Origin of the sequence: Pseudonocardia ammonioxydans (genome assembly GCF_900115005.1) — a bacterium.
Taxonomy (GTDB): domain Bacteria; phylum Actinomycetota; class Actinomycetes; order Mycobacteriales; family Pseudonocardiaceae; genus Pseudonocardia; species Pseudonocardia ammonioxydans.
Genome location: NZ_FOUY01000008.1, coordinates 57,672 through 172,063, shown reverse-complemented (window position 1 = coordinate 172,063; position 114,392 = coordinate 57,672). Strand labels below are relative to the sequence as shown.

The window sequence follows — 114,392 nt, the reverse complement described above, 5'->3', positions numbered from 1 at the left end:
CGCGGCCTGGGAGCGCGGCGGCCTGCGGTTCCGCGCGGCCTACCGCGACCTGCTCGCCGACGAGGCGGCGAACGAGACCGCCTCGGAGTTCATCCGCGACCGCATCCGGGAGATCGTGCGCGACCCGGCCACCGCCGAGCGGTTGCTGCCCCGTGACCACGGGTTCGCCACCAAGCGCCCGCCGATCGACACCCACTACTTCGAGACCTACAACCGCGACGACGTCACGCTGGTCGACGTCCGCTCGGACCCGATCGAGGCCGTCGTCCCGGAGGGCCTGCGGCTGCGCTCGGGCACCGTCCACCCGCTCGACGACCTGGTGTTCGCCACCGGGTTCGACGCACTGACCGGGCCGCTGCTGCGCCTGGACCCGGCCGGGCCGGACGGCACGACGCTGGGCGAGGCGTGGCGGGAGGGCCCGCGGACCTACCTCGGCCTGGCGATCTCCGGCTTCCCGAACCTGTTCACGATCACCGGCCCGTTCAGTCCCTCGGTGCTGACGAACATGCCGAGCTCGATCGAGCAGCACGTCGACTGGATCGCCGGGTGCCTGGAGCACCTGCGCGACACCGGGACCGACCGGATCGAGGCCGACCCCGCCGCGGAGCGCGAGTGGGCCGAGCACAACCGGCAGGCGGCGGACGCCACGCTGCTGCCACGCGCGGCGACGTCCTGGTACCTCGGTGCGAACGTGCCGGGCAAGCCGAGCGTGTTCATGCCCTACGCCGGTGGCTTTGCCCGGTACGCCGCCACCTGCACGGACGTCGCGCGGAGCGGTTACCGCGGGTTCCGGCTGGGCGCACCGCGCGCGGCGGCCTGAGCGCCCCGCCCGGCCACCTGATCACTGGGCCGTTCGGCTCAGTGGCGGGGGGCCGCGTCACGGGTCGTATCCGGGATGTACAGAATGTGTGATGTCGTCCACGGCCCACCGGTCGCGGGCGGCCCCGCCCGGTCGGGAGAGCGGTCGGCGGACGGTCATGACGGTCTGACAGGTCTGACGAGGAGGAACAGGGACGTGCTGGAGCTGGCCATCCGGACCTCCGACGAGCCGGTCTCCCCGGGGCAGTACCGGCACACGGCCACCCACGCCTGGTGGATGGGCACCTTGTTCGCCGGCGACGAGCTCTGCGTGCACTTCTCCGAGCACCTGCTGCAGCAGTGGACCCCGGTCGACCCGGGCGAGGACTGGCTGCTCGACCGCGAGCTGACCGGCCGGCTGCGCTGGCTGTGCGGCGACGGGGCCCGGGCCGTCGAGGAGGGCTTCGAGCTCGCCGACCAGTGGCCGACCGGCCGGTTCCGCGCACCGCACGGCGACTTCTACGCCGAGCTGCAGGGCCATCGGCCCGCCGCGAAGCCCGGTTCGTGGTCGAACCCCACCGAGGCGTTCCTGGCCACGCTGCCGGCCGAGCCGGACGCGATGCTGCACCGGCTGGTCGAGGACAGCCCGCCCGGCCGCGGCTACACCGGCCCGTTCCAGAGCGCGGTGGACGCGCTGCGCACCTGCCGGGTGCCCGCCGATGTCCGGTCGGTGCTCTACACCGCGCTCCGCGAGCTCCCCGCGGTCGAGCTCGGCGAGACCAGGAACCTCGACGGCGAGCTCCACCCGACCCTGGTGCACGACGACGGCCCGGTCCGCAGCGAGTTGCTGATCTCCCCGGTCGACGGCCAGTACGCCGGCGAGCGCGACACCGTCCGCCGCCCGGCCCGGGTCGGCCCGCCGGTCGGCACCGTCGTGGCCGAGACCACCGTCCAGACCTCGGTCGTGGACGTGCTGGGGTCACCGCCCGGTTTCTGAATCGTGTCGTACCCCGCTCCTGGGGAGACGATCACGAAAACGTCACGAAGTGGGACCCGGCGCACTGACACCTCTCGCGCGAAGGGGACTAACCTGGTAGCCGGTCGCGACCACATCGAGCAGCTAACAAGGCGGTTGACGCAGAGTGTCATCGAGCAGTACCTCCCACCAGGCGAGCGGCTTCGGTCCCAACGAGTGGCTCGTCGAGGAGATGTACCAGCGCTTCCAGGAGGACCCGTCGGCCGTGGACCCGGCCTGGCACGAGTTCTTCGCCGACTACGGCAAGGGCGGTGAACCGCGCTCCGCCGAGACCGCGAGCGTGGAGACCGCCGACACGCCGGAGAACGGGTCCGTCCCCGCACGGAGCACCGGCGGGGTCACCCGCGGGCCCGCCACCGAGGACGAGAAGGTCGACGCCTCGTCCGCGCCCTCCCAGAAGGCCGTGGCCAGCGGCGGCACCACGACCGGCCGGGCCTCCGGCTCGGCGCAGGACGTCCCGCCGCCGGTGAAGCCGAAGGCCGAGGCCCCGCCGGCCGAGGAGAAGCTCCGCACCGCGAGCGCCCCGGCGCCGTCGTCGAACGGCGCCGCGAAGCCCGCCGCGGGCACCGGGTCGAAGGCCGCCAAGCCGGCGCAGGACGGGGGTGGCGCGACCTCCACCCCGCTGCGTGGCGCCGCCAACGCGATCGCCAAGAACATGACCGCCTCGCTGGAGCTGCCGACGGCGACCAGCGTCCGCGCGGTACCGGCCAAGCTGCTGGCCGACAACCGCATCGTCATCAACAACCACCTCAAGCGCACCCGCGGCGGGAAGCTGTCGTTCACGCACCTGATCGGCTACGCGCTGGTCAAGGCGCTGGCCGACTTCCCCAACATGAACCGGCACTTCGCCGAGGTGGACGGCAAGGGCTCCGCGGTCACCCCGGAGCACGTCAACCTCGGCCTGGCGATGGACATGCCGGGCAAGGACGGCAGCCGCTCGCTCATCGTCGTGTCGATCAAGGGCTGCGAGAACATGTCGTTCGCGCAGTTCTGGGCCGCCTACGAGGGCATGGTCCGCAAGGCCCGCGACGGCAAGCTCACCGCCGAGGACTTCTCCGGCACCACGATCAGCCTGACCAACCCGGGCACGCTGGGCACCAACCACTCGGTGCCGCGGCTCACCGTCGGTCAGGGCGCGATCATCGGCGTCGGCGCGATGGAGTACCCGGCGGCGTTCCAGGGCGCCTCCGAGGAGCGGCTGGCCGAGCTGGGCATCAGCAAGATCATCACGCTGACGTCCACCTACGACCACCGGATCATCCAGGGCGCCGAGTCCGGCGACTTCCTGCGCCGTGTGCACAGCCTGCTGCTCGGCGAGGACGGCTTCTACGACGACGTCTTCGCCTCGCTGCGGGTGCCCTACGAGCCGATCCGCTGGGTGCAGGACTTCCCGGAGGGCGAGGTCGACAAGACCGCCCGCGTGCTCGAGCTCATCGAGTCCTACCGGACCCGCGGCCACCTCATGGCCGACACCGACCCGCTGAACTACCGCCAGCGCCGCCACCCCGACCTCGACGTGCTGAGCCACGGGCTGACCCTGTGGGACCTCGACCGCGACTTCGCGGTCGGCGGCTTCGGCGGCCAGAGCCACATGAAGCTGCGCGACGTGCTCGGGCTGCTGCGCGCGTCGTACTGCCGGACCATCGGCACCGAGTACATGCACATCGCCGACCCCGAGCAGCGCAAGTGGCTCGAGGAGCGGATCGAGATACCGCACCACAAGCCGGACCAGAGCGAGCAGAAGTACATCCTGTCCCGGCTGAACGCCGCGGAGGCGTTCGAGACGTTCCTGCAGACCAAGTACGTCGGGCAGAAGCGCTTCTCGCTGGAGGGCGGCGAGACCGTCATCCCGCTGCTCGACGCGGTCCTGGACAAGGCGGCCGAGCGCGAGCTCGACGAGGTCGTCGTCGGCATGCCGCACCGCGGCCGGCTCAACGTGCTGGCCAACATCGTCGGCAAGCCGATCAGCCAGATCTTCCGGGAGTTCGAGGGCAACCTCGACCCGGGCCAGGCGCACGGCTCCGGTGACGTGAAGTACCACCTCGGTGCCGAGGGCAAGTACTTCCGGATGTTCGGCGACGGCGAGACCAGGGTGTCGCTGACGGCGAACCCGTCGCACCTCGAGGCCGTCGACCCGGTGCTCGAGGGAATAGTCCGGGCCAAGCAGGACATCCTCGACAAGGGCGACGGCGCGTTCACCGTCCTGCCCGTCCTGCTGCACGGCGACGCCGCGTTCGCCGGCCAGGGCGTGGTGGCCGAGACGCTGAACCTGGCGCTGCTGCGCGGCTACCGCACCGGCGGCACCGTGCACGTCGTCGTCAACAACCAGGTCGGCTTCACCACGGCGCCGGAGTACGCGCGGTCCTCGCAGTACTGCACGGACGTCGCGAAGATGATCGGCGCGCCGGTCTTCCACGTGAACGGCGACGACCCGGAGGCCTGCGTCTGGGTGGCCAAGCTGGCGGTCGAGTACCGCGAGCGCTGGAACAACGACGTCGTGATCGACATGATCTGCTACCGGCGCCGGGGCCACAACGAGGGCGACGACCCGTCGATGACCCAGCCGTCGATGTACGACATCATCGACGCCAAGCGCAGCGTCCGGAAGATCTACACCGAGTCGCTGATCGGCCGGGGCGACATCACGATGGAGGAGGCCGAGCAGGCGCTCAAGGACTTCTCCAACCAGCTCGAGCACGTCTTCAACGAGGTGCGTGAGCTCGAGAAGACCCCGCCGGTGATCTCGCCGTCGATCGAGGACGTGCAGAAGGTCCCGAGCGACCTCAACACCTCGATCCCGCTGGAGGTCGTCCACCGGATCGGCGACGTCCACGAGACGCTCCCGGACGGGTTCGCCGTCCACAAGCGCGTGGAGCCGGTGCTGCGGAAGCGGTACAAGATGTCCCGCGAGGGCGACGTCGACTGGGCCTTCGCCGAGCTGCTCGCCATGGGCTCGCTGGCCCTCGACGGCCGCCTGATCCGGTTGTCCGGGCAGGACTCGCGGCGCGGCACGTTCGTGCAGCGGCACTCGGTGCTGATCGACCGGAACACCGGCGCGGAGTACTTCCCGCTGCGCAACCTGGCCGAGGGCCAGGGCCGGTTCCTGCCCTACGACTCGGCGCTCTCGGAGTTCGCGGCGGTCGGCTTCGAGTACGGCTACTCGGTCGCCAACCCCGAGTCGCTCGTCATGTGGGAGGGCCAGTTCGGCGACTTCGTCAACGGCGCCCAGTCGATCATCGACGAGTTCATCTCGTCCGGTGAGGCGAAGTGGGGTCAGCTCTCCGACGTCGCGCTGCTGCTGCCGCACGGCCTCGAGGGCCAGGGCCCCGACCACAGCTCCGGGCGCATCGAGCGGTTCCTGCAGCTGTGCGCCGAGGGGTCGATGACGGTCTCGCTGCCCTCCACCCCGGCGAACTACTTCCACCTGCTGCGCCAGCACACCCTCGACGGGGTCCGCCGGCCGCTGGTGGTCTTCACGCCGAAGTGGATGCTGCGCGCCAAGCAGGTCGTCAGCTCGCTGTCCGACTTCACCGACGGCCGGTTCCAGCCGGTCATCGACGACCCGGAGCACAGCGGGACGAACGGCCCGGTCCGGGGCGTGAAGCGGGTGCTGTTCTGCTCCGGCAAGATCTACTGGGAGCTCGCGGCGGCACGCGACAAGCGCCGCAAGAACGGTGACGACTCGGTCGACGAGACCGCCGTCGTGCGGGTCGAGCGGCTGTACCCGATGCCGGTCGACGAGATCGCCGAGACCCTGGAGCGCTACCCCGAGGCCGACGACGTCCGCTGGGTCCAGGAGGAGCCGGCGAACCAGGGTTCGTGGCCGTACTACGGCCTCGAGCTCCCGCAGAAGCTCCCGCAGCTGCAGGGGCGGTTCACCCGGGTGTCGCGGCGGCGGATGGCCGCCCCGGCCGCCGGGTCGTCGAAGGTGCACGAGGTCGAGCAGGCCGAGCTGATCGAGAAGGCGTTCGCGCGGTCCTGACGCACGACGTCGCGACGGCCGGGCACGGATCCTCCGTGCCCGGCCGTCGTCGTCCCGGGGCCCGGCTACCCTGTGCGGCGTGTACTTCACCGACCGCGGAATCGAGGAGCTCGTCGACCGGCGCGGCGACGAGCAGGTCAGCGTCGAGTGGCTCGCGGACCGGCTGCGGGCCTTCGTCGACCTGAACCCGCAGTTCGAGACGGCCGTCGAGCGGCTGTCCAGCTTCCTCGCCCGCGACGACGCCGACGACGAGTGACCGGCGGCCCGGCCCCGGCGACCGGTGCCCCGGGCTCAGCCGTCGTGGCGGCGTAGCCGGAACAGCCGCCGGTCCCCGGACGCGCGCAGCGCCTCCAGGGCCTCGTCGGCCTCGCGCTCCAGCTGCCCGTGCCGGGCCGGGTCGGCCCGCAGGTCGGGCCGCGGGCGCGGCTTGCCCGGTTCCTCCGCCGACCACATCACCTGTAGCGCGGCCTCCCAGCGCAGCTCCGCCATGCCGCGGGCGAGCGTCAGTGTGTCCGAGGCGGCCCGCAGCTCCTGCTCGGCGACGTGCAGCTCGCGGCGCAGCTCGGCGGCACGGTCGGCGTCCCGCTCCCGCAGCTCGACGACGGCGCCGGCCAGCTCGGCCACCACCTCGCGGTACCGCTCGACCGCGCTCACCGGCCACCACCCCGATCGGTCAGGATCACCAGCTGGGGCCGCGAGTGGCGGGCCCGGTCCAGGAACAGCCCGCGCCCCGGCGTCGGGGTCCAGTCCAGCGGCTGCCCGCCGAGCAGCGGCGCCAGGTCGGTGCCCTGCACGCCGGTCGCCACCCACGCCCCGAGGTCCTCGATCGCGGCGCCGGGCGGGGCGAGCAGGGTCTTCAGCCGCTGCGGGCCCTGCCACCAGCCCAGCACGTGCACGCCGGCACCCGGCCCGTGCCGCAGCACCGCACGCAGGTCCTCGGTGCCGGTGCGGTCCAGCATCGGCTCGGCCCCGTCGGCACCGAACAGCACCACCACCAGCGGCGGATGCCCGCCGGTGCCGGTGCCGCCGGACCGGTCCCGGACCACGGCCGCCAGCTCCGTGACCCGGGCGGCGAACCCGTCGGCGAACACCTTCTCGACCTCGCCGTGCAGCCGACCGGCCAGCTCGTCGACGGCCGGGGCGGCGTCGGGCGCCAGCGGGACCAGCAGGACGCGGGTGCCCTCGTCGGGCAGGCCGGCGACGTAGGACTCCACCGCCGAGCACAGCAGCGGGACGGCGACGCGCGCGTCCGGCCCGAGCACCCCGAGGTTGCGGCCCGGGGCGTCGGCCAGCTCGGCCACCGCCGGGCTGCCGTGGACGTCGACGAACTGCCCGACCAGTGCCCGTGGCGCGAGCCCGGCCGGGAGCCGGGCGGCCAGCGTGTCGTGGTCGGGGGCCCGGGCGCCGTCGAACACGACCGGCTCGGGCTCGTCCGGGTGGGTGTCGAAGGCCGTGCGCTGCACCTCGCGCACCAGTGCGGCACCGGCCTCGGGCACCTTCACCACCTGGTTGCCGTGCTCCACGCCGGAGTCGTGGTTGACGATCGCGTGCCAGCGCGGCAGCTCCAGCGCCGCCTCGTTGTCCTGGGCGAGGATCCGCCGGGCCCGGGGCAGCGCGATCCGCAGCACGAACTGTTCGAAGATCGCCGAGCGGCCCCACAGTGCGTCGATCCCGGAGATGTCCTGGCTGGCCAGGACCAGGTGCACGCCCTGCGAGCGGCCGCGCCGGGCGACGTCCTCGAGCAGCGCGGTGGCCTCGGCGCTGACCGCGTCGCGGCCGGTGAACAGGAACTGGAACTCGTCGATCACCGCGACGATGCGGGGCAGCCGGGCCTCCTCGCCGGTGATCCCCCGGTCGGCCAGCTCCGTGCGCAGCTCGGCCAGCTTGGTCGCGCCGTGCCGGCGGGCCGACTCGGCCCGCACGCGCATCACGTCGGACAGGTGCCGCAGCAGGGCCAGCCCGAACTCGCGGTCGGTGTTGATGTTGACCCCGATCAGCCGGGCCTGCGGCAGCCGGTCCGGGCGGCGCCCGTCGGGATCGGGCGCGAACTGGGTGAAGGAGACGCCCTCCTTGAAGTCGAGCAGGTACAGCTCGACCTCGTCCGGGCCGTAGCGCGCGGCCAGCCCGGAGATCCAGGCCAGCAGCAGGTTCGTCTTGCCGGAGCCGCTGGGGCCGCCGACCAGCGCGTGCGGCGAGTGGTCGTCGAGGCACAGCTCGGTCGGCATGCCGTCGCTGAACCCGATCTCGGTGACCAGGCCCTGGTGCGAGCGGTCCCGCCCGCGGTCCTCCACCGGCGGGAGCAGGTCGGCGAACGCGCCGAGCCGGCCGCGCCACTGCTCGTGCGCCGTCGCGATCGCGGTGCAGATCGCCGTCACCTCGTCCGGCGGGACCGGCGGGTCCGGCTCGACGAGCACGTGCGGCCCGGTCAGCGAGCTGCGCACCGGCACCGGCGCCGCGTCCACCTCCGGGTCCACACCGGGCGGATCGCCGAAGGTGACCGACTCGACCGGGCGGCGCAGCGCCACCGGCACGTCCAGCAGCACCAGCACCACACCGGCCGCGATCCCACCGCGGGCGACCCGCTGCAGCTGGCGCAGCTCGGCCTCGGGCAGCTCGCTGCCGTTGCCGACCAGCACCGCCACCATCCACGACTCGGGGCGCTTGCCGCTCTGCTCGGCCATCTCCCGCAGCGACGAGCTGCCCGCGGCGAGCACCCGGGTCTGCACCCGGCGGATCCGGTCGGCGAGCTGGGCCAGCAGGCTCTCCAGGCGGGTCGGGTCGTGCACGGTGAGCAGGCCGGTGCGGGTCAGCGGGTAGAGCCCCGGCAGCGCGCCGGCGAGCTGGCCGACGTCCCACACGTGCACGTTCACCACACCGGGCCGGAAGTGGCGCAGCATCCGCAGCACGAGCTGCTCGACCATGGCCTCGGCCCGCTCGCGGGTCCGCGGCGTCGAGACGATCTGCAGGTGCGCGCCGTCGAGCAGCGGGACCGCCACCCGGAACGGCGTGCCGCCCTCGACCGAGCCGGTGCCCAGCACCCACATCTCCGGCACCGCGCCGACCGCCTCGGCCTCCCCCGCGACGGCCTTCCACTCCGCCGGGTCGTCGCCGGCGGCGCCGGGCGTCGCACCCGCCACGATCTCCGAGAGCACCTGCGGCGAGTCGCCCTGCCAGCGGTCGAAGGCGTGCGCGCGGTCCTCCGCGACCCGGGCCACGACCTCGGCGAACCGCGGGTTGGCCAGCACCCGGGCGAGGCCGGGGTCCTGCTGGGCGGCGTCGTGCCCGGTCTCCCGCAGCCACAGCTCGGCCATCACCTCGGCGTGCGCGCGGGCGGCCCGGTCCCGGCGGGCCTCGGCCGAGCCGAGCGCGGCGGAGGCCGCGAAGTGGAAGCGTTCGAACGCGGCTCGGATCCGGTCGCGGCGACGGGCCATCACGCTGGGGAGGGGGTCGGCGGTGGCGGGATCGGCGGTACCGGGGGGCGGGCCGGCGACGCCGGTGTCACAGCCGGGACGCGACGTCGTCGGCGGACTGCATCGCGACGTGCAGGGCCTGCTCGACCTCGTCGATCTTCTCCGAGGCGGCGGCGAACCGGGCGCGGGCGTCGTCGGCGTCGTTCTGCGCGGTGCCGTAGATGTTCTGGGAGAACGCCGAGGCCGCCTCCTCGATGGCCTGCCGCGCGTGCCGCAACGCGCCGAGGCTCTCGGTGGCCTGCTGGTTGGCCCGCCCGATCCCGGCCCGGATCTCGTCGATGTTCGCCATGCCACCCTCCGTGCGTGCTCGTGCGGGCGGCCGGACACTTCCGGTCGCCGTCGTGGGAGAACCTATCGGCCGGTGTCGTCACCATGGTGAGCCGCGCGGTCACGCGGCGCAACGCGCGCCGAACGTGACCCTGGACGCCACGAGCGGCCCGGGTGATTTCCGCGCCACCGTGCGCAGGGAGGCGTTAGCGTGCCCGGCGAACGGGCGGCACCGGAACCGGCGACCGCCCCGATGGACGTGGTGATCGGAGCGTGACGATGGCATCCCCGGGCCCGCAGACCGAGTTCCTCGAACCGCCGACCGGGGCGCGGAAGATCCGCTCGATCGGTCCCGGGCTGGTCGCGGCCGCGACCGGTGTCGGCGCCGGTGACCTGGTCGCCACGATGGTCGCCGGGGCGAGCTTCGGCACGGTGCTGCTGTGGGCGGCGATCGCCGGCACGCTGGTCAAGCTCGCGCTCGGCGAGGCCGTCGGCCGCTGGCACCTCGCCTCCGGCGCCACCATGCTCGACGGCTGGCGGCGGCTCGGGCGCTGGGCGACGGTCTTCTTCGGCGTCTACATCGTCATCTGGGGCTTCGTCTACGGCGCCACCGCGATGTCCGCGGTCGGGTTGCCGATGAACGCGCTGTTCGGCGGCCTGTCGGTGCGGTGGTGGGGCATCCTCGCCGGCATCGCCGGGCTCGTGCTGGTGTGGCTGCAGCGCTACGCCCTGTTCGAGAAGGTCATGACCGTCCTGGTCGCGGTGATGTTCGTGTCCGTCATCGGGATCGCGGTCCTCGTCGGGCCGGACCTGGGCGCGCTGGCCGCCGGGCTGGTGCCGCGACTGCCGAGCGGATCCACCGTCTACGTGCTCGGGCTGATCGGCGGTGTGGGCGGCACGATCACGATGTCCAGCTACGGCTACTGGCTCTACGCCAAGGGCTGGAAGGGCCCGCGGTGGCTGTCGATGATGCGCCTCGACAACGCCGTCGGCTATGTCCTGACCGGCCTGTTCGTCGTCGCGATGCTGGTCATCGGCGGGACGGTGCTGCTCGGCATGGAGATCACCGACGACGACGAGGGCCTGCTGGTGCTCGGCGACCGGCTCGGCGAGATCCACGGCGAGGGCATCCGGATCCTGTTCCTGGTCGGTTTCCTGGCCGCTTCGGCGACCTCGCTGATCGGCGTGTGGAACGGGGTCTCGCTGCTGTTCACCGACTGGGTCCGCGCGATCCGGCTGCCGCACGGCAGGGCGACCGTGATCGGCCCGCAGGACTCGGTCGTCGCCGGCGAGGCACCGGCGGTCGCTGCCTCGGAGGGCGAGGCACCGGACACCGGGACGCCGGACACCGGGGCACCGGACGGCGGGCGCGGCGCGGGGCCCGGCCGGGCGGATGCCTACGAGGCGGCGGCCGCCGAGCGCTCGTGGGCGTTCCGCGGCTATCTGCTGTGGCTGACCTTCCCGCCGATGGGTCTGCTGTTCCTGGACCGGCCGTTCGCGCTGACCCTGGCCTACGGCGTGCTCGGGTCGTTCTTCATGCCGTTCCTGGCGATCACGCTGCTGTTGCTGCTGAACACGAAACTGCTCCCGAAGGAGGGACGCAGCGGGTGGCTGTCCAACGGCGTGCTGGTGATCGCGTCGGTGCTGTTCACGATCCTGCTCGTCACCGATGTGCAGTCCCGACTGTTCTGACCGGGCTGTTCTGATCGGGCTGCTCTGATCGGGCTGCTCTGATCGGGCTGCTCTGATCGGGCTGTTGTGATCGAGCCGGGCGTCAGCCGATCTCGACCGGGTCCCCCCGGTGGATCGGGCCGGGGGTCTCGACCCGTGCGTAGAGCCCGGCGCACGGCAGCACCCCGAAGCCCTCGACCTCGACCCGGTTGCGCTCCGCCGGGCGCCGCAGCGCCTGCGGGGCCCGGGGCAGGTCGCCGTGCTCGAGCGTCGGCACCGAACACCGCGGCGTCGGCAGGGTCGGAACCAGGGTGACGGCACCGATCGTCAGCGGCCGGCCCAGCCAGTCGTTCTCGACGAACGCCGGTGTCCCCGGCGGGGTCACGACGACGACGTTGGGCCGGTAGCGCAGCGCCTCGACACCGACCTCGTCGAGCGTCGCCGTGGTGATCAGGTGCACCGGCGAGTGGTCGACGAACCGCCCGCCGGGCGTGCCCTGGGCGATCTCCAGCAGCGGCGCCTCGAGATCGGCGTCGAGCCCCTGGGCCAGCACCTGCTCCGGGTCCGGCCGTTCGACGACCGCGCCGTCGGCCCGCCGGGTGCTGACGGTGACCTTCCGGCCCAGCAGCTCGGACAGCGGACCGTCGGCCGACCCGGCGGCCAGGGTGCGCCCGTCCGGCAGCACCACCTGCACCTGGGGCCCGGACCCGGCCGAGCGACAGCGCAGCAGCGCCCGCCAGTGCCGGGGCTGCTTCGCGGTCGCGACCCGGCCGTGCTCGGCGTCGACCAGGGCGTAGACCCGGTCGCCGATCACGCCGTGGGTGTCCAGGTCGAGCGAGGCGAGGTCCTCCCCCAGCATCGACTTGACCGGGTACCGGTGCAGGGATGCCACCTTCACGTGCCACCTCCGATGATCTGCTTGCTGCTCAGCCAGTCCGCGGCCACGGTGCGCAGCGCGGGCTTGTCCGGGCCGGCGGCCTCGGCGTTCATCGCGAGCAGCTCGTCGGTCGTCAGCTCCGCCGAGATCCGGTCCAGCACCGCGCGGACCTGCGGTGAGGCCTTCCGCTCCGCCATGACCGGCACGACGTTCTGCGCCGCGAAGTTCTCCTTCGGGTCGGCGAGCGGGACGAAGTCGTTCTGCGGCAGCGCCGGGTCGGTGGTGAACAGGTTCGCCGCCTGGACGTCGCCGCCGCGCAACGCGGCCACGGTGAGCGGGCCGCCGGAGTCGAGGGTGCGGTACTCGCCGAACGCGCAGCCGTAGTTCCGCGCCAGCCCGGGGATGCCGTCCGGCCGGGTCCGGAACTCCGAGCCACCGCCGAAGGTCACCTCGGGACAGTACCGCGCCAGGTCCGCGATCGAGACCAGATTCCACCGCTGCGCCGTCTCCCGGGTCACCACGACGGCGTCGGAGTTCTCCGCCTCGGAGCGCTCGCCGAGCACCAGCCCGGGCGGCAGCGCGGCCTGCAGGTCCCGGTACACGTCGTCGGGTTCGACGGCGGCGGCCTCCTGGTCGAGGTAGGTCAGCAGCGCGCCGGAGTAGTCCGGGATCAGGTCGACCGAGCCGTCCTGCAGTGCCGGGAAGTACGCCTCCCGGGAACCGATCGCGACCGGGTTCTCGACCTCGACGCCCGCGTCGCGCAGGGCCAGCGCGTACACCTCGGCGAGCAGCTGGGACTCGGTGAAGTTCCCGGAGCCGATCGCGACCACGTCCGGGTCGGTGTCGCTCCCGGCCAGCGGGTCGCCACCGCACCCGGCCACCGCGAACACCGCCACCAGCAGGATCGCCACGAGCCTGGTCATGCCGCCTCCGCCTCCCGGGCCGCGCCGCCGCGGATCAGCCGCAGCGGCCGCCGTCCGGCCGGCGCGGTCTGCTGCAGGCCGGGCGAGACCAGCAGCCGCTGCACCCCACCCAGCAGCAGGTCGGCGACGACGGCGAGGGCGGCCACCAGGATCGACCCGCCGACCATCGCGCCGAAGTCGCGCTGGCCGAGACCGTCGAGGATGAACCGGCCCAGGCCGCCGATGCCGACGTAGGCGGCGACGGTGGCCGTCGAGATCACCTGCAGGGTGGCGCTGCGGATCCCGCCGATGATCAGCGGCAGCGCGTTGGGCAGCTCCACCTTCCACAGCACCTCGGGCCCGCGCATGCCCATCCCCCGCGCGGCGTCCACCACCGCGGGGTCGACGTTGCGCACCCCGGAGTAGGTCCCGGCCAGCAGCGGCGGCACCGCGATGATCACCAGGGCGATCAGCGGGCCGAGCAGGCCGAGCCCCACCAGCAGGAACAGCAGTACCAGCAGGCCCAGCGTCGGGAGCGCGCGCAGCGCGTTCGCCAGCCCGACGACGACGACCCCGCCGCGCCCGGTGTGCCCGATCCAGGCACCCAGCGGCAGCGCGATCGCCATCGCGATCAGCATCGTCAGGGTCGTGTAGCCGAGGTGTTCGGCGAGCCGGACCAGGATGCCCTCCGGGCCCGTCCAGTTCGCGCCGGTGAAGAGCCAGCCGAGGTGGTTCATCGGCGGGCCCCCGGCCGTGCCCGGCCGGCCGTCGGCTGCTGCGCCCGTTCCCAGGGGGTGAGCAACCGCCCGGCCAGCACCAGCAGGGCGTCGACGACGAGCGCCAGCAGCAGCACGAGCACGATCCCGGCGACCGTCTGCTGCGGGATCTCCCGCTGGAAGCCCTCGGTGAACATCTTGCCGAGCCCACCGAACCCGATCACGGAACCGACGGTGACCAGGCTGATCGAGCTCACCGCCGCGACGCGCAGCCCGGCCACGATCACCGGGACCGCGATCGGGAGCTCGACGGCGAGGAACCGGCGCACCGGCCGGAACCCCATCGCCGTCGCGGAGTCGACGATCCGCTCCGGCACCGCGGAGAGCCCGTCGGCGACCGTGCGGACGAGCAGCGCCAGCACGTAGACGGTGAGCGCGACGATCACGTTGAGCGGATCGAGGATCCGGGTGCCGATGATCGGCGGCAGGAACACGAACAGCGCCAGCGAGGGCAGCGTGTAGAGGAACCCGGCCGCGTTGAGCGTCAGCGTCCGGCCCCAGGATCGGCGGTTGGCGAGCCACCCCAGCGGGATCGCCAGCACCAGGCCGAGCAGCACCGGCAGCAGCGAGAGCACCAGGTGCTCGCGGGTCAGCTCCAGCACCAGCCCCGAGTTGCGCAGGACCCAGTCCATCCCGGGCCCCTACGCGGCGGAGTCGTCGCGGGCGGCGGGCAACGCGGCGAGCACGGCGTCGGCGGTGACCGAGCCGGCGACCCGGCCCTCGGCGTCGACCGCGACCCCCTGCCCGGACGGGGACGAGAGCGCCGCGTCCAGCGCGCCGCGCAGCGACCCGGAGCCGACCGGGTAGAGCGAGCCGCCGGGGACGACCGTGTCCTCGGTGACCGGCCCGTCGCCGGCCGCCACCCAGCCCAGCGGCCGGCCGGTGCCGTCCAGCACGACCGCCCAGCCGTCGTCGGGCAGCGGGTCGCCCATCGACACCATGTCGAGCGGACCGAGCGGGATCGTGTCCGAGGTGAGGAACCCGAGCCCGCGGTAGCCGCGGTCGCGGCCGACGAAGGTGTCCACGAAGTCGTCGACCGGGCGGGAGAGCAGCACGCCCGGCTCGTCGTACTGGGCGAGCCTGCCCCCGACCCGGAACACCGCGACCCGGTCGCCGAGCTTGACCGCCTCGTCGATGTCGTGGGTGACGAAGACGATCGTCTTGCCGAGCTCGGACTGCAGCCGCAGCAGCTCGTCCTGCAGGCTCTCCCGGACCACCGGGTCGACCGCCGAGAACGGCTCGTCCATCAGCAGCACCGGCGGGTCCGCGGCGAGCGCGCGGGCCACCCCGACCCGCTGCTGCTGGCCGCCGGAGAGCTGGGCGGGGTAGCGCCCGGCCATCGACACGTCGAGGCCGACGGTCTCCATCAGCTCCCGCGCCCGGTCCCGGGCGGCCCGGCGGCCGCGGCCGAGCAGCATCGGGACGGTGGCGATGTTGTCCACGATCGTCCGGTGCGGGAACAGCCCGGCCTGCTGGATGACGTAGCCGATCCCGCGGCGCAGCTCGGCCGGGTCGGCGGACAGCACGTCCCGGCCGTCGACCTCCAGCCTGCCCGCGCTCGGCTCGACCATCCTGTTGATCATCCGGAGGGACGTCGTCTTGCCGCAGCCGGACGGGCCGACGAACACCGTGATCCGCCCCCGCTCCGCGACCAGGTCGAGGTCGTCGACCGCGACTGTCCCGTCCGGGAAGCGTTTGGTGACGCCCCGGAACTCGATCATCGCCGGTTCCCCCTGATCTCGGCGTGCGGCCGGTCGCAGCCGCGTGGCCGTCGCACACTAACCCGGTCGCGCGCGACCGGCGACCCTCGACCCGGGACACGGCCCGGCACGGTCCCGCTTGACCTGAAGTCCACTTCAGGCTCCACTCTCGACGCCGTGACCACCACGACGTCCCTCGGGCCGATCGGCTACGCCACCGGACCCGCTCCCGCCGACGCCGCCGCGCTGGAGGCGGCCGGCGCCCGCACGCTCTGGCTCTCCGGCGGCGCGATCGACCGGCTCGACCGGCTCACCGGGGTGCTCGACAGCACCCGGGACGCCGTCGTCGTCCCCGGGATCGTGCCGGCCGGCGTCCATCCCGCCCACGCGGTCGCCGCGCTGCACGCCGACGCGGCCCGCCGGCACCCCGGGCGGTTCCTCACCGGACTCGGCGCACCGCAGCAGCCGCGGGCACTCGGCGCGCTCGAGTCCTACCTGGACGAGCTCGACGCCGCCGACCCACCGGTGCCGCGACCGGAACGGCTCCTCGCCGCGCTCGGTCCCCGCAAGCTGGCGCTGGCCCGGGACCGGTTCGCCGGTGCGGTGACTCTGCTCGTCACCCCGGAGCACACCGCCGACGCCCGGGCCGCGCTCGGACCGGACCGGCTGCTCGCCGTCATGCTGCCGACCGTCCTGGCGACCACCCGGCCGGCCGGCGAGGCCGCCCGAACCGGGGCCGTCGAGATGCTCGGGTTCCTGCTCCGGGTCCCCGGGTACCGGGCCAACACCCGGCGGCTCGGCTTCACCGACGACGAGATCGACACCGTCGCCGACCGGCTCGTCGACGCGGTGACCGCGCAGGGCACACCCGACGACGTGGCCGCGCGGGTGGCCGAGCACCACGCGGCCGGTGCGGACCACGTCGTGCTCAGCCCGCTCGGTGACACCTCCGGCGGTGTCGACACGGTCCGCGCGCTGGCCGGGAGCCTGTCCGGCCGGGCCCGGTCCGCGTGAGGTCCGGGACCGGGTGGCTCACCACGCGTGCGGTGTCCCCCCGGGGGGCGTCGCCGCCGTCGCGGGGGTCGGGAGGCCACCGCCGCGCAGCACCCGGTGCAGGTCGTCGGGACGCAGCGAGCGGGCGAACAGCCAGCCCTGGAACGCGTTCACCCCGAGCCCGCGCAGCACGTGGAACTGCTCGGCGGTCTCGACGCCCTCGGCCACGGTGGACCGTCCCATCGCCCGGGCCACCTCGACCACGGCCCGGGCCAGGGCGAAGTCCGCCGGGTCGGTCCCGACCCCGGTGACGAACGCCCGGTCGACCTTGACGGTCTGCGCGGGCAGCTCCTTGAGCCGCGCCAGCGACGAGTAGCCGGTGCCGAAGTCGTCGACGGCGAAGCGGACACCGCGGCGCACGAGCTCGCCCATCGCGTCCAGCGCCGGTTGCGGCAGTGCGACCAGGCTGGTCTCGACCAGTTCGAGGACGAGCTGGTCCCAGCCCAGCCCGGCACCCTCGACGACCGCCGTGACCTCGTCGAGGAACGCGGGGTCGGCCGGGAGCAGACCCGCGAGGTTGACGGCGACGGCGATCCGCTGCCCGTGCCGCGGCCAGGTCGCGGCCTCGGCGGCGGCGGTCCGCAGCACCCACAGGTCCAGGTCCCGCTGCAGGCCGCTGCGCTGGGCGACCGGCAGGAACTCGCCCGGCGAGACCTCGCCGTGCACGGGGTGCGACCAGCGCAGCAGGGCCTCGGCGGACAGCACGGTCCCGTCCGGGCCGACGACCGGCTGGTACTCCAGCCGCAGCGCGTCCGCCTCGATCGCGGCACGCAGCTCGGCCTCCAGCTCGAGCTGGCGCTGGACCGGGCCGACGGTGCCCTGGTCGGCGACGGCGACGGTGCCCCGGCCCCGCTGCTTGGCCTGCTGCACCGCGACCTCGGCCGAGCGCAGCAGGTCGTCCCCGCGCGCGGGCCGCGGCCCGGCCGGGACCGCCTCCCGGGTGGCGACGCCGACCGAGGCGGTCAAGGCGACCGGCCGGCCGGTGACGGTCACGGTGCCGCACATCAGCTCGGCCACCGTCGCGGCGAAGCGCTCCAGCCCGCCGGCCTCGCCGACGTCGGCACAGACGACGGCGAACTCGTCCGCCGACAGCCGTCCGGCGGTGCACCCGTGCGGGAGCTCGCGCTGCAGCCGCCCGGCCACCTCGGCGAGCAGGGTGTCGCCGGCCTCGTGACCGAGGCCGGTGTTGACCCGGGCGAAGTCGTCGACGTCACCGCAGACCACGGCGACGCGGTCGGCGTCCGGCCCGGCGAGCAGCCGGTCGGCGACCTCGAGCAGACCGGCGCGGTTCGGCAGCCGGGTCAGCGGGTCGACCGTGTTCGCCTCGCGCAGCACGTCCGCGGCGCGCCGGCGCTCGCCGACGTCGGTGACGACCAGCAGCCAGAACGGGCGCCCGTCGTCGGAGGGGGCGGCGTTGACCACGACCTCGCAGTCGACCCGGGTGCCGTCGGCGCGCAGCAGCGGCAGCGACTCGATCCGGTAGGTCGGCTCCGGGTGCGACGGGTCGCGCAGCCAGTCCGGCAGGCCGCCCCGCTCGGCGGACCGCGTCGCCGACGCGTGCGGGTCCGCGGACAGGCTGCGGGCCGGGACGCCACGCAGCATCTCGAGGTCGGCGTCGAGCAGCTGGCACAACGCCGGGTTGGCGTCGACGACGCGGCCGCGGCCGTCGAGCATCGCGACGCCGGTGGTGATGGTCGCGACGAGGTCGGCGAAGCGCTGCCCGGAGCGCTGCGCACGGGACTCGGCGCGACGCCGGTCGGTGACGTCCTGGATGGTGCCGATCAGCCGCAGCGGGGCACCGCCCGGCGTGCGGTCGATCCGGGTACGGCAGGACAGCACGGAGCCGCCCTCCGGGCGGATCTCCGAGGCGTGCGCTGCGCGGGCGGCGCTCGGCGACTGCTCCGGCCCGCGGCGCAGCATCCGGCACACCCGCTCGACCTGCTCGCCCTCGATCGGGCCGTCCGGGCCGTCCGGGCGCACACCCAGCGTCCGGTAGAGCTCGACCAGGCCCTCGCTGCGGGTCAGCGTCCCGGCCTGCAGGTCGAACGTCCAGGTTCCCGAGCGGGTCGCGCGTTCCAGGTCCAGCGCCGGGGCGTCGTCCGACGCGGCGGGAGCGGCGTCGGGGAACGCGGTGAGCAGCACGACCGTCCGCTCGCCCGGCTGCGGCCAGCGGACCACCTTCACCCGGGCCAGCCGGCGGTCGGCACGGACCAGGCGGGCGTCGGAGTCCGGGCCGACCAGCAGCTGCGGGAGCTTCATCCCGGTCGGGTCGGCCGACCCGGCGAGCCGGCGCAGCGCGGCATTGGTGTGCAGGACGACGCCGGCCGCGTCGCAGAGCAGGGCGGGCGACGGCGGGAGCTGCACCGCCGAGTGGTCGGTGAGGTCGGGCTGCGGGGCCGGGCGGCCGAAGTCCCGGTCGGTCACGTCGCCGAGCCCGTGCGCCGGATCGCCGCCGAACGCCGTGGCCGGACCGGCGGCGCCGTGCGTTGCGCGCGGGAGCTCGGCGATCGGGGCCTCCGTTCCGGAGGAGGCACCCCCGCCGGACCGGGCCTCCGCGCCGAACGCGGTCTCCGCACCGAACGGGGCCTCCGCACCGAACGGGGCCTCCGCGCCGAACCGCGGCTCCGCACCGAACGCGGCGTCCGCGCCGAACCGCGCCTCCGCACCGGACGGGGCATCGAGGGCGGACGGGGCCTCCCCGCCGAACGCGGCGCTCGCACCGATCGGGGCCTCGGCACCGAAGGGGGCGTCCGCACCGGGCTGCTCCGCGGCGCGCGGGGCCGCCGCGGAGCGTGGCCCGGGAGCCGGTCGCGGGGCGTGCTCCGGGGCCCCACCGGGCCCGCCGAACACGCGGGCGAGGTCGCCGGCCAGCCCGGTGGGCCGGTCCGCATCGCGGCGCATCCCACGCACCGTCCCGTTCCCCGGCCCGTCGGACATCCCACGGGACGCACCACCCGGACGGTCCCCCGTCCGCGGTTCCAGCTCGGCCACGCCCGCCTCCGTTCTGCTCGGCAGCTCCACCGGAACAACGAGCCACCGGGCCGGGCGATCCGCCCCGGTGACCCGATCGAGCCATCGTGTACAGCGGGTAACGGGGCCGTTCGGCGTAATCAACTGCGGCGGGACACGCTCACCGTTGGTGACACGCCTGCATCGAAGGGTGAAGGGCAGTAGCCGGGCGCCGAACGGCGTACACAATGTGGACAGTGCGTACCCGACCGCTCACAGCGCGGCACGCCGTTCGGCGCACGGGCCCGTCGTGCACGGTTCGTAACCGGAGTTACGGGCCGGCTCAGGCGGATGCCACCCCGGCCTCCTCCGCCGCGCGGGCGACGGCGGCGGCGACGGCGGGTGCCACCCGGGGGTCGAACGGGCCCGGGACGATCCGTGCGGGCGTGAGCTCGTCGGCCACCACGTCCGCGATCGCCCGCGCCGCGGCGACCTTCATGCCGTCGGTGATCCGGCGGGCGTGTGCGTCGAGGGCGCCGCGGAAGATCCCCGGGAAGGCCAGCACGTTGTTGATCTGGTTGGGGAAGTCACTGCGTCCGGTCGCGACGATCGCCGCGTGCCGCGCGGCCACGTCGGGGTGCACCTCGGGGTCCGGGTTGGACAGCGCGAAGACCATCGCCTCGGGCGCCATCGTGGCCAGCACGTCCTCGGGCAGCGCGGCGCTGGAGAGGCCGACGAACACGTCCGCCCCGTCCATCGCCTCGGCGATCCCGCCGGTGATCCCGCGCGGGTTGGTCACCGCGGCCAGATCGGCCTTCTCGCCGCCACGGCCGGCGTCGACGATCCCGCGGGAGTCGAGCAGCACGATGTCGGACGCCCCGGCGGCGAGCAGGATCCGCGCGCAGGCGATCCCGGCCGCACCGGCCCCCGAGATCACGATCTTCAGACCGGACAGCGGGCGGCCCTGCAGCCGGCAGGCACCGTCGAGCGCCGCGAGCAGGACGACGGCGGTGCCGTGCTGGTCGTCGTGCATGACCGGGCAGTCCAGCGCCTCGATCAGCCGGCGCTCGAGCTCGAAGCAGCGGGGCGCGGAGACGTCCTCGAGGTTCACCGCGCCGAAGGTCGGGCGCAGGCGCACCAGGGTCTCGACGATCTCGTCGACGTCGGTGGTGTCGAGCACCAGCGGGATCGAGTCCAGCCCGGCGAACGACTTGAACAGCGCGGACTTGCCCTCCATCACCGGCAGCGAGGCGCGCGGCCCGATGTCCCCCAGACCCAGCACCGCGGTGCCGTCGCTGACGACCGCGACGAGCCGGTGCGCCCAGGTGTAGCGGGACGCGAGCGAGGCGTCGTCGGCGATCGCGCGGCACACGTCGGCGACACCGGGGGTGTAGGCGATCGACAGGTCCCGCGCGTCGGCCAATGGCGCGGTGAGACCGGTCGCGAGCTTGCCCCCTTCGTGCGCGCCGAACACCTCGTCCGGGGCAGGAGCGGAAGGGGCAGCCGAACGGTCCTGGGCGAGCGTCATCGAAGACTCCATGCGGTAGGTACGTACGCGGCGCCGGACACGGGGGCGCCTGCCGTTGCACCGGAGGTCGCGGGTGTCGTCGACCGGGCCGCGGTGCCGGACGGCCATCCCGCCGTCGCGGCTCCGGATGCGGAGCCGAGGCAGGACACGGCTGTCGGGTCTGCGCAGAAGTCTAACCAGGGATCGGCCGGATCCACGCTCCTGCACCGCAGGAGTGGGCACCGGCACACAGCGGCTCCGCCACCCGTGAGTGGTTATCGCGGTGGGAGCCGCGATAACCACTCACGGGTGGGCGAGCGGCGCCGGTGTCAGTTCCGGGAGCGGCTGCGGCAGGGCGGGACCGCTGGGCAGCTCGGTCAGCGACAGGCCGCCCGGGGTGAACGGCCGGGTGCCCGGCACGAGCTCGATCCCACCGACCGAACCGTGCTCGGCCGCGTACTCCAGGGCGAGGGCGATGTCGGTGACCCCGTTGGTGGTGGTCGGCAGCATCAGGCTGGACAGCAGGCCGAACGCCCGGCCCTCGGCGTCGAGGTAGCCCGAACCGGAGTCGCCGGGGACACCGGGCGGGGCCGTCGCGACGACGTGCGTCCACGGGCTGTCCGGCCGGCCGAGGCTCAGCCCCTGCTTGTTCGGCGTCGCCCCGAGCTGGTTCGGCTGGTAGCTGTAGACGGTCTCGCCGTTGCGGGTGCCGTCGGTGTCGAGTGCCACCGGGCCACCGAAGCCGGGCACGGTCGGATCCGCGACGGCGGCAGCCTCCGGGCTCAGCTCGATCAGCGAGAAGTCGTTGTAGAGGCAGCGCTGCGGGTCGGTCTCGCCCTGCTCCTGCATGACCGCCCACGAGTTGTAGGCGACGCGCCCGGCGTAGTCCCGGCCGTCCCGGCCGGCGATCCGCACCTCGATGCCCTCGGGCTGGACCGGCTCGACGCAGCCGTCGACCGAGGACCGCGCCTCCTCACCGGCCATGCAGTGTGCGGCGGCACCGAGGTAGAGCTTTCCGGCGGGGGCGCTCTGGTGCTCGGCACCGTCGCCGTCGCGATGCCCGTCCTGGCCGCCGGACGGGGTGTAGAGGAAGTTCGCCGTGCACAGCTCCGCCCCGCCGGTGACCGGCGTCGCGATCTGCACGCCGGGCCCGATCGCAGCGGCCGGAGCGGGGGCGGCCGCTGCCGACCCGGCGGCGGGCACGGTCAGTGCGGCGGCGACGACCAGGCCTGCCGCGGCACCGATCCCGGCGATCCGCCGGGCGACGCGGCGGGGATGCTGCGACATGACACTCCTCGGGATCCGGTGAGCACGGGCGGTCCGGGGCCGATCGCCCTCCGGGTAGATCTCACCGGACGCGCGGCCCGACGCGGGGTTCCCGCGGCCGGTGACCGCCCGGACGGGTGGGAATCGACCCCGACCGGGCGAACCGTCGGCCCGCGAGCCGGGCCGGGCATCGCTACCGTCGCCGTTCGTGAGCCCCGAGAGCGGCCCCCGCGGCCGGATCCTGCTGCTGCGTCACGGCGAGACCGAGTGGTCGCGGACCGGCAAGCACACCGGACGCACGGACGTCCCTCTCACCGAGGCGGGCCGGTCCGCCGCACGCCGGGCCCGGGCAGCACTGGCGCTGGTCCGCGGCGACGATCCGCCGGCCCGTGTCCTGTGTTCCCCGCGCACGCGCGCGCGGGACACCGCGGCCCTCGCCGGGTTGTCCGTCGACGAGGTCGACGAGCGTCTGTCCGAATGGGACTACGGCGACGCCGAGGGCCGCACCACACCGCAGATCCGGGAGTCGTTGCCCGGCTGGACGATCTGGGACGGACCGTGGCCCGGCGGCGAGACCCCGGACGACGTGTCCGCCCGGGCCGACGCCGTGCTCGCCGAGGCCCGCGCGCTGCTGGGCTCGGCCGGGGACGCGAACTCCCGCTCCGGCTCCGGCTCCGGCGGAGATGTCGTCCTCGTCGGCCACGGGCACTTCTCCCGGGTGCTGACCGCCCGGTGGATCGGCCTGCCCGCCCGTGGCGGTGTCCACTTCCGGATGGACCCGGCCGGGGTGACCGTGCTGGGCTTCGAGCGCGGGGTCCCGCGACTGGACCACGTCAACCAGCGCCCCCTGCAGGACTCGGAGGACTCGTGAACAGCGTCCGTGCGGCCCATCCCGACGACGTGCCGGTCATGGTGCGGCTCGTGCACGAGCTGGCCGACTACGAGAAGGCCGCCGACGAGTGCGGGCTGACCGACGGCCAGCTGCACGCCGCGCTGTTCGGCGACGACCCGGTCGCCGGGGCGCTCGTCGCGACCACCGCCGGCTCGGAGGTCGTGGGGATCGCGATCTGGTTCCGCACGTTCTCGACCTGGGAGGGCGTCGCCGGCATGCATCTGGAGGACCTGTTCGTGTCCCCCAGCCACCGCGGCGACGGGCACGGCGCCCGGCTGCTCACCGCGCTGGCCGCAGAGTGCACGCGGCGCGGCTGGGCCCGGCTGGAATGGAACGTGCTGGACTGGAACACCCCGGCGATCGGCTTCTACCGATCGATCGGGGCGCAGCCCAACGAGGGCTGGACGACCTACCGGCTGACCGGTTCCCCGCTGACGGAGCTCGCCGCACGGACCTGAGCGCAAGCGCACACTGCGTCCCGCCACCGGGATCAGAACGGCGGCGGATCGTTGTCGGGCGCCGTCACGTCCGGCGCGTCGGTGTCCTCGGGTGCGGTGCCGTCCTGGGCCGGTGGACCGCGCTCAGATCGACGCAGGTCGGGTTGTTCGTCGTCGGCGTAGACGGGCCCAGGTGCGGGGTTGTCGAAGGCAGAGTCGTGGTCTCGTGGGACCGGTGTGATCGGTGGCGGCAGGATCGGTTCGGGTTCGACCCGGTACTGGCGTTTGAGCGGGCTGGTCCAGATGAAATGACCGGGTTCTGGCTGGTCGAGGCACCAGTTGCCCTTGGTCTTCAACGTGTGGTCGTGCCGGCACAGCGGCCCGAGGCCGCCGCGGACGGTCGGCCCGCCGTGGTGGTGATCGCGGGTGTGGTCCTGGTCGCAGCGCCGCGCTGCGGTACGACACCCGGGGCCGAGGCAGGTGCGATCCCGGACCTCGGTGTGACGCCGCAGCGCGGCGTGCGGGAACCGGGCGTCGGGACGGTCGTCGAGTCCGGCGCCGGGGTCGTCGTGTTCGGTGTGCTGCCGGTACTGGTCGGCGATGTCGGTGATCACCTTCGCCCAGCCGCCGTGCTCGGCAGCGTCCGCGGCCAGGGTGACGAGCTGGCCGGCGGGGATGTGGAGTTCGACGATTCCGCCGCGCGGGCCGCTGCGGTCACGGGGTGTCGGGCGGTGTCGGGTGATGCCTTCGGCGAGCAGGTGGCCGCGCTCGTCGACGACGACCCAGCGCCATTGGGCGCGGTGCTGGCGGGCGACGAGGCGTCGTGCGGCACTGGCCGGGATGGGTCCCCAGCCGGGGAGTTCGCCGGCGCGCTGGTCGAGGCCGAGCAGGGTCGTGAGCGGGACGCGGACCTCGGTGCCGACTCCGGTGCTCTTCCGGGGTCCGGTGTGGTCGTCGCTGCGGCGTGGTGTCGGCACGGTCGGAGATGGGTCGGGGCCGGCGTCGGGGGGTGCGGGTGCGCCGCCGCCATTCGGGCTGTCGGGCCGGGGATCCCCGGGGCCGGGGCCGGAGCCGGGCGGTCCGGGGTCGGTTGGTCCCTGGTCGTCGGTGTCAGGATCGTCCGAGTCCGAGTCCGAGTCCGAGCCCGAGCCCGAGCCCGAGGCACCCGAGCCGTGGCCGGTGTCGGGATCGCTCGAGCCGGGTGCGTCGGAGGCGCCGGGTGCGTCGGAGGTGGTGTTGCCGTCCTCCGAGCCGCTGCTCGGTGTGGGGCCATCAGTTCCGGGGCCGCCGGGTACAGGGGCGGGCGTAGGACTGCCGGATGCGGGGCCCTCCGGCGCGGGCTCGTCGGACCCGGGAGTACCAGCACCCGGAGCGTCAGCGGTGGGGCCAGCAAATCCGGTTCCACCGGCGTCGGCGCCACCGGAGGCCGGCCTGCCGGCCGCCGGGCTACCGGGGACCGTGCTCCCGGAGGCCGGGTCGCCGGACGCCGGGCGGCCCGCAGCCGGGGTGCCGGCTGCCGGCTTGTCGACCTCGCTACCGGTGGTGGGGTTGTCGGCGTGGCCGGCGAAGCGGGCCATCAACGCGCGCAGGATCCCGGCCCGGTCCAACCCGTGCAGGGACCCGTCGAGCAGGCCGAGGACGAGGTCGGCGCGGATCTGGTCGATCGTGCCCGGATGCCCGTCCCGCCGCGCGGCCTTGGCCAGGGCGTCGAGGCGCTCCCAGGCGGCGGCTGCCTCCTCGGCGGGCAGGCCTTCGGCGGAGATGACGGCGGTGCCGGTCTCGGTCAGATACGCCACCACCAGCCGGTCCCGGATCGCCTTGCGGTAGCGCCGCTCGTAGTAGGCCGGATCGAGTTCGAGGATCAGTCGTTTGATCCGTTCCCCGATCTGCCCGGTGGTCAGCTTGGGCGCGTGCGGCAGCACCGCCTCACAGATCGCGGCGCGCTGCGCTGCGGGCAGGTCGGCGAGGTGCTGGGCGAACACCCGGGCCTTGGTGCGGTCGATCCGCCCCTGACACAGGAAGGCCTGCACCTGCGGAAGATCGGACACCAGGGTGACGGCGAGGCTCATCTCGTACTCGGCGGCGCGGCGGTTCCAGGCCAGCGCGAAGCGGATCTCATCCGAGCCGTACTGATCGGGCAGCGCACCGCGGCGGATCTCCATCTTCCCGGCGAACGGGCGGCGGTGCACCACCTCGGAGATCGCCGCGAACATGTGCGCTTGGTGGTGGGCCAGCTGCCGGTGGTGGGCGAGCATGACCTCGTCGATGTCGTCGTTGCACACCTGGGTCAGGTCGATCGCGGCGAGGACGGCGGCCAGGTCGGGGCCGGGCGGCATGGCCGCCAGTCCGTCCGGTATCGCCTGCCCCAGCTGCATGGTTCGAACATACGCTCGACCACCGACAGTTTCGGTGCCCTGACCGGTCAGGGGAAACCGAGAGACACGTCAATGCACCTGTCGGGCGTGAAATCACCCGTTCGGCGGCAGGTCGGGGCCGTTGTGGCCGTCTACGGCCGGCTAGGGACGACGGGAGGCAGCAGCCCTGAGCGCCGGCACTCCACCGGCGAGAACGAGCACGAAGCGGGCCGAGCCGGGTGGTCAGTCCGGGTACTCGTCCCCCATCGACCAGCGGCGCGACTGCTCACTGATCAGCATCAGGAACGTGAAGAGCACGTAGAGCCCGCACACGATGCCCCAGAGCAGCTGCCTGCTCGGCCCGAGCACGTAGTAGATGACCGGGAACAGCAGCAGCTGGATGACGATGGCCGGACTCCGGCAGCCGTGCACTCCACGGACCAGGCCGTACCCGATCCCGGCGACGGCCCCCGCCATCAGCAGGAAGATCCCGGCCTCGGCCAGGCCGTAGTAGACCCGGGCCCCGTCCGCACCGAGCGCCCGCACCCCCAGCACGACCGCCACGACGGCACCCACCAGGCCCTGTGCCGCCACCAGCCACCCGGCGACCTTCACGTTCTCCGGCACGGCCGCCCGGGCCGGGGCACCGTTCTCCTGCTCGTCGGCCACGGGGTCGAGGATAGAGGCCGGGCCGCTCGTTACAGTCGGCCCGTGCGCGCGCTGCTCGTGGTCAACCCCCAGGCCACGTCCACCACCGCCGCCGGACGGGATGTCCTGACGAAGGCACTCGCCAGCGAGCTCAAGCTCGAGGTGGTCCAGACCCGGTACCGGGGTCACGCCGCGGAGGCGACCGCCGCGGCCGTCACCACCGGTGTCGAGCTGGTGGTCGCGCTCGGCGGCGACGGCACGGTGAACGAGGTCGTCAACGGCCTGCTGGCCGCCCAGACCGGCACCGGCACCGGCGCGCCCCGCCCGGATCCGGACGCCACCGCGATGCTCGCCGTCGTCCCGGGCGGCTCGGCGAACGTGTTCGCCCGCGCCCTGGACATGCCGCGTGACCCGGTCGACGCGACCGGCCAAGTGCTCGACGCCCTGGCCCGGCGGCGCAGGCGGCTGGTCGGCCTGGGCCACGCCGACGACCGCTGGTTCACCTTCAACGCCGGCATGGGGTGGGACGCCGAGGTGGTCGCCGCCGTCGAGCGGGCCAGGGCGCAGGGCTACGAGGCCAGTCCCGGCCGCTACGCGATGACCGCGATCGCGCAGTACCTCGCCCAGCTCCGCCGCCCGCCGTCGATGACCGTGGAGCTCCCGGACGCCGCACCGCTCGACGGGGTCCGGCTGGCGTTCGTCTCGAACACCGACCCGTGGACCTACCTCTCGGGGCGCGCCGTGCGGACCAATCCGCACTCGTCGTTCGGCGGCGGGCTGGGGCTGTTCGCACTGACCGGACTCGGGCCTCGTACGATCGCCTCGACGCTGCGCCAGATCCTGTCCGCCGACGGCGACCCGCACGGGCGCCACATCGTCCGGCACGACGCGGTCGGGCGGGTCCGGCTCTCCTCGGAGCAGCCGCTCGCCCTGCAGCTGGACGGGGACCACCTCGGCATGCGGACCGAGGTGGAATTCCTGAGCGTGCCGGGGGCGTTACGGGTCGTCGTGTGAGACGGACGGTTCGTCGCGCCCCGTGCGGGCACTCTCACACGCTGGAGTGAGCAACCCCGCCATTCACCGATGTGAGCGGACCGTCGGTCCCGTTGGGGCTTACACCAGCCCAAACCGGTGATCCAAGGTGGGTACCACGCAAGCGAGGGATCACGGGCAACGCGGCTCGTGGCGGTTCGGGCCGACCGTGCGTCGGCCCGGCGGGGTGTTCGAATCGACAAGGTTGCGGGTAGCCGTTTCCACGTCGGACAGGGACACTGGTCGGAGGAACCGGCCCCGAGTTCCCGATTCGGGGCACAGGGCCGTCGTGCGCGGGCGGCTATGAGGCCACTCACGCAGCCGATGAGCAGTTTCCCGTTGAGGACCGTCGCGGCTCGTGAAAGTATTCACAAGCTGCGAAACACGCACGTAACAAGGACGACGATCGGCGCGACCCCGATCGCGCACCAGAGGAGTAAGTAATCATGGACTGGCGTCACGACGCGATCTGCCGCGACGAGGACCCGGAGCTGTTCTTCCCGGTCGGCACCAGTGGCCCCGCCCTGATGCAGATCGCCGAGGCCAAGAGCGTCTGCCGGCGCTGCCCCGTCACCGAGTCCTGCCTGCAGTGGGCGCTCGAGTCCGGCCAGGACGCGGGTGTCTGGGGCGGCATGAGCGAGGACGAGCGGCGTGCCCTGAAGCGGCGCGGCAGCCGTCCGCGCGCTCGCACCGCCTGAGTACTGCCCCCGCGTACCTGACGCGGTAGTACGAGCCGCTGCACGAGCAGCTCCCCCACCTCGGGCCCGTAGCCGGACGCCACCGGCCACGGGCCCGAGGTGCGTTCGAGGTGATCTGCCACCCCGGTGTGGCTCGTCCACCACGGTGCCGGCGCGACCACGGCACCGGGATCGACGGTCACGAGACGAGGGTATCGCCCCCGTTCCGGGGCCCCACTGACGCCCCGGGTCACCCGCTGTGACGGTTGTGTTCACCCGCCGCACCGGGGCGACCGCCCGGGGACGGCCGGGCGCCACCGGGAACCTTCCGTGCTCGATCACGAACCGCTCAGCGGCACCCGGACCAGGGCGACCGTCCCGCCGCCCTCCCGGTCGGAGACCGCGATCGTCGCCTCCAGCTCCGACCGGAGCAGGGTGCGCACGATCTGCAGACCCAGCCCCTTGGACTTCTCGAAGTCGAAGTCCGGCGGCATGCCGTGCCCGTCGTCGGCGATCGAGACCTCCAGCCTGCTGGCGGAACGCTGCGGGCTGACGACGACCTCCCCGGCCACCCCCGGGTCATAGGCGTGGGCCAGGGCGTTGTGCACCAGCTCGGCCAGCACCAGCACCAGCGGGGTGGCCTTCTCCGCGGGCAGTGCACCGAACCCGGCGTCGACCCGCACCCGGGCCCGGGACTCGGTCGTCGCCCCGTCCCGGATCGCCGGGAGCACCTTCGGCAGCAGCTCGTCGAGCTCGACGACCTCGGCGACGGAGTACGCGAGCGCCTCGTGGACCAGGGCGATCGAGGTGACCCGGCGGACCGACTCCTCCAGCGCCCGGCCCGCCTCCGGGTGCTCGCTGCGACGGGCCTGCAGCCGCAGCAGCGCCGCCACCGTCTGCAGGTTGTTCTTCACCCGGTGATGGATCTCCCGGATGGTGGCGTCCTTCGACATCAGCGCCGCGTCACGGCGGCGCAGGTCGGTGACGTCGCGGACCAGGACCAGCGCGCCGGCCGCGTCCCCGCGCGGCCGCAGCGGCAGCGCCCGGACCAGCATCGTCGCCCGCCGGCCACGGATCTCCATCCGGGTCGACGGGGTGCCGCCGAGCGCGTCCGCGATCCGGGTGGCGACCTCGGTGGCGTCGAACGGGTCGAGCACCAGGGCCCTGGTCACCGCGGCCAGGTCGGCCCCGGCCACGTCGCTGGCGTGACCCATGCGGTGGTACGCAGACAGCGCGTTCGGGCTGGCGTAGGCGACGTTGCCGTGCACGTCGAGCCGGACCAGGCCGTCACCGGCCCGCGGGCTGCCCTCCGCCGAGCCGGGCGGGCCGGACTGCGGCGGGAACGTCCCGTCGACGATCATCTGGCACAGGTCCGAGGCGCTGCCCAGGTAGGCGATCTCCAGCGGGGACGGCACCCGGGGGGTGGACAGGTTCGTGTCCCGGGACAGGACGGCGACGATGCGGCCGCGGTAGCGGACCGGGATGGTCTCGCGCCGGACCGGGACCTCCAGGTGCCACCGCGGGTCGTCGTCGCGGCAGATCCGGCCCTCCAGGACCGCTCGCCGCAGCTGCCCGACCTCGACCGGGGCCGCCCGGCGCCCGACGACGTCGTCCGCGTGCGCGGTGGGTGCGGTCGTGGGACGGGCCTGGGCGACGCACAGGAACTGCGCGGTGGCCGCCCGGGAGGCACCGTCGCCCGTATCGTCGGTGGCTGCCTGGAGGTCGTCCAGCGGCACCCACAGCAGGAAGTCGGCGAACGACATGTCGGCCAGCAACTGCCATTCACCCACCACCCGCTGGAGATGGTCGGCCGTCTCGCCGTCCATCGTCGTGTGCTCGGCGAGCAGCTCGCTCAGCGTGGTCACGGTCGCCCATCCCACCACATGCGAGAATCACCCCCACCGGCTCCCGCGGTACCCCCGCGGAACCGAGACCCCGTCGAGGAAGGAGGGCCGATCATGTCGAAGCGTGCCCGCAAGCGTCGCGACCGCGGCAAGAACAACGCGAACCACGGCAAGAAGCCGAACACCTGATCGGGGATCGCACCCCGGACACGACGAAGGGCGGGCCACCCACGGGGTGGCCCGCCCTTCGCATCGTCCGCGCGGGACGGCTCGTCCGTGCCGGTCAGCGCTCCCGGTACTCGGTGCGCCGCCGGGCCACCGAGACGCTGGTCCCCTCGGGACCGCTCTCGACCCTCACCTCGGCCTGCTCCAGCACCGCCGAGCGGATCTGGGTGCGCAGCCGGTCCTTCAGCGACTCCGGCGCGGCCTCCCCGCCACACTTGCGCGCGAGCAGCGCCTTGAGCTTCTCGTCGATCCCGTACTCGGCCAGGCAGGGGGCGCAGTCGTCGATGTGACGCTGCAGGAACCGCCTGCGTTCCGGGTCGCACTCCTGGTCCAGGAACAGCCACACCTCGGCCAGGACCTCGCCGCAGTTCCCGCCGTTCCCACCCATGGGGTTGTGTTCGAGCGGTGCGTCCTCGGCAGTCACGACGTCGTCACCTCCTGGTTCCCGGCACCCCGTGGGGCGTCGGCGGGACCTCCGTCGGCATCCGCGTCGCGCACGATGCCGCGGTCGCGGGCCACGTGGGTCAGCATGTCGCGCAGCTGGCGACGCCCGCGGTGCAGCCGCGACATCACCGTGCCGATCGGCGTCCCCATGATCTCGGCGATCTCCTTGTAGGCGAACCCCTCGACGTCGGCGAGGTAGACCGCCATCCGGAAGTCCTCGGGGAGCGCCTGGAGCGACTCCTTGACGTCGTTGTCCGGCAGCGCGTCCAGCGCCTCCATCTCGGCCGACCGGAGCCCCGTCGACGAGTGCTCACCGGCCTGCGCGATCTGGTAGTCGGTGATCTCGTCGGTCGGCGCCTGCAGCGGCTGGCGCTGCCGCTTGCGGTAACCGTTGATGTAGGTGTTGGTCAGGATGCGGTAGAGCCACGCCTTGAGGTTCGTCCCGCGGCGGAACGAGCCGAAGGCCGAGTACGCCTTCAGGAACGTCTCCTGCACCAGGTCCTCGGCGTCGGGGGGGTTCCGGGTCATCCGCAGGGCGGCGCCGTAGAGCTGGTCGAGCAGCGGCATCGCGTCCCGCTCGAAGCGGGCCGTGCGCTCCTCGGCGCTCTCGTCGTCGGGCGCGCGGTTGCCGTCGACATCGGCCGCGCCGACCTCCGCGACGGCCGACTCCGGCTCACCGGGCTCGCGGACCGCGTCCTGCTCCGGGTGTTCCGAGTGGTCCGACAACTGTCCCCTCTCCAGTGACACGAGCCGCGTACCGGTGCTCGTCACCGGCACTGCGGACCCGAGGGAGGGTACGCGTTCGCGGCGCCGGAGGCCGGGCGCACGCGAGGTCGCCGGCGCCTCCATCACTGATGTGGTCACGCCCGGAACAACGGTGCACCCCCGTCGGGCATTCCCGTAGGTTGCTCGCGCGCAGCACAGCGCACGCAGCAGCGGGCGGCCGGGAGAGGACGACGATGGCAGGCAAGGGCACTCCGGCGACGGCACTGCTGGCCCGGCGGAAGGTGCGCCACGAGCTCCACACCTACCTCCACCACGAGGGGGCCGGGTACGGCGCGGAGGCCGCCGCGGTGATGGGGCAGGACCCGCGACGGGTGTTCAAGACGCTCGTCGCCCGGGTCGACGGCACGCTGACCGTCGGGATCGTCCCGGTCGCCGCCCAGCTGGACCTCAAGGCGCTCGCCGCCGCGGTGGGCGGCAAGAAGGCCGTGATGGCCGAGGTCGCCGAGGCCGAGCGGGCCACCGGCTACGTCGCGGGCGGGATCTCGCCGCTCGGTCAGCGCAAGCGGCTCCCGACCGTGCTCGACTCCTCCGCCGACGCCCACGCGACCGTGTTCTGCTCCGGCGGCCGCCGCGGTCTGGAGATCGAGCTGGCTCCCGCCGACCTCGCGTCGCTGACCGGCGCCGTCGTCGCTCCGATCGCGACTCCGTGAGGACGGAGCCGCAGGTTAAGGTGCAGGTGTCGGACACGGACGATCGGGTGCGGGGGTACGAAGTGGACAGGGTGGACAGGCCGTCGTGGGCCCCGGACGAGGTCGACATCACCCGTCCGAGCGTGGCCCGGGTCTACGACTACTACCTCGGCGGCTCGCACAACTTCGAGGCCGACCGGCGCTTCGCCGAGCAGGTGCTCGACGCGCTCCCGGAGATGGCCACGGTGGCGCAGGCGAACCGGTCGTTCCTGCGCCGGATCGTGCGGCACCTGTGCGCCCAGGGCGTCACCCAGTTCCTCGACCTCGGCTCGGGGATCCCGACCGCGGGGAACGTGCACGAGATCGCGTCCGCCGAGTGCACCGACGCGCGCGTGCTCTACGTCGACAACGACCCGATCGCCGTCGTGCACAGCCGTGCACTGCTCGACGGGGACGACCGCACCGAGGTGCTGGCCGGTGACCTCACCCGTCCGGAGCAGGTGCTGGAGCACCCGCTGACCCGCGCGCACCTCGACCTCAGCCGTCCGGTCGCGGTGCTGCTGGTGTCGGTGCTGCACTTCGTGGGGGACGAGCTGGACCCGGCCGGGATCATCCGCGCCTACGCGGACGCGACCGTGCCCGGCAGCCACGTCGTCATCACACATGCGAGTGACGAGGGCGGGCACTCGGGTGCGAGCCGCGCGCAGAACGTCTACAACCGCGACCAGTCGCCGAACCAGATGCGGATGCGCTCCGCCGACGAGGTGCGGACACTGTTCGGTGACCTGGAACTGCTGGACCCGGGTGTCGTCCGGATCCCGCTGTGGCGGCCGGACTCCCCGGTCGGCCCGGAGGGTCAGCGCTACCCGGGGCTGGCCGGCGTGGCTCGCCACTGACCGGCCCCGGAGCCGCAGCGGCCCCACTCCGGCCCGGAGGGTCGCGAGGCCGCACGAGGAGACCGCAGAGGAGGTCGCCGTGGGCGATCCCGTACCCGCCCGTCCCGGCGGAGCGCCCGACCGCGGCGTCGAGCAGCTCACCGAGGCGTGGGTGGCGACGATCCACACCCGTGGGTTCGTCTCCGCCGGGCGGGCCGAGCTCCACTCCGTGCTGTCCGAGGCCGCGTGGTGGACGGCCGCCGTGGTCGACGGGCGGGCCGACATCCAGGCCGCGGCCGACGTCGGGGCGTCGCTGGTCGCGGCGCACCTGACCGACCCGGCGGCGCTGCGCTGCTCGCTCGACGTGCTGTCCTCGCACTTCGGCGACCGGATCGGCGACCCCGCGCGGCTGCGCCGGTTCACCGCCGCGGTCGGCGCGCTCTCCGCCGGGTACGCGCGCACCCTGCAGGAACGCACCCGCACCGAGCAGGACCGGATCAGCACCGCGGCCTTCGCCGCACGCAGCGCGGCGGAGAACGCCCGGTGGCGCTCGGAGGCCCGCTACGGCGCCGTGTTCGAGAACACCGCGCTCGGGATCAGCGTGTCCGACATCGACGGCCAGGTCCTCGAGGCGAACCGGGCCCTGACCGCGATGCTCGGCTACCGGCCCGGCGAGCTCGTCGGCCGCTCGGTGTTCGAGTTCATCCACCCCGAGGACACCCCCGAGATGTGGCCGCAGATCGAGGCCATGCTCGAGGGCCGGGTCGGGCACGTCCGGATGGAGAAGTCCTACTTCCGCAAGGACGGCGAGCAGGTCTGGACCCAGCTCGTGGTCTCGCTGATCCGCGACCCCGAGGGCTCCCCCCGCTACCTGGTGGCGATGGTCGAGGACGTCACCGAGCGGCACCGGCTCCAGTCCCGGCTGCGGCACCAGGCCGAGCACGACCCGCTCACCGGGCTGCCGAACCGGGCACTGTTCTTCACCCGTCTCACCGCGGCCCTCGACGACGGCGCGGACCCGCGGGTCGGCGTCTGCTACCTGGACCTCGACGGGTTCAAGGCGGTCAACGACACGCTCGGCCACGACGCCGGCGACCAGCTGCTGACGACCGTCGCGCGCCGGCTGGACGAGGTGCTGGGCACCGACGGGCACACCGTCGCCCGGATGGGGGGCGACGAGTTCGTGGTGCTCGTCGAGCACTGCACCGGTGTCGAGCAGCTGACGACGATGGCCGGCCGGGCGCTCGACGTGGTCCGGCGGCCGGTGGCGCTGCGCGGGCGCGAGGTCGTGGTCACCGCCAGCATCGGTGTCGTCGCCTGGCCGGTCCCCGACGACGAGGCCACCCGGCCGGCCGACGGGCCCGCCGCGGGCGGTTCGGCCGAGCTGATGCAGGCCGCGGACACGACCATGTACTGGGCCAAGCGCGACGGCCGGGACCGGATCGCGGTCTTCGACCCGGTCCGGCACAGCACCGACGTCCACCTGTTCGACCTGGCCGGCCGGATGCCCGGCGCGCTCGACCGCGGCGAGTTCGAGCTGGCGTACCAGCCGCTGGTCTCGTTCGCCGACGGCCGGACGGTGGGGGTGGAGGCGCTGGCGCGCTGGCGCACCGCCGACGGCGAGGTGCTCGGGCCGGACGTGTTCATCCCGCTCGCCGAGCAGACCGGCCTGATCGTCCCGCTCGGGCTGCACCTGCTGGAGCGGGCCTGCACCGACGCCCGGAGCTGGGTCGGCGCCGACCCCGATCGCGAGTTCTCGGTCAGCGTCAACATCGCCGGGCGGCAGCTGCGCCGGCCCGACGCCGTCGAGCGGATCGCCGAGGTCCTCGACCGGACCGGCTGGCCGGCGCACGCGCTGCAGCTGGAGCTGACCGAGAGCGATCTGATGGCGGCGGGCGGACGGCCGACCGAGGCGCTCGAGGAGCTCTCCCGGCTCGGCGTGCGGATCGCGATCGACGACTTCGGGACCGGCTACTCGAACCTCGCGTACCTGCACCGGCTGCCGGTGGACGTGCTGAAGCTGGCCGGCAGCTTCGTGTCGCCGGTGGCAACGACGTGCCCGGAGGCGGGACGCGACATCGACAGCCCGGTGATCCTCTCGGCGATGATCGACCTGGCGCACAGCCTGGGGCTGCAGGTCGTCGCCGAGTCGGTGGAGACGGTCGAGCAGGGTGCCCACCTGCGGTCGCTGGGCTGCGACGTCGGCCAGGGCTGGCTGATCGCCCCGCCGCTGCCGCCGGAGGAGGTCCCGCCGATGCTCGACCGCAAGACGGAGTTCTGAGCGGCCGCGTCAGCCCGTCGGCAGCCCCGTCAGCCACTCCCCGACCGCGGACCGCAGGGCCGCGTGCTCCTTCTTCAGGCCGTGGTCGCCGTCGAGCAGCAGCACCCGGCGGTCGTCGCCCTCGCCCGGCACTCCGAACCGGTCCGAGCGGCCCTGCACGACGAGCACCGGCACCCCGGCGCCGTCCAGCTCGGGCTGCCGGGTCTTCTCCGGCCTGCCCGGCGGGTGCAGCGGGAACGCCAGGCACAGCACGGCGATCGCGCCGGTGGCCGCGGCGGTGCGGCACGCGACCCGGGCGCCGGAGCTGCGCCCGCCCTGCACGAGCGGGACGTCGCGGTCCTTGCGCACCGCGGCGGCGACCGCGAGCCACGCCTCGTCCAGATGACCGGCCGGTGCCGGGGCACGCCGCCCCGCGACCCGGTACGGCTGCTCGACCAGGCCGACCTCGTACCCGGCGGCCGTCGCCGCGGCCGTGGCGGCCACCAGGTCGGGCGCGTCGACACCGCCGCCGGCGCCGTGCCCGAGCAGCAGCAGCCCGCGCGCCGGACCGGCCCCGGCGTGCACGGTCACCCGGGCCGGGCCGCGCGGGGTGTCGATCTCCAACACGTCACTCACGACATCAGGGCTCACGACATCAGGTCGAGCTGGATCGGCTCGCGCACCTGGTCCTCGGGGAGGTGCTCGAGCAGCTCGGGGCCGTTGTTGCGGACGTTGTTGACCTGCGGCGACACCGGCCGGATCTCCAGCGTGGAGACCAGGTCCGAGGTCGGCGGGACCAGCAGGCGTGCGACCCGCTGGTCACCGGCGCCCACGTCCGGGTCGAGCCAGTCGGCCCAGTCGTCGGGCCGGAGCACCAGCGGCATCCGGTCGTGCACCTGGGCCAGCGGGCCGACCGCCTCGCTGGTGAGCACGCAGGCGGTGACCAGACCGTCCGGGTACTGCTCGGCGAGCTCGGGGGCGGCGTCCGGCTTGGGGCGCCAGAACTCCCAGATCCCGGCCATCGCCATCGTCGCGCCGTCGCCGTAGTGGGTGAAGTACGGCTGCTTGGTCGGCTTGCCCGTGCCGCCCTCGCTCTTCGGGACGGCCGCGGACCGCTGCCACTCGTACCAGCCGTCCATCGGGAACAGGCAGCGCCGGGACGCGGCCGCCCGCCGGAACGCCGGCTTCTCGGTGATCGTCTCGGAGCGGGCGTTCACCATCCGGGCCCCGGCCGAGGGGTCCTTCGCCCAGAACGGGACCAGGCCCCAGCGCACCGTACGCAGCGAGCGCTCGGTGGTCGCGGGGTCGGCGTTGCCGTCCTCGTCGCGCGGGTGCCGCTCGACCACGACGGTGATGTCCTTGGTCGGCGCCACGTTGTAGTCCGGCCGCTGCGAGGTCTCGGCCGTCGCGTCGACGGCGCGGAACTCGTCGGCCAGGTCGGCGGGGGCCTTCGTGGAGGCGTAACGGCCGCACATGCGTCCCATCCTTCCACGTGGGGAAGGATGGGGGTGTGCGCAACTGGAGTGCCCCCGCCCCCGGCCGTCCCGTCTCCGGCACCGTGTCCGTCCCCGGCTCGAAGTCGGTGACCAACCGGGCGCTGCTGCTGGCGGGGCTCTCCGGTGGTGACTGCCGGGTCGACGGGGCCCCGCCGACCCGCGACACCGCGCTCATGAGCGGCGCGCTGTCCGCGCTCGGCGTCCCGGTCGGTGTCGAGGGCGAGGCGGTGGTCGTCGGTGCGCACGGCGGGCTGCGCGGCGGGACGCCGGAGCGTCCGGCCGAGATCGACTGCGGGCTGGCCGGGACCGTGATGCGCTTCGCCCCGCCCGCGGCGGCCACCGCGGCCGGGACCGTGCGGTTCGACGGCGACCCGCGGGCCCGGGAGCGCCCGATGGACACGGTGCTGGGCGCGCTGCGCACCCTCGGGGCCCGGGTCGACGCCGACACCCTGCCGTTCCTGCTGGACGGCGGCCCGGTGCGCGGCGGCGAGGTGACGATCGACGCGTCGGCGTCGTCGCAGTTCGTGTCCGGGCTGCTGCTGTCCGGGGCACTGTTCGAGCGCGGGGTGACGGTGCGCCATGCCGGGGGTCCGCTCCCGTCGGTGCCGCACATCGCCATGAGCGTCGACATGCTGCGCACCGCCGGGGTGACCGTCGACGACGACGAGCCCGACACGTGGCGGGTCGAGCCGGGGCCGGTCGCCGCGCGCGACTGGACGATCGAGCCCGACCTCTCGAACGCCTCGGTGTTCCTGGCCGCCGCGGCGGTCACCGGCGGGCGGGTCACCGTGCGCAGCTGGCCGGCGGCGACCACCCAGCCCGGCGCGGACGTCCTGCCGGTGCTCGAGCAGTTCGGCGCGAGCGTCTCCCACGACGCCGACGGGCTGACCCTGACCGGTCCGGACCGCTTGTCCGGGGTGGACATCGACCTGCACGACGCAGGCGAGCTGGCCCCGACCGTCGCGGCCGTCGCCGCGCTGGCCGGCGGGCCGTCCCGGCTGCGCGGAATCGGGCACCTGCGCGGCCACGAGACCGACCGGCTCGCCGCGCTGGCGGCGGAGATCAACGCCCTCGGCGGGGCGGTCACCGAGACCGAGGACGGCCTGGTGATCGAGCCGAAGCCGCTCACCGGCCGCTCGGACCGGCCGTGGGGCGCCTACGCCGACCACCGGATGGCGACCGCGGGGGCGATCGTCGGTCTGGTCGTGCCGGGCGTGCTCATCGACGACATCGGCTGCACCGACAAGACCATCCCGGACTTCCCCGGCCGGTGGTCCGCGCTGGTGGAGGGGACGGGCTACACAGGGCGGGCCGGAGGCCAGGGGCGGGCCGGAGGATACTGACATGCCGCGTCGCCGCGACGTCCACGCCCTCGACGAGTCCGACGTCCGGGTCCGCCCCGGACGTCGCGGGTCGCGCCCGCGCAGCAAGCGCCGCCCCGCGCACGCCGACGCGAACCGGGCGATGGTCACCGCGGTGGACCGCGGCCGCTGGACGTGTGCCCCGGACTCCGACCCGGACCGTGCCCCGGTCGTCGCGATGCGTGCCCGCGAGCTGGGTCGGACACCGGTCGTCGTCGGGGACCGGGTGGATCTCGTCGGTGACCTGTCCGGGGAGCCGGACACGCTCGCCCGGATCGTGCGGGTCGCCGACCGGGACACGGTGCTGCGGCGCACCGCCGACGACACCGACCCCTACGAGCGGGTCGTCGTCGCGAACGCCGAGCGGCTGATCGTGGTCACCGCACTCGCCGATCCGGTGCCCCGCACCGGGTTCGTCGACCGGTGCCTGGTCGCCGCCTACGCCGGCGGGCTCGAACCCGTGCTGTGCCTGACCAAGTCCGACCTGACCGACCCGGAGCCGTTCGCCGCGCAGTACCGCGAGCTCGGGGTGCCGGTGGTGGTCACCGGGCGGCCCGGGGACGGGCCACCGGAGGGGCTCGACGCGCTCCGCACCGAGCTGTCCGGACGGCTGTGCGCCCTGGTCGGGCATTCCGGCGTCGGCAAGTCGACGCTGGTCAACGCGATCGTCCCGGCGGCGGAGCAGGCCACCGCACAGGTGTCGGGGGTCGGCAAGGGCCGCCACACCACGACGGCCGCACTCGCGTTCCCGCACGCCGACGGCTGGGTCGTCGACACCCCGGGGGTGCGGTCGTTCGGACTCGCCCACGTCGGCCCGGACGACGTCGTCGCCGCGTTCGGCGACCTCACCGCTGCGATCGACGGCTGCCCGCGGGGGTGCGGGCACCTCGGGCCGCCCGCCGACCCGGAGTGCGCACTGGACGACCTGGTCGACGCGGGTGATCTCGCCGCAGGCAGACTCGTCGCATTGCGCCGCATCCTGGTGGCGCTCAACCAGGGGTGATCCGCGGTCCCACCGCGGCGCCCGGTCCGGGACGGTGCGGGCGAGCGGAGGCGGGAGTGCGGGGACGGCGACGAGCGGCGGTACTGCTCTGCGCCGCCGTACTCGGAGGACCGCTGGCGGGCTGCTCGTGGCCCGGTTCGTCGGGTGCCGCCCCGGAGACCGCCTCCCCGGCGGCCGTGTCGTTGCCGAAGTACTACGACCCCGAGCCCCTGCTCGCCGACGTCTCCGCGCGCACCCGTTCCGACGGTGGGGCGGTGCTGTCGGTGGCCGGGACGCTGACCGCGGGCGGCGAGCCGGTCCCGGTCACCGGCGACGGCGCGATCCGGATCGACCCGGCGGGCGCGGGGGCGGCGGTGCGGCTGCTGCTGCGGGCCGGGGCCGAGGGCACCGTGCCGCGGGCGACCGAGATCGTGCGGATCGGCGAACGCACCTGGCTGCGCCCGCAGGAGTCCGGCTGGGTCGAGGCGGGCCGGGCACCGCTGCCACCCGACGCGGTCGCCGACGCCACCCTCGCCGCGAACGTCGCCTCCGGGGTGGACCCGCTCGCGGCGGTGGCCCGGTACCCGGACGCCGTGCTGGTCGCCGACGCCGTCGACACCGACGTCGACGGGATCCCGGCCGTGCACTACACGCTGGTCGTCGACCTGGTGCGGGCGATCGCAGCCGAGCACGACCCGCAGCGCCGCGCGGCACTCGTGGCGCAGCAGCAGGCCGGGGTCACCCGGATCAGCACGGAGATCTGGCTGGACGCCGAACGGCGCCCGGTGCGCGGCCGGCTCCGCCAGCAGCTGCCGGACTCCGGGACGGTCGACCTGCTGATCCGGTACCGGGACTGGGGCTCGCCGGTGACGATCGAGCCGCCGCGGGCGGACTGAACCGGGTACCGCGCTCGGCCGGGATCAGCGGCGGAACGCGAGGTCCAGGCCCTCCACCGGCCAGGTGCAGTGGTAGAGCCTGCCCCGGCCCGACGAGGTGATCCACGCGTCGCGGGAGCCCGCACCGGCGAAGCAGATGTTGGTGACGTGGGGGTCGTGCTCGGGCGGTGCGACCGTGCCGAGCAGCTCCCCCGCCGGCGACAGCACGCTGACCTCGCCGGAGACCAACGTCGCGACGCAGACGTTGCCGTCGGCGTCGACGGCGAGCGAGTCGAGGTTGCGGAAGCCGGAGAAGCCGTGCAGCAGCCGCGCGTCGCCGGGGCCGGGCGGGCCGGGCAGGTCCGGGGCGCCGAGGACGCCGGGAGCGGTCACCTCCCAGCACCAGACGCGGCCGGTGGCGGTCTCGGCGACGTAGAGGCGCGACCCGTCCGGGGCGAGCCCCACCCCGTTCGGGGTGGTCAGCGGGTGCACGACCTCGCTGATCGCCGAGCCGTCCGGGCGGGCGTGGTAGAGCCCGCCGAGGTCCATCTCCCGGGGCCGGCGCTTGCCGAGGTCGGTGAACCAGAACGCGCCGGAGCTGTCGAAGACGATGTCGTTCGGACCGCGCAGGCCGTCGTAGAGCGTGCGCGTCTGCCCGGTGTCGAGGTCGACGCGCAGGATCTTCCCGCCGCTGTAGTCGTCGGGCTGGTTGCCCGGGTACACGGTGCCGTCCGGCCGGGTGTGCCAGCTGAAGCCCCCGTTGTCGCAGACGTACACCGCGCCGTCCGGCCCGATCGCGGCCCCGTTCGGGCCACCGCCGGTCTCCGCGACCGTCCGGTGTGTCCCGTCGGGCAGCACCCGGGTGATCCGGCCCGCGGCGATCTCGACGACCAGCACCGAGCCGTCGGACAGCGCCACCGGCCCCTCCGGGAACGCCAGGCCCCGGGTCACCTCGGTCGGTCGCGATGCGCCAAAGGTCATTCCGTCCCCCTCCCCCGTGAGTGGTTTTCGCGGTCAGGGCCGCGGTAACCACTCACGAGCCAAGCTCCACCAGGAAGGCCAGCTCGGAGGGTGCGTACCAGGCCAGCTCGTGGTCCTCCGCCTCGCCGACCAGGAACTCGGCGTCGAGGTCGCCCAGGTCGGCCTTGTCCACGGCGGCGGCGGCCTCGCGCACCGCGTGCTCGGCCTCGGGCAGGTCCACGTGCACGGCGGCGATCTTCGCGACCGGGACGGGACCGGTCAACCGGACCGCACCGTCGTCGAGGTCGGGGCGCAGCGTGACGTCGTCGGTGTCGGCGGCGACGACGACCCGGCGGGCCGGGGTGCCCGTCTCGCCGAGTCCGAACTCGACGGCGAGCAGCCGCAGCGACGCCCGGGCCGCCTCGCTCATCGCGGCGTACTCGAGCTCCTCGTCGTCTCCGGCCACGTAGGACTCACGCAGCTTCGGGGTCAGCGCGAACGCGGTCCCGCCGAGCGGCTCGAAGCTGCCGGTGGAGACCGTCCGGGCCAGCATCGGCCAGGTCGCGGGGAGGTAGATCCGCACGTCGAGGTCCTTTCTCGCGGCTGCCGCCGCATCGCGCGGCTACTGCCGCAGGGTCTCGAGCAGCTCGTCGAGCGACTCGTTCACCATCCCGGCGAACACGTCGATGTCGCCCATCGCGTCCCGGTCGCCGTTGAGTCCGTAGTAGACGCCACCGTCGTAGCTGGTCAGTCCGATGGAGACCGCCTGGCCCTTGGCCAGCGGCACCACCGGGAACATCTCCAGCATCCGTGCACCGGCCGCGTAGAGCGGGAACTGCGGGCCGGGCACGTTGGTCACGACCAGGTTGAAGAAGTGCCGGGACATCCCGCTGGCGGCGCGGGCCCCGACCCCGTGCAGCGTCGGCGGGGCGAACCCGCCGATCCGGACGAGCGTGTCGGCGCCGACGGCGTCGCCGGTGTCGGTGTGCTCGCGCATCTGGTGGGTCACCTGGTGCAGCCGCACGAGCGGGCTGGGCTCGCCCACCGGCAGGTCGACCAGGAACGACGCCACCCGGTTGCCGAGCGAGGAACCGGTCGCCGAGCTCGGGACGTCGCCCTCGCCGCGCACCGACAGCGGGACCAGCGCCCGCACGGTGGACGACCCGCCGACCGGCTCGCCGCGCGACATCAGCCAGGTACGCAGCGCCCCGGCGATCACCGCGAGGACGACGTCGTTGACGTCGCAGCCGTAGGCTGCCCGCACCCTGCGGTAGTCCTCCAGGTCGGTCCGGGCGAACGCGAACCGGCGCTGGGTGGAGATCTCGGCGTTGAGCGGCAGGCCGGGCGCCCGGCGGCCCGCGGTGCGGGCCATCGTGAGCACCTTGCCCGCCGCCCCGGCCACCTTGCCGACGGTCGCGAGCGCGTCCCCGGCGGCGACCCGGACGTTGTCCACGATCTCGGTCGGCCGGGTCACGGCCTCCCCGATCGCCTCCATGATCAGCTGGCCGTCGCTGGGCTCGGGCCGCGGCATCCACAGCTCGTCCGGGGTCTCCCGCGGCTCGGCCGAGACGTCGAGGATCACCTGTCCGATGTCGATCGCAGAGATGCCGTCGACCATCGCCTGGTGGGTCTTGGTGACGATGGCGACCCGCCCCGCTCCCTGCCCGTCCCCGCCGCCGACGGACGCCGCGGGGGCGAGACCCTCGACGAGGTACATCTCCCACAGCGGGCGCGCGTGGTCCAGCGGCCGGGACATCAGCCGTCCGACCAGCTCGGTCAGCTGATCCTCGCTGCCCGGACGGGGCAGCGCCGAGCGCCGCACGTGGTAGGCGATGTCGAACTCCGGGTCGTCGACCCACACCGGGCGGGCCAGGTTCCCGGGGACGTGGCGGACCTTCTGCCGGTACCGCGGGACCAGCGCGATCCGCTGTTCGATCAGCTCGACGAGCCGGTCGTAGTCGAATCCCTCCGCCGGTCGTTCGAACACGGCGATCCCGCCGACGTGCATGGGCGTGGTCGTCTCCTCCAGGTAGAGGAAGGAGGCGTCGAGCGCGGAGAGCCGGGACGGCATGGCGGTGATCCTACGTCCGCACGCGAAGATCCGAAGTCCGCGTGGGATTCTGGCCGGCGTGCCCGACCACGCCTCGTCCGCAGCCGTGTCCCCCAAGGACCGCTTCATCACCGTCTACGGCCGCAAGCCCGTGCTGGAGGCGCTGGCGGACCCCGAGCTCGAGGTGGACAAGGTCGTGCTGGCCGACTCCGTCCGGGGCGGTGGGGAACGTGAGATCACCGCGGCGGCGCGCGGGCGGGGTGTGCCGGTGCAGCGGGCGTCGGCCCAGCGGGTGAAGGTGCTCGCCGGTAACGGCCGCCACGACCAGGGCGTCCTGGCCGATGTGGTGGCCCCGCGCATGGCGCCGCTCGGGGTGTTCGTGTCCGACCTCGGGACCCGGCGGCCGGCCTCGGTGCTGGTGCTCGACGCCGTCACCAACCCGTCCAACGTCGGGATGATCCTGCGCAGCGCGACGGCCGCCGGGCTCGACGGCGTGCTGTTGCCCCGCCGCGGGGTGCCCGCCATCGACCCGCTGGTGATCAAGGCGTCGGCCGGGGTGGCGTTCTCCGCGCCGGTGCTGCGCAGCGGCACGGCCGTCGAGGGGATCGACCTCATGCACGAGGCCGGGTTCTCCGTGTTCGGGCTCGACGCCGGCAGCGACTCGCTGCTCGACGCCGAGCTGCCGCACCGCGTCGCGCTGGTGCTCGGCAACGAGACCGAGGGCCTGACCGACGAGGTCCGCGCACGGCTGGACGGGACGTTGTCGCTCCCGATGTACGGCGGGGTGGAGTCGCTCAACGTCGCCTCGGCCGGGGCGGTCGCCGCCTACGAGCTGCTGCGCCGCCGCGGCTGACCCCGCGGCCCCGTCGTCGACCACACGACGACGAGGCTGCCGATCAGCATCGCCGGGGCGAGGGTGAGCGCGCCGGAGTTCCCGCCGAGGAGCCCGGCGGTCGACACGGCCCCGACCATCACCAGGGCGAGCAGCCCGGCGACCGCCCGCACCCCGGGCGTACCGCCGAGCGCGAGGACCAGCGCGATGCCGCCCAGCACCTCGACGCTGCCGGTGGCGTACACGAGCAGCGAGGGCGCCGGCAGCGACCAGCTCGCGAACCCCGCGACCCAGCCCGCGTGCTCGGTGAACTTCGGGACGCCGAACCACACGAACAGCGCACCGACGACCACGCGCACGACCGCCGCCGCCCGCGGGACCCGCCGGTGCACCCGGGACCGCAGGATCCGGTCGGCCACATCCGTCATCGCGACCTCCCCGCGGCAGGGCCGTACCGGCGATCCGCGCCCATTCTGGCCCGCGCGACGTGGCGCCGCACCTACTCCGGTGGCCGGGAGCGCGCTGGTCGTGCGAATCCGGCGGAGGTCCTAGGCTCGGCGGCCATGGTGCGCCGTCGCATGCCCCGCCCGTCCGAGCTCGCGCCGTTGCTGCGCCCGGCCCCCCTCACACTGGACCGGACGGCGGCGAAGCTGGCCCGCGCGACGAGCATCGGCGACCTGCGGGTGCTCGCCCGCAAGCGTGCCCCGCGGGCGGTGTTCGACTACACCGACGGTGCCGCCGAGGACGAGGTCAGCCTGCGCCGGGCCCGTGAGGTCTGGGCGTCGGTCGAGTTCGCGCCCACCGTGCTGCGCGACGTGTCGCGGGTCGACACCGGCCGGACGATCCTCGGGCACCGCTCCGCCCTGCCGTTCGCGCTGGCCCCGACCGGCTTCACACGGATGATGCACACCGAGGGGGAACGTGCGGTCGCCGCCGTCGCGGCGCGGGCCGGCATCCCGTACGCGCTGTCGACCATGGGGTCGACGACGATCGAGGGCGTGGCCGAGGCCGGACGCGGCGGCCGGCACTGGTTCCAGCTCTACCTCTGGCGGGACCGTTCGGTCGCCCACGAGCTCGTCTCCCGGGCCGGGGCCGCCGGGTTCGACACGCTCGTGCTGACCGTCGACACCCCGGTCGGCGGGAACCGCCGCCGCGACACCCGCAACGGGCTGTCCATCCCGCCCGCGCTGTCGTTGCGCACGTTCCTCGACGGTGCCCGGCACCCACGCTGGTGGTTCGACCTCGTCACGACCGACCCGCTGACCTTCGAGAGCCTCGCGGCCGGCGGCGGCACGCCGTTCGAGGTGATCAACCGGGTGTTCGACCCGGCCCTGACCCTCGACGACGTCGCGTGGCTGCGGGAGAACTGGTCCGGCACGCTGGTGATCAAGGGGGTCCAGTCGGTGACCGACGCCCGCCGGGTCGTCGACGCTGGCGCCGACGCCGTGCTGCTGTCCAACCACGGTGGCCGGCAGCTGGACCGGGCCCCGGTGCCGATCGAGCTGGTGGAACCGGTCGTCCAGGAGCTCGGGGACGACGCGGAGGTCCTCGTCGACACCGGGATCATGCACGGCGGTGACGTCGTCGCGGCGGTGGCACTGGGTGCCCGGGCCGCGCTGGTCGGGCGGGCGTACCTCTACGGGCTGATGGCCGGTGGCGAGGCCGGTGTGCAGCGGGCGGTCGAGATCCTGCGGGCCGAGGTGGAGCGCACGATGCAGCTGTTGGGGGTGACCAGGGTCGACGACCTCCGCCCGGAACACGCCCGGCTCCGTTCACCGATCGGATCTGCCACTCACTCCAATGGACGACGCGCCGCGGGTGCATCCGGGCGCTGACCGCGCCACGATGGCGGCATGGGTTTCCTGGACAAGGCCAAGGAACTGCTCGGCAAGCACGACGACAAGGTCGATCAGGCGCTGAACAAGGCGGGCGACGCGGCCAAGAAGAAGTTCGCCGGCAACGAGCAGCACATCGACACCGCGACGAAGTTCGCCCGGGAGCGGACCGGCGAGGGTGACACGACCTCGCAGCAGCAGGGTCAGCAGCCCGGCCAGCCGCCGCAGGGTCAGCAGCAGCCCGGCCAGGCTCCGCCGCCCCCGCCGCCGGGGCAGGCCCCGCCGCCCCAGCAGTGACACCGCACCGGTGACACCGGTGCGCGACAGGACCGTCCCGGCGCCGCCGGGACGGTGAACTCGAGGCGCCGTCCGCCATCACGGACGGCGCCTCCGCTCTGCGCGCCGGGCCGTCAGCCGGTCCGGGCCGACGCGGGCACACCCAGCAGGATCTCCAGCTCGGCGAGCGTGGTGCCGGCGTCCACGTGCCGCACGCCGACCGCCCCCGCCGCGACCGCGCCCCGCACGCAGGCACCGAGGTCGTCGACGACCACGCACTCCGCCGCCCCCAGGCCCGCCTCCGCGGCCGCCGCGGCGAACGCGTCCGGCGCGGGCTTGCGGGCACCGCGGACCGCGCCGAGCAGGACGGTGCCGAAGGCCGCGGCGCACTCGTCGGGCACCGCGTGGGCGCCGGAGAACAGCACCGTCCGGACACCGGCGGCCCCCGCCCTGCGGACGTAGCCGAGCAGCCGGTCTCCACCGCCCGGCTCGTCGAGGACGCCGCCGTAGTCGACGATCAGGCCGCGCAGGGTGCGTGCTTCCGCCACCCGCGCGACGCTACCGTCAGTCCAGGGCGCGGCGCAGGAACCCGCGGATGCCCAGCAGCGTGAACAGCACGATCGCCAGCACCGGCACCACGACGCAGACCCACAGCGGCAGATGCGGGACGTCCGGCACCAGCGCGGCGCGCAGCCCCTCGCTCACGTAGGTCAGCGGGTTCAGCGCGGACAGCACCTGGAACCAGCGCAGGTCCTGCAGGGTCAGCCACGGGTACTGCACCGAGCCGGTGAACAGCAGCGGCGTGAAGATCACCGCGAACAGGATGTTGATCCGGCGAGGCGGCACCGCCGTTCCGATCGTCAGGCCCATGGCGGCACCGAGCAGCGAACCGAGCACGACCATCGCGAACGCGGGCAGCAGCCCGTCGGCGGGCCAGTGCACGTCGATCATCAGCAGCCCGATCGGCACCATGAGCAGGCTCGCGAGCAGGCCGCGCAGGCCCGCGAACACGATCTTCTCGACCGCCACCGCCCACACCGGCATCGGCGCGAGCAGGCGGTCGTCGATCTCGCGGGTCCAGGACAGCTCGAACACCAGGGGCAGCGTCACGCTCTGCAGCGCGCCGAACATCGCGTTCAGCGCGATCAGGCCGGGCAGCATGATCTCCCCGTAGCCCTCGGCCACGAACCCGCCGCGGCCGAGGACGACGACGAACACGAGCAGGAAGAAGAACGGCTGCACCAGCGTCTGGGCGAGGAACGAGGGCAGCTCCCTGCCCGTGACGTAGACGTCGCGGCGCAGCACCGCCAGGAACGCGCGCCCGCTCACCGGTCCATCCTCCTCATCGCAGGTCCCTCCCGGTCAGGTCGATGAAGACGTCCTCGAGCGTCGACTCCCCCAGCGACACGTCGCGCACCCCGGCGCCGTGTCGCCCGAGCAGGTCGACGACCGGGGCGAGCAGCGTCGAGGGTTCGCAGGTCACCGAGAGACGGAACGCCTCGGTGCCCGGCTGCGCGCGCCCCGGCGGTGTCTCGACCCGGGCGACGCCGTCCAGCCCGGCCAGCGCGACGCGCAGTGGCTCGACGCCACCGGGGCCGGGCTCGGCGACGACCTCGACGGTCGCGCTGCCGGGCAGGGCGCGGACCAGCTTGTCCGGGGTGTCGAGGGCCAGCAGCGTCCCGTGGTCGACGATGCCGATCCGGTCGGAGAGCTTGTGTGCCTCGTCCATGTCGTGCGTGGTGAGCACGACCGTGATCCCCTCGTCGCGCAGCGAGCGGATCTGGTCGTGCACGAACAGCCGTGCCTGCGGATCGAGCCCGGTGGAGGGCTCGTCGAGGAAGAGCACCTCGGGCCGGTGCATCAACGCCCGAGCGATCATGACCCGCTGCGCCTGCCCGCCGGAGAGGTCGTCGGCGATCGCCTTCGCCTTGTCGGACAACCCCATCCGTTCCAGCAGGGTGTCGGCGCGGCGGTTGCGCTCGGCCCGGCCCACCCCGTGGTACGCGGCGTGGAAGACCAGGTTGTCCCGGACGCCGAGCGAGCGGTCCAGGTTCTGGCGCTGCGGGACGACGGCGAGGCGCGCGCAGACGGCGACGGCGTCGGCCCGGACGTCCAGGCCCGCCACCCGCGCGACGCCGGACGTCGGCACCACGCGCGTGGTCAGGACCCCCACCGTGGTCGTCTTGCCCGCGCCGTTCGGGCCGAGCAGGCCGAACACCTCACCCGTCTCGACCTCGAACGACACCCCGTCGACGGCGTTGCTCTTCGCCTTCGGGTAGCGCTTCACCAGGTCGACGACCTCCACCGCGGCCTTCGCCATCGGTCCCCCTCACCACGGTCCGTCCCGGTGATCCTGCTCCAGTGCGGCGATCACCGCGATCAGATACTCGCGGATCGGCTCGACGTGCCCGGTCGCGGGTTCCGGGAGCCGGGGCCCGTGGGCGGCCGGCCGGGCCGCGTGCAGCCGGTCCCGGCCGGCGTCGGTGATCCGTACGCGGCGGACGCGGCGGTCGCCGTCGTCGGTGACCCGGGCGGCGAGTCCGGCCCCCTCCAGCGTGTCCAGCACCGGGGTGAGGGTGGCCGGTCCGATCCGTACCCGGGCGGCCAGCTCGCGCTGGACGAGGCCGTCGGTGCGGGCGAGGGCGTCGAGGACGGCGACCGCCGTCAGCGGCAACCCGTGCCGCGCCGCACGCCGGCGACGTGCGGCCTGCACCGCGGCCCCGGCCCGGACGAGCAGCCCGGCCGTGGTCTCCGGTGGGTCCGCACCGGCGGGCGGCCCGGGGACCAGGCGGGGCGGGCTGAGCAGCGGGTCCGGGCCGGGCGACGGTGCGGGTGGCGGTACGGGTGGCGCCGGGACCGGTCGGCGCGACGGCGACCGGGCGGCCGGGTGGGACGGCATACCGGTCCGAGGCCGTGCGGGGTCGGGCATCGCGGGAGCGTAGGGCGGCGCCGTCGCACGACGGGCGGGATCACGGCACCGGCTGGTGCGGGAGCAAACGGTGCGGGCGCAGACGGTGCCGGGCCGGACGTGTCGGGCCGCGCCGGGCCGGACAGGCCAGGACGGACCGTGCCGAGCCGGATCGTCCTGACTCGAACGGTGCCGGCCCGGACGGTACGGGCCGGGACGGTGCGTGCACGGATCCCGTGCGCAGACCCCGCGAGCGGGCCTCCGCACCGCACGCTCGGCAGGTGACCTCGACCAGCATCCCGCTCACCACGCCCCCGGCCCCCGCTCCGGGCACGGAGCACGCCGACCGGGCGCCGAGCGCCGGGTTCGGGACGGGAGGCGAGGCGGAGACCGTCCTCGTCGCCCACACGATCGACGACGTACCGGTCGAGCTCCCGCCGGGCCTGGTCGTCGTCCTGCCCGGGGGTTTCCGGATGCGGTCACTCGACTCACCGGCACCCCCGCCGGACCCACGCGTGCCACTCGCCGAGGTCGCACCCCCGCAGGTCGTCCCGCCCGACGCCGCACGGACCCGTGCCCGCGCGGCCGAGCTGACCCGGCTGGTGATCGAGGTCCTGGCAGGCCGGCGGCCTCCCGCCCAGCTCGGCGAACTCACCACACCCCGGGTGCTGCGCTACCTCACCGCGATGCGGACCGGCACCGCCGCCCGCCCGGCCCTGGCGCGTGCCGGGCACGGCGGTCGTGCGGGCGCACCCGGCTGCGGCGGCCCGGTCGGCGGCCGGGCGGGCCGGGTCCATGTCGGGCTCCCGCACGCGGATGCCGCCGAGGTGTGCGTGACCGTCCCGGTCGCGGGCCGGCCACGGGCGCTCGTCCTGCGCCTGGACCGGGCGGCGGGTGACGCTCCGTGGGTCGTCACCGCCGCCCGCCTGCTCTGAGCGCGCGGGCCGCGGCCTCGGCGTCAGCGGCGCCGGCGGTTCGCCTTCTCGGCACGACGGCGCTCGGCCCGGTTGACCCCGCCGGCGGCGCCGTCACCGTTCGGGGCGCCATGCTGGGAGCCCCCGCCCTGGGGAGCTTGGCCCTGCGGAGCCCGGCCCTGGGGCGCACCGGGGTGCGGCGGCCGGCCCCCACCGCGCGGCGCGGCACCGCGCGGGGCGGCCGGGTACCGGCCGGTCCGCCCGGTACCGGGAACGGGATTGCCGTCCTCACCACGACGGGCGACGCCGCCGTCCTCCCCCGGCCCGCTGTACTGCAGGTTCTGCGGCGGGGAGGTGCGGAACAGGTTCGGCAGCACCACGGTGCTCTCGCTCGGGTCCTCGGCCGGGACCCGCCGGATGACCGGGATCTCGGTGGTCTCCGGCTCCTCCTCCTGGACCGGGGCGGCCGGCTGCTGCACCTGCACGACGACGTTGAACAGGTGCCCGATCGTCTCCTCCTTGATGCCCTCGAGCATCGCGGAGAACATGTCGAAACCCTCGCGCTGGTACTCGATCACCGGGTCGCGCTGGGCCATGGCCCGCAGCCCGATGCCCTCCTTGAGGTAGTCCATCTCGTAGAGGTGCTCGCGCCACTTGCGGTCGATGACCTGCATGAGGACCTGGCGCTCGAGCTCGCGCATCCCGCCCTGGGGCCCGATCAGCGCGTCGATCTCGGCCTCGCGCCGGGAGTAGGCCTGCTCGGCGTCGTCGAGGATCGCCTTCTCCAGCTCGTCGGCGGAGAGGTCGTCGAGGTCCTCGGCGACGGTCTTCCAGTCGAGCGAGACCGGGTAGAGGCCACGCAGCGCGGTCCAGAGCTTCTCGAGGTCCCAGTCCTCGGAGTAGCCCTCGGACGTCGCCCCGGTCACGTAGGCGTGGACGACGTCCTCGAGCATGTTGCGGGTCTGCCGCTGCACGTCCTCGCCGTCGAGCACCCGGCGGCGCTCGTCGTAGACGACCTTGCGCTGCTGGTTGAGGACCTCGTCGTACTTGAGGACGTTCTTACGGATCTCGAAGTTCTGCTGCTCGACCTGGGTCTGCGCGCTCCGGATGGCGCGGGTGACCATCTTGGCCTCGATCGGCACGTCGTCCGGCAGGTTGAACCGGTTCATGATCGACTCGACGACGTGGCCGTTGAACCGGCGCATGAGCTCGTCGCCGAGCGACAGGTAGAAGCGGGACTCGCCCGGGTCGCCCTGACGCCCGGACCGGCCGCGCAGCTGGTCGTCGATCCGGCGGGACTCGTGCCGCTCGGTACCGAGCACGTAGAGCCCGCCGGCGCTGCGGACCTCGTCGGCCTCGGCCTTGACCTGCTTGCGCATGCGGTCGAGGACCGCGTCCCAGGCCGCCTCGTACTGCTCGCGGGTCTCGACCGGGTCGAGCCCCTGGCTGCGCAGCTCCAGGTCGCCGAGGAACTCGGGGTTGCCCCCGAGCATGATGTCGGTACCGCGGCCGGCCATGTTGGTCGCGACCGTGACGGCGCCGGCGTGCCCGGCCTGCGCGATGATCGCCGCCTCACGGGCGTGGTTCTTCGCGTTCAGCACCTCGTGCGGCACCCCGCGCTTGAGCAGCAGCTTGGCGAGGTGCTCGGACTTCTCGACGCTGGTCGTACCGATCAGGACGGGCTGGCCGGCCTGGTGCTTCTCGGCGATGTCGTCGGCGACCGCCTCGAACTTCGCCTGCTCGGTCTTGTAGATCAGGTCCGCCTGGTCGGCACGGACCATCGGCCGGTTCGTCGGGATCGGGACGACCGACATCTTGTAGATCTCGTGGAGCTCGGCGGCCTCGGTCTGGGCCGTACCGGTCATGCCGGCGAGCTTGTCGTAGAGCCGGAAGAAGTTCTGCAGGGTGATCGTCGCCAGAGTCTGGTTCTCCGGCTTGATCTCGACGCCTTCCTTGGCCTCGATCGCCTGGTGCATGCCCTCGTTGTAGCGACGCCCGGCCAGCACGCGGCCGGTGAACTCGTCGACGATCAGGACCTCACCGCTGTTGACGATGTAGTCCTTGTCCTTCTTGAACAGCTCCTTGGCCTTGACCGCGTTGTTGAGGTAGCCGACCAGCGGGGTGTTCGCGGACTCGTAGAGGTTGTCGATGCCGAGCTGGTCCTCGATCAGCGCGACACCCTCCTCGGTGATGCCGACGGTGCGCTTGCGCTCGTCGACCTCGTAGTGGATGTCGCGGGACAGCATCGGCGCGAGACGGGCGAACTCCTGGTACCAGCGACCGCTCTGCTCGGCCGGACCGGAGATGATCAACGGCGTGCGGGCCTCGTCGATGAGGATCGAGTCCGCCTCGTCGACGATGGCGAAGTTGTGCCCGCGCTGGACCATGTCGGCGGCGTTCCACGCCATGTTGTCGCGCAGGTAGTCGAAGCCGAACTCGTTGTTCGTGCCGTAGGTGACGTCGCGCGCGTACTGCTCGCGGCGCTGGACCGGGGTCATCTCGGCCACGATCACGCCGACGGTCAGGCCCAGCCAGCGGTGGATGCGACCCATCGTCTCGGAGTCGCGCTGGGCCAGGTAGTCGTTCGTGGTGACGACGTGGACGCCCTTGCCCTCCAGAGCGTTGAGGTAGACCGCGAGGGTCGAGGTCAGCGTCTTGCCCTCACCGGTCTTCATCTCGGCCACGTTGCCCATGTGCAGGGCACCGGCACCCATCAGCTGCACGGTGAAGGGGCGCTGGCCCAGGGTCCGCTGCGCCGCCTCGCGGACGGTCGCGAACGCCTCCGGGAGGACCGAGTCCAGGGACTCGCCGCCGGCGAGCCGCTCGCGGAACTCGTCGGTCTTGGCGCGCAGCTGGGCGTCGGAGAGGCCCTCGAATTCCGGCTCCAGGCCGTCGATGTGCGCGGCGATCTTTCCGAGCCGCTTCACCAGCTTGCTCTCGCCGGCCCGGAGGAGTCGACTCAGGAGGGGCACTGCCGACCTCATTCACGTCGCGGTCAGGACACGGGACGGGCGTCACTCACCGACGGAGGTCACACCGGCCCGCCGCCATGGTACGGGCTCCATACGGCCGCTCCCGCGCCGCTTCGGCGACGGCCGTCCGGCGGTGACGCGACGCACCGCCGTGGCACCGCCGGACGCGGGTGCACCACCGTGGACGGCAGTGCACCCGCGCCGGACGGTCACCCGCCGAGCCGGATCACCCCGTAGTCGTATCCGTGACGGCGGTAGACGACCGACGGCCGCCCGGTGTCACTGCAGGAGAACAGATAGAAATCGTGTCCGACGAGCTCCATCCGGGACAGCGCCTCGTCCACCGTCATCGGGGCGGCGGCGTGCGTCTTCTCACGCACGATCCGCCCGGGCACGTACTCGGCCTCCCACTGTTCCTCGAGCTCGGCGAGCTCGGCATCGGGCAGGGACTCGTCGTGCGAACGCGGTTCGGGGATGGTGTCGGTGACCGGTGGTGCCTGCTCCATCAGGGCGACGGCCGACGCGTCGGCGGCGAGCCGGGACGCGTGCACGCGGTCCCGGCGACTGGGCTTGCGGCGGTCGTGGGAGCGGCGGAGCCGCTCGGCCAGCTTGCCGACGGCCATGTCCAGTGCGGCGTAGAAGTCGGCGGCCGAGGCCTCGGCCCGGGCGACGGCACCGCAGCCGCCGCGTCCGGTGATCTCCACACGCTGGCAGGACTTCTGCTGTCGGCGGTTCGGCTCGTGGAAGAGCTCCACCTCCATCCCGACGATCTTGTGGTCGTGGCGCTCCAGGCGGACGAGCTTCTCCTCGACCAGACCACGGAAGTGGTCGGGCACCTCGACGTTCCGGCCGGTGACGACGATCTCCACTCGGACATCCCTCGCTTCAGTCGTGCTGAACCCGGGACTCCACGACGGCCCCGGGGGGTGGGCTATCGGTCGCTCCTCCTGATGTGGTAACGGTCGGAGTTCACCGGACGTTATCGGTAAATCCGCTTGCTCGACAGGTCGTTCGCCGACCCGGTCGAGGGACGTCCGCGCGCATCCCGCAACCCCCGGCGACCGTGCTCTGGCGCACATGAGTGACACCGGGCCGCCACTTCCGGCGCTCACCGGGGGAACACCGGTCCGCCCGGTCCACACCGGAGAGACGGGCGCCCCGCCTCTCCGGCGTGGACCGGACAGACGGATCCGGATAAATGTGTCGCCGGTCACACACGAGTCCCCGTCGTGGCATCGGCGAGCAGCACCGACCCCACCGGGCGGAGCCCCAGCCGGAACAGCGCCTCCCGGCACGCACGCAGCGTCGCGCCGGTGGTCACCACGTCGTCGACCAGCAGCACCACCCCACGCCCGGCCACCGCGTCCGTACCCGGCGGGGCCGACCTGCCCGGGACTGCGGGGCCGGAGCGGCGGCCGGGCCGGGAACGGCCCGGGCCCGGCACGACGGGCCGCAGGGACGCCGCCAGGTTCTCGGCCCGACCGGCGGCGTCCAGCCCGACCGAGTCCCGCGCCCGCCGGTCCAGGGCGAGGACCGGCAGGGTGGCGGCCGGGAGTCCGGCCGCCGCGAGCCGCCGCTCCAGCGCCCGGCACAGCCGCAGCACGTGGTCGCCGCCGCGCGCCCGGGCAGCGGACGGGCGGGAGGGCGCGGGCACCAGCCGGACACCCACGGGGTCCGCGTCCGGTGGACGCCCGCCCGGCAGGACCCCGGCCACGGCCGGCACGAGCAGGGCCGCGAGATCGGGGGCGAGGTCGCGCCGCCCACGTTCCTTGTAGGCCAGTACCGCGCGGCGCAGCGGCCCGCGGTACCGGCCGGCCACGACGACCCGGCCCGCACCCGGGACACCGACCGCGAACGGGCCCGCGGTGTCCTCGGCACAGGCCGGGCACCAGCCGCCGCTGCCCGGCGGTCCGGCGCCGCACCCGCCACAGGTCCGCGGCAGCAACAGGTCCAGCAGCGCCGCGAGCGGGGCCGGGCCCCGGGACGGGGTGCCGGGGGGCGGGCTGCTGCGGGACAGGGGACCCCGGAAGAGCGGGCGGCGGATCGGGATGTCACAGGGCGGTGCCATGCGGGCAGGATGCCGCCCGGGTGCCGGTCGTCCCGCCCGTCCGGCCCCGCGGCGGCCGAGTTGTCCACAAGTGCGAGATCCATCCACAGGGCCGTGATTCCCGCCGCCGCCCGCCGCCCGGCGCGCCACGCTGGGACGACCGGCCGGGTGGGCCGGTCACCGGTTCCCGTGGCCCGGCGACCGGGTCAGCCCGGGTAGAACGGCCGCGCGGCGGTACTGGACCCCACGGTCTGCCGCCACGCGTCCAGGTCGCCGCCCGAGTAGCTCCAGAGCCCGGTGCGGTCGGACACGTAGATCGGCCGGCCGGGAGCGGCGGCCACCGCACGCAACGGGGAGGTGAGGTTCGTGCCGGGAACGTGGTCCAGGGTGAGCCCGTCGACCGATACCAGCGCGACCGGGCGCTCGGAGTCCGCGGCCACCACGAGCTGTTCGTTGGAACGCCAGTCGACGGCGACGACGTCCTCCAGCTCGCCGGGCCGCAGCTCGCGCAGCTCGCCGATCGCGACCCGGCCGTCCGGGCCGGGGACGACCGGTCCGACGAGGGCCCGGCCACCGGCGGCCACGGCGATCCGGCCGCCCTCACGGGAGAACGCCACATCGGCGATCTCGCCGTGGCGGTCGAGCCGGCTGGTGTCCACCGGCGCCTCGACCGGCGGACCGTCGGCGGGGGCGGCGACCCGGTGCAGCCGTCCGTCGGCGACCGCCCAGATCTCGTCCCCGGCCGCGTTCCAGCTCAGCGCGGTCACCACGGCGCCGGAGACCGGGGTCGCGGTGAGCCGTCCGTCGGCCGGGCCGGTCAGCAGCCGCTGGGTGCCGCTCTCCTCCCGCGAGACGACCGCGATCCGGTCGTCGCGGGTCGAGGCCGCCGCGTCGACGACGTCGAAGGAGCCGTTGCCCGCCTGGCCGGCCACCGGGGTGGCCTGGCCGTTCTCGGCGAGCCGGCGGACCCGGCCGCCGTCGACCACGAGCGGGTGGGCCGGGAGCCGCTCCGGGGTCCCGACCAGGTCGGCGAAGTCGTCGCGGGTGACCTCCGGCCGGTCGGCCAGCAGCGGTTCGCCGTCCGACAGCAGCCGGACGCGGTGCACGCTGACCTCGGCCAGGGTCAGGCTGACCTGGGCGGCGAGCAGTCGCCGGTCCCGGTCGGAGAGCCCGGAGACCCCGGCCAGATCGACGACCACCGCGCCGTCCGCGGACTCGCTGACCGCCGAGCGCAGGCGCGCGGTGGCCGGGAACAGCGTCACCGCCGCTCCCGTCAGCCCGGACGAGGGCCCGTGCAGCAGCACCTCGGTCGCGCGGGCGGCGAGCTCGCTCGGCCGGGTACTGGGGATGTAATGGGTGTCCGACATCAGCATGCCGCGCGTCGGGTCGACGAACCAGGCACGCAGCGAGCGGTAGCTGGCCCGGAAGTCCGACAGCCGGACCATCGCCCCGGGCGGGAGGTGCTCGATCCGCCAGTGGTCGCCCTGCCGCACGACACCGATGTCGACCTCGACCGGTCGCGGGTCGGTCTCGAACGCGCCGGCCGGGCTGACCGTGCCGATCCGGGTGCCCCGCATCCGCACCACCGCGCGCTCCGGCCCGGCATCGGCGCTGTCGGGGGCGAAGACGGTGTCGAACCGTTCGGACAGCACGGTCAGCGAGGCACCGTCGTCCCACTCGGACGCGGTGGCTGCGAGGTATCGGCGGGCCGCCGCGTGCCGGTCGTCCGGCCGGCCGGAGGCGTAGACGAACCCGCGGACCAGACCGAGCGGGTCGCCGTCCTCGATCGGTCCGTCGGGCACGGCCGCGCCGTTGTCCCGGGTCTGGCGCAGGACCTGCACCGACGAGTGCTCGGGCACGGTCGCGCAGCCGGCCAGCACCGCCAGGCACACGAGCAGACCGAGCGACGCGACCCGGCGGACGCGCCCGGCCCCGGTCGCGCCGGCGGCCGCGGACCGGCGGAGGGGACGGGCCCTCACCGGTCGCCGCCCGGGTCGGTGATGGCGCGCTCGGCGGGCTGGACGGGGGCGGCCGAGGTGTCGCGGGCCTGCCAGGCGTCGTCCTCGCGGGCGCGCCTGTCCTCCCCGCGGGTGTCGTCGCGGCGGGTCGCGATCCCCCATGGCGGGGTGGGGACCGAGCTGCCGGGCCTGCCCTCGTGGCGGGCGTCCTCGTCGTCCTCCCCGGTGGCCGGGCCGAGCGGCAGCGGCGAGGTGGAGATGTGCCCGCCGACCTGCCGCGGCAGCGTCAGCCGGAAGGCGGTCCCCTTGCCCGGCTCGCCCCAGGCCTGCAGCCAGCCGCCGTGCAGCCGGGCGTCCTCGATGCTGATCGACAGCCCGAGCCCGGTGCCGCCGCTGCGCCGGGCCCGGGACTCCTCGGCCCGCCAGAACCGGTTGAACACCAGGTCGGCCTCGCCGGGACGGAGCCCGACACCGTGATCGCGGACCACCACGGCCACCGACGCGGGGTCGCCTGCCATCGTCACCTCCACCGGGTGCCCCTCCCCGTGGTCGATCGCGTTCGCCACCAGGTTCCGCACGATCCGCTCCACCCGGCGCGGGTCGGCCTCGACCTGCTCGCCGGCGGGCAGCTCGAGCACGAGCTCGGTGCCGGCGTCGGCGGCCAGCCCGCGGACCGTGTCCACCGCGTGCCGCACGACCGCCGACAGGTCGACCCGCTCGGCACCCAGCTCGGCGACCCCCGCGTCCAGCCGGGAGATCTCCAGCAGGTCGGCGAGCAGGGTCTCGAACCGGTCCAGCTCGGTGACCAGCAGCTCGGAGCTGCGGCGCAGGGCGGGCAGCAGCTCGTCCCGGGAGGCGTAGAGCACGTCGGCCGCCATCCGGACCGTGGTCAGCGGCGTGCGGAGCTCGTGGCTGACGTCCGAGGTGAACCGCCGCTGCAGCGCGCCGAACTCCTCGAGCTGCGCGATCTGCGCGGCGAGGCTGCCGGCCATCTCGTTGTACGACTCGGCGAGCCGGGCCACCTCGTCCTCGCCGCGGACGGCCATCCGTTCGTCGAGATGACCGCCCGCGAAGCGTTCCGCCACGTCGGCGGCCTGCCGGATCGGCCGCACCACCTGCCTCGTCACCATGCTCGCGATCGCGGCGATGAGCACCAGCAGCACGAGCCCGCCGACGATCAGGGTGCTCTGCACCAGGTTCAGGGTCAGCCGCTCGCCCTCCAGCGGGAACAGCAGATAGAACTGCAGATCCCGGCCCGCCGTGGAGACCGGCTGCCCGATCACCAGCGTGGGGACGCCCTCGACGGTCGTGTACTGCCGGCTCACCCCGCCCTCGGCGACGGTGGCGCGCTGCTCGGCGGTGACCTGCCCGACGTCCCCGGAGGTGATCTCCGGACCGTTGCCGGAGCCGGTCGTGATCGCCGCCCGGAACTCGCCGGCCGTCGCGCTGCCGGGGCCGGAGTCGCCGGTGTTGGTGAGCCGCTGCAGCGCCGCGTCGAGGGTCTCCTGGGCACCCTCCCGGTCCGGGTCGACCCCGGAGAGCTCCCCCTCGAGCAGCACCCGGTTGGCGTCGGCCTGCACCAGCGCCCCGTTGAGCTTGCTCTGCAGCAGCCGCTCGGCGATCTCGCTCTGCAGCACCAGCCCCAGCACGAGCACGACCGCCGTCGACAGCGCGAGCGTCGACACCACGACCCGCAGCTGCAGCGACCGCCGCCACGACGCCGCGACCAGGGCACCGAGCTCGTGTGCCTGCGCGCGCAGCGGGGCGAGCGCGCGGGCGAGCCGGCGCATCCCCGGCAGCCGGGCGAGGCGACGGCGCAGCCCGAGCCGTCTCACCGCACCCTCACGGGGGCCCGGCCTTGTACCCCACCCCGCGGACGGTCAGGACGACCTCGGGGCGCTCCGGGTCGCGCTCCACCTTGGACCGCAGTCGCTGCACGTGCACGTTCACCAGACGGGTGTCGGCAGCGTGCCGGTAGCCCCAGACCTGCTCGAGCAGGACCTCACGGGTGAACACCTGGCGCGGCTTGCGGGCGAGCGCGACGAGCAGGTCGAACTCGAGCGGGGTGAGCGCGATCGGCTTGCCCTCCCGGGTCACCTGGTGTGCCGGCACGTCGATGTCGATCTCGCCGATCGAGAGCTGCTCGGCGGGCTCGGACTCGTTGCGCCGCACCCGGGCACGGATGCGGGCGACGAGTTCCTTGGGCTTGAACGGTTTGACGACGTAGTCGTCCGCACCCGACTCCAGTCCCAGGACCACGTCGACGGTGTCGCTCTTCGCGGTGAGCATGACGATCGGGACCCCGGACTCGGCACGGATCGCCCGGCACACGTCGATGCCGTTCATCCCGGGCAGCATCAGGTCGAGCAGGATCACGTCCGGCTGGGTGTCCCGCACGGCGGGCAGTGCCCGGGTGCCGTCGGAGACGACCGCGGTCTCGAACCCCTCGCCCCGCAGCACGATGGTGAGCATCTCGGCCAGGGCCGGGTCGTCGTCGACCACCAGCACGCGCGACTTCATACGGCCCAATATCCCACCCGCCTCCCGGCGCCCGAGCGGGGAGGGCGGCTCAGGCGGGCGTCGGCTGCTCCGCGGGGCCGGACCGGGCGCGCTCCGCAGCCCGCGCACGGAGCTCACGCTTGAGCACCTTCCCGGTCGGTGTGGCCGGCAACGCGTCGGTGAACTCGACGGTCCGGGGTGTCTTGTACCCGGCGAGCCGTCCGCGGACGTGCTCGCGGATCTCCTGCGCCGTCGCTCCGGTCGCCGGGACGCCGTCACGGAGCACGACCACCGCGTGCACCCGCTCGCCCCACGTCTCGTCCGGGAGCCCGACGACCGCGCAGGTGGCGACGTCCGGGTGGGTCGCCACCGCGTTCTCGACCTCGGTCGAGTACACGTTCTCCCCACCCGTGACGATCATGTCTTTGAGCCGGTCGAGAACCTCGACGTAGCCCTCGTCGTCCATCCGGCCGACGTCGCCGGTGTGCATCCACCCGTCGCGCAGCGCGGCCGCGGTCTCCTCCGGGCGCTGCCAGTAGCCGAGCATCACGTGCCCGCCCCGGCACACGATCTCCCCCGTCCGCCCGCGCGGCACCTCCGCACCGGACTCGTCGACGATCGCGACCTCGGCGTGCGGCGCCGCGCGGCCACCGGTCCGCAGCAGGTGTGTCCGGCCCGGGTCGTCGTGCTCGGCACAGCCGAGGACCGTCGCGACCGGCGCCAGCTCGGTCTGGCCGTAGGCCTGCAGGAACTGCGCCGACGGCAGCGCCCTGCGGGCCCGCTCCAGCACCGCCTGGGCGATCGGGGACCCGCCGTAGATCACCCGGCGCAGGCCGGAGAGGTCGTACCCGGCGAGATCGGGGTGGTCGGCGAGAGCCTGGATCATGATCGGGATCAGGACCGTGTGCGTGGCCCCGTGGGTCGCGACGGCCTCCATCACCGGGACCGGCGCGAACGACGGGACCGTCACGTGCGTGCCGCCGACCAGCATCGCGCCGATCGACCCGGCCAGGTCGGCGAGGTGGAACATCGGCGCCACGTGCAGGTAGCGGGGCGTCCCGCCCGCGTCGAAGATCCCGCACGCGGCCAGGCCGTAGGCCGAGACCAGCAGGTTCGCGTGGCTGAGCATGACGCCCTTCGGGAACCCGGTGGTGCCGCCGGTGTACCAGAGCCCGGCCAGGTCGTCGCCGCCGCGGCGCCGGTCCTCCACGACCGGCCCGGCGCCGGCCAGCTCCTCCCAGCCCGCCTCCACGCCGGCCGGATACTCCCCCGGCACACCCGCGCCGGACGGCTCCGCCCGCTCCGCACCCGCGCGGGTCGGCTCACCCCGCCCGGTACCCACGCCCGTCGGCTCGCCCCGCCCGGTACCCACGCCCGTCGGCTCGCCCCGCCCGAGACCCACGCCCGTCGGCTCGCCCCGCCCGAGACCCACGCCCGTCGGCTCGCCCCGCCCGGTACCCACCCCGGTCGACTCGCCCCATCCCGTCCCCGCCCCGTCGCCCGCGTACACCACGGTCCGCAGCCCTGACCGGCGCAGCTCCGGGACCAGGGACACGAAGGCGTCATCGACGACGAGCACGGTCGTGCCGGAGTCCTCCAGCGAGAACCCGATCTCGGCGGCCGCCCACCGCACGTTCACCGGGTTCACGACCGCACCCGCCCACCAGGTGGCGAGGTAGTACTCGAGAAACCGGTCGGAGTTCAGGCCGAGGTAGGCGACCCGGTCCCCCTCGGCGACACCGAGCGTCCGGAGCCCGCCGGCGAGCCGCGCGACGCGGTCCGCGGTCTCGGCGAAGGTGCGCGTCCGACCGGCGCAGATCGTCGCCGGCCGGTCCGGGTGCTGCTGGACGGAACGGTGCAGACCCTGGGTCAGGTACATGCCGGAAGTGTGATGCACCACACACGCGTCCGGTGCCGCCGGTGGACCTACCCCACTGTGACGAGGAGCTGCTCCACCAGGCCGAGCACCGGGTCCGGCCCGCTCCCGTCCGGCCCGCTCCCGTCCAACACAGTCCAGTCACTGAGCCAGCCGAGGCCGGCCAGCTCCCGGTACACGGCGTCGGTGCGGGCCTGCAGGTCGTCGTCGCTCTCGTAGGCGTCCCGGGCACGACCCGGCTCGGCGGCCTCCCGGGACAGCGCCCGCTCCGCGGCGACGGAGCGGGGCGGGGCGAGCAGGATCTGGTGGTCGGGCACCGGGAGGCCGAACCGCTCGATCTCCAGCGCACGGACCCACCCCACGACCTCACCGTGGGCGTCCTGCCCGAGCCGGGCGGCGTTGTAGGCGGCGTTCGAGGTGACGTAGCGGTCCACGAGCACCACGTCGTGCGCGGCCAGCGCCTCGCGCAGCGCGGGCGCGGCCGCCCGCCGGTCCAGCGCGAACAGCACCGCCATCGCGTGCACCGACGACGCGACGTCACCCAGCCGCCCGTAGAGGGCGTCACGCGCGAGGTCGGCGTGCACGTCCTCGTCGTAGCGCGGGAAGGCCATCGCCGTCACCGACGCCCCCGCCGCACGGAGGGCGGCCGTCAGCCGCCCGGCGAAGGTGCGCTTCCCCGCCCCGTCCAGGCCCTCGATGACCACCAGCCGTCCCACGGCCGCAGCCTAGTGTCCGGCCCTCGGACACGGCCCGGCCGGATACGCCGGTGTCAGCCGACGTGGGCGCCGAGGGACCGGACCAGCGGCCAGGTCGTCGCGAAACCTGGGTGCAGGTCCAGCCGGTCGAGATGGTCGCTGCGCACCCAGCGCAGCTCCGTGCTCTCCGCACCGCGCACCTCGATCGGCGGCGGCGTGGCCACGCCCTCCCACGCCGCCCGCACGACCACGGTCGTGTAGGTCCAGCCGCCGTGGTCGTCCACGTACTCGTCGAGCGGCACGACCGGGCCGGTGTCGAGCGTGCTCTCCTCCGCCGCCTCGCGCAGCGCCGTCTCCCCGGCGGACTCGCCGCGGTCCCGGGCACCGCCGGGGATGCCCCAGGTCCCGCCGTGGTGGCTCCAGGCCGCACGGTGCTGCAGCAGGATCCGGTCCACACCGATCGGGTCGCCGGCCGCGCGGAAACGCACGAGCAGCCCGGCCGCCCCGAACCGTCCCCAGTGCTTGTGACCCTGCACGCAGTGCGCCCAGCCGTCACCGGACCCGATCTCGATCATCGTCACGACGCTACCCCGGGAAACGCCGACGGCGCGGCGGCCGGATGGGCCACCGCGCCGTCGGGACGGACAGGAGCTACCAGACAGGAGCTACCAGATCAGTACCGGTAGTGCTCCGGCTTGTACGGCCCCTCGACGTCCACGCCGATGTACTCGGCCTGGTCCTTGCTGAGCTTGGTGAGCTCGCCACCCAGCGCCAGCACGTGCACCTTGGCGACCTTCTCGTCCAGGTGCTTCGGAAGCCGGTAGACCTCCTTGTCGTACTCCTCGTGCTTGGTGAACAGCTCGATCTGCGCGATCGTCTGGTTCGCGAAGGAGTTCGACATCACGAACGACGGGTGACCGGTCGCGTTGCCGAGGTTCATCAGCCGGCCCTCGGAGAGCACCAGGATCGAGTGCCCGTCCGGGAAGATCCACTCGTCGACCTGCGGCTTGATGTTGATCTTGTTGATGCCCTTGATGCGGCCCAGGCCGGCCATGTCGATCTCGTTGTCGAAGTGACCGACGTTGCACAGGATCGCCTGGTGCTTCATCTTCTGCATCAGGTCGGTGGTGATGATGTCCTTGTTGCCGGTCGTGGTCACGACGACGTCGGCGGTGTGGATGACGTCCTCGATCTTCGCGACCTGGTAGCCCTCGAGCATCGCCTGCAGGGCGCAGATCGGGTCGATCTCGGAGACGATGACGCGGGCACCCTGGCCGGCCAGCGCCTCGGCGCAGCCCTTGCCCACGTCGCCGTAGCCGGCCACGACGCCGACCTTGCCGCCGATCAGCACGTCGGTGGCGCGGTTCAGGCCGTCCAGCAGCGAGTGCCGGATGCCGTACTTGTTGTCGAACTTCGACTTGGTGACCGAGTCGTTGACGTTGATCGCCGGGAACAGCAGCTTGCCCTGCTCGGCCAGCTGGTACAGGCGGTTGACGCCGGTGGTGGTCTCCTCGGTGACACCGCGGATGTCGGAGTTGATCGTCGTCCAGCGCTTCGGGTCCTCGGCGAGGCTGCGGCGCAGCGTGGCGAGCACGACGCGCTCCTCGTCGGCGACGGTCTCGTCGTCGTCGGCCACCGTCGGCACGACGCCGGCCTCCTCGAACTCGACGCCCTTGTGCACGAGCAGGGTGGCGTCACCGCCGTCGTCGAGGATCATGTTCGGGCCGACGATGTTGCCCTGCTCGTCGCGGAACTTGAACAGCTGCTCGGTGCACCACCAGTACTCCTCGAGCGTCTCGCCCTTCCAGGCGAACACCGGGACACCCTGCGGGTTCTCGGCGGTGCCGTTCGGGCCGACCACGGTCGCGGCGGCCGCGTAGTCCTGGGTGGAGAAGATGTTGCAGGACACCCAGCGCACCTGCGCGCCCAGGCTGACCAGGGTCTCGATGAGGACCGCGGTCTGCGTGGTCATGTGCAGCGACCCGGCGATCCGGGCGCCCGCCAGCGGCTTGGCCTCGGCGTACTCCCGGCGAAGGTCGATCAGGCCCGGCATCTCGTTCTCGGCCAGCCGGATGTCCTTGCGGCCGTACTCGTGCTCGCCGATGTCGGCGATCGCGAAGTCCAGTCCGTTGACGTTCTGCAGCTTGGCGTGACCGGTGTTCTCGGATGCGGTCATGGGGTGGGTGCGCCTCCTCGGGCGGTCGGGTGGGACTCGTCCGTACGGCCGGGCTGACCGGACAGGGACCTCGGGCGGGAAAGGACTCCTGACGAGGTCGGAACGGCTCCGCGACGGAACAACGGGCCCTCCCTCCTCGTACGGAGACAGGCGCCCTTTCTCGTCCGTGCCAGGCCGGGACCGAGCGTGGCGGGCCGTCGTCGCCCGCTGCAGCGCCTCTCGGCTCCCGGCTGCTATCGCCGTTCCATCGTTGCCACGGCCGCGGCGGGTGTCAACCGGGGGTGATCATCGCGGCAGGCGCTCGGCGAGCAGCGCACGGGCGGCCTCCTCGCGGCCGTGCGCTGCGAGCAGCCCGGCCGGTGCCAGCACGGATTCGCTGTCCACCCGGACGTCCACCTGCGCGAGCGCGGCCAGCAGCACCGGGTCCCGGCGCACCGTCTCGGCGACCGCGGCGAGCCCGGCCGGGTCCCGCTGCCGGAACACCCCGCCGGTCAGGACCACGAGACCGATATCACCGCCGCGGCGGGGGCCGGGCACCCCGCCACCCGCCTCCGGAACGGGCCGGGCCCCGGCAACCCGGGCGCTCCCACCCGCCGCCGCGCCCGCGTTGCCCGGCTCGCCGGCAGGGCCCGTGGGGCCGGCCCCGGGATCGTGCGGGTCGCCCGGCGCGATCCACCCCGGCATCCCGCCCGGTGCGGCCTCCTCGATCCGGCCGGTGTGGCGCAGGTGCCGGCGCAGGGCCACCACGGCCGCGATCGCGGCGAGCCGCCGGTCCTCGGCGGCCGCGCCCCGGTCGGCGGGGACGGCCGGGGCGGCGCCCCGGGAGGCCGCCTCCAGCGCCCCGACGGCCGGGGCGAGCAGGTCGGCCTCGACCGGGTCGACCAGACCCTCGGTCTGGGCCTCGACCAGGACGCTGCCCGCGGCGTCGCGGACGCCGAGGTCACCCTCGACGGTCATGACGGTCGCCCCGTCCTCCGACCGCGCGCCGTCCGACCGTGCGGCGTCCGGCCGTACGCCGCCCGGACGCGGGGCACCCGGCGGCACGGCCGAGTGCACGTCCGTCGTCGCCGATCCCACGTCCACCACCAGCACGCCCGCTCCGGTCGCCCGGGCCAGCACCGCCGCCCCGCCGGCCACCGCGACCGGGGTGCGGGTGCGGGCCATCACGCCGAACCGGCCGGAGTCGCCGGGCCCGCCGAGGGCGTGCCGGGCGTAGATCTCGGCGACCGCCTCCCGCGCCGGGCCGGGCACGAGCTCCCCGGGCCGGGGCGTCACGTTCGGGCACGCGGTCACGGTGCGCCCGCCGGAGCGGAGCAGTTCCAGCGCGTCGTCGCGGGCCGCGTCGGGCACCGCGAGCAGCACCGGCCACCGCCCGCGGACCCCGGCCAGGCGCCCGGCGTTGTGCAGCAGGACCTCGGGGTCGTCGCCGTCGGCGCCCCCGAGCAGCAGGACGACGCCGGGCTGCTGCCCGGTCAGCTCCCGGATCCCGTCCTCGGCCAGCGGGCCGGTGTGCACGCCGACCACGCGGGCACCCGCCGAGCGGCACACCCGGTGCGCGGCCTCGGTCGCGGTGAGCCGCTCCGCCCCCACCACCGCCAGCCGCAGCGGGCCGCCCGCCGACGAACAGGCCAGCACCTCCGGGGCCGGCCCGCCCGCATGCCGCCCGACCGAGGCCGCCGCCGCGGCGACCGCGGCGTCGACCCCTTCGAGCACGTCGGGGGTCGTCGGGTGTTCGGCGAACCCCGCAGGGGTGCCGTCCGGCTGCACCAGCACGGCCTTCGTCCAGTAGGAGCCGACGTCCAGGCAGACCGCCGCGGCGTCCGGACCTCCCGGGGAACCGGTCATGGATCGCGAGCGTAGTGCGGCCGGGCCGGCACAGGGAGTGTCCGCGACATGCGGCGGGGGCGGCCGGTGCACCCGGCCGCCCCCGCCCCGTCGTGCCGTGCTCAGGTCAGGCCGACTCCCCGGTCGCCACCCGGCTGTGCGTGCGGCCGTAGAAGTAGTAGACGACGGTGCCCAGGATCATCCAGGCGATGAACCGGAGCCAGGTGCCCGCCGGCAGGAAGAGCGCCACCCCGAAGCACAGGATCGCCGACACGATCGGCAGCACCGGCATGAACGGCACCTTGAAGGTGCGCGGCAGGTCCGGACGGGTGCGACGGAGCACGATCACACCGATCGAGACCAGCACGAACGCGGCCAGCGTGCCGATGTTCACCAGGTTGGCGAGCTCGGTCAGCTCGAGGAAGCCGCTCAGCCCGGCGGCCACCACACCGGTGATGATCGTCAGCTTGTACGGCGTGCGGAACTTCTTGTGCACCTTGCCCAGCGTCGGGGGCAGCAGGTGGTCGCGGCTCATGGCGAACGCCACCCGGGTCTGGCCGAGCATCAGCGTCATGATCACGACGGTGAGGCCGATCAGGATGCCCAGCGAGATGATGAACTCCGCCGCCGGGATGCCGGTCGCCGCCATCGCGGCGGCCGCGGGCGCCTCCACCGCAAGCTGGTCGTACGGCAGGATGCCGGTGTAGATCAGCGACACGATGATGTAGAGCACGGTCGCGATCGCCAGCGAGGCGATGATCCCGATCGGCATGGTGCGCTGCGGGTTCTTCACCTCCTCCGAGAGCGTCGCGACGATGTCGAACCCGAGGTAGGCGAAGAACACGATCGCCGCACCGGTGAACACGCCGGTCAGCCCGAAGCCGGTGTCGATCCCGAAGATCTGCAGCAGCAGCGGCATGCCGGCGTCGGTGTTGTAGTCGGCGGGCGCCGACGGCGGGATGAACGGCGTCCAGTTGGCGCCGCTGACGTAGAACGCGCCGATCAGGACGATGCCGGCGACGATGACCAGCTTCAGCGTGGTGATCGAGGCGTTCACCCAGGCACTGAGCCGGATACCGATGATCAGCACGACCATCATCAGCAGCGACACGAACACCGCGGGCAGGTCGAGCACGCCGCCGCTGCCGGGGCCGCCGGAGATCGCCTCCGGGACCTCGAGCCCGAGCCCGCCCATCACGCTGTCGAAGTAGCCGCTCCACCCCTTGGCCACGGTCGCGGCGCCGAGGGTGAACTCCAGGATCAGGTCCCAGCCGATCATCCAGGCGATGAACTCGCCCATCGAGGCGTAGGAGAACGTGTAGGCGCTGCCCGCGACCGGCACCGTCGAGGCGAACTCGGCGTAGCAGAGCGCCGCCAGCGCGCACACGACGCCGCTGATGAGGAACGACAGCGAGACCGCCGGACCCGAGTACAGCGCGGCGGCCTCACCCGCCAGTACGAACACGCCCGTACCGATCAGCACACCGATCCCCATGACCGTGAGCTGGACCGGCCCGAGGGCCTTCCTGAGCTGGAACTCCGGTTCCTCGGTGTCCCTGATCGCCTGTTCGACCGTCTTGGTGCGGAACATGCCGCCACCACGGTTCGTGACCGTCATGAGCGGGGAAGGTACGGCGGCGTTGCGGGCTGCGTCACGTATCCCAACCGACATTTAAGGTCACGATGAGATTGCGCCGGGACACGCACGACGCCACCCGAACGGACCACGGGTGCCGGAGGGCTCAGAGCGCGTCGCCCGCCAGGAAGACCGTGGCGCCGTCGTCGCCGGTGGTGAGCACTGCTCCGGCGTCGGCGTCGGCCAGGAACACCGACGCGCCCCGGGGGAGATCCAGCGTGCTGCCCCGCGCCTCCACCGCGGCGTCCCCCGCGGTGCACAGCAGTATCCGGGCACCGCTGCCGGGCACGTCCAGCTTGTCCCGGCCCTCGGTGTCGGCGCGGCGCAGCAGGAACTCCTCCACCGGCACGTCGTAGCGCTGCCAGCCGTCGGCACCCGGCTCGGTCGCCGCCCGGCGGACCGGGGGCGGCGGCGCCGCGAAGTCCAGCACCCGCAGCAGCTCGGGGACGTCGACGTGCTTCGGGGTCAGCCCACCGCGCAGCACGTTGTCCGAGTTCGCCATCAGCTCGATCCCGGCCCCGGACAGGTAGGCGTGCAGGTTCCCGGCCGGAAGGTAGAGCGCCTCGCCCGGGCGCAGCGTGGTCCGGTTGAGCAGCAGCGCGGCGAGCACCCCGGCGTCGTCGGGGTAGCGCTCGGACAGGTCGAGGGCCATCTTCGCCTCGCCGGTCCACTCGTCCGCGCCGCTCTCCAGCAGCCGGATCGCGCCCTCCTGCAGGGCCGGGATCAGCCCGTCCAGCACCGACTGCGGCAGCGTGATCCAGGTCGTGAACAGGGCGCGCAGCCCGTCCGGGCAGGGCTGCCCGGCGAGCAGCTCGGTGTAGGCCGCCAGCTCCGGCACGTCCAGCGCCCGGAGCAGCTCGACGGTGCGGCCCGGCTCGCGGAACCCGACCAGCGCGACGAGGTCGGTCAACGCGCAGATCAGCTCGGGCTTGTGGTTGGCGTCGCGGTAGTTGCGGTCCGGGGCGTCCACCGCGATCCCGGCCGCGTTCTCCCGCGCCCAGCCCTCCCGCGCCTGCTCCAGGCTCGGGTGCGCCTGCAGCGACAGCGGTTCCTCGGCCGCCAGGACCTTCAGCAGGAACGGCAGCCGGCCCTCCCAGCGGTCGCGGCCGGCACCGAGCGCGCCGGCCGGGTCGTCGGCGATGAGCTCGTCCAGCGCGCGTGGCTCGCCGGCGGTCCGCACCGTCGAGGGCGCCGCGGGGTGCGCGCCCAGCCACATCTCCGCCTGCGGGTGCGGTGACGGAACGGGTTCGCCGAGCAGGTCGGCGATCACCGTCCGCGACCCCCAGGCGTAGGTCCGGATCGGGTTCTCCAGCAGTTCCACGGGACTCCCGGTGTCAGGTGCGCGGGGTATCAGGCGGTGAGCGAGGCGCGGGTGGCCAGGCCCAGGTACACGGCGGCGATGTCGGCACGCAACGCGAGCAGGCCGGCACGCAGCAACGCGGCGTCCCGGGTGCCGCGTGGCACCTCCTCGACGGGGTGCGCGAGGTCCGCGGTCGGCCACTCCCGGCCGAGGATCCGGCGGCTGATCAGCTGCGGGTCCTCCTCACCGGTGCCCAGCAGCACGAGGCGCGGCGGCGGCGCGACGCCGGCCGACCCCGGCCCGTCCGGGTCCTCGAACGGGTCGTGGAAGACGTCGGCCTCGCGGTCGCCCACGTCGACGGCCACCCGCAGCCCGGCGAGCGTGCCCGCCTGGCCGAGTGCGTCGGCGTGCGCGACCACGCCCGCGTGCGTCGCCAGCGCATCCGCCCCGTGCCGGGCGACGGCCGCGGCCGCGGCGTCGACACCCCACAGCAGCGGGGTCCGTTCGGCCAGGCGCAGCGCCAGCGACTTGGCCGGGTTGACGAACGGCTCGTGTCCCGGGTGGTCGCGCTCGGCCTCGGCGTCGAGGGCGTCGGCCAGTGCCTCGAGGTCCGGGGCCGTGCCGATCAGTTCCAGCTCCGAGACCGTGACGAGCGCGACGGCGAGCGCCTGTGCGAAGCCGAGCCCCTCGGGCAGCGGGATCCGCGGCTCGACGAGCCGCGCGCGGCCGGCCCCGGCCTGGGCGACCGGACCGGCGTCCGGGGCGGACAGGACCACCTCGGCGCCGCGGCGCACCGCGACCGCGACCGACTCGGCGAGCTCCGGGTCCGTGCCGTCACCGGTGTGCACGACGACCACGTCCAGCGGACCGATCCAGCCCGGGGCCCGGTCGGTGTGCACCACCGGGACCGGGCAGCGGTCCCCCAGCAGCGCCGTCACCAGGTCGGCCACCGCGCCGGAGACCCCCGGCCGGCGCAGGAACACCAGGGCCCGCGGCCGGTGCCCGCGCAGCCGGTCCAGCCCCGCCTCGGCACACGCGTGCACCGCGGACCGGACCTGGGCACCGGCCGTCGCGGCCGCCCGCAGGACACCGGTGGTGTCGCGCGCGACCAGCGTGTCCGGGTCGGCCAGCAGGGTGTCGTCGAGCACGCCGTTCACCCGTCGTCCCTCGCCGGTCCGGTCCGGGGCAGCGCCTCGTCCAGCAGCAGCACCGGGATCCCGTCGGTGACCGGGAAGGCGCGCGCGCAGACGGAGCAGGTGAGCGCCTCGCCGGTCGGGGTCAGCTGCCCGTGCGCGTCGCACGGGCAGGCCAGGATCTCCAGCAGCTGGGGGTCGAGCTGTACGGCCACGGTTCTCCTTGTCGTGTGGTCCCAGGCGAGTCGTGTGCTCCCGGGGCGAGTCGGGTGGTCCCGGAGGGTCCTGTGCTCCCACGGGCCCCGGGGAGGTGGGCCCGGGAACTCGATGCTGCCACCACGGCCCGGCGCCGCGCGGCATCCGACCGGGTGCCGGACGCGACCGGCACGGTCACCGGGGGTGCGGGCGGGGTCAGCCGCGGACGATCCCGAGCACCTCGTCGACCAGGGCGGCGACCGCCGCGTCGTCACCGGCCTCGACGTTGAGCCGCAGCAGCGGCTCGGTGTTGGACGCCCGCAGGTTGAACCACGAGCCGTCCGGCAGGAAGACCGTGAGGCCGTCGAGCCGGTCGAGCTCCACGCCCTCCCGGGAACCGTAGACGGACTCGATCCGGGCGACGGTCGCGGCCTGGTCGGCGACCGTGGAGTTGATCTCGCCGGACGCGGCGTACCGGTCGTAGCCGGTCATCAGCGCCGACAGCAGCGCCTCCCGGCCGGAGGCGGCGGCCACCGCGCGGTGCTCGCCGAGCGCCGCGAGCAGGTGCAGCGCGGCCAGCATGCCGGAGTCGGCCTTCCAGAAGTCGCGGAAGTAGTAGTGCGCCGAGTGCTCACCGCCGAACACCGCGCCGGTCTCGGCCATCGTCTGCTTGATGAACGAGTGCCCCACCCGGGTGCGGACCGGACGGCCGCCGTGCTCGGCGACCAGCTCGGGGACCGCCCGCGAGGTGATCAGGTTGTGGATGACGGCGACGTCGCGCTCGCCGGCGGCGGCCGCCCGGTTCAGCTCCCGGGTGGCGACCAGGCCGGTGATCGCGCTGGGGCTCACGGCCTCGCCGCGCTCGTCGACGGCGAAGCAGCGGTCGGCGTCGCCGTCGAAGGCCAGGCCCAGGTCGGCCCCCTCCGCGACGACGGCCTTCTGCAGGTCGACCAGGTTAGCCGGGTCGAGCGGGTTCGCCTCGTGGTTCGGGAAGGTGCCGTCGAGCTCGAAGTAGAGCGGCACGACGCGCACGTTGAGCCCGTCGAACACGGTCGGGACGGTGTGCCCGCCCATGCCGTTGCCCGCGTCGACGACGACGGTCAGCTCGGGGCCGCCGTCCAGCGACGACAGGTCGACCAGGCCGCGCAGGTAGCGCGCGTAGCCGGTGAGCATGTCCTCGGTCCGGACCGTGCCGACCGGGCCCTGCGGGAGCGCCGGGCCGGCGGCGAGCAGCCGTGCGGCCTCGTCGCGGATCGTCGCGAGGCCGCTGTCCTGGCCGATCGGCACCGCACCGGCCCGGCACAGCTTGATGCCGTTGTAGGCCGCCGGGTTGTGGCTGGCGGTGAACATCGCGCCCGGCAGGTCCAGCGACCCGGAGGCGAAATAGAGCATGTCGGTACTGGCCAGCCCGATGTCGACGACTTCGAGCCCCTCGCCGGTGGCGCCGGCGGCGAAGGCGGCCGCGAGCGCGGGCGAGCTGTCGCGCATGTCCCGCCCGACGACCACCGCCGTCGGGGACGGTCGGTCGCCCGCGACCAGTCGCGCCATCGCCGCGCCGAGCGCGCGGGCCGTGGCTTCGTCGAGCTGGTCGCCGACGACACCGCGGATGTCGTAGGCCTTCACGATCGCCGAGAGGTCGGGCACGGCGTCTGACCCTAGCGCAGCGGTGTCACCCGTCCGCGCTGGTCTCCGCTGCCGGGCGGCGCGGTGACCGGCCGTGCACGACCGGTCCGGCTCCGTCAGTCCTCCTCGCCCGGGCTGGGCAGTACCCGCAGGTGGCCGCGCCGTCCGGTGCCGCCGTTCCGCGCCACCACCTCGACCGGCCGATCCACCCGCCCCGCTTCGCGGACCGCGTCGGCGAGGGCGGTCAGGTCCTCCCCGGTGTGCTGGGGCGGGGCGAACTCGCCCTCGAACCGGACGACCTCCCAGCCGCGCGGCGCGGTGAGGTTGTGCGCGTGCGGCGTGCAGAGGTCGTAGGAGTGCGGTTCGGCCTGGGTGGCCAGCGGACCGACGACGGCGGTGGAGTCGGCGTAGACGTAGGTGAGCGTGGCGACGGCGAGCTCGGTGCAGCCCGTCCGTGAACATCTCCGCACACTCAACACATCCCGGACGATAGCCCGTACCCGGGCCGGTGCCGAACTGCGACTCGCACCCGGCTCGGTGACGGGGCCCCGTGGCGGCCCGGCCCGGTGGCGTCGCGGCCTAGAATGCCCGCGTGTCCACCGCGAACCGCCTCACCGGCCGCGCCCCGCGCCGCCGGGACCGCCGCGGCCGGGGGCTGCGCGGACTGATGTACCCGGTGTCCACACCCGCCTTCCGCACCCGGGCCGAACGGTTCGACGCGAAGGTCCTGGAGGCACTGGAACCGATCGAGGCCCGCTGGGGCCCGGAGCTGGCCGACGTCGACCTCGCCGTCGACGACGTGCCCGCCGTCGACCGGACCTCGCCGGACGAGGTCGTGTGGGGCACCGGGGTGCTGGCCGACGTCGGCGTCCCGCTGGCCCACCTGGTGCCGGCCGGCGTCGACTCGGCCGGTCTCCCGACCCGTGCCCGGATCGTGCTCTACCGGCGCCCGCTGGAGGCCCGCGCGACCGGCGGCGAGGACCTCGCCGACCTCGTGCACGAGGTACTGGTCGAGCAGGTCGCCGAGTACCTCAACATCGAACCCGACGCAGTCGACGGAGGCTGAGCCGTCGACGGAGGCTGAGCAGGCGACGGGGGCTGAGCAGGCGGCGGGCCGAGCACACGACGGCCCCGCACACGACGACGCCCGGGGCACCTGTGGGTTCCCCGGGCGTCGTCGTGAGCGTCCCTACACCGCTGCGCGGCGCAGCCGGCGGCGCTCCCGCTCGGAGAGCCCGCCCCAGATGCCGAAGCGCTCGTCCTGCGCCAGCGCGTACTCCAGGCACTCGGCCCGGACCTCGCACCCGGCACAGATCCGCTTCGCCTCCCGGGTGGAACCGCCCTTCTCGGGGAAGAACGCCTCCGGATCGGTCTGCGCGCACAACGCGCGCTCCTGCCACTCCGGCACCTCGTCACCGGGTGCCGCCTCGTCCAGCAACAGGTTCTTCAGGTCCAGCACCTGAGCCACGCGGTCGTGGTCCTCGACCGGCGGTCCGGCCGGTTCCGTCCCCGCCGGCCGCAGCATCCGCATGAACCCCTCGACGTCGTCCACTCGCCCACCTCCCCGAACGCACCGGCGAATGACACCGACGTAAGTACAGCGTTGACGTTCGATCCGTGCAACCCGGCTCTGCCGATTGAGTGAAGCCCCACCCGCCGACGTCGGGGGCATTCGGGACCATGGGTACGTGCATTCACCCACCCGCCGCATCAGCCCGTGGTTCCTGCTCCTGCTCGGGATCACCGTCGCCGGTGGCGTGCTCGCTGCGCTGGCCGTTCCGGCCGGATCCGAGCCGCTGGCGATCTTCGGCGTCTTCGTCATCGTGCTCGCCGGCTGGGCGGTCTCGCTGTGCCTGCACGAGTTCGGCCACGCGATCACCGCCTACCGCGGCGGTGACACGTCCGTGGCGCTGAAGGGCTACCTCACGCTCGACGTGCGCCGCTACACCGACCCCGGTCTCTCACTGGTCCTGCCGCTGATCATCCTGCTGATCGGCGGCCTGCCGCTGCCCGGCGGGGCGGTCTGGATCAACCAGGCGGCACTGCGGTCGCGGGCCTGGCGCACGGGCGTGTCGGTGGCGGGCCCGGCGGCGAACCTGGCCGTGGGCATCGTGTTGATCATCACCGTGGCCCTGTTCCCGGCCCTGCCGACACCGGTCGCGGCCGGGCTGTCGGCACTGGCGCTGTTACAGATCGTCGCGTTCGTGCTGAACATGCTCCCGGTCCCCGGTCTCGACGGGTGGGGCGCGATCGAGCCCTACCTGTCGATGCCCGCGCAGCGGCTCGGGGACCGGGTGCGGCCGTGGGCACCGCTGGCGCTGCTGGCCGTGCTGCTGTTCGTGCCCGGCATCAGCACGCTGTTCTTCGCCGGAACGCAGATCCTGTACTCGCTCGTCGGCGGCGACGCCCGGCTCGCCGGGCAGGGCTTCAGCGCCCTGTTCTTCTGGCGGAACCTCTAGCGGCCGCCACCATCGTCGACACCGTGTCGCTCCCGTCGGGCAGCGCGTCCACCGGCCACCAGCGCAGGTCCAGCGACTCGTCGCTGATCCGCGGGCGGGCACCGGCGGGAGCGTGCACCAGGTAGCGGACGTCCAGGTGCCGGGTCGGGGCGGGGCGGGCGGGTGAGCCGACGGCGCAGGTGACCGGGTGGACGTCGACGTGCAGCGGGTGCTCCGACACCACCAGACCGTCCATCCCGGACTCCTCCGTGGCCTCCCGCAGCGCCGCCGCGCGCAGGTTCGCGTCCCCGGGCTCGCAGTGCCCGCCGAGCTGGATCCAGCGCCCCACCCGCGGGTGCAGGGTCAGCAGGGTGTGCTCCCCGGTCGCGTCGAGCACCAGCGCGGACGCGGTCAGGTGTCCCGGGGCGCAGGAGCGGTCGCAGGCGTCGTCGGGACGGGCGTCGAGGAAGGCGAGCAGGGCGTGCCGCAGGGCCCGCTGGCCCTCGTCCTGCGGCGCCCAGGCCGTCAGCTCGCGGGCCGCCGTCGCGGCGGCTACCACCGGGCGCTCACAGCTCGACGAGCCCGCGCGCGGGGTCCCGCGGGTCGCGGGGCACGAGCGGCTCGTGCGGGACGCCGACGGCGACCGCGCCGAGCGCCGCCCAGTCGGCGGGCAGGTCCAGCACGTCCCGCACCACGTCCGGCGCGAAGATCGTCGACCCGACCCAGCAGGACGCCAGCCCCTCGCCGGCCAGCGCCACCAGCAACGCCTGCACCGCGGCGCCACCGGCCACGGTGAACATGTCCCGCTCCGCGGCGTCGCGGGCGTCGGTGCCGTTGGCGGAGTAGGCGTGCATCCCCTCGCCGGTCCGGAACGCCAGCACCAGCTCCGGGGCCCGGCGCAGCAGGTCGCCGCGGGCGAGCCGGCGGTCGACCTCGTCGGCCGGGCGCCCGTCGGCGACCAGATCGGCCCGCCAACGCTCGCGCAGCGCGTCCAGCACCGCGGCCCGGCGGTCCGGGTCGCGCAGCCACACGAACCGGAACGGCGTGCTGTGGTGCGGGGCGGGCGCGGTCAGCGCGGTGCCGACGGCGCGGCGCAGCGCGTCCGGGTCGACCGGGTCCGGCGCGAAGTCCCGGGTGCTGCGCCGCAGCAGGACGGCCTCGCGGCGACCGCGGCCGATGGCCTCCTCGGTCCCGAGCCAGAACAGGTCGTCCTCGACCGGCCGGACGAGGTCGCGGGCGACGCTGCCGTCGTCGTCGAGGCGCATGCCGCGCACCACGGCCACCGGCAGCGCGCCGAGCTTGCCCTTGACCAGGTCCGCGGCGGCGGCCAGCTCGTCGGCGACGGCGATCTCGGTGACCAGCAGGTCGTTGCCCTGGGCGTCGACCGCGCCGCCGTAGCGGTGCAGCACCGGCACCCCGGCCGAGCCGATCGCGACGTCGGTCTGCCCGACCCGCCAGGTGCGGCCGAGCGTGTCGGTGACGACGACGCCGACGCGCACCCCGAGCCGGTCCCGCAGCCCGTCGCGCAGCGCCGCGGCCGACGCGTCCGGGTCCGCGGGCAGCAGGGCGAGCTCGTCGCGGCGCACGTTGGAGCCGTCGACCCCGGCTGCGGCCTGCACGATGCCGAGCTTGCCCGCGACGATCAGGGTCTTCCCGCGCCGGGCCAGGATCCGCTCGGTCTCGCCGTCGATCAGGCTGCGGCGCAGCGCGTCGCGTTCCTCCTCGTCGGCCGGGGCCGGGACCAGCCGGCCCTCCACCTTGGAGAAGATCTTCGAGGTGACGACGACGACGTCGCCGTCGCGCAGCCACGGCAGCGCCCCGGCGAGCACGCCGGTCAGGTCGTCGCCGGGCCGGAACTCGGGCAGGCCGGGCACCGGGTGGATCTCCAGCGACCCCGACGCGTGGTCCCGGAACGGCTCAGTCAACGCCGAGCCCCGCCAGCTCGAGGGCGGCGCGCGCCATCGCGGCGGTCGCGTCGTGGTCGGTCATCAGCAGCGGGACCTCGCGGACGGTCGCGCCGGGCACGGTCGCGGTGTCGCCGGTGTGCACCAGCCAGCCGTCGAGCAGCCCGCCCTCGCCGCGGCCGCCGTAGTGCCGGCCCACGCCCTCGGCGGAGGTCTCGACGCCGATCGCGTTCAGGCAGGCGTCGGCCATGCCGCGGACCGGGCGGCCGCCGACGATCGGGGACAGCCCGACGACCGGGGCCGGGGTGGCGGCCAGTGCCTGCGCCACACCGGGCACCGAGATCACGGTCCCGATGCTGACCACCGGGTTGGACGGCGCGACGAGCACGACGTCGGCACCGGCGATCGAGGCCCGCGCCTCCGGCAGGATCGCGGCCTGGTCGGCGCCGACCGAGGCGAACCGGTGCGCCTTCAGCGCGGCCCGGTGCCGGATCCACCACTCCTGGAAGTGGATCGCGACCTGCGGCGGCGGCTCCTCGCCCGCTGTGTCGGCACCGCCTGGCCGGTCGGCACCGCCGGCCGGATTGTCGACCACGACATGGGTCTCGACCCGGTCGTCGGAGGCGGGCAGCAGCCGCACCCCGGGCTGCCAGCGGTGGCAGAGCGCCTCGGTGACCTGCGAGAGCGGGTAGCCGGCCCGCAGCATCCGGGTCCGGACGAGGTGGGTGGCGACGTCGCGGTCGCCGAGCCCGAACCAGGTGGGGTCGGCCTCGTAGGCCTCGAGCTCGGCCTTGACCGACCAGGTCTCGTCGGCCCGGCCCCAGCCCCGCTCGACGTCGATACCGCCGCCGAGGGTGTACATGCAGGTGTCGAGGTCCGGGCAGACCCGCAGGCCGTGCAGCCAGATGTCGTCGCCGATGTTGACCACGGCGTCGACCGAGTGCGGATGGTGGTCCGGACCGGCCCCGACCGGGGGCAGGCCCAGCGCGGCCTTCACCCCTTGCAGGAACCGGGCCCCACCGACCCCGCCGACCAGAACGGTGACCTTCACGGGAGGTGACCCTACGACGGTCAGATCCGGCGGTGGTCGCGCGGGGAGAACCGGGGCCCGAACCGGGGCCGCCGGAACCCGGACGCCTCGATGTAGCGGACCGCACGGTGGCGTTGCGGGACGTAGGGCCGGAGTACCTCGAGCAGGCCCGCGTCGTCGAGGTCGTGGCCGAGCAGCGCCCAGCCGACGGTGTTCGGGACGTGGAGGTCGCCGAAGCTGACGGCGTCCGGGTCCCCCCAGGCCCGCTGCGCGATCTCGGCCGCGGTCCAGACCCCGATCCCGCGCACCCGCCGCAGCAGCACCCGGCCGGCCTCGCCGCCCCGTTCCGCGGCGTGCTCGAGGCGGTGCGCGACGACGGCCGCGTGCAGGATCGCCGAGCGCCGCGCGTGGTCGACGCCGGCGCGGTGCCACTCCCAGTCCGGGATCGCGCGCACCTGCTCCGGGGTGGGCGGCACCCGCATCCCGTGCGGGACGACGCCGGCCGGCCCCGGCGCCGGGCTGCCGAAGCGCCACGCCAGCTCGCGGAACGACCGGTGTGCCTCGGTGCCGGTGACCTTCTGCTCCAGCACCGCGGGCAGCAGCGCGTCCCAGACCCGTCCGGAGGACCCCAGCCGCAGCCCCGGGCGGCGGCGCATCGCGTCGGCGACGACCGGGTGGTGCGCCTCGAACGACGACGGGTCGTCGTCGGCCCCCAGCAGCGACGGCAGCCGGTCGATCTCCCAGCCGGCACCCGGGCCCCAGCCGGTGGCCCGGACGGTGCCGTGCGCGCCACCGTCGGCGCGGCGGCGGATCGCGACGGTGGCGGGGCCGTCCGGGGTCGTCGAGACCCGCCAGATCACCCCGCCGTCGCCTGCGGTGCGCCACGTCGGGTCGCCCCGGCCGCGGCGCAGCGGGGCCAGCACGCCGTACAGGTCGAGCGGGAACCCCGGCCGCCACTCCCGGTCGAGCATCCCGGCCGCCGGCGGGCTCGCGGGCCCGCTCACACGTCCGGCGAGAACCGGACCCCGTGCGGCGGGAGCGTGACGTCCGGCCAGATCCGCATGTTGTTGCGCAGCTCGCAGTGCGCCCCGATCACCGAGCGGTCGCCGACGACGGTGTTGCGCACGCTCGCGCCCGCCTCGACCACCGCGCCGGCGCCGATCACCGAGTTCTCCACGACCGCTCCCCCGGCGACGACGGCGCCGTCGAACAGGATCGACCCCTCGATCCTGGCACCGGAGCCGATCCGGGCGCCGTGGCCGACGGTGCTGCCGCCGAACACGAACGCGTCGGAGGCGACCTCGGCGCCGTCGAGGACCATCGCCTCGCCGGGCGGGCCGGGCAGGGCCGCCGACGGGGCGACCCCGCGGACCAGGTCGGCCGAGCCGTGCACCAGGTCGCCGGGGGTGCCCATGTCCCGCCAGTACGCGACGTCGACGTGCCCCTGGACATGTGCGCCGGTGGCCAGCAGGTCGGGGAACGTCTCGCGCTCGACCGAGACCGGGCGGCCCTCCGGGATGCTGTCGATGATCTCGCGCCGGAAGACGTAGCACCCGGCGTTGATCTGGTCGGTCGGCGGGTCCTCGGTCTTCTCCAGGAACTCCAGTACCCGGCCGTCCGCGTCGGTCGGCACGCACCCGAACGCCCGCGGGTTCTGCACGCGGACCAGGTGCAGCGTCACGTCCGCACCCGAGCTGCGGTGGGTGTCGGCGACGGCGACCAGGTCGGTGCCGGCGAGCACGTCACCGTTGAAGATCATGACGTGCTCGGCGGAGAGCTTGCCGGCCACGTTGCGGATGCCCCCGCCCGTGCCCAGCGGCTCGGTCTCGGTCACGTAGGTCAGGTCCAGCCCCAGCGCCGAGCCATCGCCGAAGTGCTCCTCGAACGTCTCGGCCAGGTAGCTGGTGCCCAGCACGGCCCGCCGGATCCCGGCCTCACGGATGCGGGAGAGCAGGTGTGCCAGGAACGGCACCCCCGCGGTGGGCAGCATCGGCTTGGGCGCGGACAGGGTCAGTGGTCGCAGCCGGGTGCCCTTGCCCCCGACCAGCACGACCGCCTCGACATCCTGCAACGCGGATCCCCCTCAGGTGTTCTCTCGTCGTCCTCGCGCCCGGTCAGTTCGCGGTCCGGGACAGGCACCCGGACCGGACGGCCAGGCCGGCCCTCAGCGCGGCTCGCAGCGGCGCGCGGAACGGCCCGGGGTGCCGGTCCGCCAGGAACCGGTAGGCGCTGCGATGGTGCTCGGCGAGCATCCGCGCGGACACCTCCGGCTTGCCCGTGGACACCCCGCCCACGTGCACCACCTCGGCCGAGGGTACGTAGATGTTGCGCCACCCGGCGAGCGTGAGCCGCTCGCCGAGGTCGACGTCCTCGAAGTACATGAAGTAGCGCGGGTCGAACCCGTCCACCGAGTCGAGCGCCGTGCGCCGCAGCAGCAGGCACGACCCGGACAGCCAGCCGGCCGTCCGCTCGGTGAGGTCGTCGCGGCTGCGCCGGTAGGCCGCCGTCCACGGGTTGCCCGGCCAGACCGGCCCGAGCGCGGCGTGCCCGGCCCCGGCGAGCAGCGACGGGACCTCGCGGGCCGACGGGTAGACCTCCCCGGACGGCTCCCGGATCAGCGGGCCGAGCGCGCCCGCCCGCGGGTACCGGTGACCGGCCTCGAGCAGCGTGTCCAGCGACCCCGGGCCCCACTCGAGGTCCGGGTTGGCCACGACCACCCAGCCGTAGCCCTCGTCGAGGGAGGCGATGCCGCGGTTCGCGGCGGCGCCGTAGCCGACGTTCTCCCCGATCGGCAGGAAGCTCACATCCGCCCGGTCGGCCGCGGCCCGCTGCGGGACACCGTCGACCGAGCCGTTGTCGGCCAGCACGACCGGCACGTCCCCCCGGGACGTCGCACCGGCCAGCGAGTCGAGGAAGGTGTCCAGGGTGGGGCCCGGCGAGTACGTCACCGTGACGACGGCGAGCCCGTCGCCGTAGGTCTGCGCGCCCTGCTGCACGGCCCGAACGCTAGCGATCCCGCACCGGCGGCGGTCGGGCGGGATCGGCCGACACCCCCCGATCGCTACAGCGAACGTCACACCCCGTGATCGCGGAGCCGCCCGGAACGGTCCGGCACCACCCCGGAAGCCGCCGTGAGCAGCGACGACGGCGTCCGGGAATACGTCACTCTCAAGTCATCACCGGGTACGACGACCGGGCGAGCGGGCCGACACGCAGCCCGCGACGGCTCCCGCCGACCGTCCACATGTTGCACCCTGGCCTCCCGCCCCCGGAGCCGGCCGACACCGGACCGCGAGCGGCGACCGGCCCCTGCGGGCCCCGACCGACCCGAGGGGAGGCGAGCATGACCGAGCCGCGCGCACCGTGGGAGCGCACCCGGTCCCGCCGCCCCGCCGCGGCCGAGCGGGCCGCCGCCCGCCGGTCCGCACGCCCACCGGCACCACCGGTGCACCCGCCGTACCCGGGCCGGGACCGGCCCGCGGGCGGGGCCGCTCCCGCCCGGTCCCGCGGCCGCCGCTGGCTGCACCGCTTCCAGGTCGCCGTCGCCGCACTGTCCGCGCTGACGGTGCTGCTCACCGGCGCGGTCTGGACGCTCTACCGCGACGTGACCGGCGGGATCACCACGACCAACGTGATCTTCGGGGGCTCGACCGGCGGCGAGCAGAACATCCTGCTGGTCGGTGTGGACAGCCGCACCGACGCGCAGGGCAACCCGCTGCCCGACGAGGTGCTGGCCCAACTGCGCAGCGGCGCGGAGTCCGGGGTGCTCAACTCCGACACGATCATCGTCGTGCACGTCCCGGCGGACGGGACCAGCGCGACCGCGTTCTCGATCCCGCGCGACTCCGAGGTGCAGATCCCCGGCCTGGGCCGCAACAAGATCAACGCCGCGTACCCGCAGTCGAAGGCCGAGGCGGCGTCGCGGCTGGCGTCCGAGGGTGTGGAGGACCCGAAGCGCGTCGACCAGGAGTCCTCGCAGGCCGGGCGGCAGGCGCTGATCGGCGCGGTGCAGGACCTCACCGGGCTCGGCATCGACCACTACGCCGAGGTCAACCTGCTCGGCTTCTACAACCTCACGAAGGCCATCGGCGGCGTCGACGTCTGTCTGAAGGCCCCGGTGCAGGACCCGCTGTCCGGGGCGGACTTCCCGGCCGGGCCGCAGACGATCTCCGGCGCGGACGCGCTGGCGTTCGTCCGCCAGCGGCACGGGCTGGCCGGGGGCGACCTGTCCCGCATCACCCGCCAGCAGGTCTTCCTCGCCTCGGTCGCGAACAAGGTGCTCTCCTCGGGCACGCTGACCGACCCGGCGCGGCTGGGCGGGCTGATCGAGGTGGTGCAGCAGTCCGTGGTCATCGACAGCGGCTGGGACATCCTGGCCTTCGCCGAGGAGGCCTCCCAGATCGCGGCCGGGGCGATGGACTTCGTGACGATCCCGACCGGTGGCACCGAGGAGACCGGCCACGGCGACGTGCTCAGCGTCGACCCGGGCGAGGTGCGGGAGTTCGTGTCCCGGCACATCGCACCGGAGCCCGAGCCGGCGGAGGCCTCGGACGACACCGACGACGAGGGCTCGGCGGAGGCGCCGCCCGCGCCCGTCGTGGCGGACGTCGCGAACGGCTCCGGCGCGACCGGCCTCGCCGCCCGGGTCGCCGGGGTGCTCGGGCAGCACGGCGTCACCGCCGGGGAGGTCGGCAACGCGCCGGAACGGACCACCTCGGTCGTGCGCTACAGCCAGGCCGACGGTGACGCCGCCGCGCGCCGGGTCGCCGACGCGCTGGGCGGGGTCGGCATCGAGCAGTCCGACGCGGTCGCGCAGGGCCGGGTGCAGGTGCTGATCGGCACCGACTTCGACGCCCCCGACGGTGGCGGCACCGGTTCGACCGGCGCGGCCGCGGGCGGGGGCTCGTCCCCCGGCGCCCCGGCCCAGCCGCCGATCACCGGCGACGGGGTGCCCTGCATCGACTGACCGCCTGTATCGGCTGGGCCCCTGCATCGACTGAACCCAGTGCCGACCGGCCGGTTCGGACGGCCGCCGGGTGGGCTCGGTAGCGTCGGCGGGCGATGACCACCGTCTTCGGCTCCGGCCTGTTCCTCACCGACGGCCTGCTCGGGCCCGCGCTCGGCGCGGCCGCCGCCCGGCCGCTGTTCACGCACTACGACGACGCCACCGGCGAGCGGATGGAGCTGTCCGGCACCACGACCGCGAACTGGACGGCGAAGGCGGCGAACCTGCTGCGCGACGAGTGCGACGTCGAGCCCGGCAGCCGCATCGCGGTGCTGCTGCCCGCGCACTGGCAGACGGCGGCGGTCCTGCTCGCCGGCTGGTCCTGCGGCGCGGAACTGGTCGGGGACCCGGCGACCGCCGACGTGGTGCTCGCCGACGCCGCACGCCTGGACACGGCGCTGACCTCGGGGGCGGAGACCGTCGTGGCGTTCTCCCTCGACGCGTTCGGCCGCGGGCTGACCGGCCTGCCGGCCGGGGCGATCGACTTCGCGACCGAGGTGCGGGTGCACGGCGACGACTTCGTGCCCTGGGACCCGGTGGACGGCTCGGCCCCGGCCTGGGACGGCGCCACCGGCACCGAGGTCCTCGACGCCGCCCGGGAGCGGGCCGGTGCGCTCGGGGTCGCCGAGGGTGCCCGGGTGCTCTCGACCGCCGCCTGGGACTCGGCGGACGGCCTGCGGGACGGTCTGCTCGCGGTGCTGGCGGCCGGGGCGTCGCTGGTGCAGGTGGTGAACCCGGCCGAGGACGCCGCGGTGCTCGACCGGCGCGCCGGGACCGAGCGGTGCACGGTGCGGCTGCCGTCGCCGGTGTGAGGGCCCCGGTCCTGGTGTGAAGATCGCTACGGGGTCGTGAGACGCTGGACGACCGTGACCCCCACCCCCTCCCCTGCGCCCGGTGACCGGGTGAGCGCCCGGGACGTCGACGACGCGGCGGCCCGGCTCCGCGCCGTGATCGGCCCGACCCCGCTGCAGCTCAACCCGCGCCTGTCGGACGCGCTGCACGGCGAGGTCTGGGTCAAGCGCGAGGACCTGCAGCCGGTCCGCTCCTACAAGATCCGCGGCGCCTACAACCTGATCGCCCAGCTGCCCGACGCCGACCGCGCGGCCGGTGTGGTCTGCGCGAGCGCGGGCAACCACGCCCAGGGGGTGGCGTTCGCCTGCCAGCGCCTCGGTGTGCGGGGGCGGGTCTACCTGCCCGGGACGACACCGCGCCAGAAGCGCGACCGGGTGGCCCGGCTCGGCCGCGAGGCCGTCGAGGTCCGGGTGGTCGGCAACACCTACGACGAGGCCGCCGCCGCGGCCCGGGCGGACGCCGAGTCGACCGGTGCGACGCAGGTACCGGCGTTCGACGACCCGCGCACGGTGGCCGGCCAGGGCACGATCGCCCGCGAGATCCTGTCCCAGCTGGCCGACCCGCCGGACGTGCTGGTCGTGCCGGTCGGTGGCGGCGGGCTGCTCGCCGGGGCGCTCACCTACCTGCGCGAGCACGCCCCGTCGACCCGGATCGTCGGGGTCGAGCCGGCCGGGGCCGCGAGCATGGCCGCCGCGGTCGGTGCGGGCGAGCCGGTGGACCTGGGCAGGCTGGACCCGTTCGTCGACGGCGCCGCGGTCCGCAAGGTCGGCGCGGCGACGTTCGAGGCGGTCCGGGACTCCGGCGTGGAGCTGGTCGCCGTCCCGGAGGGACGCATCTGCGTCGAGATGCTGGCGCTCTACCAGTCCGACGGGATCATCGCCGAGCCCGCCGGGGCGCTGTCGCCGTCCGCGCTGGACCAGCTCGGGATCCCGCGCAACGCGACCACGGTGTGCCTGCTGTCCGGCGGCAACAACGACGTGAGCCGCTACGCCGACATCGTCGAGCGGGCCCTGATCTTCGAGGGCCGCAAGCACTACTTCCTGGTCGAGTTCCCGCAGGAACCCGGCGCACTGCGGCGGTTCCTCGACGACGTCCTCGGCCCGGACGACGACATCACGCTGTTCGAGTACACGAAGCGCTCGAACCGGGAGACCGGGCCGGCGCTCGTCGGGATCGAGCTGGGATCGCCGGACGACCTGGCCGCGCTGCTCAAGCGGATGGACGAGGCGCCGCCGCACATCGAGCAGATCCCGCCGGACAGCCCGCTGTTCGGCTTCATCCTCTGACCCGGTCGGAGCCCGGCCCGACCGTGCTGCGCGGGCGCAGCACCAAGTGCAGCGCCACGCCGGCGACGAGGCCCCAGAACGCCCCGCCGATCCCGGCGATCGCGAGTCCGCTCGCCGCGCACAGGAACGTCGCGGCGGCCGGGATGCGGGCGACCGGGTCGGCGGCGGTCGTGGACGGCGCCGACGACAGGGCCGAGGACAGGGCCGACGCGAACGTCCCGAACAGCGCCAGCCCGGCCACCGACTCGATCACCCCGGCCGGGGCCGCGGCGACGAGCGCGGCGAGCGTCGTGGCCGCCGGGGCCAGCAGCAGATGGGTCCATCCGGCCGCCTGCGCGGCGATCCAGCGCCGGTCCGGGTCGGGGTGCGCCTCCGCCGACGCGGGCAGTGCCGCGGTGATCGCGGCGAGGTTGACCGCGTGCGCACCGGCCGGACCGCCGAGCACGGTCCCGGCCCCGGTCAGCACCATCGCGTGGCGCCACGGCGTCGGGTAGCCGGCCGCGGACAGCACCGCGACGCCCGGGACGTTCTGCGAGGCCATCGTCACCACGTACAGCGGCAGCGCCACCCCGATCACCGCGGCCGGGGAGAGCTCCGGCACCGTCACCGTCACCACCGGCAGGCGCAGCCAGTCGGTGCCGCCCGCGGTGACCAGCACGATCACGAGCGCGAGCGCGAACGCCGCCGGTGACGCCCAGCGCGGGGCGAACCGCTGCAACGCCACCCACACGACGACGATCGGCGCCACCAGCAGCGGCTGCTCCGCCAGCGCGCGCACCGGTTCCAGGCACAGCGGTAGCAGCACCCCGGCGAGCATGGCCTGCGCGAGCGGCGCAGGGATCGCCCCGACGAGTCGCCCCAGCCTGCCCCAGAGCCCGGTCAGCACGATCAGCACGCCGGTGACCAGGAACGCCCCGACCACGGCGGGCCAGCCGCCGGCCACCGCCCCGGTCGAGGCGAGCAGCGCGGCACCGGGCGTGGACCAGGCGATCGTGATCGGGCGGCGGAACCGGCGGCTGAGCCAGACGGTCCCCGCCCCCTGCAGCAGGGTGAGCACCACCAGCCCGGACGCGGCCTGCGCCGGGTCGGCCCCGGCGGCCTGCAACCCGGCGAGGACGACGGCGAACGAGCTGGTGACACCGACGACGGCAGCGACGATCCCGACCGACACCGGTTGCGTCCAGGAACGTTCCATAAACAGAACGCTACGGTACGCTCGCGCCGTGGCACAGCAGGACGGCCTGCGCGCTGCCGTCGGCGAGCGCCTGCGGCGAGCGCGCGTGGCGCACGGACTCTCGGTCGGAGCGCTCGCCGCACGGGCCGGCGTCGGCAAGGGGTCGCTGTCGGAGATCGAGCACGGCAGCCGCAACCCGACCCTGTCCACGCTCTACGCGCTGGCGAACACGCTGGAGGTTCCGCTGTCGGAGCTTCTGGCCGACCGCCCGGGAACGGAGGTCGCGTCACCGGGGATCACCGCCCGGCTCCTGGAGAGCACCACCGACGCCGAGGGCACCGTCGAGGTCTACGCGCTGACCCTGGAGCCCGGCGCGGTGCACGTCTCGGCGGCGCACGGACCCCACGTCGTCGAGCACCTGCTGGTGACCCGGGGAGCGGCCCGGGTCGGCCGGGCCGGCGCGGAGACCGACCTGACGACCGGCGCGGGCACCGCGTGGACCAGCGACACCGAGCACACCTACCGGGCGCTCGACGGCCGCCCCGCCGCCGCCGTCCTGGTCGTGCGGACCGCGGCGGGCGGGGAACCCCGGACACCTTGACAGGCAAGTCGCCACTTGCCTATAAAGGTGGTCGTGGACGCCGGGCCCGAACTGTTCAAGGCGCTCGGCGACGCGACCCGGCGCACCATCCTGGACGAGCTGACCGACCGTGACGGGCAGACGCTGTTCGAGCTCTGCGGCCGGCTGACCATGAAGCACGGCCTGACGTCCTCGCGCCAGGCCGTGTCCCAGCACCTCGCCGTGCTCGAGGAGGCCGGCCTGGTCCGCACCCGCCGGCAGGGCCGGTACAAGTTCCACGACCTCGACACGGGACCGCTGCGCTCGATCGTCGAGCGGTGGCCCATCGACCGAGAGGCTCCTGAACCATGATCCGCATCACCGTCACCAGCGTGTTCGTCGACGACCAGGCCAAGGCGCTCGCCTTCTACACCGACAAGCTCGGCTTCCGGAAGAAGACCGACGTGCCGGCCGGCGGGGCCCGCTGGCTCACCGTGGTCTCCCCCGCCGACCCGGACGGCGTCGAGCTGCTGCTGGAGCCCGACGGTCACCCGGCCGTCGGCCCGTACAAGCAGGCCCTGGTCGGCGACGGCATCCCGGCCACCCAGTTCGCCGTCGACGACGTCCACGCCGAGGTCGAGCGGCTCAAGGGGCTGGGCGTGGAGTTCACCCAGGACGCCACCGACCTGGGGCCGGTGGTCACCGCCGTCCTCGACGACACCTGCGGCAACCTGATCCAGCTCGCCACCATGAAATAGGACGACGAAGCAGCCGGAGCGCCACGAGACAGAAGCACAGCCATGTCGCGTAGCGCGCCGGTGCAGGAGCGGGCGACTGAGCGTCGCCCGGCTCGGCACCGACCTGAAGGCCATCCGGTGCCAGCAGCTCTTCGCCGACGGTACCGGCTCAATCGCTCGGGATGACGCGAACTCGATCGATGACGGTGTCCATCACTTCGGCCAGCGGCGACCTCTCGGCGCTGCCCTAGTTCGCGAGGCCGCGTCGGGACTGGTCGATACACTGCGCGGTGGTCTGGCCGGTCTGTTCTCGGCAGGCCTGGAGCGCTGCCTCAGCCGGCTCGACCGAGGTCACCTCCTGAGGCGCGGGGCCGACGAGAAGTGAGTCCGCGGTCGTGTTGCATCCACGCGATCGCAAGTAGGGTCCCAGCTCGGCGTTGGGCATCATCGAATTCGCCGCGAGGCGATTGCACTCGGCGACCGTCATGGCCGACGGTTTCGGCTTCTTGGTGGTGGTTGTCTTCGGTTTGGTCTGTGGCGCCACCCGGGCGGGGGAAGTAGGTGCGGTCGTTCGTTCATGAGGCGGGGCGGCGGCGGGAGTGGCGACGGCAGCGGGCGGGATCGTCGGGGCTGCGCTCATAACCGTGGTTTCAGCGTCGCCAGCGCTGCCGAGGGAGGCCACGAGGACCCCTGAGACACCCATGACCGCGATGGCGAAGGCGGCAGCCGCCGACCACATTCGCCGGCGAGCCGGTGCAGGCGCGGCGTGTCGCGCACGATTGCGTGAGCTGGAGAAAGTCCACGGCTGGTTCACGGAGGGGCTCCCCACAATAGGCGACCAATCTGACTGGTCTGTCCAGCGCAGCGCAGCCCAGGGCCGTTAGCACCAGGGGGTCGACGTCATCACTGTTGAGGACGAACAGCAGCTGTGATCAACCGAGGCGGACTGCCATAGTCGGAATCACCGCCTGTGTGCGACTCCGACGTCGGGTCTGCTGTTCACCAGCAGCTGGCCCGCTGGTACAGCGATCGGAGATCGTTGATGTGTTGTCGCATCGCGGCCTCCGCGCCGTCGCCGTCGCCTGCGGCGATGTGTTCCGCGATGCGGCGGTGATCGTCGTCGACGCGATCCCACTCGCTGCTGTCGGCGCTGTCGGCGGCGGCTTGGAGGAGGCGAGTACGCAGGACGTCTGCCACTGGCTGGCCCATCATGGTGATCATGAGGTTGCCGGTTGCCATCAGGACGGTGGTGTGAAAATCGAGGTGTCCGGTGAAGCCGGTGGTGTCGCCGGGCTGCCGGTGTGCGCTCGCAGTGGCCCGACCCGGAGCGGGTCGTCGCAGCTCCCGGCACGACGATCGGAGTTCTGCTCGAGGCACCCAAGCCGCAGATGGACGACCTGCTCGAGGCCCGACTCCTCTACGAGGCGCAGTCGAGATCGACGATGCTGTGCAACTTGTCGACGTCCTCCCCACTGGACGGGATCGGTCAGGCTGCCCGACGCCTGTCCAGCTGGTCGAGCGTCCCTTCCATGAGAAGGACCTCTTCTCCCCGGCTACGACTCTGCAAGAACTGACCGACTTCCACGACACGTGCCCCTCTTGTTGCACCCCCCGCCACAGTGCAGGTTCCCGGAACGGGGCATCGATGAACGGGCCGGCGGGTGCCGACCCGGCCGCCGGTCAGCGATCAGGTTGAGCGTGGGCGGCCCGGAACTCACTTGAGCAGGTTGCGCGCCATCACCATGCGCTGGATCTGGTTGGTGCCCTCGTAGATCTGAGTGATCTTCGCGTCGCGCATCATCCGCTCGACGGGGAAGTCGCGGGTGTACCCGGCGCCGCCGAGCAGCTGGACGGCGTCGGTGGTCACGGACATCGCGGTGTCCGAGGCGAAGCACTTGGCGGCCGAGGAGATGAAGCCCAGGTCCGGCTCGTTGCGCTCGGCACGGGAGGCGGCCACGTAGACCAGCTGGCGGGCGGCCTCCACCTTCATCGCCATGTCGGCGAGCATGAACTGCAGGCCCTGGAACTCGGCGATGGCCTTGCCGAACTGCTTGCGCTCCTTGACGTAGGCGGTGGCGACGTCCAGGGCACCCTGGGCGATGCCGACGGCCTGCGCGCCGATGGTCGGGCGGGTGTGGTCGAGGGTACGCAGCGCGGTCTTGAAGCCGGTCCCCTCCGCGCCGACGATCCGGTCGGCCGGGATGCGGCACTCCTCGAAGTAGATCTCACGGGTCGGCGAGCCGTGGATGCCGAGCTTGCGCTCCTTCGGGCCGACCGAGAAGCCCGGGTCGTCCTTGTGGACCACGAACGCGGAGATGCCGTTCGCCTTCTTCTCCGGGTCGGTGACGGCCATGACCGTGTACCAGGTCGACTCGCCGGCGTTGGTGATCCAGCACTTGGTGCCGTTGAGGACCCACTCGTCGCCCTCGCGGCGGGCACGGGTGCGCATCGACGCGGCGTCCGAGCCGGCCTCCCGCTCGGACAGCGCGTAGCTGAACATCGCCTCGCCGGCCGCCACGGACGGCAGGACCTGCTTCTTCAGCTCCTCCGAGGCCGACAGCAGCACCGGGGTCATCCCGAGGCCGTTGACGGCCGGGATCAGCGACGACGAGCCGCAGACCCGGGCGACCTCCTCGATGACGATGCAGCCGGCGAGCTCGTCGGCCCCCTCACCGCCGTAGGCCTCCGGGATGATCACGGCGTGGAACCCGGCCCGGGTCAGCGCCTCCCGGGCCTCGACCGGGAACCGCCCTTCCTCGTCGACCTCCGCGGCGTGCGGCGCGATCTCCTTCTCGGCCAGGTCGCGCACCGCCTCCCGCAGGGCCTGGTGCTCGTCGCTGAGCCGGTAGCTCTCGAAGTCGCTGTTCATACCGGAAATGTTAACGGCACTCCGTGCCACAGAGCAATGTATCTTGCTACCCTCCGTGCCATGACGAGCAGCACTCGCCGCGGGCGTTCGCCCGAGGGACGCGCGGAGGTCCGCAGGGGCCTGGTCGCGGCCGCGGCGCGACTGTTCACCGAACGGGGCTACGACGAGACGACGGTCGACGACATCGCGGCCGCGGCCGGGGTCGGGCGCCGCACGTTCTTCCGCTACTTCCACGGCAAGGAGGACGCGCTCTCCCCCGACCACGAGCGCGGCCTGGCCCGGATCTCGGAGGTCTTCGACGGCGCGCACCCCGACGAGCCGCTGCCGTCGCTGGCACTGCGTGCCGCGGAGACCGTCTTCGACCTCTACACCGACGACCCCGCGGTCGCCCGGCAGCGGTTCGCCCTGACCGGGCGGGTACCGGCGCTGCGTGACCGGGAGGCGGCCTCGGTGCACCACTACCGGCGCCTGTTCACCCGCGAGCTCGCCGCGCGCCTGGCCGGGCAGCCCGACGGCGAGCTGCGGGCCGCGGTCACGGCCGCGGCACTGGTCGCCGCGCACAACCAGGCGCTGCGGCGGTGGCTGGCCGACGGCGCGCCCGACACCGACCTGCCGGATGTCGTCGCACACTTCCGCCGGGTCGCGCCGATGCTGCCGCTGGAGCAGGAGCGCGGCGGGGAACCGGACCTCGAGGACGTCGCCCGCCGGCTCGAGCGGGCCGCCCGGGCCCTGGAGCGCGAGAGTTCCCGGCGCACCGGCTGACGGCTCCACCGGCTGACTGCTCCGGACATGCGTGATCCCCGGGCCGCACCGGGGTGCGCACGCCGAACCGGACAAGGGTTCGGGCCCGGGGATCACGGGTGGACCGTCTGGAACTCGCCGGCACCACTACCGGCTTCCACGACCGTCTCTCCGGGCGGGTTCGCCCCGCCCGGCAGAACGTGGTGCTAGCTGACGGCCACCTCACGTGTCCTGTAGCTCATCTGCTGGACCACCTCCTTTCCCGTGTAGCAACACCGTACGCACGAGATCGGCGGCGACGCCAGGAGAATTCTCAGCCCTCGCCGCGGGCGGTCGCCCGCAGTGCGGCGTCCTTGTCCAGCACCGACCGTTCCAGGTCGGCCTGGAACTCGACCATGGCGGCACGCACGGCCTGGTCCCCGGCGCCGAGGATCCGCACCGCGAGCAGTCCGGCGTTGCGGGCGTTGCCGACCGCGACGGTCGCGACCGGCACCCCGGCCGGCATCTGCACGATCGACAGCAGCGAGTCGAGGCCGTCGAGGTTCTTCAGCGGCACCGGCACGCCGATCACCGGCAGCGGGGTCGCCGCGGCGACCATGCCGGGCAGGTGCGCGGCGCCACCGGCCCCGGCGATGATCGCCTGCAGGCCGCGGTCGGCGGCGGAGGCGGCGTAGTCGAGCATCCGCTGCGGGGTCCGGTGCGCCGAGTAGACGCCGACCTCCCACGGGAGCCCGAACTCGTCGAGCGCGGCGCCGGCGGCGCTCATCACCGGCCAGTCCGAGTCGCTGCCCATGATCACGCCCACCCGCGGGGCGCCGGAGGTGGTGGGACCGGCCATCAGGAGTCCTTTCGGGGGTCGTCCGCGTGCGCCGACCAGCCGTCGGCCCAGGTCGCCGTGGCCAGCCAGGTCGCGGCCAGCTCGGCCCGCTCCCGCACGTCCTGCTCGGTGGAGCCCAGCACGGTCACGTGACCGATCTTGCGTGCCGGTCGGCCGGCCTTGGCGTAGAGGTGCACCTTCGCCTCCGGGAAGCGGGCGAAGCAGTGGTGCAGCCGCTCGTCCATCGACATCGCGGGCTCCTCGGCGGCGCCGAGGACGTTGGCCATGACCGCCACCGGCGCGACCGGGGCGGTGGAACCGAGCGGGTAGTCGAGCACGGCCCGCAGGTGCTGCTCGAACTGCGAGGTGACCGAGCCCTCGATCGTCCAGTGCCCGGAGTTGTGCGGGCGCATCGCGAGCTCGTTGACCACCACCTCGCCGGCGGTCGTCTCGAACAGCTCGACGGTCATCAGCCCGACGACGCCGAGCTCCTCGGCGATCCGCAGCGCGAGCTCCTGCACCCGCCCGGCCGCGTCCGGGGACAGGCCGGGCGCGGGGGCGGTGACCCGCGCGCACTGGCCGTCGACCTGCAGGGTCTCCACCACCGGCCAGGCCGCGGCCTGCCCGAACGGGGACCGGGCGACGCTCGCGGCGAGCTCGCGGGTCATCGGCACCGCGGTCTCGACCATCAGCGGGGTGCCGCGCTCCAGCAGGTCCGCGACGAGCGCGTCGTCCGGCCCGGGCAGGAACCAGACGCCGCGGCCGTCGTAGCCCCCGCGGATCGCCTTGAGCACGACCGGCCAGCCCTCCGCCGCGCCGAAGGCGCTCACGTCCGACGGTGCGGACACCGCCGCGAACGCCGGGACCGGCAGCCCCATCCCCGCGAGCCGCCGGCGCATCACCAGCTTGTCCTGGGCGTGCACCAGGGCCTGCGGCGACGGCCGCAGCGGGATCCCCGCCTCGGCCAGCGGGCCGAGCACCTCCTGCGGCACACCCTCGTGGTCGAAGGTGACCGCCGAGCAACCGGTCGCGAGCCTGCGCAGCGCCGCACCGTCGTCCGGGTCGCCGACGACGACGTCCGGGGTCACCTGCGCGGCCGGGTCGGCATCGGAGGCAGCGAGCACCCGCAGCGTCTGCCCGAGCGCGACGGCGGCCTGCGCCGTCATCCGGGCGAGCTGGCCCCCGCCGACCATGCCGACGACCGGCATACCGCTGTTCGACGTCTCAACCCTCTCCACAGGACGGGAAGCCTAATCTGGCACGATCGATCGCGTGACGGTGGTGGAGGCGACGCTCGCGCGAATCCCCCAGCCGTACCGCGACAAGGCCATCCAGCACCGTGAGCTGATCAAGTTCCTGATGGTCGGCGGCACCACGTGGGTGATCGACACCGTGGTGTTCCTGCTGCTGAAGGTCTTCGTCCTCGACACCAAGCCGGTGACCGCCAAGGTGATCGCGGTGCTGGTGGCGACGATGGTCTCCTACGTGCTCAACCGGGAGTGGTCGTTCCGCACCCGCGGCGGGCGCGAGCGCCACCACGAGGCCGCGCTGTTCTTCCTGATCAGCGGGATCGGGGTCGCCGTCTACTCGGCTCCACTGTGGGTCTCCCGGTACGTCTTCGAGCTGCAGGAGCCGTTCGTCTCGCTGGTCACCCAGGAGTTCTCGGACTTCGTCGCCGGGCAGATCGTGGGGACGCTGGCCGGGATGGCGTTCCGTTGGTGGGCGTTCCGCCGCTTCGTCTGGCCCGACCAGTTCGTGCGCCGGCAGCCACCACCCGCGTAGGAGATCACCGCCCGGCCTCCTCCGGAGGTCGTAGGCGCAACTGCCGTCGCGCGCTCGATGTGCCGGCACCCGGTGACCGGCCACGCTCGGTGCATGACGTTCTCCCGACCGCGGCGGCTGTTCGCCGTCGCCCTCTGCGCCGCCGTGGCCCTCACCGTGGCCGGGTGCGCCGCAGGCCCGGCCGCGCCACCTCCCCAGCCACCGCCACCGGCCGCGACCGCGCCGCTCACCCCGGCCGACGTCACCACCTGGCTGGACGGCCTGGTCCCGGCCATGCTGGACCGCACCGGGATCCCGGGGGCGGCGGTCTCCGTCGTCCGGGACGGGCAGGTGATCGCCGCCCGTGGCTACGGCGTCGCGACCGCCGGTGACCCCGCGACGGGCGAGCCGGCCCGGCCGGTCGACGCGGCGGACACGCTGTTCCGGACCGGGTCGGTGTCCAAGGTCGCGACCGCGGTCGCGGTGCTGCAGCAGGTCGAGCAGGGCCGCATCGACCTCGACGCCGACGTCCGGGGTTACCTGGACTTCCCGCTGCCGCTGCGGTTCGACCCGCCGGTCACGATGCGGCACCTGCTCAGCCACACCGCCGGGTTCGAGGAGCGGATCCGCGGGGTGCTGGGCACCGGCGACCCGGCTCCGCTGCGGGAGACCCTGGCGACCGACCCGCCCGAGCAGGTGTTCGCGCCGGGCACCACACCCGCCTACTCCAACTACGGCTACGGGCTGGCCGGCTACGTCGTCGAGCGGGTCACCGGGGAGCCGTTCGAGCGGTACGTGCAGCGTGCGGTGCTGGACCGGGCCGGGATGACGTCGTCGACGTTCGCCCAGCCGCTGCCGGAACCGCTGGCGGGCCGGATGGCGGACGGGTTCGCCACCGCCGGCGGCCCGGCCCAGCCGTTCGAGGTCGTGCAGCCCGCCCCGGCGGGTTCGCTGTCCGCGCCGGCCACCGACCTGGCCCGCCTCGCCTCCGCGCTGCTCGGGACCGGGCCCCGGCTGCTCGCACCGGAGACCGTGGCGCTGATGCGCGCCCCCGCGCTGGGGCCGGACAGCCTCGGTGAGCTGGCGGCCGGGCCCCGGATGGGGCTGGGGCTGTTCGAGGAGGACCGCAACGGCCACGAGATCCGCGGGCACGGCGGGGACACCCGCTCCTTCCACTCCCACCTGCAGCTCGTGCCGGACCAGCGGCTCGGGGTGTTCGTGACCGCCAACGGCAGCGGCGCAGGGACCCAGGACTTCCTGCAGCTGACCCGCTCGGTGGTGCACGGCGTCGTGGACCGCTACGTCCCGGGCACGCCGCAGCCCGTGCCCGCCGCCGCCCCGGAGGCCGCCGACCCGGACGCCGCCGACCCGGATGCCGCTACGCCGGACGCCACTGCCCCGGACGCCGTCGACCCGGACCCGGCCGGGCGGGCCGCCGCCGTCGCCGGCCGTTACGAGAGCGCCCGCGCGCCGTTCTCCACGTTCCTGGAGGTGGTCAACCTGGTCGGGCAGGTCACGGTGACCGACCGGCCGGACGGCACGCTGGCGGTCTCCCCGGGCGTGGGCGGGGTCGCACCCACGGAGTTCTACCGGGAGTCCCGTCCCGGGGTGTGGCAGCAGATCGGCGGCACCGGCCGGATCACCACCCGGACCGACGGCGGGACCGTCACCGCGCTCGGCACCGACCCCGCGTCGACCCTGCTCCGGGTGTCACCGGCCCGGGACTCGGCGGTCGTGCTGCCGGTGCTCGCCGCGGCGGTGGTGCTGCTGCTCGCCGGGCTGCTGGCCGTGCCGGTCGATGCGCTGGCCCGGCGCCGGTACGCCGCGGCCGCCCCGGTGTCGCCGGGGCCGCTCGACCGCACCGCGCAGTGGCTGACCCGGACCGCGGCGGCGTGCGCGCTGGTCGCGCTCGCCGGATGGTCCGCGGTGATCGGCGCGATCCTCGGGCTCACCGACGTCCCCGCGGCCGCGCTGCACACGCTGCAGGCGCTGCAGTGGTTCTCGGTCGGCGGGCTGCTCGCGGCGGTGGTCGCGCTCGTGACCGGGGTCCGTGGCGGGATCGGCCGTTCCCGCATCGCGGGACGGGTGCTGATGCTGCTGGGGCTGGCCGGCACCACCTGGGTCGCGGTCGCGTTCGGGCTGCTGTCGCTCGACGTCAGCTACTGACCCGCCGCTACTGACCCGCCGCTACTGACCCGCCGCCTCCACCCCGGCCCTACGATCATCCCGTCCCGATCGGAGAGCGATGCCCGCGTACCCGCCCCCCGCCGACCTGGCGCTCCCGGACCGGCCCGACCGCGCCTCGGCGTGGCTCGACCGCCGGATGACCGCCGTGGGCCTGACCGGCCCGCTCGGGCGCGACATCGCCCTCGCCGTCGTCGTCGCGCTGCTGACGGTGGGGCTGATGGTGCTGCTGGTGTCGGTCCCGGCGCAGCCCCGGTTCGCCGACCTGCTCCCGCCGACCGGCGCCCTGACCGCGGCGATGTTCGCACTGGTGGTGCTCCAGTCGCTGCTGCTCGGCCTGCGCCGGACCACGCCGCGGGTGTGCCTGGTGCTGGTCGCCGCGCTGCAGGCGGTCCTGGCGCTGCTGCTGCCGCTGGAGGCGGTGCTGCGCGGCCCCGCGACGGCCGTCGCGGCCTACACCTGCGCGACCCTGCTGCCGGGGCGGCGGACCGTGCAGGTGGTGGCGTCCGCGGCGCTGATCGAGACGGCGGGCCTGCTCGTCGCGGCGACCCGGTCCGGGTCCACGGCCGTGGAGACGACCGGGCAGATCGTCTCCGGGGTCGCGGTGCTCGTCGCGGCCGCGTTCGTCGGGGCCGGCGTCGCGACCCGGCGGCGCTACGTCGAGCTGATCCGGGTGCGGGCCGCCGAGGTGATCGCCGCCCAGCGCGACCGCGCCGCGGCCGCGCTCGGGCGCGAACGCACCCGGATGGCCCGTGAGCTGCACGACATCGCCGCGCACCACCTGTCCGGGATGGTCGTGCAGGCCGGCGTGGTCGAGCAGCTCGTGGACCGGGACCCGGAGCGGGCCCGGTCCACCGCGGCGGCGCTGCGCCGGCAGGGCCGCCGGACGCTGCGCGACCTGCGGATGGTCGTCGGGACGCTGCGCGACCCCGGTGACGAGTCCCGCGCGTCCAGCGGGTCCCACAGCTCCCACGGCTCCCGCCCGGACGACGACCTTCCCGTCCCCGGGCTGGCGGAGCTGGACCGGCTGGTCACCGAGGTCCGCGGGCTGGGCACCCCGGTCGAGCTGGTACGCCACGGGCCCGTGGTGACACCGGCGCCGATCGCCGACGTCACCTGCTACCGGGTCGTGCAGGAGGCGCTCGCCAACGCCCGCGACCACGCGCCGGGTGCCCCGGTGCGGGTCACCCTGACCGGCACGCCCGGCCGGGTCGTGGTCGAGATCGCGAACCCGGCGGCCGAGGCCCCGGTCCCGGCCGGGGTCACCGCGCGCGGCTACGGACTGATCGGGATGCGGGAGCGGGCCCAGCTGGTGGGTGCGGAGTTCGCGGCCGGGCCGACGGCGGACGGCGGCTGGCTGGTGCGGCTCGCCGTGCCCGTCGAACCGGACACGACCGGGACGGAGGACGTGGCGTGATCAGGGTGGTGCTGGCCGACGACCAGTCGGTCGTGCGGGCCGGGTTCCGGGTGTTCCTGGAGCTGGCCGGGGACATCGAGGTCGTCGGCGAGGCGGTGGACGGGCCGGGGGCGGTGCGGCTGGCCCGCGAGCTGGCCCCCGACGTGGTGTGCATGGACGTCCGGATGCCCGGCGGCAACGGGCTGGCCGCCACCCGCGAGATCGTCGCCGGGCCGGGTCCGGCCCCGGCGATCCTGGTGGTGACCACGTTCGACCTGGACGAGTACGTGTTCGGGGCGCTGGAGGCCGGCGCCGGCGGTTTCGTGCTCAAGGACACCGAGCCCGACGACCTCGTGCACGCCGTCCGCCGGCTGGCCGCGGGGCACGGCCTGGTCGACCACGCGGTGACCCGGCGGGTGATCGCCGAGTTCGCCCGCCGCGCCCCGGCGCCGGACGAGCCGGCCCCCGACCCGGACACCCCGCTCACCCCGCGGGAGACCGAGATCGTGCAGCTGCTCGCCCGCGGCCTGTCCAACGCCGAGATCGCCGCCGAGCTGGTCGTCGAGACCAGCACGGTCAAGTCCCACCTCGGGCGGGCGATGGCCAAGATCGGCGCCCGGGACCGGGTGCAGACGGTCGTGTGGGCCTACCGCAGCGGGGTCGCCGCGGCGCGGTGACCGGGCGGGCCGGACCTGCCGTGGACCTACCGGGGGCCGGCCCGGTCGGCCGCCGGGGTGCTGGCGGCGACGTCGTCGGTCCGCGCGGCCGGCAGGTACATCCGGAACACCGGCGGCCGGGCCCGGAACAGCTCCAGCCGGCCGCCGTCGGCCTCGATCAGCGTGCGGGCCAGAGCCAGGCCCAGCCCGGTGGACGACTGCGCGGAGACCCCGCGGTCGAACACGTGCGGCACCAGCTCCTCCGGGACGCCCGGGCCGGCGTCGGACACCTCGACCTGCAACGCGTTCTCCCCGGTGCGGGCGGTGATCGTCACGGTGCCCTCGCCGTGCTGCAGGGCGTTGTCGACCAGCGCCCCGACCGCCTCCCGCAGCCGGGCGCCGGTCACCCGGGCCAGCATGCCGTCGGGCACCCGCAGCCGCAGCGACCGGCCGGCCGCGGTCAGCGGTTCCCGCCACTCCGCCGCCGCCTCCTCGACCGCCTCGGCCAGGTCCACCGGTTCGGCGCCGACCGCGCGGGCGGCGCGGGCGGACTCCAGCAGGTCGTCGAGGACACCGGTGAGCCGCTCGGTCTGCTCGAGCGCGGCGAGCGCCTCCCGGCGGGCGTCCGGGTCCGGGTGGGTGGACAGCTCGTCGAGCCGCAGCTGCAGTGCGGTGATCCGGCTGCGCAGCTGGTGCGAGACGTCACCGACCAGCGAACGCTCGCGCTGCAGGAGCTGGGACAGCGCGGTCGCCGACGAGTCGAGCACCTCCGAGACCCGGTCCAGCTCGGCGATGTCGTAGCGGGCCGGTGAGCGGCGGAAGTCGCCGGCGCCGAGCCGGGCGGCCCGCGCGGCGAGGTCGCGCAGCGGGTCGGACAGCCGGCGCGCGGTGTAGATCGCCACGCCGGTCCCGACCGTCACCGAGAACCCCACCAGCAGCACGACGACGCCGACGACCTGGGTCTGCTGCGACCGCATCTCCGCCGTCGGCTGGGACAGCGTGATCGTCCCGCCGGGCCCGAACGGCAGCGACTCCGAGACCGGGTCGGCGACGTCGGTCTGGCCGTACTCCCGGACCGGCTCCCCCGGCGACACGATCGTCAGTCGGCTGTTGGGCGGGATCGCCGCCTGCACGAACGCGGTGGACGGGCCCTGCGGCCCGGCCTCCTCCAGGTTCTCGGTGAGCTGCTCGAGCCGCTGGGTCAGCTCGGCGCGGGTGAAGTCCTCGACGAGCTGCCAGGTCGCCAGCGCGAGCGGGCCGCCGAGGAACAACGCGGTCACCGCGACGGTGAGCAGCGTGGAGACCAGGATCCGGCGGCGCATGGGGTGATGGTGCCCTGCCCGGGCGGCGCCGGAGCGGTCGGCGTGCTGTCAGTCGGCGTTGTAGCGGAACCCGACGCCGCGCACGGTGGCGATCCGCTTCTCGCCGCCGATCTTGCGGCGCAGCCAGGACATGTGCATGTCCAGCGTCTTCGACGACTTCATATCCGCGTCGCCCCACACCGCGTGCAGGATCTCCTCGCGGGTCACGACCTGCCCGGCGTGCAGCATCAGCACCCGCAGCAGCTCGAACTCCTTGTTCGCCAGGGTGACCTCCTCGCCGTCGAGCAGGACCCGGCGGCCGGAGAGCTCCATACGCAGCCCACCGACCTCGACCACGTCCTGGGTCCGCCGCCGCAGCAGCGCCCGGACCCGGGCGAGCAGCTCGGCCAGCCGGAACGGCTTGGACACGTAGTCGTCGGCGCCGGCGTCCAGGCCGACGACGAAGTCGACCTCGTCGGTGCGCGCGGTCAGCATCAGCACCGGCAGGTCGGCCTGGGTGGCCCGGACCCGCCGGCACACCTCGAGACCGTCCATCCCGGGCAGGCCCAGGTCGAGGACCAGCAGGTCGGCGTGGTCGCGGGTGACCCGCTCGAGGGCACCGACGCCGTCGGTGACGACCTCGACCTCGTAGCCCTCCCGCTGCAGCGCACGGGACAGCGGCTCGGCGATCGCCGCGTCGTCCTCGGCCAGCACCACGATGGTCATCGGTGTCGAGCATAGGCCGCCGGGTGCCCGCACCGGTGCGGGCAGGTCGCTGGCATGCTCGCCGGACGTGAGCCCCGACCCGACCGTGCACCCCGAGACCCCGGCACCGGCCGACCCGCGCGATCTCGATCTCGCGCTGCGGCTGGCAGACCTCGCCGACGCGATCACGCTGCCCCGGTTCCGCGCCGCCGACCTGCGCGTGACCAGCAAGCCCGACCGCACCCCGGTGACCGACGCCGACACCGCCGCCGAGGACGCGATCCGCGCCGCGCTCGGCCACGAGCGCCCGGACGACGCGATCCTCGGCGAGGAACGCGGCGAGTCGGGCTCGTCGCGCCGCGGCTGGGTGATCGACCCGATCGACGGCACCAAGAACTTCTCCCGCGGCCTCCCGGCCTGGGCGACGCTGGTCGCGCTGGTCGTCGACGGCGTCCCGGTGGTCGGCGTGGTGAGCGCCCCGGCCCTGCACCGCCGCTGGTGGGGGTCCGCCGGGGCGGGCGCGTGGGCGCGGGACCTGCCCGCGGGCACGCCCCGGCGGATCGCGGTGTCCGGCGTGGCCGACGTCGCCGACGCCTACGTCTCCACCACCAACACCGACACGTTCCGCAGCGAGCCCGGCCCGGTCACCCGCGACGGGTGGCTCGCCCTGACCGAGGGCTGCTGGGAGTCGCGGGCCTTCGGCGACTTCTGGCAGCACGTGCTGGTCGCCGAGGGGGTGCTCGACGTGGCCGTGGAGCCCGCGGCGAACGCCTGGGACCTGGCCGCGCCGGCCGCCGTCGTCGCCGAGGCGGGCGGGCGGCTGACCGACCTGGCCGGGAACCCGTCCTACTCCGGCGGGCACGGGCTGACCAGCAACGGCCTGCTGCACGCGCGGGTGCTGGAGGTGCTCGGTGCCTGAGCTGTACTTCGAGGATCTCGCCCCGGGCACGGTGTTCGACCTCGGCACGACCGTGGTCGACCGCGACGAGATGATCGCCTTCGCCCGGCGGTTCGACCCGCAGCCGTTCCACCTCGACCCGGACGCCGGGGCGGCGTCGGTGTTCGGCGACCTGGCCGCGTCCGGCTGGTTCACCGCGGGCCTGTGGATGCGGGCCTACGTCGACAACCTGCTCAGCCGCTCCGCCGGGCTCGGTTCCCCGGGCGGGGACGAGATCTCCTGGCCCGCACCGGTGTTCGCCGGGGACGAGCTGCGCGCGGCGATGGAGGTGCTCGAGGCGCGGGTGTCCCGCAGCCGTCCGGAGCTAGGGCTGATCACGCTGCGCGGGACGATGACCCGGGTCGCCGACGAGGTGCTGGTCTACCGGTCGCGCTTCGTCGGGATGTACGGGCTGCGCCGGCCCGCACCGGCACCGTGAACCGCGGCGCTACTCCGGGGTGAGCGCGGTGACCACCCGCGACGGCGACGGCCGGCCCAGGTGCCCGGCCATCCACACGCTCGTGTCGACCAGCGCGGCCAGGTCGACACCGTGCGCGATGCCGAGACCGTCGAGCATCCACACCAGGTCCTCGGTGGCGAGGTTCCCGGTCGCGGACCCGGCGTAGGGGCAGCCGCCGAGGCCACCGGCGCTGGCGTCGACCGTCGTCACGCCGTGCCGGAGCGCGGCGAGGGTGTTGGCCAGCGCCTGGCCGTAGGTGTCGTGGAAGTGCACGGCGACCCGGTCCACGCCGACGCCGCGCGCCGCGCAGGCGTCGAGCACCGCACCGACGTGCGCGGGGGTGGCGACGCCGATGGTGTCGCCCAGCGAGAGCTGGTCGCAGCCCATCTCCATCAGCCGGGCACCGACCCCGGCCGCCTGGTCGGGGTCGACACCGCCCTCCCACGGGTCGCCGAACACCATCGACACGTAGGCCCGGACCCGCAGCCCCTCCCGCACCGCGCGGGTCACGGTGGGCTCGAACATCGCGAACTGCTCGTCCAGGGTGCGGTTGAGGTTGCGCTTCGCGAACGTCTCGGTGGCCGAGGCGAACACCGCGACGTGGTCACAGCCGGCCGAGAGCGCCCGGTCGAGGCCGCGCTCGTTCGGGGTGAGGACCGGGTAGTCGAGCCCCTCGCGGCGGGTGAGCACCTGCAGCAGCTCGGCGGCGTCGGCGAGCTGGGGCACCCACTTCGGGTGCACGAGGCTGGTCGCCTCCAGCGTGCGCAGCCCGGCGTCGGCCAGCCGGTCCAGGAACTCGGCCTTGACCGCGACCGGCACCACGTTCTGCTCGTTCTGCAGGCCGTCGCGCGGGCCGACCTCGTAGATCTCGACGCGCTCCGGCAGCTCCGGGTCACGCACGGTCATCGGCAGGCTGGTCATGACGCGGTCCTCTCCGGCACGGCACGCTCCGGTGACGGGTCCGCCGTGCCTCGTCCCTGCGGGTCCTGCTGGTCCCGGCGGCCCATCCTCTCCCGGCTCATCCTCTCCCTCACCACGGCATCGGCGTGCCCCCGTGCGGATGTGCGCTGCGTCTCCTGCGCGGCGGCGCGGCGGGCGGTGTCGGCCCGGCCGATCTCGCGGTGCAGCCGGGCCTGCACGCGTTCCACCCGGGGGACGTCGTCGAACCGCAGCCGTTCCCCGGCGACGTCGAGCAGCAGCGAGCCGTAGCCGGCCAGCCGGCCGGCCGGGCCCATCCGGACGCGGACGGCGTCGATGCGCTCGACCGGGACGTCCAGCCCGTCACGGGTGACGACACCCTCCCGCACGAGCAGCCGCAGGTTCGTGACGACCAGGTGCGAGCACCGCCAGCGGGCGATCGGCACCACCGTCCAGCGGGTCACCGCGAGCGCGGCCAGCGCACCGAGCAGGGCCCACGCGTACGGGGCCCACGGCTGCAGCCGCACGACGGCCCCGGCGAACCCGGCCAGCGCGCTCACCAGCAGCAGGGCGGCGGCGGGCCGCAGGCACAGCCGCCAGTGCGGGTGCCCGTGCAGCACGACGCGCTCGTCGTCGTCGAGCGCGTCGTCCGGGAACGCCATGCCCCCCACGGTAGGGCGGGGGCACGCCCGGGCGGTCGCGACGCGCGGGCGGAACGCGCAGGTCAGCGCTACGGGTGATCGGCCGCGCGCAGGTGCACGATGTCACCGGCCGCCACCGCGACGCGCTCGCCGCCGTCCGGGTGGACCAGCAGCCGGCCCTGCGGGTCGACGTCCTCGGCCATCCCGATCAGCTGGTCGCCGCCGGGCTTCTCCACCCGGACCCGGGCGCCCAGGGAGGCGCATCGGGAGCGGTAGTCGCGGCGCAGCCCGCACGCGTCGGCGTCGCCCCCGGCGTCGCGCCAGTCGGCCTCGCGCCGGTACAGGTGACCGAGCAGCGCGACCGCCACCTCGGCACGGGAGGCGGTCAGCCCGTGCGCGGCCAGCGAGGTCGCGCCCCACGGCAGCTCCTGCGCGGGCGTCGACACGTTGAGCCCGATGCCCAGCACGACGCCCGGCCCGCCCCCGGAGACGGCCGTCATCTCGGCGAGGATCCCGGCCGCCTTGCTCAGCGACGGGCCGACGAGCAGGTCGTTCGGCCACTTCAGCGCGGCCGTGACGTCCGGGGCGACCTCGGTGATCGCATCGGCCAGCGCCACCCCGGCGAGCATCGGCAGCCAGCCCAGCCGGTCGGCCGGGACGCCGTCCGGGCGCCACAGCACCGACACCGTGAGCGCCGCCCCGGGCCGGGAGGTCCAGGTGCGGTCCAGCCGTCCCCGCCCGCGGACCTGCTCCTCGGCTATCAGCACCGAGCGGTCCGGCGCCCCGCGGCCCGCCTGGGCGAGCAGGTCGGCGTTGGTCGATCCGGTGGACCCGACCACCTCGAGCGCGGTCCAGCCGCCCGCCGGACGGAGTACCGCCGTGCGCAGCGCGTACGCGTCCAGTGGGCCGTCGGAGGGCTCGGATGGGGTCCCGGTCGTCATCACCGCGCACCGTAACGGCACCCGGACCGAGCGCGGCCCGCGGACCGGACGCGGATCGGTAACGACTGCCCCCGGTCGGGTGAGCTGCGGCGGACATCACGCCGATCGACGTGCGGTCACCGGGTTAGAGTCCGGCCCCATGAGCGCCGCAACGGAGCCGATGGCGACCCCGGACGACCAGGGAGCCGAGCCTGACGTCCACACCACCGCGGGCAAGCTCGCCGACCTGTACCAGCGGTTCGACGACGCGATCCACGCCGGATCCGCGACCGCGGTCGAGCGACAGCACGCGAAGGGCAGGCAGACCGCCCGCGAGCGGATCGACCAGCTGCTCGACCCGGGCTCGTTCGTCGAGCTCGATGCGCTGACCCGGCACCGGTCGACGAACTTCGGCATGCAGGAGAAGCGCCCCTTCGGCGACGGCGTCGTGACCGGCACCGGCACGATCGACGGCCGCCCGGTCGCAGTGTTCTCCCAGGACGCCACCGTGTTCGGCGGGGCGCTGGGCGAGGTCTACGGCGAGAAGATCGTCAAGGTCATGGACGTGGCCGCGAAGATCGGCTGCCCGATGATCGGCATCAACGACGGCGGTGGCGCCCGCATCCAGGAGGGCGTGGTCGCCCTCGGTCTCTACGGCGAGATCTTCCTGCGCAACGTGCAGAGCTCCGGTGTGGTCCCGCAGATCTCGCTGATCATGGGCCCGTGTGCCGGTGGTGCCGTGTACTCGCCCGCGATCACCGACTTCACCGTGATGGTCGACGAGACCAGCCACATGTTCATCACCGGCCCGGACGTGATCAAGACCGTCACCGGTGAGGACGTCGACATGGAGGAGCTCGGCGGCGGCCGGGCACACAACTCCAAGTCCGGCGTCGCGCACTACCTGGCCGGTGACGAGTCCGACGCGCTGGACTACGTCAAGCAGCTGCTGAGCTTCCTGCCGTCGAACAACCTGTCCGAGGCGCCGTCGTACCCCGCGCCGGAGCCGGTCGCGGGCTCGATCACCGACGGCATCACCGACACCGACCTCGAGCTCGACACGATCATCCCGGACTCGGCGAACATGCCGTACGACATCCGCGAGGTGATCAACCGGGTGGTCGACGACGAGGACTTCCTCGAGGTCCAGGAGCTCTGGGCGCCCAACATCGTCACCGGCTACGCCCGGGTCGAGGGCCGCAGCGTCGGCATCGTGGCGAACCAGCCGACCCAGTTCGCCGGCTGCCTGGACATCGACGCCTCGGAGAAGGCGGCGCGGTTCGTCCGGACCTGCGACGCGTTCAACATCCCGGTGCTGACCTTCGTCGACGTCCCGGGCTTCCTGCCGGGCACCGACCAGGAGTGGAACGGCATCATCCGCCGCGGCGCGAAGCTGATCTACGCCTACGCCGAGGCGACCGTCCCGAAGGTCACCGTGATCACCCGCAAGGCCTACGGCGGCGCGTACGACGTGATGGGCTCCAAGCACCTCGGCGCGGACGTCAACATCGCCTGGCCGACCGCGCAGATCGCCGTCACCGGCGCGCAGGGCGCGGTGTCGATCCTCTACCGCAAGGAGCTCAAGGGCCTGGAGGGCGACGAGCTCGCCGCCAAGCGCGCCGAGCTGCAGCAGGACTACGAGGACACCCTCTGCAACCCCTACATCGCCGCCGACCGGGGCTACATCGACGCGGTCGTGCCGCCGTCGCACACCCGCGGCTACGTCGGCCGGGCGCTGCGGATGCTGTCCACCAAGCGGGAGCAGGGCCCGACCCGCAAGCACGGGAACATCCCGCTGTGAGCGACACCGACACCGCGCACCCCGAGCAGACCCCGGAAGAGCGCCGCGCGCTGTTCCGCGTCGTGCGCGGTACCCCGGCCGACGACGAGCTCGCCGCACTCACCGCCGTCGTCGCCGCGGCGGCGAGCGCGGGCGGCCCGCCTGCGCCGGACCCCGCCCCGGACCTGTGGTCGCACCCCGCGGCCCAGCTCCGCGCGCCGCTGATGGCGGGCCCCGGCGCCTGGCGCGCCTCCGGCCTGCCGCGCTGACCCGCCCAGCGCTGACCCGTCCGGTCCCGCGTCTCCGCGGTAGCTCACCGCACCCGGAGCCGCGGGACCGCCCAGCACCGCCGCGCGCCGACGCCCCGATGCCCCGGAACCGCACAAGTTCACGGCACACCGCACAAGCCCAGCCCCGTGCGGCGCCACCCCAACCTGTGCGGCGACACTCAACCCGTGCGGCGGCACCCGAGCCGGTGCGGCGCCACCGCCCTGCACCGGCCGCGCGAACCCCACGCCCCGCAACCGCACTAGTTCGCAGCACGCCGCACAAGCCCAGTCCCGTGCGGCGGCACCCCAACCTGTGCGGCTGCACTCAACCCGTGCGGCGGCCCCCGAATCCGTGCGACGCCACCGTCCCCGGGGCCGGCTGCGCGGACCTCACCCGCAACCGCACAGGTTCGCGACCCGCCGCACGAGCCCAGTCCCGTGCGGCGGCACCCGAACCTGTGCGGCGCCACTCAATCCGTGCGGCGGCACCGAGCCGTGCGGCGCCACCGAGCCGTGTGGCGACACCCGAGCCGGTGCGGCGCCACCGTCCTGGGCCGGCTGCGCCAACCTCGCCCCGGGACCGCACAAGTTCGCGGCACGCCGCACAAACCCAGTCCCGTGCGGCGGCACCCGAACCTGTGCGGCGCCACTCAACCCGTGCGGCGGCACCGAGCCGTGCGGCGCCACCATCCTGGGCCAGCCGCGTCAACCTCGCCCCGGAACCGCACAGGTTCGCGGCACACCGCACAAGCCCAGTCCTGTGCGGCGGCACCCCAACCTGTGCGGCGGCGCCCGGACGGGGCCGGGCGGGTGCGCGGCGCCGACCGGTGCGGGCGCGGCCGGTAGCGTCCGGGCCGTGCGCCTGGTTCTCGCCTCCGCCTCCCCCGCCCGGCTCGGCGTGCTGCGCGCGGCCGGGATCGATCCGCTCGTCGAGGTCTCCGACGTCGACGAGGACGCCCTGCTCGCCGCGCACCCGGACGCCGACCCGGCGCGCACGGTGACGCTGCTGGCCGCCGCGAAGGCCGCGGCCGTCGCGGAGCGGATCGCCGGGGAGCACCCGGACGCCGTGGTGATCGGCTGCGACTCGATGCTGCTCGTCGACGGCGACCTGGTCGGCAAGCCGCACGACCCCGAGACCGCGCGGCACCGGTGGAAGGCGATGGCGGGCCGGACGGGCGAGCTGCTGACCGGGCACGCGGTGCTCCGGCTGGAGGGCACGGCCGTCACCCGGCGGGCCGAGCGCCACGCCGGCACCGCGGTGCGGTTCGCGGAGCCGTCCGACGCCGAGCTCGACGCCTACCTCGGCACCGGCGAGCCGCTGAACGTCGCCGGCGCGTTCACCCTCGACGGGTTCGGCGGGTGGTTCGTCGAGGGCATCGACGGCGACCCGTCCAACGTGATCGGCATCAGCCTGCCGCTGGTCCGGCGGCTGCTCGGTGAGGTCGGCGTGGGTGTCGTCGACCTGTGGCGGAAGGAGTCCTGAGATGACCGACGAATCGCGTCCCCCGTTCCCGCCGTTCGACGAGGCGAGCGCCACGAAGAAGGTGCTGGCCGCCGAGGCGGCGTGGAACACCCGCGATCCGGAGAAGGTGTCGCTGGCCTACACACCCGACACCGTCTGGCGCAACCGCGACACCTGGCTCACCGGCCGGGCGGAGGTCGTCGCGTTCCTGACCGCGAAGTGGGAGCGCGAGCTCGACTACGCGCTGCGCAAGTCGCTGTGGGCCTACCAGGGGAACCGGATCGCCGTCCGGTTCCAGTACGAGTGCCGCGATGCGAGCGGGCAGTGGTGGCGCAGCTACGGCAACGAGAACTGGGAGTTCGACGCGAACGGCCTGATGCGACGGCGCGAGGCCAGCATCGACGACGTGCGGATCGCCCCCGGGGAGCGGCGGATCCACGGCCCGCGCGGCGAGGGAGACGACACCGACATCCCGATCTGAGCACCGGGCGGCACCCGGGACTACCCTCGCGCGCATGGCTGTCGCGAACGACCCCGACCCCAAGCTCGCCGAGTACGCCCACCCGGAGCGCCTGGTCACCACCGAGTGGCTCGCCGACCGGCTCAAGGCCGGGACCTCCGACGACGGCGACCTGGTCGTCGTCGAGTCCGACGAGGACGTCCTGCTCTACGAGACCGGGCACATCCCGGGCGCGGTCAAGGTCGACTGGCACACCGAGCTCAACGACCCGATCACCCGTGACTACGTCGACGGCCGGCGCTTCGCCGAGATCATGTCCGAGCGCGGCATCGGCCGGGACACCACGATCGTCGTGTACGGCGACAAGAACAACTGGTGGGCCGCCTACGCGCTGTGGGTGTTCCAGCTGTTCGGCCACCCCGACGTGCGGCTGCTCGACGGCGGCCGGAACAAGTGGATCGCCGAGGGCCGCGAGACCACCACCGAGGCCCCCTCCCCCGCCACGGCGGACTACCCGGTCGTCGAGCGGGACGACTCCCGGATCCGCGCGTTCAAGGACGACGTGCTCGCCCACCTGGGCAAGCCGATGGTCGACGTCCGGTCCCCGCAGGAGTACTCGGGCGAGAAGCTGCACATGCCGGACTACCCGCAGGAGGGTGCGGTCCGCGGCGGGCACATCCCGGGCGCCGCGAGCGTCCCGTGGGCCCGTGCCGCCGCCGAGGACGGCAGCTTCAAGACCCGCGCCGAGCTGGAGGCGATCTACCAACAGGAGCAGGGCCTGCAGCCCTCCGACGACGTCGTCGCCTACTGCCGGATCGGTGAGCGCTCCAGCCACACCTGGTTCGTGCTGACCTACCTGCTCGGCTTCGACCGGGTCCGCAACTACGACGGCAGCTGGACCGAGTGGGGCAACGCCGTCCGCGTGCCGATCGTGCAGGGCGAGGAGCGCGGTTCGGCATGAGCGGGAGCACCGATCCGGGGACCCTGCCGCCCCAGCTCGCCGAGCTCGTCGACGACTTCGCCGCGGTCGGTCCGAAGGACCGGCTGCAGCTGCTGCTGGAGCTCTCCCAGGAGCTTCCCGACCTGCCCGAACGCTTCGCCGACGCGGCGTCGACGATGGAGCAGGTGCCCGAGTGCCAGACCCCGCTGTTCATCGCCGTCGAGGTGGCGGACGGTGAAGCCGGTGAGGGCGGCTCGGACCCGGCCGCCCGGCCGGTGCACCTGTACTTCTCGGCCCCGCGGGAGGCGCCGACCACCCGCGGGTTCGCGTCGATCATGCACACGGGCCTGGACGGGCAGCCGGCCGCCACGGTGCTCGACGTGCCGGACGACTTCTACACCGACCTCGGCCTGGCCGAGGCCGTGAGCCCGCTGCGGCTGCGCGGTATCGCCGCGATGCTCGCCCGGATCAAGAACCAGGTGCGGGCCGCGATCACCTGACACCGGCAACCTCAAGTCTCGGTGAAATCCGGCCACCCCCGGCGTGACCGGGCGCACACTGCTTCCGACGACCTGCGTCCGTCGAGGCAGCGTCGTGGCACCGCAGGGGGTGGTCGGGTTGGGCACGAACCTCACCGGAGAGACCTGGGGGATCCCGGGGACGACGTTCCTGCTGCTCTACCTGCTCCTCGCCGTGGCCGCGACCGCGTTCGCGGGCTGGCACCGCTCCCGGATCGCGGCCGGTGACCCGGGCGGCGGGCGGGTCCTCGAGGGCCGGCCCGAGGACGTCGCCCATCTCAACGGCGGGTCCGTCCTGGCCGTCTACGCGGCGCTGTCCGCGATGCACGTCGACGGCACCGTCGTCACCTCGGACCGGACCACCGGGCAGGTCCGCGCCGGCGGCCCGCTCACCCGCTCGGCCACCGGCCTGCAGCGGGCCATCCACCGCTCCGCCCACCGGCTCACGCCCGGGCGGACGCTGCGCACGCACGTGGCGGTGCGCACCGAGCTGCACCGGATCCGGCAGCGGCTCGAGTCCGCCGGGCTGGTCCTCGACGCCGCCGACCGGGACCGCTACCGCGTCGCCGCCGTCCTGCCCGGCCTGGTCGCCGTGCTCGGCCTGGTGCGGGCCACCGCCGGCACCGCGGACGGCCGCCCGGTCGGGTCCGTTCTCGTCCTGTCCCTGGTCATGGCGACGGTCACGGCCGTGTTCGTGCTGCGGGTGCCGCGGCGCACCCGGGCCGGGGACGCCGCACTGCGCCGGATCCAGGAGGAACGCGAGGACCTGTCGCCCGCCGCCCGTCCGAGCTGGACGCGGCTCGGCCCGGCGGCGGCCGCGCTCAGCGTCGGCGCGTTCGGGCTCCCCGCACTGCTCGCGGCCGAGCCGGTGTTCGCCGAGGAGCTCGCGGCGCAGAGGGTCGCCGCGCTCGGTGGCGGCGCCGCGGGTCGCTGACCCGAGCGGGCCCGTCCGCCGCGGCTCCACCTGTGGGGGGTGTGGAGCTGCGACGGACGGGCCCCGCGAGGCCCGGGCGGGCGACGTGTCCCGTCTCACCGCGAACTACTCCCCAGCAGGCCGGGCACCCACGAACGGGTGTGACGAGGCGATTGCCACATTCCCCACCGGTAACCAACGGCGCTGTGACTCCTACACTCCGCTCAGACCCAGCGCCGGAGCACCGGGCCGGCGCTCGCGACCGGAGGAGTTCGACCGTGCCCGCACTGCGCAAAGTGCTCGTCGCCAACCGGGGAGAGATCGCCGTCCGGGTGATCCGAGCGGCCAAGGACGCGGGCCTCGCCAGTGTCGCCGTCTACGCCGACCCGGACCGCGACGCCATGTTCGTCCGGCTCGCCGACGAGGCGTTCGCCCTGGGCGGGTCCACCGCGGCGGACTCGTACCTCGACATCGACAAGGTCATCGGCGCCGCGAAGCAGGCCGGCGCCGACGCGATCCACCCCGGCTACGGCTTCCTGTCGGAGAACGCCGACTTCGCCCAGGCCGTGATCGACGCCGGTATCACCTGGATCGGCCCGTCGCCGCAGTCGATCCGCGACCTCGGCGACAAGGTCACCGCCCGGCACATCGCCACCCGGGCCGGGGCACCGCTGGTGCCCGGCACGAAGGACCCGGTCGCCAACGCCGACGAGGTCCTCGCCTTCGCCGACGAGCACGGCCTGCCCGTGGCGATCAAGGCCGCGTTCGGTGGTGGCGGCCGCGGCATGAAGGTCGCCCGCGAGCGGTCCGAGGTCGCCGAGCTCTACGAGTCCGCCGTCCGCGAGGCCACCGCCGCGTTCGGCCGCGGCGAGTGCTTCGTCGAGCGCTACCTGGACCGGCCGCGCCACGTCGAGACCCAGGTGCTGGCCGACCAGCACGGCAACGTGGTCGTCGTCGGGACCCGGGACTGCTCGCTGCAGCGCCGCTTCCAGAAGCTCGTCGAGGAGGCCCCCGCGCCGTTCCTCTCCGAGGAGCAGGAGAAGACGCTCTACGACGCGTCCAAGGCCATCTGCAAGGAGGCCGGCTACTACGGCGCCGGCACCGTCGAGTTCCTGGTCGGCGAGGACGGGATGATCACCTTCCTCGAGGTGAACACCCGGCTGCAGGTCGAGCACCCGGTCTCCGAGGAGACCACCGGCATCGACCTGGTCCGGCAGATGTTCCGCATCGCCGAGGGCAAGGAGCTGGAGTTCACCGAGGACCCGGCGCCGCGCGGGCACGCGATCGAGTTCCGGATCAACGGCGAGGACGCCGGCCGCAACTTCCTCCCGGCCCCGGGCACCGTCGAGAAGATCTGGTACCCGTCGGGCCCGGGCGTCCGGATGGACGCCGGCGTCGAGGACGGCTCGGTCATCGGCGGGCAGTTCGACTCGCTGCTGGCGAAGCTGATCGTCCGCGGTGCCGACCGCACCCAGGCCCTCGAGCGCTCCCGCCGGGCGCTGGAGGAGTTCCGGGTCGAGGGCATGGCCACCGTGCTCGACTTCCACCGGCTCGTCGTGTCCGACCCGGCGTTCGCCGCCGCGTCGGGCGAGGACTTCGCGGTGCACACCCGGTGGATCGAGACCGAGTGGGACAACACCGTCGCGCCGTTCGAGGGCGGTGCCGGGGCCGAGGACGAGTCCGGCGAGCGGCAGACCGTGGTCGTCGAGGTCGGCGGACGCCGCCTCGAGGTCTCGCTGCCCGGCGACCTCGCCCTGGGCGGGGGCTCGGGCGGCGGCGGGCAGGCCAAGGCCGCGCCGCGCAAGCGCACCGGCAAGGGCGGCGGCGCCAAGGTGTCCGGCGACGCCGTCACCGCGCCGATGCAGGGCACGATCATCAAGGTCGCGGTGTCCGACGGTGACACCGTCTCGGCCGGCGACCTGATCGTCGTCCTGGAGGCGATGAAGATGGAGAACCCGGTCACCGCGACCAAGGACGGCACCGTCACCGGGCTGTCCGCGGAGCAGGGCGCCTCGATCTCCCAGGGCACGGTCATCTGCGAGATCAAGGAGTAAGTGGCCTGTGAGTGGAAATCACGGCCTGAACCGTGATTTCCACTCACGGGCGGCGCAGCCGCGCTAGTCTCGACCCCACAACTGAACAGAGCCGACCCGTGTGTCCGATCCACGGGGCCCGGAACACCGCCACGCGGAGTACCGCGCCGCGGATCCTGCTCACCACGCAGGCCAGGCCGCGCCGTGAGCCGTCCTCAGCTCGACCGAGACGTCACAGGATCCGTCATGCCCCATGCACACCACTCGTCGTCGCACGTGACGACACTGCACGTGACGACACACGTCCACACCGACGGCCCGATCCCCGGGCCGCACTCGTTGCTCACCCTGACCTCGACCGCGTACGCCGCGGGCGGGGTCGCGGTGGGCACGTTCACCGCCAACCTCCGGGAGCTTCCCGGGGCGACCGTGCACCCGGCCGCGCTGGACACCTGGCGCGACCGGGCCGAGGACTGGCTCCTGACCCGGCGAGGCGCTCGCGCGCCCGGCCGGGTCACGACCGACTACGCGCGGTGGGTGGAGAACCTGGGCGCACGCCCGGTGTTCGTCACCGACCCGCAGGAGCCGGACCACCTGTTCTGCTACTGGTACCTGCAGCGTTTCGCAGGCCGGTGGCCGTTCGGGGCGGTCGTCACCACGGCGGTGGCCGGTGTGGACCGGCCGTGGTCATCGCCGCCGTGCCCGCTCAGCACCTGCCGGGCGGGCGGCGTCGACGGCCGGTACGCCGCCGGCGTCCCGGCGGCCTGACCCATCCCCGTCCGTGCCGGATCGCGACCGGCACGGCCGGGGGTGCCGGCGGTCGGCTTGAGGTCCACAGCTCCAGGTCCGTCAGTCCAGGTCCGAGTGCTGCATCAGCTGGCGGCCGGCCTCGGTGATGGAGCCGGACAGCGACGGGTACACCGAGAAGGTGTGCGCGAGGTCGTCCACGTTCAACCCGTTCTGGACGGCCATCGCGATCGGCAGGATCAGCTCGCTGGCCACCGGGGCCACCACGACGCCCCCGATCACGACGCCGGACGCGGGCCGGCAGAACAGCTTCACGAACCCGCGCCGCAGGCCGCGCATCTTCGCCCGCGGGTTCGTCGACAGCGGCAGCATCACCGTCCGCGCCGGGACCTCCCCGGAGTCGATCGCCTGCTGGCTGATCCCGACGGTCGCGATCTCCGGCCGGGTGAAGACGTTCGCCGCCACGGTCCGCAGCCGGATCGGGGCCACACCCTCGCCGAGCGCGTGCCACATCGCGATCCGGCCCTGCATCGCCGCGACCGAGGCGAGCATCAGCACCCCGGTGCAGTCGCCTGCGGCGTACACCCGCGGCTCGGAGGTCCGCGAGACCTTGTCGACCGGGATGAACCCGCCCCGGTCGGTCTCGATGCCGACCTTCTCCAGGCCCAGGTCGTCGGTGTTCGGCACCGACCCGACGGTCATCAACGCGTGCGAGCCCGCGACGGTGCGGCCGTCGGACAGCGTCACCAGCACGCCGTCGCCGGTGTTCTCCACCCGGTCGGCGCGGGAGTTGGGCAGGATCTCCACGCCGCGCTCGGCGAAGACCTCCTCCAGCACGGCGGCCGCGTCGGCGTCCTCGTGCGGCAGCACCCGGTCCCGGCTGGAGACCAGGGTGACCCGGCAGCCCAGCTCGACGTAGGCGGAGCAGAACTCGGCGCCGGTCACGCCCGACCCGACGACGATCAGGTGCTCGGGCAGCTCGTCGAGGTCGTAGAGCTGGCGCCAGTCCAGCACGCGGTCGCCGTCCGGGCGGGCGGACTCCAGCACCCGCGGGGTCGCGCCGGTGGCGACCAGCACGACGTCGGCGACGATCTCCTCGACCGTGCCGTCGGCGTGCGTCACGGTGATCTCGTGCGCCGCTCGGGCGGCGGCCGGGCCGGCGAACTGGGCGGTGCCGGCGACGATCCGCACGCCCTCGTTCTCCAGCCGGGCACGCACGTCCGCCGACTGCGCCAGCGCCAGCGACCGCACGCGCTCGTTGACCGTGGGCAGGTCGACGGCGGCGTTGCCCCGGTCGACCAGGACGCCCAGGTCCTCGGCGCGGTGCAGGTCGACGCGCACGGCGGCGGAGGAGATGAACGTCTTCGACGGGACGCAGTCGTAGACGACGCACGCGCCGCCCATCCCGTCCCGCTCGACGACGGTCACGTCGCTGCCGTGCTGCGCCGCGACGAGTGCGGCCTCGTACCCGGCCGGTCCGCCGCCCATGATGACGATGCGGGTCACGGGAAGTCTCCCCCAGAGAGTCGGTGGTGGGGCCGGTGAGCGTCCGCGCCCACCGACGTCGACGGCGCTCACAGTACGCGTGTCCGATTGTTTCGGCCGGGCGGGTCGAAGCGCCGCGGCGGCGGCCATTACCCTGCTCACGTGCCGCTGTATGCCGCGTACGGGTCGAACATGGACCCCGAGCAGATGAAGGAGCGCGCCCCGCACTCGCCGATGGCCGGGACCGGGTGGCTCCAGGGCTGGCGGCTGACGTTCGGCGGCGAGGACTACACCTGGGAGGGCGCGCTCTCCACCGTGGTGGAGGAGCCGGGCTCGCAGGTGTTCGTGGTGCTCTACGACGTGCCCGAGCACGACGAGAGGGTGCTCGACCGCTGGGAGGGCGGTGAGCTCGGGATGCACAAGAAGCTGCGTCTGCGGGTCGCCACCCTCGACGGGAGCGTGCTCGCCTTCGTCTACGTGCTGAACGCCTACGAGGGTGGTGAGCCGTCGGCCCGCTACCTCGGGGTGCTCGCCGACGCCGCCGAGACCGCGGGCGCGCCGGCCGACTACGTCAACGAGCTGCGCAGCCGGCCCAGCCGGAAGTCCTCCCCCGGCGGCTGATCCCGCCGCGCCACCGGCGCCGCGGGATCGGGCCGACGGTGCGGCCGGGCCGGCCGCGCCGCGGGCTCAGGCCGTCTCGCCCAGCGCGGCCAG

At 74.1% G+C, this 114,392-nt stretch carries 108 protein-coding genes (2 of these 108 cut by a window edge); 46 read left to right on the top strand and 62 right to left on the bottom strand.

Going from position 1 to position 114,392, the window contains the following annotated elements; all coding sequences use genetic code 11:
* The 4 genes from BM093_RS10530 to BM093_RS35865 form a co-directional block, all read left to right on the top strand.
* Positions 1–820: the 3' end of a flavin-containing monooxygenase gene (locus BM093_RS10530; RefSeq protein ID WP_093340845.1), read on the top strand. The gene continues 833 nt to the left of window position 1, outside the view; 820 of the gene's 1,653 nt are visible here — the last part of the coding sequence; its start codon lies off the left edge, out of view; it ends in the stop codon at positions 818–820.
* A gap of 195 nt (positions 821–1,015) precedes the next feature.
* Positions 1,016–1,795, top strand: coding sequence for a hypothetical protein (locus tag BM093_RS10525; RefSeq protein ID WP_093340842.1), 780 nt, complete (start codon positions 1,016–1,018; stop codon positions 1,793–1,795).
* A 145-nt stretch (positions 1,796–1,940) separates the two neighbouring features.
* Positions 1,941–5,816 (top strand): multifunctional oxoglutarate decarboxylase/oxoglutarate dehydrogenase thiamine pyrophosphate-binding subunit/dihydrolipoyllysine-residue succinyltransferase subunit, encoded by a 3,876-nt coding sequence (locus BM093_RS10520; RefSeq protein ID WP_093340840.1) that lies wholly within the window; start codon positions 1,941–1,943, stop codon positions 5,814–5,816.
* A gap of 79 nt (positions 5,817–5,895) precedes the next feature.
* Positions 5,896–6,072 (top strand): DUF6104 family protein, encoded by a 177-nt coding sequence (locus tag BM093_RS35865; protein ID WP_093340837.1) that lies wholly within the window; start codon positions 5,896–5,898, stop codon positions 6,070–6,072.
* A 35-nt stretch (positions 6,073–6,107) separates the two neighbouring features.
* Here the strand turns inward: BM093_RS35865 and BM093_RS10510 are convergent, their stop codons facing one another.
* From BM093_RS10510 to BM093_RS10500, 3 genes are all read right to left on the bottom strand, one after another.
* Positions 6,108–6,470, bottom strand: a complete 363-nt coding sequence (locus BM093_RS10510) for a hypothetical protein (RefSeq protein ID WP_093340834.1) — start codon at positions 6,468–6,470, stop codon at positions 6,108–6,110.
* The gene (locus BM093_RS10505; RefSeq protein WP_093340832.1) at positions 6,467–9,247 is read right to left on the bottom strand and encodes an FtsK/SpoIIIE domain-containing protein; all 2,781 of its coding nucleotides are present in this window, start codon (positions 9,245–9,247) and stop codon (positions 6,467–6,469) included. Before BM093_RS10505 ends, BM093_RS10510 begins: the two co-directional genes overlap by 4 nt.
* A gap of 67 nt (positions 9,248–9,314) precedes the next feature.
* Positions 9,315–9,575 carry a hypothetical protein gene (locus BM093_RS10500; protein WP_093340830.1) on the bottom strand — a complete coding sequence of 87 codons (261 nt, stop codon included), beginning with the start codon at positions 9,573–9,575 and terminating at the stop codon, positions 9,315–9,317.
* 257 nt (positions 9,576–9,832) lie between these two features.
* Here BM093_RS10500 and BM093_RS10495 point away from each other — a divergent pair, with 257 nt between their 5' ends.
* Entirely contained in the window at positions 9,833–11,245 is a 1,413-nt protein-coding gene (locus tag BM093_RS10495) for an Nramp family divalent metal transporter (RefSeq protein WP_177238384.1), read from the top strand.
* 82 nt (positions 11,246–11,327) lie between these two features.
* Here BM093_RS10495 and BM093_RS10490 read toward each other — a convergent pair whose 3' ends face one another.
* The 5 genes from BM093_RS10490 to BM093_RS10470 are packed head-to-tail and all read right to left on the bottom strand — an operon-like array spanning position 11,328 to position 15,500.
* Entirely contained in the window at positions 11,328–12,122 is a 795-nt protein-coding gene (locus tag BM093_RS10490; RefSeq protein ID WP_093340826.1) for an MOSC domain-containing protein, read from the bottom strand.
* Positions 12,119–13,024 carry an ABC transporter substrate-binding protein gene (locus BM093_RS10485; RefSeq protein ID WP_093340824.1) on the bottom strand — a complete coding sequence of 302 codons (906 nt, stop codon included), beginning with the start codon at positions 13,022–13,024 and terminating at the stop codon, positions 12,119–12,121. Before BM093_RS10485 ends, BM093_RS10490 begins: the two co-directional genes overlap by 4 nt.
* Complete coding sequence (locus BM093_RS10480; protein ID WP_093340822.1) at positions 13,021–13,740, bottom strand: ABC transporter permease; 720 nt, start codon at positions 13,738–13,740, stop codon at positions 13,021–13,023. Before BM093_RS10480 ends, BM093_RS10485 begins: the two co-directional genes overlap by 4 nt.
* Positions 13,737–14,411, bottom strand: coding sequence for an ABC transporter permease (locus BM093_RS10475; protein WP_093340820.1), 675 nt, complete (start codon positions 14,409–14,411; stop codon positions 13,737–13,739). Before BM093_RS10475 ends, BM093_RS10480 begins: the two co-directional genes overlap by 4 nt.
* A 9-nt stretch (positions 14,412–14,420) precedes the next feature.
* Positions 14,421–15,500 carry an ABC transporter ATP-binding protein gene (locus BM093_RS10470; protein ID WP_093340818.1) on the bottom strand — a complete coding sequence of 360 codons (1,080 nt, stop codon included), beginning with the start codon at positions 15,498–15,500 and terminating at the stop codon, positions 14,421–14,423.
* Positions 15,501–15,656: 156 nt separating this feature from the next.
* On the opposite strand from BM093_RS10470, the gene BM093_RS10465 reads away from it, so the two are divergent.
* On the top strand, positions 15,657–16,493 hold the full coding sequence (locus BM093_RS10465; RefSeq protein WP_177238379.1) for a TIGR03620 family F420-dependent LLM class oxidoreductase: 837 nt from the start codon (positions 15,657–15,659) through the stop codon (positions 16,491–16,493).
* A gap of 18 nt (positions 16,494–16,511) precedes the next feature.
* Here the strand turns inward: BM093_RS10465 and BM093_RS10460 are convergent, their stop codons facing one another.
* From BM093_RS10460 to BM093_RS10450, 3 genes are all read right to left on the bottom strand, one after another.
* A complete protein-coding gene (locus tag BM093_RS10460; RefSeq protein WP_143105327.1) occupies positions 16,512–19,433 on the bottom strand; it encodes a putative bifunctional diguanylate cyclase/phosphodiesterase in 2,922 nt (973 codons plus the stop codon).
* Positions 19,434–19,824: 391 nt separating this feature from the next.
* Positions 19,825–21,009, bottom strand: coding sequence for an NAD(P)-dependent malic enzyme (locus BM093_RS10455; protein WP_093340938.1), 1,185 nt, complete (start codon positions 21,007–21,009; stop codon positions 19,825–19,827).
* A 282-nt stretch (positions 21,010–21,291) separates the two neighbouring features.
* Positions 21,292–22,275 (bottom strand): hypothetical protein, encoded by a 984-nt coding sequence (locus BM093_RS10450; protein WP_093340814.1) that lies wholly within the window; start codon positions 22,273–22,275, stop codon positions 21,292–21,294.
* A 187-nt stretch (positions 22,276–22,462) separates the two neighbouring features.
* Here BM093_RS10450 and BM093_RS10445 point away from each other — a divergent pair, with 187 nt between their 5' ends.
* Positions 22,463–23,125, top strand: a complete 663-nt coding sequence (locus BM093_RS10445) for a histidine phosphatase family protein (RefSeq protein ID WP_093340812.1) — start codon at positions 22,463–22,465, stop codon at positions 23,123–23,125.
* 38 nt (positions 23,126–23,163) lie between these two features.
* On the top strand, positions 23,164–23,604 hold the full coding sequence (locus tag BM093_RS10440; protein WP_093340936.1) for a GNAT family N-acetyltransferase: 441 nt from the start codon (positions 23,164–23,166) through the stop codon (positions 23,602–23,604).
* Between the two features lie 32 nt (positions 23,605–23,636).
* Here the strand turns inward: BM093_RS10440 and BM093_RS10435 are convergent, their stop codons facing one another.
* The gene (locus BM093_RS10435) at positions 23,637–25,958 is read right to left on the bottom strand and encodes an HNH endonuclease signature motif containing protein (RefSeq protein ID WP_093340810.1); all 2,322 of its coding nucleotides are present in this window, start codon (positions 25,956–25,958) and stop codon (positions 23,637–23,639) included.
* A 222-nt stretch (positions 25,959–26,180) separates the two neighbouring features.
* The gene (locus BM093_RS10430) at positions 26,181–26,606 is read right to left on the bottom strand and encodes a hypothetical protein (protein WP_093340808.1); all 426 of its coding nucleotides are present in this window, start codon (positions 26,604–26,606) and stop codon (positions 26,181–26,183) included.
* Positions 26,607–26,648: 42 nt separating this feature from the next.
* On the opposite strand from BM093_RS10430, the gene BM093_RS10425 reads away from it, so the two are divergent.
* On the top strand, positions 26,649–27,599 hold the full coding sequence (locus BM093_RS10425; RefSeq protein WP_093340805.1) for a diacylglycerol/lipid kinase family protein: 951 nt from the start codon (positions 26,649–26,651) through the stop codon (positions 27,597–27,599).
* Positions 27,600–28,063: 464 nt separating this feature from the next.
* Complete coding sequence (locus tag BM093_RS10420) at positions 28,064–28,315, top strand: WhiB family transcriptional regulator (protein WP_093340802.1); 252 nt, start codon at positions 28,064–28,066, stop codon at positions 28,313–28,315.
* Positions 28,316–28,632: 317 nt separating this feature from the next.
* Here BM093_RS10420 and BM093_RS10415 read toward each other — a convergent pair whose 3' ends face one another.
* A complete protein-coding gene (locus BM093_RS10415; RefSeq protein ID WP_093340933.1) occupies positions 28,633–30,159 on the bottom strand; it encodes a sensor histidine kinase in 1,527 nt (508 codons plus the stop codon).
* A 93-nt stretch (positions 30,160–30,252) separates the two neighbouring features.
* Here BM093_RS10415 and BM093_RS38335 point away from each other — a divergent pair, with 93 nt between their 5' ends.
* Positions 30,253–30,327: a 50S ribosomal protein bL37 gene (locus BM093_RS38335; protein WP_425439133.1), complete on the top strand. Its 75-nt coding sequence runs from the start codon at positions 30,253–30,255 to the stop codon at positions 30,325–30,327.
* Positions 30,328–30,421: 94 nt separating this feature from the next.
* Here the strand turns inward: BM093_RS38335 and rsrA are convergent, their stop codons facing one another.
* Both rsrA and BM093_RS10405 read right to left on the bottom strand, forming a co-directional pair.
* Complete coding sequence (gene rsrA / locus BM093_RS10410; protein ID WP_425439130.1) at positions 30,422–30,787, bottom strand: mycothiol system anti-sigma-R factor; 366 nt, start codon at positions 30,785–30,787, stop codon at positions 30,422–30,424.
* Positions 30,784–31,533 (bottom strand): sigma-70 family RNA polymerase sigma factor, encoded by a 750-nt coding sequence (locus tag BM093_RS10405; protein WP_245773442.1) that lies wholly within the window; start codon positions 31,531–31,533, stop codon positions 30,784–30,786. Before BM093_RS10405 ends, rsrA begins: the two co-directional genes overlap by 4 nt.
* A 233-nt stretch (positions 31,534–31,766) precedes the next feature.
* Here BM093_RS10405 and ybaK point away from each other — a divergent pair, with 233 nt between their 5' ends.
* The 3 genes from ybaK (at position 31,767) to BM093_RS10390 (ending at position 35,378) form a co-directional block, all read left to right on the top strand.
* Complete coding sequence (gene ybaK, locus BM093_RS10400; protein WP_093340800.1) at positions 31,767–32,243, top strand: Cys-tRNA(Pro) deacylase; 477 nt, start codon at positions 31,767–31,769, stop codon at positions 32,241–32,243.
* Positions 32,244–32,314: 71 nt separating this feature from the next.
* Positions 32,315–33,118: an SAM-dependent methyltransferase gene (locus tag BM093_RS10395; protein WP_093340926.1), complete on the top strand. Its 804-nt coding sequence runs from the start codon at positions 32,315–32,317 to the stop codon at positions 33,116–33,118.
* 79 nt (positions 33,119–33,197) lie between these two features.
* On the top strand, positions 33,198–35,378 hold the full coding sequence (locus BM093_RS10390) for a putative bifunctional diguanylate cyclase/phosphodiesterase (protein WP_143105326.1): 2,181 nt from the start codon (positions 33,198–33,200) through the stop codon (positions 35,376–35,378).
* A gap of 9 nt (positions 35,379–35,387) precedes the next feature.
* Here BM093_RS10390 and BM093_RS10385 read toward each other — a convergent pair whose 3' ends face one another.
* Together BM093_RS10385 and BM093_RS10380 are read right to left on the bottom strand one after the other, a co-directional pair.
* Positions 35,388–35,993 (bottom strand): alpha/beta hydrolase family protein, encoded by a 606-nt coding sequence (locus BM093_RS10385; RefSeq protein WP_245773441.1) that lies wholly within the window; start codon positions 35,991–35,993, stop codon positions 35,388–35,390.
* 11 nt (positions 35,994–36,004) lie between these two features.
* Positions 36,005–36,832, bottom strand: a complete 828-nt coding sequence (locus tag BM093_RS10380) for an SOS response-associated peptidase (protein ID WP_093340796.1) — start codon at positions 36,830–36,832, stop codon at positions 36,005–36,007.
* A gap of 35 nt (positions 36,833–36,867) precedes the next feature.
* Here BM093_RS10380 and aroA point away from each other — a divergent pair, with 35 nt between their 5' ends.
* Genes aroA through BM093_RS10365 form a run of 3 tightly spaced genes read left to right on the top strand, consistent with a single transcriptional unit; the run spans position 36,868 to position 40,092 of the window.
* Positions 36,868–38,196: a 3-phosphoshikimate 1-carboxyvinyltransferase gene (aroA, locus tag BM093_RS10375; RefSeq protein WP_093340794.1), complete on the top strand. Its 1,329-nt coding sequence runs from the start codon at positions 36,868–36,870 to the stop codon at positions 38,194–38,196.
* Between the two features lies 1 nt (position 38,197).
* Positions 38,198–39,217 (top strand): ribosome small subunit-dependent GTPase A, encoded by a 1,020-nt coding sequence (gene rsgA / locus BM093_RS10370; protein WP_093340792.1) that lies wholly within the window; start codon positions 38,198–38,200, stop codon positions 39,215–39,217.
* A 56-nt stretch (positions 39,218–39,273) separates the two neighbouring features.
* Complete coding sequence (locus BM093_RS10365; protein ID WP_093340790.1) at positions 39,274–40,092, top strand: SCO4651 family lipoprotein; 819 nt, start codon at positions 39,274–39,276, stop codon at positions 40,090–40,092.
* 24 nt (positions 40,093–40,116) lie between these two features.
* Here the strand turns inward: BM093_RS10365 and BM093_RS10360 are convergent, their stop codons facing one another.
* The 3 genes from BM093_RS10360 to BM093_RS10350 are packed head-to-tail and all read right to left on the bottom strand — an operon-like array spanning position 40,117 to position 43,102.
* Positions 40,117–41,052, bottom strand: coding sequence for an SMP-30/gluconolactonase/LRE family protein (locus BM093_RS10360; protein ID WP_093340788.1), 936 nt, complete (start codon positions 41,050–41,052; stop codon positions 40,117–40,119).
* 52 nt (positions 41,053–41,104) lie between these two features.
* Positions 41,105–41,614 (bottom strand): DUF6912 family protein, encoded by a 510-nt coding sequence (locus tag BM093_RS10355; RefSeq protein WP_093340786.1) that lies wholly within the window; start codon positions 41,612–41,614, stop codon positions 41,105–41,107.
* Between the two features lie 39 nt (positions 41,615–41,653).
* Positions 41,654–43,102: a WS/DGAT/MGAT family O-acyltransferase gene (locus tag BM093_RS10350; protein WP_093340784.1), complete on the bottom strand. Its 1,449-nt coding sequence runs from the start codon at positions 43,100–43,102 to the stop codon at positions 41,654–41,656.
* A 58-nt stretch (positions 43,103–43,160) separates the two neighbouring features.
* Between BM093_RS10350 and BM093_RS10345 the strand changes: the two genes are divergently transcribed.
* Entirely contained in the window at positions 43,161–43,934 is a 774-nt protein-coding gene (locus BM093_RS10345; protein ID WP_093340920.1) for a TrmH family RNA methyltransferase, read from the top strand.
* On the opposite strand, the gene BM093_RS10340 is transcribed toward BM093_RS10345, so the two are convergent.
* Positions 43,907–44,341 carry a DoxX family protein gene (locus tag BM093_RS10340; protein ID WP_093340781.1) on the bottom strand — a complete coding sequence of 145 codons (435 nt, stop codon included), beginning with the start codon at positions 44,339–44,341 and terminating at the stop codon, positions 43,907–43,909. The two genes, BM093_RS10345 and BM093_RS10340, sit on opposite strands and share 28 nt — an antisense overlap.
* A 135-nt stretch (positions 44,342–44,476) precedes the next feature.
* Between BM093_RS10340 and BM093_RS10335 the strand changes: the two genes are divergently transcribed.
* Together BM093_RS10335 and BM093_RS10330 are read left to right on the top strand one after the other, a co-directional pair.
* A complete protein-coding gene (locus BM093_RS10335; RefSeq protein WP_093340779.1) occupies positions 44,477–45,748 on the top strand; it encodes an alpha-hydroxy acid oxidase in 1,272 nt (423 codons plus the stop codon).
* 18 nt (positions 45,749–45,766) lie between these two features.
* A complete protein-coding gene (locus BM093_RS10330; protein WP_093340777.1) occupies positions 45,767–46,045 on the top strand; it encodes an antitoxin in 279 nt (92 codons plus the stop codon).
* Positions 46,046–46,158: 113 nt separating this feature from the next.
* Here BM093_RS10330 and BM093_RS10325 read toward each other — a convergent pair whose 3' ends face one another.
* From BM093_RS10325 to BM093_RS37890, 4 genes are read right to left on the bottom strand one after another with little or no spacing between them, the layout of a single operon-like run.
* On the bottom strand, positions 46,159–46,572 hold the full coding sequence (locus BM093_RS10325) for an HAD-IA family hydrolase (RefSeq protein ID WP_177238378.1): 414 nt from the start codon (positions 46,570–46,572) through the stop codon (positions 46,159–46,161).
* A 16-nt stretch (positions 46,573–46,588) separates the two neighbouring features.
* Entirely contained in the window at positions 46,589–47,353 is a 765-nt protein-coding gene (locus BM093_RS10320; RefSeq protein ID WP_093340773.1) for an ABC transporter permease, read from the bottom strand.
* Positions 47,354–47,366: 13 nt separating this feature from the next.
* The gene (locus BM093_RS10315) at positions 47,367–48,344 is read right to left on the bottom strand and encodes an ABC transporter ATP-binding protein (protein WP_093340771.1); all 978 of its coding nucleotides are present in this window, start codon (positions 48,342–48,344) and stop codon (positions 47,367–47,369) included.
* 9 nt (positions 48,345–48,353) lie between these two features.
* Positions 48,354–48,953, bottom strand: a complete 600-nt coding sequence (locus BM093_RS37890; RefSeq protein ID WP_093340769.1) for a MarR family winged helix-turn-helix transcriptional regulator — start codon at positions 48,951–48,953, stop codon at positions 48,354–48,356.
* Positions 48,954–49,213: 260 nt separating this feature from the next.
* On the opposite strand from BM093_RS37890, the gene BM093_RS10305 reads away from it, so the two are divergent.
* The gene (locus tag BM093_RS10305) at positions 49,214–49,867 is read left to right on the top strand and encodes an Rv3235 family protein (protein WP_093340767.1); all 654 of its coding nucleotides are present in this window, start codon (positions 49,214–49,216) and stop codon (positions 49,865–49,867) included.
* Between the two features lie 23 nt (positions 49,868–49,890).
* Here BM093_RS10305 and secA read toward each other — a convergent pair whose 3' ends face one another.
* The 17 genes from secA to BM093_RS10220 form a co-directional block, all read right to left on the bottom strand.
* Positions 49,891–52,830, bottom strand: coding sequence for a preprotein translocase subunit SecA (gene secA, locus BM093_RS10300; protein WP_093340765.1), 2,940 nt, complete (start codon positions 52,828–52,830; stop codon positions 49,891–49,893).
* Between the two features lie 197 nt (positions 52,831–53,027).
* Positions 53,028–53,687 carry a ribosome hibernation-promoting factor, HPF/YfiA family gene (hpf, locus tag BM093_RS10295; protein WP_093340763.1) on the bottom strand — a complete coding sequence of 220 codons (660 nt, stop codon included), beginning with the start codon at positions 53,685–53,687 and terminating at the stop codon, positions 53,028–53,030.
* A 341-nt stretch (positions 53,688–54,028) separates the two neighbouring features.
* Complete coding sequence (locus BM093_RS10290) at positions 54,029–54,886, bottom strand: ComF family protein (protein WP_093340761.1); 858 nt, start codon at positions 54,884–54,886, stop codon at positions 54,029–54,031.
* Between the two features lie 185 nt (positions 54,887–55,071).
* Complete coding sequence (locus BM093_RS10285) at positions 55,072–56,844, bottom strand: LpqB family beta-propeller domain-containing protein (RefSeq protein WP_093340759.1); 1,773 nt, start codon at positions 56,842–56,844, stop codon at positions 55,072–55,074.
* Positions 56,841–58,658 (bottom strand): MtrAB system histidine kinase MtrB, encoded by a 1,818-nt coding sequence (gene mtrB, locus BM093_RS10280; RefSeq protein ID WP_245773438.1) that lies wholly within the window; start codon positions 58,656–58,658, stop codon positions 56,841–56,843. Before mtrB ends, BM093_RS10285 begins: the two co-directional genes overlap by 4 nt.
* Positions 58,659–58,665: 7 nt before the next feature.
* Positions 58,666–59,343 (bottom strand): MtrAB system response regulator MtrA, encoded by a 678-nt coding sequence (gene mtrA / locus BM093_RS10275; protein WP_093340755.1) that lies wholly within the window; start codon positions 59,341–59,343, stop codon positions 58,666–58,668.
* A gap of 49 nt (positions 59,344–59,392) precedes the next feature.
* Positions 59,393–61,201, bottom strand: a complete 1,809-nt coding sequence (locus BM093_RS10270; protein WP_093340753.1) for an AMP-binding protein — start codon at positions 61,199–61,201, stop codon at positions 59,393–59,395.
* Positions 61,202–61,248: 47 nt separating this feature from the next.
* Positions 61,249–61,914 carry a dTMP kinase gene (locus tag BM093_RS10265; RefSeq protein ID WP_093340751.1) on the bottom strand — a complete coding sequence of 222 codons (666 nt, stop codon included), beginning with the start codon at positions 61,912–61,914 and terminating at the stop codon, positions 61,249–61,251.
* 53 nt (positions 61,915–61,967) lie between these two features.
* Positions 61,968–62,468, bottom strand: coding sequence for an NUDIX hydrolase (locus tag BM093_RS10260; protein ID WP_093340918.1), 501 nt, complete (start codon positions 62,466–62,468; stop codon positions 61,968–61,970).
* 98 nt (positions 62,469–62,566) lie between these two features.
* The gene (gene ahcY / locus BM093_RS10255) at positions 62,567–64,069 is read right to left on the bottom strand and encodes an adenosylhomocysteinase (RefSeq protein WP_093340749.1); all 1,503 of its coding nucleotides are present in this window, start codon (positions 64,067–64,069) and stop codon (positions 62,567–62,569) included.
* A 285-nt stretch (positions 64,070–64,354) separates the two neighbouring features.
* Positions 64,355–65,914: a glutamate mutase L gene (locus BM093_RS10250; protein WP_093340747.1), complete on the bottom strand. Its 1,560-nt coding sequence runs from the start codon at positions 65,912–65,914 to the stop codon at positions 64,355–64,357.
* A gap of 106 nt (positions 65,915–66,020) precedes the next feature.
* Entirely contained in the window at positions 66,021–67,511 is a 1,491-nt protein-coding gene (locus BM093_RS10245) for an amino acid permease (protein WP_093340745.1), read from the bottom strand.
* Positions 67,512–67,635: 124 nt separating this feature from the next.
* Positions 67,636–68,850 (bottom strand): mannose-6-phosphate isomerase, class I, encoded by a 1,215-nt coding sequence (manA, locus tag BM093_RS10240; protein ID WP_093340743.1) that lies wholly within the window; start codon positions 68,848–68,850, stop codon positions 67,636–67,638.
* A 29-nt stretch (positions 68,851–68,879) separates the two neighbouring features.
* A complete protein-coding gene (locus tag BM093_RS10235) occupies positions 68,880–69,986 on the bottom strand; it encodes an SIS domain-containing protein (protein WP_177238376.1) in 1,107 nt (368 codons plus the stop codon).
* A complete protein-coding gene (locus tag BM093_RS10230) occupies positions 69,983–70,177 on the bottom strand; it encodes a Trm112 family protein (RefSeq protein ID WP_093340741.1) in 195 nt (64 codons plus the stop codon). Before BM093_RS10230 ends, BM093_RS10235 begins: the two co-directional genes overlap by 4 nt.
* A 196-nt stretch (positions 70,178–70,373) precedes the next feature.
* On the bottom strand, positions 70,374–71,801 hold the full coding sequence (locus BM093_RS10225; protein WP_093340739.1) for a phosphomannomutase/phosphoglucomutase: 1,428 nt from the start codon (positions 71,799–71,801) through the stop codon (positions 70,374–70,376).
* A 95-nt stretch (positions 71,802–71,896) separates the two neighbouring features.
* On the bottom strand, positions 71,897–72,250 hold the full coding sequence (locus tag BM093_RS10220; RefSeq protein WP_093340737.1) for a DUF3499 domain-containing protein: 354 nt from the start codon (positions 72,248–72,250) through the stop codon (positions 71,897–71,899).
* Positions 72,251–72,372: 122 nt separating this feature from the next.
* On the opposite strand from BM093_RS10220, the gene BM093_RS10215 reads away from it, so the two are divergent.
* Positions 72,373–72,846 (top strand): metallopeptidase family protein, encoded by a 474-nt coding sequence (locus tag BM093_RS10215; RefSeq protein ID WP_177238375.1) that lies wholly within the window; start codon positions 72,373–72,375, stop codon positions 72,844–72,846.
* A 123-nt stretch (positions 72,847–72,969) separates the two neighbouring features.
* On the opposite strand, the gene BM093_RS10210 is transcribed toward BM093_RS10215, so the two are convergent.
* Complete coding sequence (locus BM093_RS10210) at positions 72,970–73,305, bottom strand: WhiB family transcriptional regulator (protein WP_425439132.1); 336 nt, start codon at positions 73,303–73,305, stop codon at positions 72,970–72,972.
* Positions 73,306–73,468: 163 nt separating this feature from the next.
* On the opposite strand from BM093_RS10210, the gene BM093_RS10205 reads away from it, so the two are divergent.
* Positions 73,469–74,239 (top strand): site-2 protease family protein, encoded by a 771-nt coding sequence (locus BM093_RS10205; RefSeq protein ID WP_093340733.1) that lies wholly within the window; start codon positions 73,469–73,471, stop codon positions 74,237–74,239.
* Here BM093_RS10205 and BM093_RS10200 read toward each other — a convergent pair.
* Genes BM093_RS10200 through BM093_RS10175 form a run of 6 tightly spaced genes read right to left on the bottom strand, consistent with a single transcriptional unit; the run spans position 74,208 to position 80,148 of the window.
* Positions 74,208–74,777 carry an NUDIX hydrolase gene (locus tag BM093_RS10200; RefSeq protein ID WP_093340731.1) on the bottom strand — a complete coding sequence of 190 codons (570 nt, stop codon included), beginning with the start codon at positions 74,775–74,777 and terminating at the stop codon, positions 74,208–74,210. The two genes, BM093_RS10205 and BM093_RS10200, sit on opposite strands and share 32 nt — an antisense overlap.
* Before the next feature lie 7 nt (positions 74,778–74,784).
* Complete coding sequence (locus tag BM093_RS10195) at positions 74,785–76,143, bottom strand: coenzyme F420-0:L-glutamate ligase (RefSeq protein ID WP_093340729.1); 1,359 nt, start codon at positions 76,141–76,143, stop codon at positions 74,785–74,787.
* Positions 76,136–77,173, bottom strand: a complete 1,038-nt coding sequence (gene cofD, locus BM093_RS10190; protein ID WP_093340727.1) for a 2-phospho-L-lactate transferase — start codon at positions 77,171–77,173, stop codon at positions 76,136–76,138. The genes BM093_RS10195 and cofD overlap by 8 nt, the downstream gene beginning before the upstream one ends.
* 20 nt (positions 77,174–77,193) lie before the next feature.
* Positions 77,194–78,123, bottom strand: coding sequence for a DNA-3-methyladenine glycosylase family protein (locus BM093_RS10185; RefSeq protein ID WP_093340912.1), 930 nt, complete (start codon positions 78,121–78,123; stop codon positions 77,194–77,196).
* Positions 78,124–78,152: 29 nt separating this feature from the next.
* Positions 78,153–79,223, bottom strand: coding sequence for a mannose-1-phosphate guanylyltransferase (gene manB / locus BM093_RS10180; protein ID WP_093340725.1), 1,071 nt, complete (start codon positions 79,221–79,223; stop codon positions 78,153–78,155).
* A 43-nt stretch (positions 79,224–79,266) separates the two neighbouring features.
* Positions 79,267–80,148, bottom strand: coding sequence for a glycosyltransferase family 2 protein (locus BM093_RS10175; RefSeq protein WP_093340723.1), 882 nt, complete (start codon positions 80,146–80,148; stop codon positions 79,267–79,269).
* Between the two features lie 347 nt (positions 80,149–80,495).
* Between BM093_RS10175 and BM093_RS10170 the strand changes: the two genes are divergently transcribed.
* From BM093_RS10170 to ilvA, 3 genes are all read left to right on the top strand, one after another.
* On the top strand, positions 80,496–82,118 hold the full coding sequence (locus BM093_RS10170; RefSeq protein ID WP_245773437.1) for an LCP family protein: 1,623 nt from the start codon (positions 80,496–80,498) through the stop codon (positions 82,116–82,118).
* Between the two features lie 95 nt (positions 82,119–82,213).
* The gene (locus tag BM093_RS10165) at positions 82,214–82,969 is read left to right on the top strand and encodes a TIGR03089 family protein (protein ID WP_093340721.1); all 756 of its coding nucleotides are present in this window, start codon (positions 82,214–82,216) and stop codon (positions 82,967–82,969) included.
* A gap of 90 nt (positions 82,970–83,059) precedes the next feature.
* On the top strand, positions 83,060–84,295 hold the full coding sequence (gene ilvA / locus BM093_RS10160; RefSeq protein WP_093340719.1) for a threonine ammonia-lyase IlvA: 1,236 nt from the start codon (positions 83,060–83,062) through the stop codon (positions 84,293–84,295).
* Here ilvA and BM093_RS10155 read toward each other — a convergent pair.
* Positions 84,285–85,490, bottom strand: coding sequence for a benzoate/H(+) symporter BenE family transporter (locus BM093_RS10155; RefSeq protein ID WP_218162729.1), 1,206 nt, complete (start codon positions 85,488–85,490; stop codon positions 84,285–84,287). The two genes, ilvA and BM093_RS10155, sit on opposite strands and share 11 nt — an antisense overlap.
* Before the next feature lie 28 nt (positions 85,491–85,518).
* On the opposite strand from BM093_RS10155, the gene BM093_RS36585 reads away from it, so the two are divergent.
* The 3 genes from BM093_RS36585 to BM093_RS10140 are packed head-to-tail and all read left to right on the top strand — an operon-like array spanning position 85,519 to position 86,786.
* Entirely contained in the window at positions 85,519–86,070 is a 552-nt protein-coding gene (locus BM093_RS36585) for a helix-turn-helix domain-containing protein (RefSeq protein WP_245773436.1), read from the top strand.
* Positions 86,071–86,103: 33 nt separating this feature from the next.
* Entirely contained in the window at positions 86,104–86,400 is a 297-nt protein-coding gene (locus tag BM093_RS10145; protein WP_093340906.1) for an ArsR/SmtB family transcription factor, read from the top strand.
* Positions 86,397–86,786: a VOC family protein gene (locus tag BM093_RS10140; protein ID WP_093340715.1), complete on the top strand. Its 390-nt coding sequence runs from the start codon at positions 86,397–86,399 to the stop codon at positions 86,784–86,786. Before BM093_RS10145 ends, BM093_RS10140 begins: the two co-directional genes overlap by 4 nt.
* 978 nt (positions 86,787–87,764) lie before the next feature.
* On the opposite strand, the gene BM093_RS37885 is transcribed toward BM093_RS10140, so the two are convergent.
* Positions 87,765–88,142 carry a FadR/GntR family transcriptional regulator gene (locus tag BM093_RS37885; protein WP_281248701.1) on the bottom strand — a complete coding sequence of 126 codons (378 nt, stop codon included), beginning with the start codon at positions 88,140–88,142 and terminating at the stop codon, positions 87,765–87,767.
* Between the two features lie 337 nt (positions 88,143–88,479).
* Positions 88,480–89,634, bottom strand: a complete 1,155-nt coding sequence (locus BM093_RS10125) for an acyl-CoA dehydrogenase (RefSeq protein ID WP_093340709.1) — start codon at positions 89,632–89,634, stop codon at positions 88,480–88,482.
* Between the two features lie 60 nt (positions 89,635–89,694).
* Between BM093_RS10125 and BM093_RS10120 the strand changes: the two genes are divergently transcribed.
* Positions 89,695–90,396: a TetR family transcriptional regulator gene (locus BM093_RS10120; protein WP_093340707.1), complete on the top strand. Its 702-nt coding sequence runs from the start codon at positions 89,695–89,697 to the stop codon at positions 90,394–90,396.
* A 292-nt stretch (positions 90,397–90,688) separates the two neighbouring features.
* Here the strand turns inward: BM093_RS10120 and purE are convergent, their stop codons facing one another.
* On the bottom strand, positions 90,689–91,213 hold the full coding sequence (gene purE, locus BM093_RS10115; RefSeq protein WP_093340705.1) for a 5-(carboxyamino)imidazole ribonucleotide mutase: 525 nt from the start codon (positions 91,211–91,213) through the stop codon (positions 90,689–90,691).
* Entirely contained in the window at positions 91,213–92,430 is a 1,218-nt protein-coding gene (locus BM093_RS10110) for a 5-(carboxyamino)imidazole ribonucleotide synthase (RefSeq protein WP_281248700.1), read from the bottom strand. The genes purE and BM093_RS10110 overlap by 1 nt, the downstream gene beginning before the upstream one ends.
* A 34-nt stretch (positions 92,431–92,464) precedes the next feature.
* On the opposite strand from BM093_RS10110, the gene BM093_RS10105 reads away from it, so the two are divergent.
* From BM093_RS10105 to BM093_RS10090, 4 genes are all read left to right on the top strand, one after another.
* The gene (locus tag BM093_RS10105) at positions 92,465–92,974 is read left to right on the top strand and encodes a GtrA family protein (protein WP_093340701.1); all 510 of its coding nucleotides are present in this window, start codon (positions 92,465–92,467) and stop codon (positions 92,972–92,974) included.
* 93 nt (positions 92,975–93,067) lie between these two features.
* Positions 93,068–95,119 (top strand): serine hydrolase domain-containing protein, encoded by a 2,052-nt coding sequence (locus BM093_RS10100; protein ID WP_177238373.1) that lies wholly within the window; start codon positions 93,068–93,070, stop codon positions 95,117–95,119.
* 79 nt (positions 95,120–95,198) lie between these two features.
* A complete protein-coding gene (locus BM093_RS10095) occupies positions 95,199–96,554 on the top strand; it encodes a sensor histidine kinase (protein ID WP_093340697.1) in 1,356 nt (451 codons plus the stop codon).
* Positions 96,551–97,210: a response regulator transcription factor gene (locus BM093_RS10090; RefSeq protein WP_093340695.1), complete on the top strand. Its 660-nt coding sequence runs from the start codon at positions 96,551–96,553 to the stop codon at positions 97,208–97,210. Before BM093_RS10095 ends, BM093_RS10090 begins: the two co-directional genes overlap by 4 nt.
* Before the next feature lie 26 nt (positions 97,211–97,236).
* On the opposite strand, the gene BM093_RS10085 is transcribed toward BM093_RS10090, so the two are convergent.
* The gene (locus BM093_RS10085; protein WP_093340693.1) at positions 97,237–98,511 is read right to left on the bottom strand and encodes a sensor histidine kinase; all 1,275 of its coding nucleotides are present in this window, start codon (positions 98,509–98,511) and stop codon (positions 97,237–97,239) included.
* A gap of 48 nt (positions 98,512–98,559) precedes the next feature.
* Positions 98,560–99,216, bottom strand: coding sequence for a response regulator transcription factor (locus tag BM093_RS10080; protein ID WP_093340691.1), 657 nt, complete (start codon positions 99,214–99,216; stop codon positions 98,560–98,562).
* Between the two features lie 67 nt (positions 99,217–99,283).
* Here BM093_RS10080 and BM093_RS10075 point away from each other — a divergent pair, with 67 nt between their 5' ends.
* Together BM093_RS10075 and BM093_RS10070 are read left to right on the top strand one after the other, a co-directional pair.
* Positions 99,284–100,114, top strand: a complete 831-nt coding sequence (locus tag BM093_RS10075) for an inositol monophosphatase family protein (protein ID WP_245773434.1) — start codon at positions 99,284–99,286, stop codon at positions 100,112–100,114.
* Complete coding sequence (locus BM093_RS10070) at positions 100,107–100,571, top strand: MaoC family dehydratase (protein ID WP_093340687.1); 465 nt, start codon at positions 100,107–100,109, stop codon at positions 100,569–100,571. The genes BM093_RS10075 and BM093_RS10070 overlap by 8 nt, the downstream gene beginning before the upstream one ends.
* Before the next feature lie 9 nt (positions 100,572–100,580).
* Here the strand turns inward: BM093_RS10070 and BM093_RS10065 are convergent, their stop codons facing one another.
* From BM093_RS10065 to BM093_RS10055, 3 genes are all read right to left on the bottom strand, one after another.
* Positions 100,581–101,513: a hydroxymethylglutaryl-CoA lyase gene (locus tag BM093_RS10065; RefSeq protein ID WP_093340685.1), complete on the bottom strand. Its 933-nt coding sequence runs from the start codon at positions 101,511–101,513 to the stop codon at positions 100,581–100,583.
* Positions 101,510–102,172, bottom strand: coding sequence for a PH domain-containing protein (locus BM093_RS10060; protein ID WP_093340683.1), 663 nt, complete (start codon positions 102,170–102,172; stop codon positions 101,510–101,512). The genes BM093_RS10065 and BM093_RS10060 overlap by 4 nt, the downstream gene beginning before the upstream one ends.
* A 68-nt stretch (positions 102,173–102,240) precedes the next feature.
* The gene (locus tag BM093_RS10055; protein ID WP_093340681.1) at positions 102,241–103,092 is read right to left on the bottom strand and encodes a biotin--[acetyl-CoA-carboxylase] ligase; all 852 of its coding nucleotides are present in this window, start codon (positions 103,090–103,092) and stop codon (positions 102,241–102,243) included.
* 139 nt (positions 103,093–103,231) lie between these two features.
* On the opposite strand from BM093_RS10055, the gene BM093_RS10050 reads away from it, so the two are divergent.
* From BM093_RS10050 to BM093_RS10010, 9 genes are all read left to right on the top strand, one after another.
* The gene (locus BM093_RS10050) at positions 103,232–104,872 is read left to right on the top strand and encodes an acyl-CoA carboxylase subunit beta (RefSeq protein ID WP_093340679.1); all 1,641 of its coding nucleotides are present in this window, start codon (positions 103,232–103,234) and stop codon (positions 104,870–104,872) included.
* Positions 104,869–105,120 carry an acyl-CoA carboxylase epsilon subunit gene (locus tag BM093_RS10045; RefSeq protein WP_093340677.1) on the top strand — a complete coding sequence of 84 codons (252 nt, stop codon included), beginning with the start codon at positions 104,869–104,871 and terminating at the stop codon, positions 105,118–105,120. The genes BM093_RS10050 and BM093_RS10045 overlap by 4 nt, the downstream gene beginning before the upstream one ends.
* A gap of 856 nt (positions 105,121–105,976) precedes the next feature.
* Complete coding sequence (locus BM093_RS10040) at positions 105,977–106,603, top strand: Maf family protein (RefSeq protein ID WP_093340903.1); 627 nt, start codon at positions 105,977–105,979, stop codon at positions 106,601–106,603.
* A 1-nt stretch (position 106,604) separates the two neighbouring features.
* Entirely contained in the window at positions 106,605–107,063 is a 459-nt protein-coding gene (locus BM093_RS10035; protein ID WP_093340675.1) for a nuclear transport factor 2 family protein, read from the top strand.
* A gap of 34 nt (positions 107,064–107,097) precedes the next feature.
* Positions 107,098–108,003 carry a sulfurtransferase gene (locus BM093_RS10030; protein ID WP_093340673.1) on the top strand — a complete coding sequence of 302 codons (906 nt, stop codon included), beginning with the start codon at positions 107,098–107,100 and terminating at the stop codon, positions 108,001–108,003.
* Positions 108,000–108,482, top strand: coding sequence for a SufE family protein (locus BM093_RS10025; protein ID WP_093340671.1), 483 nt, complete (start codon positions 108,000–108,002; stop codon positions 108,480–108,482). The genes BM093_RS10030 and BM093_RS10025 overlap by 4 nt, the downstream gene beginning before the upstream one ends.
* Positions 108,483–108,576: 94 nt before the next feature.
* Positions 108,577–109,434, top strand: coding sequence for a TIGR04222 domain-containing membrane protein (locus tag BM093_RS10020; RefSeq protein WP_177238372.1), 858 nt, complete (start codon positions 108,577–108,579; stop codon positions 109,432–109,434).
* A 257-nt stretch (positions 109,435–109,691) separates the two neighbouring features.
* Positions 109,692–111,467 (top strand): acetyl/propionyl/methylcrotonyl-CoA carboxylase subunit alpha, encoded by a 1,776-nt coding sequence (locus BM093_RS10015; RefSeq protein ID WP_093340667.1) that lies wholly within the window; start codon positions 109,692–109,694, stop codon positions 111,465–111,467.
* Between the two features lie 225 nt (positions 111,468–111,692).
* On the top strand, positions 111,693–112,214 hold the full coding sequence (locus BM093_RS10010; RefSeq protein WP_093340665.1) for a hypothetical protein: 522 nt from the start codon (positions 111,693–111,695) through the stop codon (positions 112,212–112,214).
* An 81-nt stretch (positions 112,215–112,295) separates the two neighbouring features.
* Here BM093_RS10010 and BM093_RS10005 read toward each other — a convergent pair whose 3' ends face one another.
* Positions 112,296–113,699, bottom strand: coding sequence for an NAD(P)H-quinone dehydrogenase (locus BM093_RS10005; protein ID WP_093340663.1), 1,404 nt, complete (start codon positions 113,697–113,699; stop codon positions 112,296–112,298).
* A 141-nt stretch (positions 113,700–113,840) separates the two neighbouring features.
* Here BM093_RS10005 and BM093_RS10000 point away from each other — a divergent pair, with 141 nt between their 5' ends.
* Positions 113,841–114,299, top strand: a complete 459-nt coding sequence (locus BM093_RS10000) for a gamma-glutamylcyclotransferase family protein (RefSeq protein ID WP_093340661.1) — start codon at positions 113,841–113,843, stop codon at positions 114,297–114,299.
* A 66-nt stretch (positions 114,300–114,365) separates the two neighbouring features.
* Here the strand turns inward: BM093_RS10000 and BM093_RS09995 are convergent, their stop codons facing one another.
* On the bottom strand, positions 114,366–114,392 hold the final stretch of the coding sequence (locus BM093_RS09995; protein WP_245773433.1) for an amidohydrolase. Its footprint extends 1,218 nt past the window's final position; the window shows 27 of its 1,245 coding nt (coding positions 1,219–1,245); the start codon falls outside the window, past its right edge; the stop codon is at positions 114,366–114,368.

What these genes read in the sequence shown, in the direction of transcription:
- BM093_RS10505 (WP_093340832.1), bottom strand. Translation starts at nt 9,247, where the DNA reads ATGGCCCGTCGCCGCGACCGGATCCGAGCCGCGTTCGAACGCTTCCAC.
- BM093_RS10500 (WP_093340830.1), bottom strand. Translation starts at nt 9,575, where the DNA reads ATGGCGAACATCGACGAGATCCGGGCCGGGATCGGGCGGGCCAACCAG.
- BM093_RS10495 (WP_177238384.1), top strand. Translation starts at nt 9,833, where the DNA reads ATGGCATCCCCGGGCCCGCAGACCGAGTTCCTCGAACCGCCGACCGGG.
- BM093_RS10485 (WP_093340824.1), bottom strand. Translation starts at nt 13,024, where the DNA reads ATGACCAGGCTCGTGGCGATCCTGCTGGTGGCGGTGTTCGCGGTGGCC.
- BM093_RS10480 (WP_093340822.1), bottom strand. Translation starts at nt 13,740, where the DNA reads ATGAACCACCTCGGCTGGCTCTTCACCGGCGCGAACTGGACGGGCCCG.
- BM093_RS10475 (WP_093340820.1), bottom strand. Translation starts at nt 14,411, where the DNA reads ATGGACTGGGTCCTGCGCAACTCGGGGCTGGTGCTGGAGCTGACCCGC.
- BM093_RS10470 (WP_093340818.1), bottom strand. Translation starts at nt 15,500, where the DNA reads ATGATCGAGTTCCGGGGCGTCACCAAACGCTTCCCGGACGGGACAGTC.
- BM093_RS10460 (WP_143105327.1), bottom strand. Translation starts at nt 19,433, where the DNA reads ATGCGCCGCGATGCGGACCGGCCCACCGGGCTGGCCGGCGACCTCGCC.
- BM093_RS10455 (WP_093340938.1), bottom strand. Translation starts at nt 21,009, where the DNA reads ATGACGCTCGCCCAGGACCGTTCGGCTGCCCCTTCCGCTCCTGCCCCG.
- BM093_RS10450 (WP_093340814.1), bottom strand. Translation starts at nt 22,275, where the DNA reads ATGTCGCAGCATCCCCGCCGCGTCGCCCGGCGGATCGCCGGGATCGGT.
- BM093_RS10440 (WP_093340936.1), top strand. Translation starts at nt 23,164, where the DNA reads ATGGTGCGGCTCGTGCACGAGCTGGCCGACTACGAGAAGGCCGCCGAC.
- BM093_RS10435 (WP_093340810.1), bottom strand. Translation starts at nt 25,958, where the DNA reads ATGCAGCTGGGGCAGGCGATACCGGACGGACTGGCGGCCATGCCGCCC.
- BM093_RS10420 (WP_093340802.1), top strand. Translation starts at nt 28,064, where the DNA reads ATGGACTGGCGTCACGACGCGATCTGCCGCGACGAGGACCCGGAGCTG.
- ybaK (WP_093340800.1), top strand. Translation starts at nt 31,767, where the DNA reads ATGGCAGGCAAGGGCACTCCGGCGACGGCACTGCTGGCCCGGCGGAAG.
- BM093_RS10380 (WP_093340796.1), bottom strand. Translation starts at nt 36,832, where the DNA reads ATGTGCGGCCGTTACGCCTCCACGAAGGCCCCCGCCGACCTGGCCGAC.
- rsgA (WP_093340792.1), top strand. Translation starts at nt 38,198, where the DNA reads ATGCCGCGTCGCCGCGACGTCCACGCCCTCGACGAGTCCGACGTCCGG.
- BM093_RS10360 (WP_093340788.1), bottom strand. Translation starts at nt 41,052, where the DNA reads ATGACCTTTGGCGCATCGCGACCGACCGAGGTGACCCGGGGCCTGGCG.
- BM093_RS10350 (WP_093340784.1), bottom strand. Translation starts at nt 43,102, where the DNA reads ATGCCGTCCCGGCTCTCCGCGCTCGACGCCTCCTTCCTCTACCTGGAG.
- BM093_RS10340 (WP_093340781.1), bottom strand. Translation starts at nt 44,341, where the DNA reads ATGACGGATGTGGCCGACCGGATCCTGCGGTCCCGGGTGCACCGGCGG.
- BM093_RS10335 (WP_093340779.1), top strand. Translation starts at nt 44,477, where the DNA reads ATGGTGCGCCGTCGCATGCCCCGCCCGTCCGAGCTCGCGCCGTTGCTG.
- BM093_RS10330 (WP_093340777.1), top strand. Translation starts at nt 45,767, where the DNA reads ATGGGTTTCCTGGACAAGGCCAAGGAACTGCTCGGCAAGCACGACGAC.
- BM093_RS10315 (WP_093340771.1), bottom strand. Translation starts at nt 48,344, where the DNA reads ATGGCGAAGGCCGCGGTGGAGGTCGTCGACCTGGTGAAGCGCTACCCG.
- BM093_RS37890 (WP_093340769.1), bottom strand. Translation starts at nt 48,953, where the DNA reads ATGCCCGACCCCGCACGGCCTCGGACCGGTATGCCGTCCCACCCGGCC.
- secA (WP_093340765.1), bottom strand. Translation starts at nt 52,830, where the DNA reads ATGAGGTCGGCAGTGCCCCTCCTGAGTCGACTCCTCCGGGCCGGCGAG.
- BM093_RS10290 (WP_093340761.1), bottom strand. Translation starts at nt 54,886, where the DNA reads ATGGCACCGCCCTGTGACATCCCGATCCGCCGCCCGCTCTTCCGGGGT.
- mtrA (WP_093340755.1), bottom strand. Translation starts at nt 59,343, where the DNA reads ATGAAGTCGCGCGTGCTGGTGGTCGACGACGACCCGGCCCTGGCCGAG.
- BM093_RS10270 (WP_093340753.1), bottom strand. Translation starts at nt 61,201, where the DNA reads ATGTACCTGACCCAGGGTCTGCACCGTTCCGTCCAGCAGCACCCGGAC.
- BM093_RS10260 (WP_093340918.1), bottom strand. Translation starts at nt 62,468, where the DNA reads ATGATCGAGATCGGGTCCGGTGACGGCTGGGCGCACTGCGTGCAGGGT.
- ahcY (WP_093340749.1), bottom strand. Translation starts at nt 64,069, where the DNA reads ATGACCGCATCCGAGAACACCGGTCACGCCAAGCTGCAGAACGTCAAC.
- BM093_RS10250 (WP_093340747.1), bottom strand. Translation starts at nt 65,914, where the DNA reads ATGACCGGTTCCCCGGGAGGTCCGGACGCCGCGGCGGTCTGCCTGGAC.
- BM093_RS10245 (WP_093340745.1), bottom strand. Translation starts at nt 67,511, where the DNA reads ATGACGGTCACGAACCGTGGTGGCGGCATGTTCCGCACCAAGACGGTC.
- BM093_RS10210 (WP_425439132.1), bottom strand. Translation starts at nt 73,305, where the DNA reads ATGCTGCGGCCGGCGGGGACGGAACCGGCCGGACCGCCGGTCGAGGAC.
- BM093_RS10185 (WP_093340912.1), bottom strand. Translation starts at nt 78,123, where the DNA reads ATGCTCGACCGGGAGTGGCGGCCGGGGTTCCCGCTCGACCTGTACGGC.
- BM093_RS10170 (WP_245773437.1), top strand. Translation starts at nt 80,496, where the DNA reads ATGACCGAGCCGCGCGCACCGTGGGAGCGCACCCGGTCCCGCCGCCCC.
- BM093_RS10165 (WP_093340721.1), top strand. Translation starts at nt 82,214, where the DNA reads ATGACCACCGTCTTCGGCTCCGGCCTGTTCCTCACCGACGGCCTGCTC.
- BM093_RS10155 (WP_218162729.1), bottom strand. Translation starts at nt 85,490, where the DNA reads ATGGAACGTTCCTGGACGCAACCGGTGTCGGTCGGGATCGTCGCTGCC.
- BM093_RS10140 (WP_093340715.1), top strand. Translation starts at nt 86,397, where the DNA reads ATGATCCGCATCACCGTCACCAGCGTGTTCGTCGACGACCAGGCCAAG.
- BM093_RS10125 (WP_093340709.1), bottom strand. Translation starts at nt 89,634, where the DNA reads ATGAACAGCGACTTCGAGAGCTACCGGCTCAGCGACGAGCACCAGGCC.
- BM093_RS10120 (WP_093340707.1), top strand. Translation starts at nt 89,695, where the DNA reads ATGACGAGCAGCACTCGCCGCGGGCGTTCGCCCGAGGGACGCGCGGAG.
- purE (WP_093340705.1), bottom strand. Translation starts at nt 91,213, where the DNA reads ATGGCCGGTCCCACCACCTCCGGCGCCCCGCGGGTGGGCGTGATCATG.
- BM093_RS10100 (WP_177238373.1), top strand. Translation starts at nt 93,068, where the DNA reads ATGACGTTCTCCCGACCGCGGCGGCTGTTCGCCGTCGCCCTCTGCGCC.
- BM093_RS10095 (WP_093340697.1), top strand. Translation starts at nt 95,199, where the DNA reads ATGCCCGCGTACCCGCCCCCCGCCGACCTGGCGCTCCCGGACCGGCCC.
- BM093_RS10085 (WP_093340693.1), bottom strand. Translation starts at nt 98,511, where the DNA reads ATGCGCCGCCGGATCCTGGTCTCCACGCTGCTCACCGTCGCGGTGACC.
- BM093_RS10080 (WP_093340691.1), bottom strand. Translation starts at nt 99,216, where the DNA reads ATGACCATCGTGGTGCTGGCCGAGGACGACGCGGCGATCGCCGAGCCG.
- BM093_RS10065 (WP_093340685.1), bottom strand. Translation starts at nt 101,513, where the DNA reads ATGACCAGCCTGCCGATGACCGTGCGTGACCCGGAGCTGCCGGAGCGC.
- BM093_RS10060 (WP_093340683.1), bottom strand. Translation starts at nt 102,172, where the DNA reads ATGGCGTTCCCGGACGACGCGCTCGACGACGACGAGCGCGTCGTGCTG.
- BM093_RS10055 (WP_093340681.1), bottom strand. Translation starts at nt 103,092, where the DNA reads ATGACGACCGGGACCCCATCCGAGCCCTCCGACGGCCCACTGGACGCG.
- BM093_RS10050 (WP_093340679.1), top strand. Translation starts at nt 103,232, where the DNA reads ATGAGCGCCGCAACGGAGCCGATGGCGACCCCGGACGACCAGGGAGCC.
- BM093_RS10035 (WP_093340675.1), top strand. Translation starts at nt 106,605, where the DNA reads ATGACCGACGAATCGCGTCCCCCGTTCCCGCCGTTCGACGAGGCGAGC.
- BM093_RS10030 (WP_093340673.1), top strand. Translation starts at nt 107,098, where the DNA reads ATGGCTGTCGCGAACGACCCCGACCCCAAGCTCGCCGAGTACGCCCAC.
- BM093_RS10025 (WP_093340671.1), top strand. Translation starts at nt 108,000, where the DNA reads ATGAGCGGGAGCACCGATCCGGGGACCCTGCCGCCCCAGCTCGCCGAG.
- BM093_RS10010 (WP_093340665.1), top strand. Translation starts at nt 111,693, where the DNA reads ATGCCCCATGCACACCACTCGTCGTCGCACGTGACGACACTGCACGTG.